Annotated in this window: 120 protein-coding genes, 1 tRNA gene and 1 pseudogene (2 of these 122 running past the window's edge); 61 read left to right on the top strand and 61 right to left on the bottom strand. The window is 69.2% G+C overall.

Features of this window, described 5'->3' with window-relative positions; translation table 11 throughout:
* Positions 1 to 131, top strand: partial view of an MFS transporter gene (locus AB0M01_RS22525; protein ID WP_363672444.1) — the final stretch only. Its footprint begins 1,369 nt before the window's first position; 131 of the gene's 1,500 nt are visible here — the last part of the coding sequence; the start codon falls outside the window, past its left edge; the stop codon is at positions 129 to 131.
* 39 nt (positions 132 to 170) lie between these two features.
* Positions 171 to 1,103, top strand: a complete 933-nt coding sequence (locus AB0M01_RS22520) for a hypothetical protein (RefSeq protein ID WP_363672443.1) — start codon at positions 171 to 173, stop codon at positions 1,101 to 1,103.
* A 3-nt stretch (positions 1,104 to 1,106) separates the two neighbouring features.
* On the opposite strand, the gene AB0M01_RS22515 is transcribed toward AB0M01_RS22520, so the two are convergent.
* Entirely contained in the window at positions 1,107 to 2,276 is a 1,170-nt protein-coding gene (locus AB0M01_RS22515; protein ID WP_363672441.1) for a hypothetical protein, read from the bottom strand.
* A gap of 98 nt (positions 2,277 to 2,374) precedes the next feature.
* Here AB0M01_RS22515 and AB0M01_RS22510 point away from each other — a divergent pair, with 98 nt between their 5' ends.
* Positions 2,375 to 3,319, top strand: a complete 945-nt coding sequence (locus AB0M01_RS22510) for a hypothetical protein (protein ID WP_363672439.1) — start codon at positions 2,375 to 2,377, stop codon at positions 3,317 to 3,319.
* A 4-nt stretch (positions 3,320 to 3,323) separates the two neighbouring features.
* On the opposite strand, the gene AB0M01_RS22505 is transcribed toward AB0M01_RS22510, so the two are convergent.
* A complete protein-coding gene (locus AB0M01_RS22505; RefSeq protein ID WP_363672437.1) occupies positions 3,324 to 3,695 on the bottom strand; it encodes a nuclear transport factor 2 family protein in 372 nt (123 codons plus the stop codon).
* A gap of 242 nt (positions 3,696 to 3,937) precedes the next feature.
* Positions 3,938 to 4,873 (bottom strand): hypothetical protein, encoded by a 936-nt coding sequence (locus tag AB0M01_RS22500; protein WP_363672435.1) that lies wholly within the window; start codon positions 4,871 to 4,873, stop codon positions 3,938 to 3,940.
* 169 nt (positions 4,874 to 5,042) lie between these two features.
* On the opposite strand from AB0M01_RS22500, the gene AB0M01_RS22495 reads away from it, so the two are divergent.
* Together AB0M01_RS22495 and AB0M01_RS22490 are read left to right on the top strand one after the other, a co-directional pair.
* Positions 5,043 to 6,647 carry a DUF262 domain-containing protein gene (locus AB0M01_RS22495; RefSeq protein WP_363672434.1) on the top strand — a complete coding sequence of 535 codons (1,605 nt, stop codon included), beginning with the start codon at positions 5,043 to 5,045 and terminating at the stop codon, positions 6,645 to 6,647.
* Positions 6,644 to 7,891 carry a type II toxin-antitoxin system HipA family toxin gene (locus AB0M01_RS22490; RefSeq protein WP_363672432.1) on the top strand — a complete coding sequence of 416 codons (1,248 nt, stop codon included), beginning with the start codon at positions 6,644 to 6,646 and terminating at the stop codon, positions 7,889 to 7,891. Before AB0M01_RS22495 ends, AB0M01_RS22490 begins: the two co-directional genes overlap by 4 nt.
* A gap of 188 nt (positions 7,892 to 8,079) precedes the next feature.
* On the opposite strand, the gene AB0M01_RS22485 is transcribed toward AB0M01_RS22490, so the two are convergent.
* Positions 8,080 to 8,757, bottom strand: a complete 678-nt coding sequence (locus tag AB0M01_RS22485) for an HAD-IA family hydrolase (protein ID WP_363672430.1) — start codon at positions 8,755 to 8,757, stop codon at positions 8,080 to 8,082.
* Positions 8,754 to 9,608 carry a winged helix-turn-helix domain-containing protein gene (locus AB0M01_RS22480; RefSeq protein ID WP_363672428.1) on the bottom strand — a complete coding sequence of 285 codons (855 nt, stop codon included), beginning with the start codon at positions 9,606 to 9,608 and terminating at the stop codon, positions 8,754 to 8,756. Before AB0M01_RS22480 ends, AB0M01_RS22485 begins: the two co-directional genes overlap by 4 nt.
* 215 nt (positions 9,609 to 9,823) lie before the next feature.
* Here AB0M01_RS22480 and AB0M01_RS22475 point away from each other — a divergent pair, with 215 nt between their 5' ends.
* The 11 genes from AB0M01_RS22475 (at position 9,824) to AB0M01_RS22425 (ending at position 19,454) form a co-directional block, all read left to right on the top strand.
* Positions 9,824 to 10,072 (top strand): DUF6284 family protein, encoded by a 249-nt coding sequence (locus AB0M01_RS22475; RefSeq protein WP_363672426.1) that lies wholly within the window; start codon positions 9,824 to 9,826, stop codon positions 10,070 to 10,072.
* Complete coding sequence (locus tag AB0M01_RS22470; RefSeq protein ID WP_363672424.1) at positions 10,069 to 10,539, top strand: transcriptional regulator; 471 nt, start codon at positions 10,069 to 10,071, stop codon at positions 10,537 to 10,539. The genes AB0M01_RS22475 and AB0M01_RS22470 overlap by 4 nt, the downstream gene beginning before the upstream one ends.
* A 214-nt stretch (positions 10,540 to 10,753) precedes the next feature.
* Positions 10,754 to 11,002 (top strand): hypothetical protein, encoded by a 249-nt coding sequence (locus AB0M01_RS22465; RefSeq protein ID WP_363672422.1) that lies wholly within the window; start codon positions 10,754 to 10,756, stop codon positions 11,000 to 11,002.
* Positions 10,999 to 11,970 carry a hypothetical protein gene (locus AB0M01_RS22460; protein WP_363672420.1) on the top strand — a complete coding sequence of 324 codons (972 nt, stop codon included), beginning with the start codon at positions 10,999 to 11,001 and terminating at the stop codon, positions 11,968 to 11,970. Before AB0M01_RS22465 ends, AB0M01_RS22460 begins: the two co-directional genes overlap by 4 nt.
* 17 nt (positions 11,971 to 11,987) lie before the next feature.
* Positions 11,988 to 14,231 carry a cell division protein FtsK gene (locus tag AB0M01_RS22455; RefSeq protein WP_363672418.1) on the top strand — a complete coding sequence of 748 codons (2,244 nt, stop codon included), beginning with the start codon at positions 11,988 to 11,990 and terminating at the stop codon, positions 14,229 to 14,231.
* A gap of 246 nt (positions 14,232 to 14,477) precedes the next feature.
* The gene (locus tag AB0M01_RS22450) at positions 14,478 to 14,762 is read left to right on the top strand and encodes a hypothetical protein (RefSeq protein WP_363672416.1); all 285 of its coding nucleotides are present in this window, start codon (positions 14,478 to 14,480) and stop codon (positions 14,760 to 14,762) included.
* On the top strand, positions 14,762 to 15,190 hold the full coding sequence (locus AB0M01_RS22445) for an RRQRL motif-containing zinc-binding protein (RefSeq protein WP_363672414.1): 429 nt from the start codon (positions 14,762 to 14,764) through the stop codon (positions 15,188 to 15,190). The genes AB0M01_RS22450 and AB0M01_RS22445 overlap by 1 nt, the downstream gene beginning before the upstream one ends.
* Positions 15,191 to 15,217: 27 nt before the next feature.
* Positions 15,218 to 16,105 (top strand): bifunctional DNA primase/polymerase, encoded by an 888-nt coding sequence (locus AB0M01_RS22440; protein ID WP_363672412.1) that lies wholly within the window; start codon positions 15,218 to 15,220, stop codon positions 16,103 to 16,105.
* Positions 16,102 to 17,739: a YfjI family protein gene (locus AB0M01_RS22435; protein ID WP_363672410.1), complete on the top strand. Its 1,638-nt coding sequence runs from the start codon at positions 16,102 to 16,104 to the stop codon at positions 17,737 to 17,739. The genes AB0M01_RS22440 and AB0M01_RS22435 overlap by 4 nt, the downstream gene beginning before the upstream one ends.
* A gap of 78 nt (positions 17,740 to 17,817) precedes the next feature.
* Positions 17,818 to 18,018 carry a helix-turn-helix domain-containing protein gene (locus tag AB0M01_RS22430; protein ID WP_363672408.1) on the top strand — a complete coding sequence of 67 codons (201 nt, stop codon included), beginning with the start codon at positions 17,818 to 17,820 and terminating at the stop codon, positions 18,016 to 18,018.
* Positions 18,015 to 19,454, top strand: coding sequence for a hypothetical protein (locus AB0M01_RS22425; RefSeq protein WP_363672406.1), 1,440 nt, complete (start codon positions 18,015 to 18,017; stop codon positions 19,452 to 19,454). The genes AB0M01_RS22430 and AB0M01_RS22425 overlap by 4 nt, the downstream gene beginning before the upstream one ends.
* Positions 19,455 to 19,575: 121 nt before the next feature.
* Here the strand turns inward: AB0M01_RS22425 and AB0M01_RS22420 are convergent.
* Positions 19,576 to 19,658 (bottom strand) — tRNA-Tyr (locus AB0M01_RS22420).
* 98 nt (positions 19,659 to 19,756) lie between these two features.
* Between AB0M01_RS22420 and AB0M01_RS22415 the strand changes: the two genes are divergently transcribed.
* Together AB0M01_RS22415 and AB0M01_RS22410 are read left to right on the top strand one after the other, a co-directional pair.
* Positions 19,757 to 20,248, top strand: coding sequence for a YajQ family cyclic di-GMP-binding protein (locus AB0M01_RS22415; RefSeq protein WP_363672404.1), 492 nt, complete (start codon positions 19,757 to 19,759; stop codon positions 20,246 to 20,248).
* A gap of 60 nt (positions 20,249 to 20,308) precedes the next feature.
* Positions 20,309 to 21,247 carry a phosphotransferase gene (locus AB0M01_RS22410; protein WP_363672402.1) on the top strand — a complete coding sequence of 313 codons (939 nt, stop codon included), beginning with the start codon at positions 20,309 to 20,311 and terminating at the stop codon, positions 21,245 to 21,247.
* A 1-nt stretch (position 21,248) separates the two neighbouring features.
* Here AB0M01_RS22410 and AB0M01_RS22405 read toward each other — a convergent pair whose 3' ends face one another.
* The gene (locus tag AB0M01_RS22405) at positions 21,249 to 21,530 is read right to left on the bottom strand and encodes a hypothetical protein (RefSeq protein ID WP_363672400.1); all 282 of its coding nucleotides are present in this window, start codon (positions 21,528 to 21,530) and stop codon (positions 21,249 to 21,251) included.
* A 146-nt stretch (positions 21,531 to 21,676) separates the two neighbouring features.
* Between AB0M01_RS22405 and AB0M01_RS22400 the strand changes: the two genes are divergently transcribed.
* Positions 21,677 to 22,429 (top strand): helix-turn-helix transcriptional regulator, encoded by a 753-nt coding sequence (locus AB0M01_RS22400; protein ID WP_363672397.1) that lies wholly within the window; start codon positions 21,677 to 21,679, stop codon positions 22,427 to 22,429.
* Here AB0M01_RS22400 and AB0M01_RS22395 read toward each other — a convergent pair.
* Positions 22,426 to 23,148: a hypothetical protein gene (locus AB0M01_RS22395; RefSeq protein WP_363672395.1), complete on the bottom strand. Its 723-nt coding sequence runs from the start codon at positions 23,146 to 23,148 to the stop codon at positions 22,426 to 22,428. The two genes, AB0M01_RS22400 and AB0M01_RS22395, sit on opposite strands and share 4 nt — an antisense overlap.
* Positions 23,149 to 23,158: 10 nt before the next feature.
* Positions 23,159 to 23,950 (bottom strand): AraC family transcriptional regulator, encoded by a 792-nt coding sequence (locus AB0M01_RS22390; protein ID WP_363672393.1) that lies wholly within the window; start codon positions 23,948 to 23,950, stop codon positions 23,159 to 23,161.
* A gap of 111 nt (positions 23,951 to 24,061) precedes the next feature.
* Here AB0M01_RS22390 and AB0M01_RS22385 point away from each other — a divergent pair, with 111 nt between their 5' ends.
* Both AB0M01_RS22385 and AB0M01_RS22380 read left to right on the top strand, forming a co-directional pair.
* Positions 24,062 to 24,922, top strand: coding sequence for a phytanoyl-CoA dioxygenase family protein (locus AB0M01_RS22385; RefSeq protein ID WP_363672391.1), 861 nt, complete (start codon positions 24,062 to 24,064; stop codon positions 24,920 to 24,922).
* Entirely contained in the window at positions 24,922 to 25,224 is a 303-nt protein-coding gene (locus tag AB0M01_RS22380; protein ID WP_363672389.1) for a hypothetical protein, read from the top strand. Before AB0M01_RS22385 ends, AB0M01_RS22380 begins: the two co-directional genes overlap by 1 nt.
* Here AB0M01_RS22380 and AB0M01_RS22375 read toward each other — a convergent pair.
* On the bottom strand, positions 25,214 to 26,446 hold the full coding sequence (locus tag AB0M01_RS22375) for a glycoside hydrolase family 32 protein (protein WP_363672387.1): 1,233 nt from the start codon (positions 26,444 to 26,446) through the stop codon (positions 25,214 to 25,216). The genes AB0M01_RS22380 and AB0M01_RS22375 overlap by 11 nt on opposite strands.
* Entirely contained in the window at positions 26,443 to 27,465 is a 1,023-nt protein-coding gene (locus AB0M01_RS22370; RefSeq protein ID WP_363672385.1) for a lactonase family protein, read from the bottom strand. Before AB0M01_RS22370 ends, AB0M01_RS22375 begins: the two co-directional genes overlap by 4 nt.
* Before the next feature lie 50 nt (positions 27,466 to 27,515).
* Here AB0M01_RS22370 and AB0M01_RS22365 point away from each other — a divergent pair, with 50 nt between their 5' ends.
* On the top strand, positions 27,516 to 28,367 hold the full coding sequence (locus tag AB0M01_RS22365; protein WP_363672383.1) for an arylamine N-acetyltransferase: 852 nt from the start codon (positions 27,516 to 27,518) through the stop codon (positions 28,365 to 28,367).
* The gene (locus AB0M01_RS22360; protein WP_363672381.1) at positions 28,364 to 29,227 is read left to right on the top strand and encodes an arylamine N-acetyltransferase; all 864 of its coding nucleotides are present in this window, start codon (positions 28,364 to 28,366) and stop codon (positions 29,225 to 29,227) included. Before AB0M01_RS22365 ends, AB0M01_RS22360 begins: the two co-directional genes overlap by 4 nt.
* Here the strand turns inward: AB0M01_RS22360 and AB0M01_RS22355 are convergent.
* Both AB0M01_RS22355 and AB0M01_RS22350 read right to left on the bottom strand, forming a co-directional pair.
* On the bottom strand, positions 29,224 to 29,739 hold the full coding sequence (locus tag AB0M01_RS22355; RefSeq protein WP_363672379.1) for a GNAT family N-acetyltransferase: 516 nt from the start codon (positions 29,737 to 29,739) through the stop codon (positions 29,224 to 29,226). The two genes, AB0M01_RS22360 and AB0M01_RS22355, sit on opposite strands and share 4 nt — an antisense overlap.
* A 74-nt stretch (positions 29,740 to 29,813) precedes the next feature.
* Positions 29,814 to 30,194: a hypothetical protein gene (locus AB0M01_RS22350; protein ID WP_363672377.1), complete on the bottom strand. Its 381-nt coding sequence runs from the start codon at positions 30,192 to 30,194 to the stop codon at positions 29,814 to 29,816.
* A gap of 69 nt (positions 30,195 to 30,263) precedes the next feature.
* Here AB0M01_RS22350 and AB0M01_RS22345 point away from each other — a divergent pair, with 69 nt between their 5' ends.
* Positions 30,264 to 30,776: a helix-turn-helix domain-containing protein gene (locus AB0M01_RS22345; protein ID WP_363672375.1), complete on the top strand. Its 513-nt coding sequence runs from the start codon at positions 30,264 to 30,266 to the stop codon at positions 30,774 to 30,776.
* Positions 30,777 to 30,786: 10 nt separating this feature from the next.
* Entirely contained in the window at positions 30,787 to 31,431 is a 645-nt protein-coding gene (locus tag AB0M01_RS22340) for a hypothetical protein (RefSeq protein ID WP_363672373.1), read from the top strand.
* On the opposite strand, the gene AB0M01_RS22335 is transcribed toward AB0M01_RS22340, so the two are convergent.
* The 11 genes and pseudogenes from AB0M01_RS22335 to AB0M01_RS22285 form a co-directional block, all read right to left on the bottom strand.
* Positions 31,424 to 32,875 (bottom strand): NADH-quinone oxidoreductase subunit N, encoded by a 1,452-nt coding sequence (locus AB0M01_RS22335; protein WP_363672371.1) that lies wholly within the window; start codon positions 32,873 to 32,875, stop codon positions 31,424 to 31,426. The genes AB0M01_RS22340 and AB0M01_RS22335 overlap by 8 nt on opposite strands.
* Positions 32,872 to 34,419, bottom strand: coding sequence for an NADH-quinone oxidoreductase subunit M (locus AB0M01_RS22330; RefSeq protein ID WP_363672369.1), 1,548 nt, complete (start codon positions 34,417 to 34,419; stop codon positions 32,872 to 32,874). Before AB0M01_RS22330 ends, AB0M01_RS22335 begins: the two co-directional genes overlap by 4 nt.
* Positions 34,416 to 36,179 (bottom strand): proton-conducting transporter membrane subunit, encoded by a 1,764-nt coding sequence (locus AB0M01_RS22325; RefSeq protein ID WP_363672367.1) that lies wholly within the window; start codon positions 36,177 to 36,179, stop codon positions 34,416 to 34,418. The genes AB0M01_RS22330 and AB0M01_RS22325 overlap by 4 nt, the downstream gene beginning before the upstream one ends.
* The gene (gene nuoK, locus AB0M01_RS22320) at positions 36,176 to 36,490 is read right to left on the bottom strand and encodes an NADH-quinone oxidoreductase subunit NuoK (protein ID WP_363672365.1); all 315 of its coding nucleotides are present in this window, start codon (positions 36,488 to 36,490) and stop codon (positions 36,176 to 36,178) included. The genes AB0M01_RS22325 and nuoK (AB0M01_RS22320) overlap by 4 nt, the downstream gene beginning before the upstream one ends.
* Complete coding sequence (locus tag AB0M01_RS22315) at positions 36,490 to 36,990, bottom strand: NADH-quinone oxidoreductase subunit J (protein ID WP_363672363.1); 501 nt, start codon at positions 36,988 to 36,990, stop codon at positions 36,490 to 36,492. Before AB0M01_RS22315 ends, nuoK (AB0M01_RS22320) begins: the two co-directional genes overlap by 1 nt.
* A gap of 134 nt (positions 36,991 to 37,124) precedes the next feature.
* A pseudogene (locus AB0M01_RS22310) lies at positions 37,125 to 37,346 on the bottom strand (4Fe-4S binding protein); the annotation flags it as partial.
* 204 nt (positions 37,347 to 37,550) lie between these two features.
* On the bottom strand, positions 37,551 to 38,300 hold the full coding sequence (locus tag AB0M01_RS22305; RefSeq protein WP_363672361.1) for a methylenetetrahydrofolate reductase: 750 nt from the start codon (positions 38,298 to 38,300) through the stop codon (positions 37,551 to 37,553).
* A 53-nt stretch (positions 38,301 to 38,353) separates the two neighbouring features.
* Positions 38,354 to 39,532 (bottom strand): RNA polymerase sigma factor, encoded by a 1,179-nt coding sequence (locus AB0M01_RS22300; RefSeq protein WP_363672359.1) that lies wholly within the window; start codon positions 39,530 to 39,532, stop codon positions 38,354 to 38,356.
* Entirely contained in the window at positions 39,522 to 39,866 is a 345-nt protein-coding gene (locus AB0M01_RS22295) for a YciI family protein (RefSeq protein WP_363672357.1), read from the bottom strand. The genes AB0M01_RS22300 and AB0M01_RS22295 overlap by 11 nt, the downstream gene beginning before the upstream one ends.
* 42 nt (positions 39,867 to 39,908) lie before the next feature.
* On the bottom strand, positions 39,909 to 41,075 hold the full coding sequence (locus AB0M01_RS22290; protein WP_363672355.1) for a HAMP domain-containing sensor histidine kinase: 1,167 nt from the start codon (positions 41,073 to 41,075) through the stop codon (positions 39,909 to 39,911).
* Entirely contained in the window at positions 41,072 to 41,728 is a 657-nt protein-coding gene (locus AB0M01_RS22285; RefSeq protein ID WP_363672353.1) for a response regulator transcription factor, read from the bottom strand. Before AB0M01_RS22285 ends, AB0M01_RS22290 begins: the two co-directional genes overlap by 4 nt.
* Positions 41,729 to 41,842: 114 nt before the next feature.
* On the opposite strand from AB0M01_RS22285, the gene AB0M01_RS22280 reads away from it, so the two are divergent.
* Genes AB0M01_RS22280 through AB0M01_RS22265 form a run of 4 tightly spaced genes read left to right on the top strand, consistent with a single transcriptional unit; the run spans position 41,843 to position 45,256 of the window.
* Positions 41,843 to 42,358 carry a hypothetical protein gene (locus AB0M01_RS22280; RefSeq protein WP_363672351.1) on the top strand — a complete coding sequence of 172 codons (516 nt, stop codon included), beginning with the start codon at positions 41,843 to 41,845 and terminating at the stop codon, positions 42,356 to 42,358.
* On the top strand, positions 42,355 to 43,404 hold the full coding sequence (locus AB0M01_RS22275) for a peptidoglycan-binding protein (RefSeq protein ID WP_363672349.1): 1,050 nt from the start codon (positions 42,355 to 42,357) through the stop codon (positions 43,402 to 43,404). The genes AB0M01_RS22280 and AB0M01_RS22275 overlap by 4 nt, the downstream gene beginning before the upstream one ends.
* Complete coding sequence (locus tag AB0M01_RS22270; RefSeq protein WP_363672347.1) at positions 43,401 to 44,063, top strand: ABC transporter ATP-binding protein; 663 nt, start codon at positions 43,401 to 43,403, stop codon at positions 44,061 to 44,063. The genes AB0M01_RS22275 and AB0M01_RS22270 overlap by 4 nt, the downstream gene beginning before the upstream one ends.
* Positions 44,063 to 45,256, top strand: coding sequence for an ABC transporter permease (locus AB0M01_RS22265; RefSeq protein ID WP_363672345.1), 1,194 nt, complete (start codon positions 44,063 to 44,065; stop codon positions 45,254 to 45,256). The genes AB0M01_RS22270 and AB0M01_RS22265 overlap by 1 nt, the downstream gene beginning before the upstream one ends.
* Before the next feature lie 107 nt (positions 45,257 to 45,363).
* Here the strand turns inward: AB0M01_RS22265 and AB0M01_RS22260 are convergent, their stop codons facing one another.
* Positions 45,364 to 46,314 carry a complex I subunit 1 family protein gene (locus tag AB0M01_RS22260; protein ID WP_363672343.1) on the bottom strand — a complete coding sequence of 317 codons (951 nt, stop codon included), beginning with the start codon at positions 46,312 to 46,314 and terminating at the stop codon, positions 45,364 to 45,366.
* An 81-nt stretch (positions 46,315 to 46,395) separates the two neighbouring features.
* Here AB0M01_RS22260 and AB0M01_RS22255 point away from each other — a divergent pair, with 81 nt between their 5' ends.
* On the top strand, positions 46,396 to 47,220 hold the full coding sequence (locus AB0M01_RS22255; RefSeq protein WP_363672341.1) for an NAD(P)H-binding protein: 825 nt from the start codon (positions 46,396 to 46,398) through the stop codon (positions 47,218 to 47,220).
* Here AB0M01_RS22255 and AB0M01_RS22250 read toward each other — a convergent pair.
* The 3 genes from AB0M01_RS22250 to AB0M01_RS22240 all read right to left on the bottom strand — a co-directional run bounded on the left by AB0M01_RS22250 (position 47,207) and on the right by AB0M01_RS22240 (position 49,430).
* Complete coding sequence (locus tag AB0M01_RS22250) at positions 47,207 to 48,055, bottom strand: NADH-quinone oxidoreductase subunit C (RefSeq protein ID WP_363672339.1); 849 nt, start codon at positions 48,053 to 48,055, stop codon at positions 47,207 to 47,209. The two genes, AB0M01_RS22255 and AB0M01_RS22250, sit on opposite strands and share 14 nt — an antisense overlap.
* Positions 48,052 to 48,615 carry an NADH-quinone oxidoreductase subunit B family protein gene (locus AB0M01_RS22245; RefSeq protein WP_363672337.1) on the bottom strand — a complete coding sequence of 188 codons (564 nt, stop codon included), beginning with the start codon at positions 48,613 to 48,615 and terminating at the stop codon, positions 48,052 to 48,054. The genes AB0M01_RS22250 and AB0M01_RS22245 overlap by 4 nt, the downstream gene beginning before the upstream one ends.
* 62 nt (positions 48,616 to 48,677) lie before the next feature.
* Positions 48,678 to 49,430, bottom strand: coding sequence for an SDR family oxidoreductase (locus AB0M01_RS22240; RefSeq protein WP_363672335.1), 753 nt, complete (start codon positions 49,428 to 49,430; stop codon positions 48,678 to 48,680).
* Between the two features lie 151 nt (positions 49,431 to 49,581).
* Here AB0M01_RS22240 and AB0M01_RS22235 point away from each other — a divergent pair, with 151 nt between their 5' ends.
* The 9 genes from AB0M01_RS22235 (at position 49,582) to AB0M01_RS22195 (ending at position 57,971) form a co-directional block, all read left to right on the top strand.
* Positions 49,582 to 51,045: a cytosine permease gene (locus tag AB0M01_RS22235; protein ID WP_363672334.1), complete on the top strand. Its 1,464-nt coding sequence runs from the start codon at positions 49,582 to 49,584 to the stop codon at positions 51,043 to 51,045.
* Position 51,046: 1 nt separating this feature from the next.
* Positions 51,047 to 51,592: a cysteine hydrolase gene (locus AB0M01_RS22230; RefSeq protein WP_363672332.1), complete on the top strand. Its 546-nt coding sequence runs from the start codon at positions 51,047 to 51,049 to the stop codon at positions 51,590 to 51,592.
* Positions 51,589 to 52,308 carry a GntR family transcriptional regulator gene (locus tag AB0M01_RS22225; RefSeq protein WP_363672330.1) on the top strand — a complete coding sequence of 240 codons (720 nt, stop codon included), beginning with the start codon at positions 51,589 to 51,591 and terminating at the stop codon, positions 52,306 to 52,308. The genes AB0M01_RS22230 and AB0M01_RS22225 overlap by 4 nt, the downstream gene beginning before the upstream one ends.
* On the top strand, positions 52,305 to 53,270 hold the full coding sequence (locus AB0M01_RS22220) for an ADP-ribosylglycohydrolase family protein (protein WP_363672328.1): 966 nt from the start codon (positions 52,305 to 52,307) through the stop codon (positions 53,268 to 53,270). Before AB0M01_RS22225 ends, AB0M01_RS22220 begins: the two co-directional genes overlap by 4 nt.
* On the top strand, positions 53,267 to 54,115 hold the full coding sequence (locus AB0M01_RS22215) for a PfkB family carbohydrate kinase (protein ID WP_363672324.1): 849 nt from the start codon (positions 53,267 to 53,269) through the stop codon (positions 54,113 to 54,115). The genes AB0M01_RS22220 and AB0M01_RS22215 overlap by 4 nt, the downstream gene beginning before the upstream one ends.
* A 113-nt stretch (positions 54,116 to 54,228) precedes the next feature.
* The gene (locus tag AB0M01_RS22210; protein ID WP_363672322.1) at positions 54,229 to 54,390 is read left to right on the top strand and encodes a hypothetical protein; all 162 of its coding nucleotides are present in this window, start codon (positions 54,229 to 54,231) and stop codon (positions 54,388 to 54,390) included.
* A 222-nt stretch (positions 54,391 to 54,612) separates the two neighbouring features.
* A complete protein-coding gene (locus tag AB0M01_RS22205; protein WP_363672321.1) occupies positions 54,613 to 54,744 on the top strand; it encodes a hypothetical protein in 132 nt (43 codons plus the stop codon).
* A gap of 15 nt (positions 54,745 to 54,759) precedes the next feature.
* Complete coding sequence (locus tag AB0M01_RS22200) at positions 54,760 to 54,927, top strand: hypothetical protein (protein WP_363672319.1); 168 nt, start codon at positions 54,760 to 54,762, stop codon at positions 54,925 to 54,927.
* 128 nt (positions 54,928 to 55,055) lie between these two features.
* Positions 55,056 to 57,971: an AAA family ATPase gene (locus AB0M01_RS22195; RefSeq protein WP_363672317.1), complete on the top strand. Its 2,916-nt coding sequence runs from the start codon at positions 55,056 to 55,058 to the stop codon at positions 57,969 to 57,971.
* Positions 57,972 to 58,033: 62 nt separating this feature from the next.
* On the opposite strand, the gene AB0M01_RS22190 is transcribed toward AB0M01_RS22195, so the two are convergent.
* Positions 58,034 to 58,297, bottom strand: a complete 264-nt coding sequence (locus AB0M01_RS22190; RefSeq protein WP_363672315.1) for a hypothetical protein — start codon at positions 58,295 to 58,297, stop codon at positions 58,034 to 58,036.
* 191 nt (positions 58,298 to 58,488) lie between these two features.
* Positions 58,489 to 59,502 (bottom strand): dipeptidase, encoded by a 1,014-nt coding sequence (locus AB0M01_RS22185; protein ID WP_363672313.1) that lies wholly within the window; start codon positions 59,500 to 59,502, stop codon positions 58,489 to 58,491.
* Positions 59,503 to 59,573: 71 nt separating this feature from the next.
* Here AB0M01_RS22185 and AB0M01_RS22180 point away from each other — a divergent pair, with 71 nt between their 5' ends.
* Positions 59,574 to 60,470: an ornithine cyclodeaminase family protein gene (locus AB0M01_RS22180; RefSeq protein WP_363672311.1), complete on the top strand. Its 897-nt coding sequence runs from the start codon at positions 59,574 to 59,576 to the stop codon at positions 60,468 to 60,470.
* On the opposite strand, the gene AB0M01_RS22175 is transcribed toward AB0M01_RS22180, so the two are convergent.
* From AB0M01_RS22175 to AB0M01_RS22165, 3 genes are all read right to left on the bottom strand, one after another.
* Positions 60,467 to 60,784 (bottom strand): hypothetical protein, encoded by a 318-nt coding sequence (locus AB0M01_RS22175; RefSeq protein ID WP_363672309.1) that lies wholly within the window; start codon positions 60,782 to 60,784, stop codon positions 60,467 to 60,469. The two genes, AB0M01_RS22180 and AB0M01_RS22175, sit on opposite strands and share 4 nt — an antisense overlap.
* Positions 60,785 to 60,896: 112 nt before the next feature.
* Positions 60,897 to 61,253, bottom strand: a complete 357-nt coding sequence (locus AB0M01_RS22170; protein ID WP_363672307.1) for an NADH-quinone oxidoreductase subunit A — start codon at positions 61,251 to 61,253, stop codon at positions 60,897 to 60,899.
* Between the two features lie 10 nt (positions 61,254 to 61,263).
* Positions 61,264 to 62,082, bottom strand: coding sequence for a hypothetical protein (locus AB0M01_RS22165; RefSeq protein ID WP_363672305.1), 819 nt, complete (start codon positions 62,080 to 62,082; stop codon positions 61,264 to 61,266).
* Between the two features lie 269 nt (positions 62,083 to 62,351).
* Here AB0M01_RS22165 and AB0M01_RS22160 point away from each other — a divergent pair, with 269 nt between their 5' ends.
* Complete coding sequence (locus AB0M01_RS22160; protein ID WP_363672548.1) at positions 62,352 to 64,304, top strand: 2-oxoacid:acceptor oxidoreductase subunit alpha; 1,953 nt, start codon at positions 62,352 to 62,354, stop codon at positions 64,302 to 64,304.
* Complete coding sequence (locus tag AB0M01_RS22155; RefSeq protein WP_363672303.1) at positions 64,301 to 65,371, top strand: 2-oxoacid:ferredoxin oxidoreductase subunit beta; 1,071 nt, start codon at positions 64,301 to 64,303, stop codon at positions 65,369 to 65,371. Before AB0M01_RS22160 ends, AB0M01_RS22155 begins: the two co-directional genes overlap by 4 nt.
* Here the strand turns inward: AB0M01_RS22155 and AB0M01_RS22150 are convergent.
* The 6 genes from AB0M01_RS22150 to AB0M01_RS22125 form a co-directional block, all read right to left on the bottom strand.
* The gene (locus AB0M01_RS22150; protein WP_363672301.1) at positions 65,368 to 65,577 is read right to left on the bottom strand and encodes a hypothetical protein; all 210 of its coding nucleotides are present in this window, start codon (positions 65,575 to 65,577) and stop codon (positions 65,368 to 65,370) included. The two genes, AB0M01_RS22155 and AB0M01_RS22150, sit on opposite strands and share 4 nt — an antisense overlap.
* Before the next feature lie 24 nt (positions 65,578 to 65,601).
* Entirely contained in the window at positions 65,602 to 65,973 is a 372-nt protein-coding gene (locus AB0M01_RS22145; protein WP_363672299.1) for a type II toxin-antitoxin system VapC family toxin, read from the bottom strand.
* Positions 65,970 to 66,107 (bottom strand): hypothetical protein, encoded by a 138-nt coding sequence (locus AB0M01_RS22140; RefSeq protein WP_363672297.1) that lies wholly within the window; start codon positions 66,105 to 66,107, stop codon positions 65,970 to 65,972. Before AB0M01_RS22140 ends, AB0M01_RS22145 begins: the two co-directional genes overlap by 4 nt.
* A 15-nt stretch (positions 66,108 to 66,122) precedes the next feature.
* Complete coding sequence (locus AB0M01_RS22135) at positions 66,123 to 67,370, bottom strand: DUF445 domain-containing protein (protein WP_363672295.1); 1,248 nt, start codon at positions 67,368 to 67,370, stop codon at positions 66,123 to 66,125.
* A gap of 271 nt (positions 67,371 to 67,641) precedes the next feature.
* Complete coding sequence (locus AB0M01_RS22130; RefSeq protein WP_363672293.1) at positions 67,642 to 68,853, bottom strand: MFS transporter; 1,212 nt, start codon at positions 68,851 to 68,853, stop codon at positions 67,642 to 67,644.
* Positions 68,850 to 69,815, bottom strand: a complete 966-nt coding sequence (locus tag AB0M01_RS22125; protein WP_363672291.1) for a hypothetical protein — start codon at positions 69,813 to 69,815, stop codon at positions 68,850 to 68,852. The genes AB0M01_RS22130 and AB0M01_RS22125 overlap by 4 nt, the downstream gene beginning before the upstream one ends.
* A 95-nt stretch (positions 69,816 to 69,910) precedes the next feature.
* Between AB0M01_RS22125 and AB0M01_RS22120 the strand changes: the two genes are divergently transcribed.
* Together AB0M01_RS22120 and AB0M01_RS22115 are read left to right on the top strand one after the other, a co-directional pair.
* The gene (locus tag AB0M01_RS22120) at positions 69,911 to 71,062 is read left to right on the top strand and encodes an alpha-hydroxy-acid oxidizing protein (RefSeq protein ID WP_363672289.1); all 1,152 of its coding nucleotides are present in this window, start codon (positions 69,911 to 69,913) and stop codon (positions 71,060 to 71,062) included.
* Positions 71,059 to 71,715, top strand: coding sequence for an HAD family hydrolase (locus AB0M01_RS22115; RefSeq protein WP_363672287.1), 657 nt, complete (start codon positions 71,059 to 71,061; stop codon positions 71,713 to 71,715). Before AB0M01_RS22120 ends, AB0M01_RS22115 begins: the two co-directional genes overlap by 4 nt.
* On the opposite strand, the gene AB0M01_RS22110 is transcribed toward AB0M01_RS22115, so the two are convergent.
* Entirely contained in the window at positions 71,712 to 72,479 is a 768-nt protein-coding gene (locus AB0M01_RS22110; protein ID WP_363672285.1) for a D-Ala-D-Ala carboxypeptidase family metallohydrolase, read from the bottom strand. The two genes, AB0M01_RS22115 and AB0M01_RS22110, sit on opposite strands and share 4 nt — an antisense overlap.
* 199 nt (positions 72,480 to 72,678) lie before the next feature.
* On the opposite strand from AB0M01_RS22110, the gene AB0M01_RS22105 reads away from it, so the two are divergent.
* Genes AB0M01_RS22105 through AB0M01_RS22090 form a run of 4 tightly spaced genes read left to right on the top strand, consistent with a single transcriptional unit; the run spans position 72,679 to position 76,207 of the window.
* Positions 72,679 to 73,203 carry a SigE family RNA polymerase sigma factor gene (locus AB0M01_RS22105; protein ID WP_363672282.1) on the top strand — a complete coding sequence of 175 codons (525 nt, stop codon included), beginning with the start codon at positions 72,679 to 72,681 and terminating at the stop codon, positions 73,201 to 73,203.
* On the top strand, positions 73,200 to 74,618 hold the full coding sequence (locus AB0M01_RS22100; RefSeq protein ID WP_363672280.1) for a hypothetical protein: 1,419 nt from the start codon (positions 73,200 to 73,202) through the stop codon (positions 74,616 to 74,618). The genes AB0M01_RS22105 and AB0M01_RS22100 overlap by 4 nt, the downstream gene beginning before the upstream one ends.
* A 42-nt stretch (positions 74,619 to 74,660) precedes the next feature.
* Positions 74,661 to 75,161, top strand: coding sequence for a SigE family RNA polymerase sigma factor (locus tag AB0M01_RS22095; RefSeq protein ID WP_363672278.1), 501 nt, complete (start codon positions 74,661 to 74,663; stop codon positions 75,159 to 75,161).
* Positions 75,158 to 76,207 (top strand): hypothetical protein, encoded by a 1,050-nt coding sequence (locus AB0M01_RS22090; protein ID WP_363672276.1) that lies wholly within the window; start codon positions 75,158 to 75,160, stop codon positions 76,205 to 76,207. Before AB0M01_RS22095 ends, AB0M01_RS22090 begins: the two co-directional genes overlap by 4 nt.
* Here AB0M01_RS22090 and AB0M01_RS22085 read toward each other — a convergent pair whose 3' ends face one another.
* A complete protein-coding gene (locus AB0M01_RS22085) occupies positions 76,208 to 76,954 on the bottom strand; it encodes a TIM barrel protein (RefSeq protein ID WP_363672274.1) in 747 nt (248 codons plus the stop codon).
* A gap of 123 nt (positions 76,955 to 77,077) precedes the next feature.
* Here AB0M01_RS22085 and rarD point away from each other — a divergent pair, with 123 nt between their 5' ends.
* Positions 77,078 to 77,989, top strand: a complete 912-nt coding sequence (rarD, locus tag AB0M01_RS22080; RefSeq protein ID WP_363672272.1) for an EamA family transporter RarD — start codon at positions 77,078 to 77,080, stop codon at positions 77,987 to 77,989.
* Here the strand turns inward: rarD and AB0M01_RS22075 are convergent.
* Positions 77,986 to 78,735, bottom strand: coding sequence for a DUF899 family protein (locus AB0M01_RS22075; protein ID WP_363672270.1), 750 nt, complete (start codon positions 78,733 to 78,735; stop codon positions 77,986 to 77,988). The genes rarD and AB0M01_RS22075 overlap by 4 nt on opposite strands.
* A gap of 45 nt (positions 78,736 to 78,780) precedes the next feature.
* On the opposite strand from AB0M01_RS22075, the gene AB0M01_RS22070 reads away from it, so the two are divergent.
* Positions 78,781 to 79,263 carry an Rrf2 family transcriptional regulator gene (locus AB0M01_RS22070; RefSeq protein ID WP_363672268.1) on the top strand — a complete coding sequence of 161 codons (483 nt, stop codon included), beginning with the start codon at positions 78,781 to 78,783 and terminating at the stop codon, positions 79,261 to 79,263.
* Positions 79,264 to 79,329: 66 nt separating this feature from the next.
* Positions 79,330 to 79,929: an AAA family ATPase gene (locus AB0M01_RS22065; protein ID WP_363672266.1), complete on the top strand. Its 600-nt coding sequence runs from the start codon at positions 79,330 to 79,332 to the stop codon at positions 79,927 to 79,929.
* A gap of 13 nt (positions 79,930 to 79,942) precedes the next feature.
* On the opposite strand, the gene AB0M01_RS22060 is transcribed toward AB0M01_RS22065, so the two are convergent.
* The 17 genes from AB0M01_RS22060 to AB0M01_RS21980 all read right to left on the bottom strand — a co-directional run bounded on the left by AB0M01_RS22060 (position 79,943) and on the right by AB0M01_RS21980 (position 98,776).
* On the bottom strand, positions 79,943 to 80,884 hold the full coding sequence (locus AB0M01_RS22060; protein ID WP_363672546.1) for a polyprenyl synthetase family protein: 942 nt from the start codon (positions 80,882 to 80,884) through the stop codon (positions 79,943 to 79,945).
* Between the two features lie 77 nt (positions 80,885 to 80,961).
* A complete protein-coding gene (nuoN, locus tag AB0M01_RS22055) occupies positions 80,962 to 82,563 on the bottom strand; it encodes an NADH-quinone oxidoreductase subunit NuoN (protein ID WP_363672264.1) in 1,602 nt (533 codons plus the stop codon).
* Positions 82,560 to 84,083, bottom strand: a complete 1,524-nt coding sequence (locus AB0M01_RS22050; RefSeq protein ID WP_363672262.1) for an NADH-quinone oxidoreductase subunit M — start codon at positions 84,081 to 84,083, stop codon at positions 82,560 to 82,562. Before AB0M01_RS22050 ends, nuoN begins: the two co-directional genes overlap by 4 nt.
* Entirely contained in the window at positions 84,080 to 85,951 is a 1,872-nt protein-coding gene (nuoL, locus tag AB0M01_RS22045) for an NADH-quinone oxidoreductase subunit L (RefSeq protein ID WP_363672260.1), read from the bottom strand. Before nuoL ends, AB0M01_RS22050 begins: the two co-directional genes overlap by 4 nt.
* Before the next feature lie 11 nt (positions 85,952 to 85,962).
* Complete coding sequence (gene nuoK, locus AB0M01_RS22040) at positions 85,963 to 86,262, bottom strand: NADH-quinone oxidoreductase subunit NuoK (protein WP_077019076.1); 300 nt, start codon at positions 86,260 to 86,262, stop codon at positions 85,963 to 85,965.
* Complete coding sequence (locus tag AB0M01_RS22035) at positions 86,259 to 87,065, bottom strand: NADH-quinone oxidoreductase subunit J (RefSeq protein WP_363672544.1); 807 nt, start codon at positions 87,063 to 87,065, stop codon at positions 86,259 to 86,261. Before AB0M01_RS22035 ends, nuoK (AB0M01_RS22040) begins: the two co-directional genes overlap by 4 nt.
* A gap of 35 nt (positions 87,066 to 87,100) precedes the next feature.
* Complete coding sequence (gene nuoI, locus AB0M01_RS22030; RefSeq protein WP_363672258.1) at positions 87,101 to 87,649, bottom strand: NADH-quinone oxidoreductase subunit NuoI; 549 nt, start codon at positions 87,647 to 87,649, stop codon at positions 87,101 to 87,103.
* A complete protein-coding gene (nuoH, locus tag AB0M01_RS22025; RefSeq protein WP_363672256.1) occupies positions 87,642 to 88,973 on the bottom strand; it encodes an NADH-quinone oxidoreductase subunit NuoH in 1,332 nt (443 codons plus the stop codon). Before nuoH ends, nuoI begins: the two co-directional genes overlap by 8 nt.
* Positions 88,970 to 91,399 carry an NADH-quinone oxidoreductase subunit G gene (locus tag AB0M01_RS22020; RefSeq protein WP_363672254.1) on the bottom strand — a complete coding sequence of 810 codons (2,430 nt, stop codon included), beginning with the start codon at positions 91,397 to 91,399 and terminating at the stop codon, positions 88,970 to 88,972. Before AB0M01_RS22020 ends, nuoH begins: the two co-directional genes overlap by 4 nt.
* The gene (gene nuoF, locus AB0M01_RS22015; RefSeq protein WP_363672252.1) at positions 91,396 to 92,697 is read right to left on the bottom strand and encodes an NADH-quinone oxidoreductase subunit NuoF; all 1,302 of its coding nucleotides are present in this window, start codon (positions 92,695 to 92,697) and stop codon (positions 91,396 to 91,398) included. The genes AB0M01_RS22020 and nuoF overlap by 4 nt, the downstream gene beginning before the upstream one ends.
* A 2-nt stretch (positions 92,698 to 92,699) precedes the next feature.
* Positions 92,700 to 93,536: an NADH-quinone oxidoreductase subunit NuoE gene (gene nuoE / locus AB0M01_RS22010; protein ID WP_363672250.1), complete on the bottom strand. Its 837-nt coding sequence runs from the start codon at positions 93,534 to 93,536 to the stop codon at positions 92,700 to 92,702.
* Positions 93,537 to 94,874, bottom strand: a complete 1,338-nt coding sequence (locus AB0M01_RS22005; RefSeq protein ID WP_363672248.1) for an NADH-quinone oxidoreductase subunit D — start codon at positions 94,872 to 94,874, stop codon at positions 93,537 to 93,539. It lies immediately after the preceding gene.
* Complete coding sequence (locus tag AB0M01_RS22000) at positions 94,874 to 95,581, bottom strand: NADH-quinone oxidoreductase subunit C (protein ID WP_363672246.1); 708 nt, start codon at positions 95,579 to 95,581, stop codon at positions 94,874 to 94,876. Before AB0M01_RS22000 ends, AB0M01_RS22005 begins: the two co-directional genes overlap by 1 nt.
* Entirely contained in the window at positions 95,578 to 96,132 is a 555-nt protein-coding gene (locus AB0M01_RS21995; protein ID WP_363672244.1) for an NADH-quinone oxidoreductase subunit B family protein, read from the bottom strand. Before AB0M01_RS21995 ends, AB0M01_RS22000 begins: the two co-directional genes overlap by 4 nt.
* Before the next feature lie 3 nt (positions 96,133 to 96,135).
* Positions 96,136 to 96,495: an NADH-quinone oxidoreductase subunit A gene (locus tag AB0M01_RS21990; RefSeq protein ID WP_012923854.1), complete on the bottom strand. Its 360-nt coding sequence runs from the start codon at positions 96,493 to 96,495 to the stop codon at positions 96,136 to 96,138.
* Between the two features lie 109 nt (positions 96,496 to 96,604).
* Positions 96,605 to 97,918 carry a geranylgeranyl reductase family protein gene (locus AB0M01_RS21985; protein WP_363672241.1) on the bottom strand — a complete coding sequence of 438 codons (1,314 nt, stop codon included), beginning with the start codon at positions 97,916 to 97,918 and terminating at the stop codon, positions 96,605 to 96,607.
* Between the two features lie 159 nt (positions 97,919 to 98,077).
* Positions 98,078 to 98,776, bottom strand: a complete 699-nt coding sequence (locus AB0M01_RS21980; RefSeq protein ID WP_363672239.1) for a demethylmenaquinone methyltransferase — start codon at positions 98,774 to 98,776, stop codon at positions 98,078 to 98,080.
* Between the two features lie 192 nt (positions 98,777 to 98,968).
* Here AB0M01_RS21980 and AB0M01_RS21975 point away from each other — a divergent pair, with 192 nt between their 5' ends.
* From AB0M01_RS21975 to AB0M01_RS21950, 6 genes are all read left to right on the top strand, one after another.
* Complete coding sequence (locus tag AB0M01_RS21975) at positions 98,969 to 100,240, top strand: isochorismate synthase (RefSeq protein ID WP_363672237.1); 1,272 nt, start codon at positions 98,969 to 98,971, stop codon at positions 100,238 to 100,240.
* 60 nt (positions 100,241 to 100,300) lie between these two features.
* Positions 100,301 to 100,921 (top strand): MBL fold metallo-hydrolase, encoded by a 621-nt coding sequence (locus AB0M01_RS21970; RefSeq protein WP_363672235.1) that lies wholly within the window; start codon positions 100,301 to 100,303, stop codon positions 100,919 to 100,921.
* A gap of 67 nt (positions 100,922 to 100,988) precedes the next feature.
* Positions 100,989 to 101,900 carry an ABC transporter ATP-binding protein gene (locus AB0M01_RS21965; RefSeq protein ID WP_363672233.1) on the top strand — a complete coding sequence of 304 codons (912 nt, stop codon included), beginning with the start codon at positions 100,989 to 100,991 and terminating at the stop codon, positions 101,898 to 101,900.
* Positions 101,897 to 102,673 (top strand): ABC transporter permease, encoded by a 777-nt coding sequence (locus AB0M01_RS21960; protein ID WP_363672231.1) that lies wholly within the window; start codon positions 101,897 to 101,899, stop codon positions 102,671 to 102,673. The genes AB0M01_RS21965 and AB0M01_RS21960 overlap by 4 nt, the downstream gene beginning before the upstream one ends.
* A 13-nt stretch (positions 102,674 to 102,686) precedes the next feature.
* Positions 102,687 to 103,820: a histidine kinase gene (locus AB0M01_RS21955; RefSeq protein WP_363672229.1), complete on the top strand. Its 1,134-nt coding sequence runs from the start codon at positions 102,687 to 102,689 to the stop codon at positions 103,818 to 103,820.
* A complete protein-coding gene (locus AB0M01_RS21950) occupies positions 103,817 to 104,422 on the top strand; it encodes a response regulator transcription factor (RefSeq protein WP_363672227.1) in 606 nt (201 codons plus the stop codon). The genes AB0M01_RS21955 and AB0M01_RS21950 overlap by 4 nt, the downstream gene beginning before the upstream one ends.
* Here AB0M01_RS21950 and AB0M01_RS21945 read toward each other — a convergent pair.
* Both AB0M01_RS21945 and AB0M01_RS21940 read right to left on the bottom strand, forming a co-directional pair.
* Positions 104,419 to 105,261, bottom strand: coding sequence for a GNAT family N-acetyltransferase (locus AB0M01_RS21945; protein WP_363672225.1), 843 nt, complete (start codon positions 105,259 to 105,261; stop codon positions 104,419 to 104,421). The genes AB0M01_RS21950 and AB0M01_RS21945 overlap by 4 nt on opposite strands.
* On the bottom strand, positions 105,258 to 106,082 hold the full coding sequence (locus AB0M01_RS21940; RefSeq protein WP_363672223.1) for a GNAT family N-acetyltransferase: 825 nt from the start codon (positions 106,080 to 106,082) through the stop codon (positions 105,258 to 105,260). Before AB0M01_RS21940 ends, AB0M01_RS21945 begins: the two co-directional genes overlap by 4 nt.
* 55 nt (positions 106,083 to 106,137) lie before the next feature.
* Between AB0M01_RS21940 and AB0M01_RS21935 the strand changes: the two genes are divergently transcribed.
* The 4 genes from AB0M01_RS21935 to mptB all read left to right on the top strand — a co-directional run.
* Positions 106,138 to 106,758: a PadR family transcriptional regulator gene (locus AB0M01_RS21935; RefSeq protein WP_363672221.1), complete on the top strand. Its 621-nt coding sequence runs from the start codon at positions 106,138 to 106,140 to the stop codon at positions 106,756 to 106,758.
* An 86-nt stretch (positions 106,759 to 106,844) separates the two neighbouring features.
* On the top strand, positions 106,845 to 107,834 hold the full coding sequence (locus AB0M01_RS21930) for an ATP-binding cassette domain-containing protein (protein ID WP_363672219.1): 990 nt from the start codon (positions 106,845 to 106,847) through the stop codon (positions 107,832 to 107,834).
* Entirely contained in the window at positions 107,831 to 108,595 is a 765-nt protein-coding gene (locus AB0M01_RS21925) for an ABC transporter permease (RefSeq protein ID WP_363672217.1), read from the top strand. Before AB0M01_RS21930 ends, AB0M01_RS21925 begins: the two co-directional genes overlap by 4 nt.
* Before the next feature lie 40 nt (positions 108,596 to 108,635).
* Positions 108,636 to 109,585 carry the 5' portion of a polyprenol phosphomannose-dependent alpha 1,6 mannosyltransferase MptB gene (gene mptB, locus AB0M01_RS21920; RefSeq protein ID WP_363672215.1) on the top strand. It continues 541 nt past the right edge of the window, so only the first 950 of its 1,491 coding nucleotides appear in the window; its start codon is at positions 108,636 to 108,638; its stop codon lies beyond the right edge, outside the window.

Raw genomic sequence — 109,585 nt, 5'->3', positions numbered from 1 at the left:
TCGCCCAGACCGCCTTTACTGACTCCCTGACTTGGTTCGGCCTCGCGGGCGGGTTGCTGCTGCTGGCCGTCGCCGCGCTGGTGCTGTACCTGACCCCACGCTCGCTCGACCTGTCGGCCACGCACCACTAGCCCTGGCGCCGGGTGGATCGGACCCGACACAATCGGCGAATGCCAGACGTCGCCGTCGTCCGATCCACCCAGCCGTACACCGCCGGGCCCACGGTCGAGCAGAACCGCGCGAGTGCCCTCCAGCTCATCTACCAACTGCTGCGTCTCACCGACGTCAACGACAAGCACCTGAACGAGCAACTCAGCATCGGCCTGTGGAAGTGGACCGAGGCCGAGGGCGTCGCGCCGTACGCGAAGTACAACACCCGGTACATCTCGGCCGGGGTGAAGAACGCGGTCGGACCGGCGCTGATCAACCACGAGCACGTGTGGACCCGCAAGGACCTCACGACGCAACTACGCGCGAAGACCTGGGACTTGGCGGAGCTGGAGAAGTTCCTGACGACGTACGGCGCGGCCTGCATCGTGACCGTGGCCGAGCACGGTCAGCTCAGTACGAGCAAGAAGACCGGGTGGAGCCGGTACGCCGATCGGGCGATCGGGGTCTGGGACCGGCAGGTCGGGGACTGGGTCGACCCAGCCGACCTGATGCCTGCGGGCGGGGTTGCCCCAGCCGAGCCCGAGCCGTCGTACGACGCTGAGCCGGTCGAGCCCTCGGTGCCTGCTGTTGCCGAGCTGGTGCGGGCGAACGCGAAGCCGGTGGTCGCCGAGAGACTGATGGGTTTCTTGCGGATCGTGCGGTGGCAGCAGGCGGTCGCCGTCCCCTCGTTCAAGAAGACGGGCGAGGTCAGCGAGTACTTCCGCGTCTACGACGCGTTGGTCGAAGAACCGACTCGGGTGGTGGCGTACGTGCACTGGACCGGGAAGATCGACTTCGGTCTCCAGGCAACGGACCTGCCGGAGAACCCGGCGGTGGGCGTGCTCGCCGACCCGACATACGGAGTCCGCAGCTCGCTCGGCCTGCCGGGGGCGCTGGACCTCGCCGGGGACCTTCTCGCGCTGGCGCTCGAGAAGGTCCGCAGCGAGGTCTGAGACCTACGGCATCGTCGCGATGCTCGTCGGGCCCGAGTCGACCGCCGTCGCGCGCGGAGCGGACTTCGCGGCGAGGTGGAGGCGGAGAAGAGTGTCGTAGTCGACGACCTCCAGGGCCGTGGTGCCGGCGGCCTTGGGGAAGTCGGCGGCCGGGTCCTGGGTGCCGACGATCAGGGTCGTGCGCGGGTCGGCAACGTCGACGCCGTACTTGGTTTTCGCGAACGCCTGGTTCTCGGCCGTCGCGAAGTACTTCTCGTACGTCGCCAGCCGGGTCGCGCCCGCGGTGAGGTCGAGGGAGCGGCGGTGCTTCTGGCCGGTTTCGCGGAGCGGGAGGGCCAGGTCGCCGATGACGTGGGTGCCGTCCTCGCGCTCCAGGATGAAGTCGGGGGTGACGGTGCCGTCGGCGGACTCCAGCGACGGCTGGACGATCAGCCGGGTGGCGTCGTACGCCGCCAGCAGGACGTCCTCGTGCTTGGCGAGGAACTCGCTCGTGGTCAGCTTGCCGAGGCCGTGCAGGTAGGTGCTGGCGAACTGGTCCGCCTTCAGGGCCTGCTCGACGCCCTCGCCGCGCGGGACGGCGAAGGTGCCGATCGGGTCGAGGTGCTGGGAGTTGCTGACCAGGCGCTGCAGGAAGTCGCGGTACCGGTCGGCGGGCTCGGAGCGGTGGATCGCGATCGTGAAGAAGTTCCAGCGCAGCCGGACCGCGAGGCCCGACGACTGGGCCAGCAGGACCCGGTCGAGGACGGCGTAGTTGCCGGGCTGGAAGTCGAGCAGCCGGTCGCTCGGGCCGACCATCTCGTTGCCGAGCAGGCTCTGGGTCGCGGGGAACGAGTCCGACAGCGCGTTCTTGCCGCGCTCGCTGGCGATCGTCGCGTCCTTCACGACGCTCTCGTCCGGCAGCGCGACGACGGCGCTCGCGCCGGCCGTCGTACCGAAGTACTCGTCGATCCCGGCGGCCTTCTGCCGGCGGACCTCCAGCGAGCGGTACTCCCGGCTGACCCCGGCCAGCTCGAGGATGTTCCAGTCCGGGGTCTCGGTCAGCACCATCATCCGCGGGTACAGCAGCGGGCCGGCCAGTTCGCGGGAGTGGCTGACGGGCAGGTGCTCGCTGACACTCTTCAGGTGCTCGCCCCAGAACTGAGTGTTCACCTTGACGAACTCGGTGGGTTTCATCGCCCGCTCTTCTCCTCGATCACTCAACGGTCTTCCACAACCAGCAACTCCGGGCCGCCCGCCCGCTATTCCCCGGCAGCGTGCGGGAAGATGCGCGCATGGATGCGCAGAGGGATCGTACGACGAGCGGCCGCACGCCGAAGCACGTCTGGGAGGACTGGAAGGCCGCCGACGCCGCGGGAGACGCCGCGGCGGCCGGCCGGCTGGCGACGGAGATGACCGAGCTGCTGCCGGAGTTCTCGGACATGTGGTTCGAGGCAGGCATGTACTCGAAGGCCCGCGGCGACTGGGCCGAGTCCGCGGCGCGGAACCTGCGGGCGGTCGAGCTGTTCACTGCTGAGGACGCGGCCCGGTACGACGGGGTGAACCCGGCGGCGTGGAACTTGGGGATCGCGGCGACCGCGCTCGGTGACTGGGCCACCGCGCGGCGCGCTTGGGCGGCGTACGGGATCCAGGGGATCGAGCCGGGCGACGAGCTGATCGACCTGGACTTCGGTCTGGTGCCGATCCGGCTGAACCCGGACCGCCCGAGCCTGCCGCACCAGATCGTGCCCGACCTCGGCGACACCGAGACCGTCTGGTGCCGGCGGCGCAGCCCCGCGCACGCGGTGATCTCCAGCGTTCCGATGCAGTCGTCCGGGCACCGCTTCCGCGACGTCCTGCTGCACGACGGCGAGCCCAAGGGCACCCGCCGCCTGGGCGACCACGAGCTGTCGGTGTTCGACGAGCTCGCCCGCCTCGACGACTCCGGCCTCCCCACCTGGCAGGCCCAACTCACCGGCACCCGCCCCGGCGACCTCGAAGCCCTCGCCAACACCCTCGGCCCCCGAGGCCTGGGCCTCGACGACTGGTCCGGCATCCGCCTGATGTGCAGCGCCTGCTCCCACGGCAACCCCGACGCCGACCACGACCACGCTCCGGCGAGCACCGAAACAACAGTCCTCGGCCTGGCCGGCAACGAGCCCGACCTCCACGCTTGCCTCGACCCGTGGCTGGCGGCGCGGCCTCACGTCGTACTGGCTGAGCTGACGCACCTCTGGTGACCAGCTAGTCGGCGGCGTCGGTCTTCTGACTGAAGGCGCACCGCCAGTCGCCGTCGACACGGACGTAGATCTCGGTGATCCACTCGTCGGCCGTGTACGGCGTACCGGCCCAGGTCCCCGAGCTGGGCTTCCGGGCGGTCAGTACGACGGTGTCCCCGACGCGCACCACGCGCTGGTCGCCGATGACCCGCATGGTGTGGTGCACCAGATGGCCGGACTCGATCCAGCCGAGCAGCTCCGCTCGGGCAACGGCACCGGTCGGTCCGACATACACCCAGTCGGCGGTCATGAAGCGCCCGATGGCTGCCGCGTCGTTCTCCACCAGCACGGCGTCGAACGCCGCCGACACCGCCCGCACCTCGTCCTCGACCGTCATCCACCCCTCCTCGCCCCGCCCGAGGCTAGGCGACGCCGGGAGCAAGTCCGGGTGAATGCGAACAGCCCCCGATCCATACGGATCAGGGGCTGTTCAGGCCCTGTGGCAGGTGCAGGGTTCGAACCTGCGTAGGCATAAGCCGACAGATTTACAGGCGAGATGCGCTCTCCCGCCTGACCTGCGGAAACACCGTCAAGTGCTGGCTCTTCGGGAGGTATTTGGGAGCAGCCCGTTTCCGCGGCTCAAGAGGCCCGAACAGGGACACGCAGAAACCCCGTCGAATCGCGGAACACGCAGGCCATTCGGCAATGAACGATCAGGTCGATCAAGTCATCTGAGGGCCGCGACGGCAGCAGGACCGTGAGCTGCGTGTCGTCGTTCGGGACATGCCGGCAATAGTCGAGCAACTGCCCGATCGCGAGGCGTACCGCGTTCCGGGTGACAGTCCCCTTCGCCTCGAACAGCTCGTTCGCAGTAACGTCGTAGAGGTCCGTGTACAGGGTCCGCAGCTCACCTGGCGGACGAATCCGCCACCGCTTGACCTCATGGCCTCGAGCGACAAGCCACGCCCTATAGTCCTTCACCAACTGCGACTCGCGACGCTCAGCCGATCGTTTGTCCACGGCCTTCACGTCGTACGTCTCAGAGTCGGTTCGCTCCGCGGCGACCAGCTCCGCGCCGGGAGGCGTCACAGGCACCGGCGAAACGTCTTTGGCATCACGTGAGGTCACGCCGACTGGAAGCAGCCGGAAGACCAGTACCGATCTCATCGTTCCTGTGCGGTCAGGCGCCTCCTGCCGGCTGTACGGATCACTGGCGTCTAGCTCGAACTCACCGACGTACCGATGCAGCTTGCCGCCGGGCCGCTTGCCGCTTGAGGCCTTGAACAAGCGCAGCGTCCGCTCCTCCTGGCGATGGCGCAGGATGCGCTCGTTGCCACGAACAAGCTCCTGATCTCCTACCTGACCTTCTCCGGTGTACAGGAAAGCCGAGTAGTCCGGCAGCCAACCGTCATAGTTGTAGCCGTGCTTCTCCCCCTCAGCCGGATCGGAGTAGACCAACACGTTGGGCGTGGTCGCGGACGCCTCAATGCCTCCCTGGCTCCCGCCGCCGTACTTCACCATCAACTGCCCACGCGTCGCTGTCGCGCCCAGTGGCTCCACCCAGTTCTCGCTCACCCGACGAACCTAGCGGCTCGGCCCGACACCTGCCGGCAAAGCTCAACCGACGCTGCGCCCCTTCAGCCCCAGACCACGTCGACTGGATCCTGGACTTGCCATTGGAACCAACGGGTGTCGACATAGGCGAGAGATAGAGTGGACAGCACATGCAAAGGAAGGAACCACAATGGCGGGAAGCATCCCTCTAGACGGCTCCGGCGCTGGCAGCTTCACGATCCCTGAGATTGTCGAACTTGCGGGTGACGGCAGCGTCCGCGTGCCGACATTCCAGCGTCACTTCGCCTGGCGCGCACAGGATATCCGCCGCCTGTTCGACAGCATCTACCGCGGTTTCCCAATTGGCACCCTTCTCCTATGGCGACATGAGGCCGAAGCTGGGAAAATATCACTCGGCCCTATTGATATCGAGGTCGACAACAGGTCGGATGCCTACTGGGTAGTTGACGGGCAACAGCGAATCACCTCTCTCTTCGCAGCTCTCTCCCCTTCGCACAAGTCGAATGATGAAACTTTCGAGATCTATTTTGACCTCGAAACTCAGCAATTCATCAGCCAGCGAGGCGGCGTAGTTCCGAATCGCGCGATTCCTGTACGCGAAGCCTTAGAGACTCGATCTCTTCTACAATGGCTGCGTCGTCATGTCGACGAGCTTGAACCCGATGATTTTGACTTGGCAGATCGCCTCGGCGGCGCCATTAGAGACTATCGAATACCCGCCTACATCGTGACCGGAGATAACCAAGATCTTCTCCGAGAAGTATTCGACAGAGTCAACTCTGCCGGCAAGCCGATCAGTCGAGCTGAGGTATTCCACGCCTTGTTTGCTGGCGGGGAGGAGCCTAATAGCCCCGCGACAGTTTCAGCCTCGCTTAGTAAGCTGGGCTTCGGCTCGATCGACGAAGGCCGAATAGTACAGACACTGCTGGCAATCCGCGGCGGCGACGTTCAACGTGATATTCGCACGGAGTTCAAGACCAGCGAGAAGCCGTCCGATTGGTTTGATTACGCCGAGGTGGCGCTCACTCGCGCAATCAGATTTCTGCGAGAAGAGGGCGTGCCACATCTACTCATGATGCCGAACACTCTCCCGCTGCCAGTGCTAGCGGCCTATTTTCACCTGCACCCCGAACCACAGCCATGGAACCGACGCCTATTGGCGCGATGGCTATGGCGGGGATGGGTGCACGGATTTGGGCGCGAAGGCGGTCAGACACCCGTACTTCGTCGCGCGATACGTTCCGTGAACCCCGAGTTGTACTCACCGAACGCCGCACCATCAGAATACGACGCACTAAAGGCACTCCTTGAGTACACCCCGGATCGCGAGGCTCCCCGACTTCCGCTGGAAGGCTTCAACACAAAGTACGCCAATCCTCGACTGATCTTGCTTGCACTTGCCTCACTCAATCCATTGGACGAGAATGAGAAACAAGTGAATATTGCAAGGGAGATTGAAAAGTATGGCACCGAAGCCGTCACCCAACTCATCCCCGGCATCAGATCAAACGCTGCCGCGAGGAGCTTCTGGCCGGTCGATTCGACGCCGATCACAAGAGTGAGAAGTGCGAGAATCCTCGACAGCCACTTGATAGACGAGGCGTCATACACAGCTTTGCAGGTCGACAATCACCCGCTATTCCTAAAGAAGCGGGGCGAAGCGCTGTCGGAGTTGTCTTATAAATTCCTAGACAGCCGCCTCGAACCGGGCGGCATTATTCGTCCACCTTTACGCCAGATCAGCACCGACGGAGCGCACGAGGATCGGGCATGACCGAGGAAGGCTCTGCGCTTCTTATCCAAATCCAGGATCCATCCGGATCTTGGATAGATGTCGGCCTACTCAAAAATAGGTTTCCGAACAACTGGTTTGAATTTATCCCCTCGTATTGGGAGCTTTCGAATCGCCCAGTCCTTGGTCAGATATTCGAGGAGCATGGACGACGCTTCCGACCGAGAACACACGTAGCGCTGCCTCGCTGGTTTTCGCACCTGCTTCCCGAGGGCAGACTGCGCGAAGCCGTCGCACTTGCAGCCGAGGTAAACGGCGTTCGAGAGTTTGAACTTCTGCGGCGATTGGGCCAGAGCGACCTACCTGGCGCCGTCAGAGCGATCCCGGCATTGACTGATGGCTTAAGTTATGAGGTTCCTCCAGATCGCCTGGAAGAACCTGCCATCAACGAGGACCCGTTGCTGAAGTTCAGTCTTGCCGGCGCACAGCTAAAGTACTCAATCTTTTCGGACGAGCGTGGCCTAACAATTCCAGCCAAGGGCACCGCGGGCAATATTATTGCAAAGCTTCCGGACGGAAGGCCAGGGTTCGAAGGCGTGCCGGAGGCGGAATTTGGCTCCCTAGAGCTTGCCAGATCTTCGGGCATTGAGACGGCCGAAGCCTCACTCATCTCGGTCTCTGATATCGAAGGCTTGGAGAAATGGATTCCCTGGGCGGGCAACCTGCCAATATTGGCAGTCTCCAGATTCGACCGCGGCCCCAATGACCATCGAATCCACATGGAAGAACTCGCGCAGATAATCGATATACCCACAGCACGGGAGGGCGCGAAGTACAAGTCGGCGAACTTCGAGACCGTAGCGGACTATGTTGCCCAGCTAACAGGCGTTGGAACCGTCGCCACCGTGATTGATCGACTCGTACTGAATGTCATCGTCGGGAATGGGGATGCCCATCTCAAGAACTGGGCGTTCCAATATCTCGACGGCAAAACTCCGACAATCAGCCCTCTTTATGACGTCCTACCGACGGTCTTATATGTTGCAGAAGATGATCTCGGACTGAATCTGAACGATTCGAAGTCGTTCACGGACGTCGACATTAACAGCTTCGATGCCCTCGCGATTCGAACTGACTTCGGTGTTTCAAATGCTAGACTCCAAGTACGATCAGCAGTCGAACGAATCATGACAAATTGGAGTGATTTACGCCCATATCTAGCCAGCTCGCATTACCAACGCTTGACTGACCGGCTCGCTTCGCTTCCCATCACACGATTGAGTTAGCCGACTCGTCGCAGCAGGCATAGTTCGCATGAGGCACATTCCCCACTGTCGCGCCACGAACAGAATTTGGGACAGCCGAACGCGAATCGTGTGGATCGGTGAGTTAATCCCTAGTTTTGGCCCCCATGCCATCACGTCGGGTGCCGTCGGCGCTCTCCGCTGCAGTCGAGCTCGGCCGAGACTCGCTGTCATCGGATGGAAGTAGCGAGTTCAGTCATCGTCTCAACAATGACGTCGGCGCCGGCAGCGGCCAGAGCGTCGGCCTTGCCCGGCTTGTTCGCGTAGCCGACCGTGCGAGCGCCAGCGGCACGACCAGCCTCCATGTCACTCGTCTGATCGCCAATGAAGACGCAGTCAGCCGCAGCGACATCAAGCGCCTGTGCTGCCTTCTCGATGAGGTGCGGACTCGGCTTCATTAGATTCGGGTTTCCCGGATCGCGGCCCTCGACGTGCATGATCAGGTCTGCGAGTCCAGCTCTGGCGAGGTAGCTCCGGACCGACCCGGCGTAGTTGTTGCTCACGATTGCCGCCTTCCTGGCCGTGCGACGACAGGCAGCCAGGCAGTCGGCCGCCCCAGGAGTCGGCAGCGCCGACTCCACCGCCCTCATCTCCGCGTCCTGTAGAGCTTCCTCGATCCGCCTAGCCAGAACCTGGTCATCCGCAGTGGCGAGAAGGAGATCATGAGGACTAGAGGCCTTCGCGAGAGCGTCCACTAGGTCATCTCGAACGATGCCGGCCAACTGCCGAAGCTCTTCCGTAATCCTTGGCGCCGGGTAACCGTCGAACACCGAACAGATCGGTCCGTCGAAGTCGAACAACACCACTTTGGCCGCGGAGAGAACGTGGCTTAGGTCTTCAACAGTCACAGTTCGCGAACCTGCCCCAGCGTTCCCCAAAGGCTGTCAAACCATCGTCGCGCCTGGTCAACGTATTGCGATCCGGTGGCCTGATCATTATCGCTAAGAGTGTGATGGAACAGCACCGTGTCTTTTCCGACTGCATCAAATGTCGGAACCGGGCTTCCGTCAATTTCAACTTCCCGTTCCACGACAGGATAAAAGCCGAAGAAGATCTCCTCGTCGTTAAGCGCGTAAAGCTTGAACATCATTGGAAGGCCCACGACAACCCGAGCCTCCACAGCCACCGCCGGCACTAGGCCGAGCTCCCCCAACTCTCGCACCGACTGGATGATTTCACCAGCCGAGCGATGCGCGATACCCGCCATTCTTGCCCGTACAGCGGGATCATCGCCTGGGTTCTCCCCCGCCCGGGAGGGAACGGCAATCGGCTGCGTCAGATCCGGCAGGAGCATCCGAATATTGATCGATTGCGGAGTGATCCGGCCACGCCTAATTCGGTCGATCGGTTCTTCGAGCGCGCCAAGCAAAGTCTCACCAGTCAGGCCAGCGAAGTCGATTCGCACGACGTCTCGCTCGAATGCCTTTTCGATGTGCGGGCGCAGCCCAACCGCCTGGTCGGCCTGTTCTCGTACGTAGACCCCGCTTCCGACCCGCGAAACGATCAGGCCCTCATCGCGAAGAATGCGCAATGACTGCTGAATCGTCATTCGAGCAACGCCGTATTGCGTCGCCAACTCATTCTGTGATGGCAACTTTTCCCCCGGCTTTACCTTCCCGGTGAGGATCGCCGCGCGCAGCGCATTGGCGACCTGCTTGAAGGGCGGGCGCGGGTCGGACAGGTCTATCTGCTGCTCCATGCACCCAAGACTACTAGCTGACTAGGCAGGCTAGGCAGTTCCGGTCTCGATGCTTGACCTGGCTAGCCAGGCTATGCAACTCTTCTCTTGCAGGACCTGGCTAGCCAACCTAGCCGGGCTAGCTAGACAGTGAAGGTCAGATACAGCGACGCCCCGGCGGAGGCACCCGCCGAGGCGTCTGGGTCGCACTAACCATCTGAAGAGGAGCACAACCCATGAGCATCATCCACCTTTCGGTCGTCGCCAGCGATGAGCCGAGCCCGGCTGATCTGGCGGCGATCGAGGCGGAATGGCCGCTGATCGCGGCCGAGCTGGATCTGCTGGACGCCGAAATCCGCGAGATCAACACCGAACCGACCGCGTCGGTTCTGGACCGCCGCCGGGTGCGCCGCGCTGAGCGCCGCGTGCTGGCGACCCGCCGCGAGCTGGCCGCCCAGGATTCGGAATCGGAGGTAGTGGCATGACCGCCGTTGCCTTTGCCGCCTACCTCGCGGCTCTGCTGGCCGCCCACACGGTGGCCGACCACTGGATCCAGACCCATCACCAGGCCATGAGCAAGGGCAAGCCGGGGTGGGTCGGCGCGCTTGCCTGTCTGCGCCACGTCGCCACCTACACCGCCGCCACCATCCTGTTCGGTCTGCTGGTCTGGCAGGTGCTCGACCTGGAGCTGAGCTGGATGGGCTTCGCGGCCGGTCAGTTCCTGTCGGCCGCCACGCACTACCTGGCCGACCGGCGGGTGCACCTGGAGCGCTTCGCCCGCTGGATCGGCAAGGCCGACTTCCTGCGGCTGGGAGTCCCCCGCAACGGCCTTGACCGCAACGGCAACGAGTACGACGATAACCCGTCGCTCGGGACCGCTGGCTACGCGCTCGACCAGTCGTTCCACCACCTGTGCTTGTTCGCTGCGGCCTTGCTGACGGTGATCCTGTGAACGGCCAGGAGCCCGAAGCTCTGGGCCTGAAAGCGGAATGTGTTGGTGAGGGTCACTGGCAGATCGAGGCTCACGACGTCATCCGGTACCGCTCGGAGATCTCCGAGCGGCCGGTGTGGGTCATCTGGCGTCGCGGCCGTTTGGTCGCTGCGGCGGAGACGCTGCGGGACGCGTGGATCGCGGTTGGCCAGGCGGTCAGCGGGGGTGGTTCCCGGTGAGCCGCCGCGTGGCGAGCCTGCCGCAGGCGTGGGCGGAGCGACTTGGCATCGACACGGCTGACGGCGTGGGCGTCGAGCTGGTCGCGCACTTCGAGCACCTGGCCGCCTTCGTGCTGGGTGGGGAGATGCGCCCCGCCGGTGAGGTGTCGGCGGAGGCCGCCACGGCCTGCGGAGACCTGTGGGTCCTGGACCAGTTCCTCACCGACGCCCGGCGCGTCATCAGCGGTCAGGAGGGCATCCGATGAGCGAGCTCGCGCAGTCCCCGGCGGCTATGCCGGCCGTTTCGAAGCCGTCGAGCGTGGACCGTTTGCGCACGACTGCTGCGGAGGCGTCGCAGGTCCGGGCGCTGTCCACTCACCCTGACGTGGTCGCGCTGCGGGTCGAGTCGATCCGTACGCAGGTCGACGTACTGATGTGGGCCGGGATCGTGCTGGGTCTGGCGTTCACGATGGTCAACGTTCAGGCGTTCGCCGCCGATGGCGCACCGGTCGGGTCCCTGCCCTGGGTCGCCGCATGGCTCCTAGACCCGATGGTCTCGCTGGTTCTGATTGCGGTTCTTCGGGCTGAGCAGATCACCGCCCGCTACCAGGTCCCGCAGATCGGCCGGTGGGTCACGGCGACGAAGTGGTACGCGTTCGCGGCCACGTTCACGATGAACACCTGGCACTCCTGGGTGGCCCTGGACGCGGCCGGGATCGTGCTGCACTCGGTGCCGCCGCTGCTGATCTTGTGCGCTGCCGAGACCGCTCCGGTTCTGCGCGACCGGCTGACCGAAGCTGTCCTGCGCGCTGAGCAGGCCGCCGCACTGGCCGCCCCGGAGGCGGGGGCATCTCCCGCCCTCGACCCGGCGCCTGCCGAGACCGAAGAGCCTGCCGTTGCCGAAGCCCCGGAGCCGGCGCCTGAAGCGACCGAGGAGACATCGGCACCGGTCCTGGCGCCCAAGGCTCCCCGCAAGTCCTCTAAGCCACGCAGGAAGCCTGCCAAGCCGTCCGGGCGGAAGCTGCTGGCCGACTACGTCGCCGACGCCCTGGCCGTTGTCGAGCCGGACACGGCACCTGACCAGATCACCCCCGCATGGGCACGGCACACGACCGGCTGTTCTACCGGCCTGTCGGCCAAAGTCGCCGCTGCCGTCCGGACCGAACTGACCACCCCTGAGACCACCACCCACGACGCGGCAGCGCCGGGCGAACCCGCCCGGATCGCGGCCTGATGGCAAGGAGTCGGCTGATGGACAACGTGCACAAGCTTCACCACGACGACGAAGACCCCACGACCGCCGCCGACCCCGGCATCGTGCAGGGACAGGCCGAGCGGGTCACCCCGGAGACCGTGCCGGATGCCGGTGAGGTGATCGAGGGCGAGATCCTGTCCGAGGAGGAGTCGGCCGAGCTGGACCGGCGACTGAACAGCCGCGGGGCCGTCGTCCTGCGCCGGGCAGTGTCCGGTACGCAGGTCGCGACCCGTGCGGTGGTCAAGGTCTCGACGCACGACAAGACCAAGACCGCAGGCAAGGTCGTGCTGCGCGAGGGCTTCACTGTCGTGCAGGGTGTGGAGTCGTGGGCCAAGCGCGCCTGGGATGCCTCGACCATGGGCGTCTACCGGCGCCAGATCAAGGCCGCTGAGCTGGTCGGGGACCGCGAGGCGCTGAAGGAGTGGACCGACCGCAAGGAGTCCGCGACCGACCGCCGTCACCGGCGGCTGATGGACGTTCCCAAGCTTGCGTGGGGTGTGCTGAAGGTCGCCGTCGCGGCGGTCGTCGGGGTGCCGTTCCTCGTGCTGGTGATTGCGATTCTGACCAAGGCCACCGGCCACGGCTCGTTCACCGGTGTGTGGCTCGGGTTCTTCGGCGTGATCGGGTTCCTGATCGGGGCCGGTGCGTTCGTGTGGGGACTGTTCAGCGTCGCGCTGCCGTTCCTGCTCACGCTGGCCGCGTGGCGCGAGGGCAAGCGGCGAGCTGAGCCGCCCTCGTGGCTGGTCACCACCTCCGACGCCGCGTGGGACGTGGCGATCGATGAAACCACGATCGCGAAAGCCCTTGAGGCACTACGGATTCCGGCAATCACCCAGTACCTGAAGTCTGGGCTCAAGCTCCAGTTCATCACCCCCGCCCGCGTTGATGGTCGCGGCACGCACGCCGTCTTGCGGCTGCCTGCCGGTGTGACGGCGGAGAAGATCGCGCGCCGCCGTGGTGACCTGGCCACCGGCCTGCACCGGGCCGCTAAGGAGGTCTGGCCGACCACTGGCAGCGAAGCCGGAATCTTGGACGTGTGGATTGCGGACAAGGGCGCGCTGGCTGAGGGCGCCGGTGAGTACCCGCTGCTCACTGACGGTCTGGTGGACGTGTTCAAGGGTGTCCCGGCCGGGAAGACGCTGCGGGGTGACGCGATGCTCGCGCCGATCATGGAACGCAACACGATGGCTGGCGGCATGCCCGGTCAGGGCAAGTCGTCGGCGGCCCGGGCGATCATGGCCGGGTGCGCGCTCGACCCGACCGCTGAGCTGCGGATCTGGGTGCCGGACACGAACTTTGACTTCGAGGTTTTCAAGCCGCGCTGCGCGTCCTACGTGATGGGCGCCGACGACGAATCCATGAAAGCCATCCGTGACCAGCTCGTGAACGTTCACGAGGAAGTCCAGCGACGCGGTCAGTTGCTGATCGACTTCGAGGTCCCCGCCGTCACCCGTGAACTCGCTTCGGCCGGCGTCGGGCTGCACCCGCTGGTCTGCCTGCTGGAAGAAGCCCACGTCGCGATCACTGACGACACCTATGGCAAGGAGATCGCGAAACTGCTGGTCGAGATCGTCAAGCTGGGTCGCAAGCGCGGTATCCACATGATCGTCTCGACCCAAGCCCCGACCCGCGATTCGATGCCGCGTGACGTGACCCGGAACTGCTCCAACGGCATCGCGTTCGCGGTCGGTGACCACGTGGCCAATGACGCGCTGCTCGGGCAGGGCGCCTACGCCGCCGGGCACCGGGCCACCGAGCTGATCCCCGGCACCGACAAGGGCACCGCCGTGGTCAAGGGCTTCACCGGCGAGCGGTCGGAGATCCTGCAGTGGTACTACCTCGACGTTGCCAAGAGCAATGACCAGGTCACGCCGCTGATCAAGCGGTCGCTCGACGCGATCGCCAAGCTGGGCAAGACGATCCCGGACAGCCAGCCGATCGCGGTCGAGTCCCGCGACCTGCTGGCCGACCTGGACGAGGTCCTTGGAGAGGACCCGCGACCGATCGCGGACGTGCCCGCGCTGCTGAAGCGGCTGGCGCCGACCTGGACGCCGTACCGGAGCCTAACCGGCAAGGCGCTGCGCGACCAGCTCGCGGCTGAGCACGGGATCAAGGTCCCCTCGACCGGCAACCGCTACCCCCTCGACCCGACTACCGTCCGTGAGGCAATCGTCCGGCGCGACCAGGCCGCGACCAGCGCGGACGACGGCGCCGAGGACGCCGACCCGCTGGCGAGTTAGCCCGCTCGACGGGGTCGGAGACCGCTCAAATCTGCCTCTGACCAGCGGATTTCCGGCCCCGGTTAACTCGCCTCACTCGGTAACTTTCCGCAGGTCAGAGCCACATTAGCCCCCACCGGCCGGACGAGTTAGGAACCTAACCCGATCACCGGCAGCTAACCGTCCCACTCAAAGCCCGATCGGCCGACACCGGCAGGTGCTCGCCGTAGCCCGTCACGCCCACATCTGACTACAGAAGGTGACCGAATGCCCGGCATCGCGTACGTCGTCATCATCGCAACTCTGGCCGCAACCCCAGCCGCCCGCCGTCTCGTCTACACGCTGGCCCTGCTGGTCGCGCTCGTGCTCGTCTGGCTGGGCTACCTCGTCACGTGCCGTCTGTGGCCCTTCGCCAAGTGCAACCGCTGCAACGGGACAGGCACCCGGCCCGCCCCCGGCCGCAAGGCGTTCCGCAACTGCCCGCGCTGCAAGGGCACCGGGCGCCGCCTCCGCATCGGTCGCCGTCTGCTCGACCGCAAGGCCAACCGCTGATGGCCGCGCCGCTGATGGACCGGGCGAGCCTGCACCCGGCCGCGTCGCGCTGGATCGAGCTGTGGAACGGCAAACAGGCACTCGGCTGGGACCACCACGGCACGCCCGTCTTCAAGTTCCGTTGGGCGCCCGCCGGGCTCGCCACCCGCCGCCAGCTCCGGGCACTGCGGATGTGCCCGGGCGGACAACCGCCGTACGCGGTGCTGGTGTGGCGCAACGGCAAGGCGTGGGCGTGGCTCTACCGGCTCGACCTGGCGCGTCCGTCCCGAGTCGCTTCCCCGGCTCAGCTCAACGCACTGGACAAGGCCATGCAAGCCCGCCGGACCTGCGGGCAATGCGGCCGGATCGCCGACTACTGCATCCCCACCTCTGACGGCCGCTGCGACCAGTGCATGACCAGCGACCGCTACGCCACCGCCGCCGCCTAGACCCCAACCACAGAAGGGAGAACCACGATGACCACACCGACGCCGATCCTCAACGCCGCGCTCGACGCGGCCGGGCGTGGCTGGCCGGTGTTCATGCTCGGACTCTCCAAGCGACCGGTCGCCAACTGCGCCGACTGCCCGAAGGACGCTCACGACCCGGCGAGCTGCGGGCACCTGACCTGCCACGGGTTCTACGCCGCCACCACCGACCCGGCCCGGCTCGCTGCGATCGTCACCGCTGTTCCCGGTGGACAGCTCGCCGTACGCACCGGCGCCGTGTCCGGCCTGGCCGTGATCGATGTGGACCCCGCGCACGGCGGCGACGCCAGCCTGTCTGGGTTGATGGCTGATCGGCTCGTGCCGCGCACCCTGCACGTCCACACCGGGTCCGGTGGCCTGCACCTGTACTACCGCCACCCCGGCAAGGATTTGCCGTCGCGGCCGATGCCGGACCGGGCCGGGATCGACGTCAAAGCAGACGGCGGCTACGTCGTGCTGCCCCCATCAATCCACCACCGCACCCATCGACCGTATATGTGGGGAACGACCGCCGCCGACGTTATGGAGATGCCCCCCGCCCTCGTGGCCGCGTGCCTTCCTGCGCCCATGCCGGCCAACTTGCCGCCACGCCGGAGCGTCCCGACCACGGCTACCGGAGCGGGGGGCATCTCCCACCCGGACAAGCTCCTCAGCGCCCATCTCGACGCCGTACTGCACGCCAAGAAGGGCAAGCGCCGTACGACGCTGTACGGCGCCGCTAGAGGCGTCGCGCGGATGGTCGCGGCCGGCGCACTCGACCAGACCGACGCCGTCGCCGCACTGACCTACGCAGGACACCAAGCCGCCCAAAGCGACCGAGACATCGCAGCCGCCATCACCGGCGGGTTCCGTGACGAAGGGATCGCCGCCGCATGAGTGCCGAGCACCTGCCTGACTGGCTGCCGCCGCTGACCGAGCCACCAGACGATCCGTGGGGCCCGATCGAACCGCCGACCCCGATCCGGCCCATTCCTGCCCAAAACGACAGCGTGGATCGACGCCGCGTCTCTTCGCCACTGGTCACGGGGCCGGTCTGGGATGGGTCGCCCGTGCCGCTGAAGACTGACCGGCTGCTGCGGCCGTTCCCGGTCGAGGTGTTCCCGGGGTGGCTGGCCGACCAGGTGGCCGCCGTCGCGGAAGCGACCCAGACGCCGACCGATCTCGCCGGATCAGTCGCGCTGGCGTGCCTGTCGACGGCAGCAGGCGGCAAGGTGCTCGTGCAGGTCGACCGGTCATGGGTCGAGCAAGTCAACCTCTACACCGTCACCGCGCTGCCGCCCGGCTCGCGCAAGTCGCCGGTGTTTCGGGCCATGACCTCGCCGCTATCAGATGCCGAACTCGCGTTGGGTGAGGTCGCTGCGGCAGTGCGGGTTGAAGCCGAGTTGGCGGCACGGATCGCGACCGCCCGCGCCGAAGACCTGGCCCGCAAGGCCGAGCGACCCTCTGCGAACCCGCAGGAAGCGCTGGCCGATGCCACGGCCGCCGCGAAGGAAGCCGCTGCGATCGTCGTACCCGAGATCCCCCGGCTGATGACCGACGACGTGACCCCGGAGTCCTGCATTTCCCTGCTCGCTGCGCACGGCGGTCGGTTGGCCGTCCTGTCGGCTGAAGGTGACGTGTTCGCCACCCTCACCGGCACCCGCTACTCCGCCGCGCCCAACCTTGGGGTGTTCCTCAAGGGCCACGCCGGCGACAAGCTCCAGGTCGACCGCAAAGGCCGCGCGTCCGAGTCGATCGACCGGCCCGCACTGACCCTCGGAGTCACCACCCAGCCGGGAACCCTGCAGGGCTTGGCCGCACAGCCCGGATTCCGGGACCGAGGCGTCCTCGCGCGCATCCTCTACAGCCTGCCAGTCAACACCGTCGGCCAGCGCGACAACCAAGCCGACCCCGTACCCGAATCGACCGAAACCACCTACCGCGACGCCCTTCGAACTCTCGTCCTGCTTCTGGCTGATAACGACACCCCCCACTACCTCGACCTCACCCCCGACGCGCGGCAAATCCTGCTCGACTTCCAAGACTGGATCGAACCCCGACTCCACCCCCAAACCGGGCAGCTCGCACCCATCACTGACTGGGCTTCCAAGCTCGCCGGAGCCGTCGTCCGGCTCGCCGCACTGCTCCACCTCGCCCACACCTTCACCACCGGCTACGCCACCCCCATCACCGCCGACATCATGCACGCCGCCGAACGCATCGGCCGCTACTACCTCGACCACGCCCTAGCCGTCTACGACCTCATGGGCCGATCCCACCCCGACCTCGAGGACGCCCGCGAAGTCCTCGCCTGGATCACCGACCAAGGTCACGACACCTTCACCCGCAGAGATGCCCTCCGCTCACTCCAAGGCCGCACTCGATTCGCCACCGCGGCCGACCTCGAACCAGCCCTCGCAGTCCTCACCGACCACGGACACATCCGGCTCAAGACCAGCGACGCCAAGCCCGGCCGGGGCCGCCCCTCCATCGCCTACGAAGTCCACCCCCTCACCCTGCGAACCCCCTGACAAAAACGACGAAAAGCCGATTTCTGTCAATTTTGTCAATTTTGTCATGGCTCTCGACCACCCGAAGGAGACACCTGCGTGAGCACGGCAACCCCGATCCACCGGGCACACCTGACGATCGCTGACCTCTGCGCAGAGCTGGGCGTAGCCCGCTCGACCTTCTACGACTGGCGGGCCGCCAAGAAGGCTCCCCGCTGTTTCAAGCTCCCCAATGGCGAGCTGCGGATCCGCCGTACCGACCTTGAGAACTGGCTCGACTCATTGCAGGAGGCAGCATGAACAACGACCACAAGATGGACCTCACGTACGACGTGCGCTTTCACAAGATGGAGGTCTACAAGGGGAAGACCAAAACCACGTATCGTCCCCGATGGGTAGTCGCCGGGGAGCGATTCGGAGAGAGCTTCACCCACCGGAAGCTCGCCACATCTTTTGAAGCTTCGCTGATCACAGCGGCACGCGAAGGTGTTCCCTTCGACAAGAAGAGCGGACTGCCCGCACCGATGGCGAGGAAGCTGTACAGCCGCACGTGGTTTCAGCACGCCTGCCAGTACGTAGACGTCAAATGGCCCCACATCTCCCCTGGCCACCGGCGGGGCATCTCCGAGACGCTGACGCAGGCGACCTTTGCCTTGCTCACCGACCAGCGGAATCGGCCGTCCGATGCACAGATCCGCAAAGCACTCCACAGTTGGGCGTTCAGCAAGTCGGCACGCGACGGTCTGCCGCTCGACCGCGCCGAGCCGCCCGCTGCGATAGCGGGCACGATTGACTGGTTGATGACCGCCACAGCGGACCTGTCGGAATTCGAGGATGCCGAAGTTGTTCGCACCGTCCTAGACAGACTGGCCCTTCGTCAGAACGGAAAGGCCGCGGCACCGAGCACGATCACCCGTCGCCGCGCGACCCTGCATGGCGCACTGCGATACGCGGTCGAGCTGAAGTTGCTCCAGGCGCATCCATTCGACACGGTCAGTTGGAAGGCGCCCCAGCACGACGAGAAGGTAGATCCCCGGGTGCTCGCAAACCCCAAGCAAGTCCGGTCCCTGCTGGTGGCGGTTCGGGAGATCTACCCATCATTGGAGGCTTATTACGGCTGCATGTACCTCGCGGCAATGCGTCCGGCAGAGGTCCGCCACCTCGCAGAATCACACCTCTTGAGCCTGCCCGAAGAAGGCTGGGGTGAGATGCTGCTTGACGGTTCGACCCAGCAGACGGGGCAGACGTGGAGCGACACCGGAGACGTCCGGGAAGAACGACCGCTGAAGCACCGAGCTGAGAACAGCACGCGGCGTGTGCCGATCTGCCCCGAGCTGGTTGCCCTCCTGAGGCGGCACCTAGAAGTGCATGGGTCCGGCCCGGGTGGCCGATTGTTCGTGACTCGCGCCGGTCGCTTCGGCCGCATCCCTCCGAAGGCGTACTGCAACCCGGTGCACCCGAACACGCTCTCGCGTACCTGGGCAAAGGCTCGCAAGAAGGCACTGACCGAACAGCAGTTCGTCTCACCACTTGCCCGCCGGCCGTACGACCTTCGCCACGCAGGCGTCAGCCTGCAGCTCAACGCCGGGGTTCCCGCGACCCTGGTAGCGCAATGGGCCGGACACAGTGTGAAGGTCCTCCTGGACGTCTACGCCGGATGCATCGACGGCCAGGAGGAGGCTGCCCGCCGGCGGATCGAGGCAGCCCTAGCACCGCTGCCCGCGGTGGCCGCCTAACAGTTTGGGACACATTCGGGACGGACAGCCGTAGATCGCCGGTGATGGCCGGACACAGCCGGACACGATGAAAGAGCCCCTGGCCTGCGTTTCCGCAGGTCAGGGGCTCTTTCTAGCCCTGTGGCAGGTGCAGGGTTCGAACCTGCGTAGGCATAAGCCGACAGATTTACAGTCTGCTCCCTTTGGCCGCTCGGGCAACCTGCCAGGGTGATGCCGGTTCGTGAACCGGCGTGAGAGACGATACAACAGACAGTGCCCCTGACAGCAAATCGGTTGGACAGCAACTCGGAAGGGAAGTGCCCATGGCTTCGGAGTCCTCCTTCGACATCGTGAACAAGGTCGACCAGCAGGAGGTGGACAACGCCGTGAACCAGGCGGCGAAGGAGATCAGCCAGCGGTTCGACTTCAAGAACGTCGACGCGGGGATCAAGCTGAGCGGTGAGGCCATCGACATGCAGGCCAACACCGAGGAGCGGGTCAACGCCGTCCTCGACGTGCTCAAGGACAAGCTGGTGAAGCGGCAGATCTCGCTCAAGGGACTCGAGGCCGAGGAGCCGAAGCTGTCCGGCAAGATCTACAAGATCGGCGCCACGATCAGCGCTGGGATCACGCAGGAGAACGCGAAGAAGCTCTCGAAGCTGATCCGCGATGAGGGGCCGAAGGGTGTGAAGGCTCAGATCCAGGGCGATGAGCTGCGGGTGTCCAGCAAGAGCCGGGATGATCTGCAGGCTGTGCAGTCGCTGATCAAGGGACAGGATCTGGACTTCGCGGTGCAGTTCGTCAACTACCGCTGACCGGACCGGCCCGACCAAATTCGCTCGTCGAACCGCCCTTGGCCGGGCATCCTGGGCGCCGTGGAGACGCCGGCGCTGGGTGAGTGGTTGCTCGAGGACTTCGGGCTGGATGTGGTCGACATCACGCGGGTGCACGGGGGTGCGGATCTCGCGGCCGAGGTGTGGCGGGTCGACACCGGGGTTCGCTCGTACGCCGTGAAGTGGTCCGGCGGCGGGACTGACGCGGGGGCGCTCGTTGCCGCGGAGCTCGCGGCGGCCGGGGTGGTGGGAGTGGCCGCGCCGGTTCGGGCTCGGGGTGGTGGGTTGTGGAGTGTGCGCGGTGGGCGGCGGCTGACTGTGGTGCCGTGGGCTGACGGTGCATCGGCCGGCGAGGTCGGGCTGACGCTGGAGCAGTGGGCGGCGTACGGCGTACTGCTGGCTGGTGTGCATGCGGTGGAGCCGTCGGACGAGCTGCGGCGGGTGTTGCCGGCGTTGAATCCGGTGAATGCGCGGATGCCGGGGCTGATGCGGGAGCTGGACGCTCGGCTGACCGGGCGGGCGCCGGTGGATGCGGTCGAGGCGGAGCTCGGGGAGGTCTGGCTGGCCGACCGGGACAGGATTCTCGGGTTGCTTGAGCCGGTGGACGGGCCGCGCGGTGAGGCGGTGATCTGTCATGCGGATCCGCATCTCGGGAACGTGATCGCCGGGGACGAGCTGCGGCTGATCGACTGGGACGACGCGGTGCTGGCGCCTCGGGAGCAGGATCTGCTGCTCGTGCTCGGGGGGATGGGGTCGCTGGGGCCGACCGATGCGGAACAGCTCGATGCGTTCTTCGGTGGGTACGGCGCTGTCGAGGTCGACGCGGTGAATCTGCGGTACTACCGGCGGGCGCGGGCGCTCGAGGAGGTCGCGCTGTGGGCCGAGCAGGTCATCACCGGGCCGGACCGCGAGGACTCGCTCCGGATCTTTCGGGGAGCCCTCGCGTCCGACGGGATGGCCACGGTCGCGCTGCGGTCGTGACCTAGACAGCACTCTTCGCGTACGGCGGGTGCAGCTTCGGCAGGCGGTGGGTGGCGATGACCGTCAGGACCGCGGTGACGGCGACGGCCAGCGCGACGAGGGCGATGACCTGCCAGGTGGCCAGACCAGTCGTCTGGATGATGGGGGCCGGGGTCTCCGTGACGGGAGCCCCGGAACGTGGGCCCGGCTCCGGCGGGAGCTTGGCGTACGCCGTACCGGTGACGGCGGCGAGTGGGAGCAGCAGGGTGGTGCCGGCGACGGCCAGGCGGGACAGCGGGTTCATCAGTGTTCCTTTCGGAGAGCGGCGGCGTGGTTGCCGGCCGTGTCTTCACCGTGGGGCCCGCAGCCGTCAGGAGGCCATACGACGTTCGACGTATGGGCCGGCACCCGAATGAGGCCTAGCCTGAGCAGCAGGAGGAGGGGATCGCGATGGTGGAACACCTCACCGTCACCGAGCGGGACCTTCGCCGGATCTTCGACGTGATCGACCTGGGGCGGCGGGAGGGGCCGGGGACGGAGTTTCCGCGGCAGGTGCTGAGCGCGCTGCGGGAGTTGGTGCCGGCCGACGACGTCACCTTCCAGGTGAGTCGGCCGATGGATCGCCGGGTGCTCGGGCTGGAGGAGGTCACCGACGTCCCGGAGGAGCTGCCGGACGGGTGGGAGGACCTGTTCTGGAGCTCGTACTGGGACGACGAGATCTGCAGCCGGCCGCAGCGGACCGGCGACTACGAGAGCGTCTGGAAGGCGTCGGACTATCGCTCGCCGCGCGAGCTGAGCAGGTCGCCGGTCGGTGAGTGGTTCCGGGTGATGGGGATCCGCAACGAGATCCTGGTGCCGTTCCCGGCGCGCGGCGCGGAGGACCAGCGGCTGATGCTGTTCCGGACCAGCGGGCGTGACTTCACCGAGCGGGAGCGGCTGCTGCTGCGGATGCTGCGGCCGCATCTGGTCGACGTACGCCGGGAGCTGGAGCGGCGGCGCGCGGGTGTGCCGGACCTGACCGGGCGGCAGTGGCAGCTGCTGCGGCTCGTCGCGGCCGGGCACAGCAACAGCCAGATCGCGCGCAGGCTGGTGGTTGCCGAGGGCACGGTTCGCAAGCACCTGGAGAACATCTACGAGCGGCTGAACGTCACCAGCCGAACCGCTGCGGTCGCCGCGGCGTTCCCACTGGCCGAGACTGCTTAGGCGTGCCGGACCCAGATGTTCGGTTCGACATACGTGCCGAGGCCGTCGGCCACCGAAAGGGTCGTGAGGCCCGCGGGGATCGTGTAGGTGCCAGGCGACGGGAAGACCATGCCGGTCCACTCCTCCCACTCGGCGACGGTCCCGGTGATGGTCTGTGAGGCCGGGGCCGGAGCCAGAACCGAGGCACCGAGCCGGACGTGGGTGCGCAGCCAAGGGTCGAGAGGCAGCCCGTCCGCGCGCGTCCAGGTCTGGTACGTCGCGATGTCGGTCAGCGGGTAGCGCGTCTTGAGCGTCGGGCGGAGCGGGGCGATCACCTGAGAGAGGCCGGCGGTGACCGCGTGGTCGCGAACGGCGGTGATCAGCGCGGCGGCGGTGCCCTGGCCTTGCTGATCGGCGCGAACGGCCGCGGCCATCAGGACGAAGGTGTTCGGTGAGATGCCCGCTTCGTACGACGTGACCGCGCGAGCGAGCGCGTCGGTGTAGCCGCCGGGCAGGTCATCCACCGACCCGTCCCAGGCGAGCGCAACACCCCAGCATCCAGCAAGTAGTCGTCGTTCAGCCGACACGTAGTAGAACTCCCACTCCGGGAAGTACTGCCCACGCCGCTCGTTGTACTGCTTCGCCACCGCGTCGTGGAAGATGAACTCCGGCCAGCCTTCGGCGAAGACCGTCGAGGCCTCCTCGTCGTACTCCGGAGCGTCCGCGACCTGGATCAGCATGGCTCCGAGGCTAGGGTGACGAGCTGCCGCTGACCACACCATTTCGGACCGCCCGCGGCGATCCGCCCAGCTCCCGGTGGCAGGCCTTGTTGAACGCCTGGAGGTCCGGGATTCCGACCGACGCGGCCACGGCCGGGATCGACAGCGTCGACGCGACGAGCAGGTGCCGTGCGCGCGTCAGTCGACGCCGGCGGAGGTAGGCGATCACGGTGAGACCGGTCTCCGCGTGGAAGAGCCGGGTCAGGTGGTTGTGCGACACCCTGGCCTCGCGCGCGAGCTCCGGGACGGTCAGCGGGCGCGCCAGGTTCGCCTCGATGAAGGCGACCGCCAGCGCCACCGCCGGATGCGTGCCGTGGCCGGCCTCCCTGCTCGCGTCCAGCTGAGCGATCCGCCACAGCGCCGTCCACACCTCCGCGACCACCCGCGCGGACCCACCGGGCGACGCCTCGATCGCCGAGCGCAGCAGGTCCGCCAGCACCGGCGCGGCGCTGCCCGCGTCCTGCACGAGCGGCACGTACGCCGGCTCGCCGGAGCCCCCATCGCGCGGCCGGAAGTGCACGTACAGGTGCTCGGAGCGCCCGCGGTAGTCGAACTGCACCGGCATCCCGGCCGGGGTGAGGCTGACGAAACCGGGCGCGACGGCGTACGTCGTACCGTCCCAGGTCACGTCGGCGGAGTAGCTGTACAGGTGCAGCTGCCACAGGTCGGGCAGCTGGTAGACGTCGCGGCGGCGGTGGATGCCGTGCAGGCCGGAGCCGAGGTTCACCACCTCCGGCGGCTGAGTCAGCGGCAACCGAAGCATGGTGAGAAATTACCACCAGTGGTGATTCAAGCCGACGCGGGACAAGCGCGCCAAAACCTAGCCTGGACGAGTAGGAACCACCACGGACCAGTCGCCCCGAAAGGGAGAGACATGCCTCGACCGCACCCCAAGAACCTGCTCACCTCGGTCCAGATGGCTCATTTCGTCGCCACCGGCGCGTTCCGGATGGACGCCGTCGTCCCGGACGAGATGAACCAGCAGGCCCTCGACGTCCTCAAGGCCGGCGTCCCCGGCGTCCCGTACGGCACGCCGCTGTCGGAGGCGTTCACCGACAGCGAGTTCGTGCAGCGGCTGGTGCAGCTGCCCGAGATCGCCGGCGCGATCCACAGCCTGGTCGGCCCGGAGCCGACCGTCGACCACCACGCCGTGCACATCCGCAACGCGAACGACGGCGAGGCGCAGAACCTGCACGGCGACGCGATCATCGACGTCCGCGAGGACGCGTTCGACGTCCAGCTGATGTACTACCCGCAGGAGGTGACGCTCGAGATGGGCGGCACCCTGAGCGTGCCCGGCAGCCACCTGCGCCGGACCAACGAGTCCGACACCGGCCGCTACCAGAACCTGCTCGGCCAGACCCGGCTGACCTGCCCGGCCGGCACCGTCGTCTTCCTGCACCACGGCATCTGGCACGGCGGCCGCCGCAACGACAGCGACATCGACCGCTACATGTTCAAGATCCGTTTCAACCCGACCGTGCGCCAGGTCCGGCTCTGGGACCTCGAGGACCTGTACGACGAGCAGGTCGCGACCGAGCTCAAGCAGACCTTCCCCTGGTACGAGAACGCCACCGGCCGGCTGGAGATCTACAACCGGGTGAAGCTGTGGCAGCAGCTGACCGGTGACGACACCTTCGACCCCGACTACTGGGTCACCCGGATCTCGAACCGCCCGCAGCGCGTGATCTCCCAGCGCAGCCTCAACCCGCACGCCGCCAAGAAGGACGCCTGATGACAACGACTGCCCCCGACCCGACCAAGACCACAGTCCGCCAGCAGGTCCTCGTGCTCTACCTGGCCTCGTCGGCGCTCGACGCGCGTACGGTCGGCTGGTCGACCTACGACGGGACCGGCGCGACCTCGCCGACCACCGGTGACAGCGACGTCCCGCCGTACGCGACCGGGCTGGACGCACTGAAGGACGGCTGGCGGCTGTTCCAGGCCGCGCAGCTGCTGCCGCCGCAGCACGGTCACGAGTACGACGTGTCGTTCCTCAAGCACGAGTTCTTCTTCGAGAAGCTCGTCACGGTCTGAGCTGGTGCAGCACCAGTGAGCTGACCCGCAGCGGGCCGTCGGTGACGAGCGCGATCTCGTCGCCGGCGGCCCGGCGGTCGAGGTCGACGTTCAGGCACCGGTAGTCGAGGCCGGAGAAGACGGCGAGCTGACCCCGGTCGACGAGGAGCCGCAGGGTTTCATCGGGGGCGACCGGTACGTCGAAGCAGCCGCGGATCCGCAGCGTGCACGCGCGGGAGGCGCCCGCAATCTCCAGCTCGGCCGTGCAGCCTTCGCCGAGGACATGGGTGCCGGCGGAAAAGGTTGCCTCAGGCCACGACTGCGTGTCGTGGCGCAGGGTCCGGATCTCGTCGACCGGCCGGCTCAGGACCCGCGGGCCGTCCGGGGTGCCGACGAGCTCCTGCTCGACCGGGAAGCTGGCGTTGCCGGTCCAGGTCGCGCCGTGGTTGCCGCCCTGCCAGGCCATGGTGACGGTCCGGTCGACGTTGTCGAAGGACTGCGCCGCGTAGTAGTCGCTGCCCGCGGCGCCGGGATTGGTGGTGATGGTCTGCGGCGACGTCCAGGCCGTCGTGAAGGTCCGGCCGTCGAACGCACCGACGACGTACGAACCGCGCGCGTCACGCAGCACCCAGACGGTCTCGCCGTCGAGGTCCATCGGGGTGAAGTCGGGGCACTCGAAGAACCAGCCGGCGGCGTACCGGCTCGTCCGTTCCCACTGCAGCAGGTCCGGGGAGACGAAGAAGTCGACGCCGTTGCCGTCGGCATCGGACCAGACGACCATCGCCCACTGCCCGGTCGGCTCGTGCCAGACCACTTTCGGGTCGCGGCTCTCGCGGCCGCTCGGTTGCGCGATCACGCGGCCGCCGTCGTACGGCGTGAAGGTGAAACCGCCGTCGAGGCTGTAGAACATCCGGACGCCCTGGGTGCCGGAGAAGACCACGATCGGATCGTGGTCGCCGGACTTCAGGCCCGAGGTGTTGCGCAGGTCGACCACTCCCCCGCCGGACCACAGGTCGCCGGGGTGGATCGCCGGGTCGAGCGCGATCGGCTGCTCGGTCCAGCGGACCAGGTCGGGGCTGGTCGCGTGCCCCCAGTGCATGGTGTCCCAGACCAGGCTGCCGGGCGCGTGCTGGAAGTAGAAGTGGTACGTACCGCGGTAGTGCAGCAGCCCGTTCGGGTCGTTCATCCAGCCGGACCGCGGGCTGAAGTGGATCAGCCCACGGTTCGGCTCGGCGGCGGTCATCGGACCGGCAGCACGCAGACCGGTTTCGGCCAGGACAGCGGCGTCCCCGTTGCGGTGAGGGCGCCGCTGGACTGGTCGATCTCGAACGTCGCGACGACGCTCGAGCGCTCGTTCGCGGCGTACAGCCGGGTGTGGTCGTTGCTGAAGGCAAGGTGTCGCGGCCAGTCGCCGCCGGAGCCGATGGTCTGGATCAGCTCGACACCGAGACCGTCGGCGTCGGTCGCGAAGACCGCGATCGTGTTGTCGCCGCGGTTCGAGCCGTACAGGTACCGGCCGTCCGGGGTGATCAGCAGCTCGGCCGGGTAGTTCTCGCCCGATGCGCCGTCCGGCCGGGTCGAGACGGTCTGCGTGACGGCGAGCTTGCCGTCGGCGTAGCTGCAGACGGTGAGCGTGGAGTCCAGCTCGTTGATCACGTACGCCGCCCCGCCGGCCGGGTGGAAGACCAGGTGCCGGGGCCCCGCGCCCGGGTGGACCTGGAGCCGGCTGACCTCGTCGAGCCGGCCGTCGGTGGTCAGCGTCGAGACGTAGACGGTGTCCGAGCCGAGGTCGACGTCGAACGCGTACGCACCCGCCGGGTCGAAGGCGACCTGGTGGGCGTGCGGGCCCTCCTGGCGGTCGGCGTTCGGGCCGGTGCCCTCGCGCTGCAGGATCTGCGTCGCCGTACCGAGCGAGCCGTCGGCGGCGATCGGGTGGATCGCGACCGAGCCGGAGCTGTAGTTCGCGCTGAGCAGGTAGTTGCCGGAGGGATCGACCGCGAGGTGGCACGGGTGCGCGCCCTCGGTCGGCTGGTCGTTGAGGAACTCCAGCGCGCCGTCGGCACCGACCGCGAACGCGCTCACCCGGCCGGCCTCCAGCTCGTTGGTCGCGTACAGGAACCGGCCGTCGGCCGACCGGGTCAGGAACGACGGGTCCGCCGTCTCGACCGCGACCACCAGCTCCTCGACGGTGCCGAAGCCGATCCCGGTCCCGCCGCCGTCCTGGCTGGTGTAGCTGCCCACATAGATCCGCTCCGAAGTCATGCCCCTACCCTGCCAGGTCAGGGACTTGTGAGGGCAAATATTCTCGATGTGTGGATGTCGCCGCGTTCCTGCAGCGGATCGGACTGGACCGTACGCCGGCCGGCCCGAGCGTCGAGGGACTGTTCGCGCTCCAGCGTGCGTACGTCGACGCGGTGCCGTACGAGACCGTCCAGTACCAGTTCGGCGGGGGTGCGCCGCTCGATCCGTCAGCGGTTGCCGCGCGGATGGTCGCGGGCGAGAGCGGCGGGTACTGCTTTCAGCTGAACGGTGTGTTCGCGCTGCTGCTGGAGTCGCTCGGGTACCGGGTGACGATGCATCGGGGCGGCGTACAGGTCGGGTCGGCGGCTGCGCACGCGGACGGGACGCATCTGGTGCTGACCGTGGACGGGTTGCCTGAGGATCCGGCGCAGGTCTGGCTGGTGGATCCGGGGCTCGACGACGGGTTCTACGAGCCGGTGCCGCTGGTCGCGGGATCGACGTGGCAGGCGCCGTACGAGCTGACGCTGCGGCGGTCGGACGTGGTGGACGGGTGGCGGCTCGATCACGATCCGCGGAGCAGTCTGGTCGGGATGGACTTCGAGGACGCGCCGGCTCGGCTGGAGGACTTCGCCGCTCAGCATGCGCGGTTGTCGACGTCGTCGGAGTCGCCGTTCGTGAAGGTCTGCCTGGCGTTCCGGCGGCGGCCGGAGAGTCTGGTTTCGCTGCGGTCGCGCGCGCTGACCGAGGTGTTCGCGGATCGCGTCGAGCGGGTCGTCCTCGACGGGCCGGGTGAGTACTTCGAGGTGCTCGCCGACGTGTTCCGGCTGCCGTTGCCGCAGCTCGGAGCGCGGGAGCGCGAGCAGCTGTGGCGGCGGGTCGAGGGCCAGTACGAGCGCTACCTCGGTCGTACGCTCGTCGTATGAGTGGCTCGGCGTTCCTGCGGCGGATCGGGTTGACGGAGGCTCCGGCGCGGCCGAGCGTCGAGGGGTTGTTCGCGCTGCAGCGCGCCTTCGTGACGTCGGTGCCGTACGAGTCGATCCAGTACCAGCTGGGGCGCGGCGGGCCGCTGGATCAGCAGGCGGTCGTCGGGCGGATGGTGGCGCGGGAGGCGGGCGGGTACTGCTTCCAGATGAACGGCGCACTCGCTTGGCTGCTGGAGTCGTTGGGGTACGCCGTGACGATGCATCGCGGCGGGGTGCAGACGCGGACGGCGGCGGAGGCGCGGGTGGACAGCACGCATCTCGTGCTGACTGTCGCTGGGCTGCCGGAGGATCCTTCTCGGGTTTGGCTGGTGGATGCCGGGCTCGGGGACGGGTTCCTGGAGCCGATGCCGCTGGAGGTCGGCTCCGCGCGGCAGACGCCGTACACGTTCTCGCTCGGGGCGTCGGCGGTGACGGACGGGTGGCGACTGGAGCACGATCCGCGGAGCGCGATCGCGGGGATGGACTTCGAGGCGACGCCGGCGGTGATCACTGATTTTGCTGAGCGGCACACCTATCTGTCGACCGCTGCGGAGTCACCGTTCGTGCGGGTCGCGTCGGCGTTCCTGCGGCGGCCGGAGAGCGTGCTCGCGCTGCGGTCGATCGAGCTGGTCGAGACGTCTGCCGATCGCGCCGAGTCGACGGTGATGGAGACGCCGGGCGAGTACTACGAGCTGCTGGCCGACGTGTTTCAGCTGCCGCTGGAGCACCTCGATCGGGGTGATCGAGATCAGCTGTGGCGACGGGTGGTCGGGCAGTACGAGTCGTACCAGGCGCGGCTCGCGGCCGCCGCCGAGTCTTAGAGCTGCTTGCCGTACAGCGCGGCGTTCGGGGTGAGCTCGGGGAGCAGCAGGTGCCAGCCCTTGCGGCGGTAGAGGCGTGGGGCTGGGCGGTCGTCGACGTACGTGCTGAGGAGGGCTTTGTTGTGCGGGAGGCCGGCGAGGAGAGCGTCGTGCAGCTCAGCGCCGAGGCCCTGGCGCTGCGCTGAGGTGGCCACGGCCAGCTCCACGATCTCGAAGTGCCCGCCGACCCACACGTCGGCGATCTCCGGCGCGACCTCGGCGATCCGGTCCGACCACCACTGGCCGCGATCGCCGGTGAACCCGTACGCGAACCCGGTGATCGCCCCGGCCGAGCGGGTCAGCACGAGCTTGAAGCCCGGGCGCGTGGCGTGCAGCGGGAGTTGCTCGGTGGCGAACTGGTCAGCTTTCTCGGGCGTCTCGTCGTACCCGGGGGCGCCGAAGGCGGAGAAGTAGACGTCCCGCAGCTCGTCGGCGACCGCGAGCGCTTCGGAGGGGCCGAGGGTTTCGGTCATTTGCCGAGGCTAGCGGGCTCAGCCGCGCGGGGCTCGACCGCGCGAGGCTGAGCGACGCCGAGGCCAGGCGGGGCTCAACTCGCGAGGTTGCTGGGCAGCAGCTCGGCCGCCAGCGCCTCGGCGTTCGGGGTGCTGACCAGGACGACATCGTAGCCGGTGAGGTCGGCGCCTTCCGGGGTGAGGGTGAGGCGCAGCGCCGGGCGGTTGCGGCGGGCGCTGACGAAGTGGCGGACGCCGGTGCCGAGGCCCCAGCGGCCGACCTTGAGGACGCCGGTGACGACGAGGCCGGAGCGGCCGCCGGGGGTCGCGGTCCAGCGGGTCGGCTGCTCGACGACGCCGACCGTGGCGATCGCGTCGAGCGGGATCGCCAGCCGCGGGCGGCCGGCGGCGAAGAACCGCTCCCACCAGGTCAGGTCCACCGTCACCGTCGCGCCGTTCGCACGTACTGTCGCCATGTCAGGTCCTCCGCTCCTAGACTGTTTCCATTACTGGGAATATTACCAAGATTGGAATCCGAACACCAGATGACCTCGCTCGTCGACCTGCTGCACCACCCGCTGCGCTGGCGGATCGTGCAGCTGCTGATCGGCCGCCCGCTCACCACCCGCGCGCTGGCCGAGCTGCTCCCGGACGTCGCGACGACCACGCTGTACCGCCAGGTCGGGGTGCTGGTGAAGGCCGGCGTGCTGGTCGTCTCCGACGAGCAGCAGGTCCGCGGCACGGTCGAACGCACCTACACGCTGAACGCCGCGGCCGGCGACGCCGACAACGAGGGCGTCGACCACGACCGGCTGCGCACGATGTTCACCGTCTTCGTCGCCGGGATCGGCGGGCACCTCGACCAGTACCTCGCCCGCGACGAGATCGACCCGCTGGCCGACGGCATCAGCTTCCGGCAGACCGCGCTCAACCTGTCGGACGAGGAGTTCGCGGAGTTCGTCACGGCGTACGGCGAACTGCTCGGCCGGTACGCCGGGAAACCGGACACGGACGAGCGCAGGCGGCGAGTGCTCTCGACGATCGTCGTGCCCGATTAGTGTTCGGCAGATGATTGCTGATCAGCAGCGGCGGGACCGGGGGTTGCGGACGGTCGCCGAGGTGCTTGCGCTGGCCGAGGGTGGGACGGTGGTGCTCGATCCGTACTCGGTGCTGATCGGGACGCGGGTGCTGCTGGGGGCGGAGAACGTTCTGTATCCCGGGGTGGTGATCGAGTGTGCCGAGGGTGGGACGTGCGAGCTGGGTGACCGGAACACGCTGCTGCCGGGGACCTTCGTGAGCGTGCAGGCGGGTGGATCAGTTGTCGTGGGCAACGACACGAGGATCGGGGAGGGCGGCGCCCGGCTGCTGGCGGGGGCCGGCGACCGCCCGGCGAGCGACGCGGGCGAGAGCGAGACGCTGACGATCGGCGACCGGGCCCGGATCAGCAGCGGCGCACTCGTCGTCGCGCCCGCCGAGATCGGCGACGGCTGTCAGGTCCTCGGCCAGATCACCGCGCAGGACGTCGTACTGGCCGGTGGCGAGGACTTCACGCATCCCGACCCCGACCACCGCGGCGCGGTGCTGAAGGGCTTCGGAAAAGCGCGCGGCCTGCAGCTCGGCGTCGGCGAGGTCGTGAACGGCGCCGGGGACTTCGACGACGCGCCGATCGAGCGACAGCGGCGCTACCACCCGAACGCGCCGCGGCTCAGTTGAGCAATGCGAAGAGGGTCGCCGGGAGCACCGAGAACAACACGGCGACCGCGGTGCACGCGGTGATGACCGTGACCGCGGAGTTCTCGATGTTCACCGAGAACGGCGTCTCGGTCGGCGTACGGAAGAGCTCGGCGATCCAGCGCAGGTAGACCGCCAGGCCGGCCATCACGTTGACGGCCATCACGATCGCGAGCCAGAGCAGGTCGGCGTCGATGACCGACTGGAACGCGGCGAGCTTGGTGAACAGGCCCGCGAGGCCCGGCGGCAGGCCGGCGAGGACGACCAGGAAGAAGACGAGGGCGGCGGCCAGGCCGGGCTCCGAGCGCAGCATGCCTTGGTAGTCGGACAGGAGCCCGCCCGGGCGATGGCGTTGGACGACCGCCACCGCACCGAACGCTCCCAAAGTCACGACGACGTACGCCGCCAGGTACGCGACGACAGCTTGAGCATCGCCGACAGCGAGCGGCGCGAGCAGGAAGCCGACCTGGCCGATCGACGACCAGGCGAGCAGCCGGACGGCGTACCGCTGGCGCAGGGCGGCGACGTTGCCGACGGTCATCGTGACCGCGGCGAGGATGGCCAGCGCGATCCGCAGGTCGACGCCGCTCGGCGCGATCCCGTAGATCACCAGCACGAGCAGCCCGGCGACCCCGGCCGACTTCGACACGACGGCGAGGAACGCCGCGACCTCGACCGGCGCACCGACGTACGTGTCGGGCAGCCAGCCGTGGAACGGCACCGCGGCGATCTTGAACGCGAAGCCGACCACCACGAACAGCACTGCGGCGAAAGCGACCCGCTGCAGCGTCGGGTCGAGCGCGGACATCCGGGTGGCGAGCGTCTGCAGGTAGAGCGTGCCGGTCACGCCGTACAGGTAGGAGATGCCGAACAGCATCACCGCGGTCGACAGCACCGAGACGAAGAACGCCTTCAGCGCGCCCTCGGAGCCGCGCCGATCGCGCCGCAGCGCGACCATCGCGAAGCTCGGCAGCGACACGACCTCGAGCGCGATCACCATCGTCGCGAGATCCCGCGCCCCGGCGAGCACGGTCGCGCCTGTCAGCGCGCTGAGCAGCAGGAAGTGGTACTCCCCGACCGGGATCTCACTGTCCAGCAACCGGTACGCCGACAGCCACACGACCCCCAGCCCGCCGATCAGCAGCACCGCCCACAACCCGGCGGTCAACGGCTCGAACACGAGGCTGCACTCGGCCGGTCCTTCGACCGCCGCCCGGCAGAACCCGGGCCGGAACTCGTTCTGCTGCGTCACGACGAAGCCGAGCCCGAACAGGATCGCCCCGCTGCTCACCAGCGAGAGGCTCAGGTGCCGCCAGCGCGCCGAGCCGGCGCCCCAGAAACTGTCCACCATCAGCGCGACGACCGCGCCGATCGCGAGCACCAGCGGGACGATGACCGCCTGCCAGTCGGTCCAGGTCATCGTCATAGGAACGTCCAGTGGTCGAGCAGGAGCCAGGGACACAGCCCCAGGACGACGGTCAGCACGACCAGCGGCGCCCAGGTGACGAGCTCGATCCGGCTGAGATCGACCGCGAACGCGGTGGCCGGGTGCTCGGCCGGGTCGCCCTGGCAGAGGTTGCGGATCAGCCGCAGGAAGTACGCCGCGGTCAGCACGGTCCCGAGCCCGGCGATCACCATCAGCACCAGGTACGTCGTCCGTGGCAGCCCGTCGGCCGGGCGGTACGCGCCCATCAGCGCGAGCATCTCGCCCCAGAACCCGGCCAGCCCGGGCAGCCCGAGCGAGGCCAGGCAGGCGAAGGTGAGCAGCCCGCTGATCCGCGGCAGCCGCGCGTACAGGGCCCGGCCGATCGCGCGCAGGTCGCTGGTGTCGTGCCGGTCCTTGATCGCGCCGGCCAGGAAGAACAGCAGGCCGGTGATCACGCCGTGCGCGATGTTCGCGAACAGCGCGCCGGCCACACCCTCGGGCGACATGGTCGCGATGCCGAGGCCGATGAAGCCCATGTGGCCGACGCTGGAGTAGGCGATCAGGCGCTTCACGTCGGTCTGCGCGAGGCAGGCCAGCGAGCCCGCGACGATCGCCATCGTCGAGAAGCCGGCCAGGTACGGCGCGATGGTCGCAGTCGCGTCGGGCAGGACGGGCAGCAGGATCCGGACCAGGCCGTAGCTGCCGAGCTTCAGCAGTACGCCGGCCAGCAGCACCGAGCCGACCGTCGGAGCCTTCGCGTGCGCGTCGGGGAGCCAGATGTGCAGCGGCCAGAGCGGCATCTTCACCGCCAGGCCGAGCGCGATCAGGATCGCCGCGGCGAGCGCCGTACCGTGGGACTCGGTGACCGGGATCTGGCCGAGCAGCTCGAGGTCGAAGGTGCCGGAGGTGCGGTAGAGCAGCAGGAAGCCGACCAGCATCACGGCCGAGCCGAGCACGGTCATCAGCACGAACGTGGTCGCCGCGCGGCGGCGACCGGCCGGGTCGTGGTGGTCGCCCCAGATGTCGATGACCAGCCACATCGGGATCAGCACGACCTCGAAGAACAGGAAGAACAGGATCAGGTCGGCGGCCGCGAAGGTGCCGATCACGCCGGTCTCGATGACGAGGAGCAGGGCGATCAGGGAGCGGGTGCGGCCGATGCGTGGGGTGATGCGGAGGGAGTAGAGGCAGCAGAGGAAGACCAGCAGGGCGGTCAGCATGATGAGGGGCAGCGAGATGCTGTCGACCGCGAGATGGAAGCGCACGTTGAGCGCGGGGATCCAGGTCAGGTCGGTCTCGGCCCAGCCGTACAACCTGCCCGGCAGATCGCCCCGGTCGTCGCCGAGCACATCCAGTCCAAGCGTGACCGGCCCGCGCGGTCTCAGGTAGTCGATCCACAGCACGACCGAGCCCACCAGCACCAGGCCGGAGATCACCGACCCGTACAGCGCCGCGATCCGGTCCGCCGCCGTCGCCGGCAGGGCCCACAACGCCAGCGCAGCCAGCGCCGGCAACGCCAGAATGCTCAGCAGCACACCGTTCACGCGCCGATCACCCCCGCCAGGATCGCCAGCGCGATCACCCCGGCGACCGCGAGCGTCAGATACGTCTGCACGTTGCCGGTCTGCAGCATCCGGAACCCCTGCGACGCGAGCGTCCCCGCCCGGCCGAACCCGCGCACGTACCCGCCGACCACGTCCCGGTCACCGAGCACCGCGAGCTTCGCGAACCACTTCACCGGCCCGACCACAGCCTTCCCGTACGCCGCGTCGACCCCGAACTCCTGCTCCAGCACCACCGGCCGCGGATCCGCCCCGCGCTGCCACAGCGAGTACGCCGGGAGCGCGCCGAAAACGGCCAGCGCGGTGGTCAGCCCGGCCACCGGCCAGCTCACGTGCACGCCGTCGGCGTACCCGAGCCCGATCGCGCCGAGCGCGAGCAGCACCAGCGGCCCGAGCATCAGCCACGAGCCGTCGCGCAGCTTGGAGGTGTCCGGGTCCTCGGCGTCGGCCATCGCGTCGTCGTCCTCGAACGCACCGAGCGCGCCGGCCAGCGCGGGCGTCCGGAAGAACACCCACAGCCAGAGCCGGACGCAGTAGAACGCCGTCATCGCCGCGGTCAGGCAGACCGAGACCAGCACGACCCAGCCGAGCGCCGACCCGTCCTTCGCGTGGTGCCAGGCCGCCTCGACGACAGAGTCCTTCGAGAAGAACCCGGCGAACCCCGGTACGCCGGCCAGCGCCGCGAGCCCGATCGTCATCGTCACGAAGGTCACCGGCATCGCCTTGCGCAGCGCGCCGCGCCGGGTGTACCTGCGCAGTACGACGAACGCCGCGCTGCCGACCTGGTGCAGCAGCACGCCGGCGCAGAGGAACAGCAGGCCCTTGAACGCGGCGTGCGTGACCAGGTGGAAGAGCGCGGCGTGCCGGCCGTCCTCGGTCCCGAGCGAGAGCCCGGCGAACATGATCGCCAGCTGGCTGATCGTCGACCAGGCCAGCACCCGCTTCACCTCGACCGCGGCCATCGCGCAGAGCGCGGCGAACAGCATCGTCACGCAGGCGACCACAGCCAGGATCGTCAGCGTCGTCTCGGCGGCCACGAACACGTCGTACAGGCGGGCGATCAGGAAGACACCGGCGGCGACCATCGTCGCCGCGTGGATCAGGGCGCTGACCGGGCTCGGGCCGGGCATCGCGTCCGGGAGCCAGGTCTGCAGCGGGACCTGCGCCGACTTGCCGACGACGCCGACCAGGAGCAGCGTGGTGCCGGTGGTCAGCGCGGCCGGGGAGATCGGGCTGTCGCCGAGCTCGGAGATCCGGAAGGTGCCGTAGCCGAGGCCGAGCACGAAGATGCCGAACAGGAACCCGACGTCACCGAGCCGGGTGACCAGGAACGCCTTCATCGCGCCGGAGCGGGCGTCGCGGCGCTCCCAGTAGTGGCTGATCAGCAGGTACGAGCAGGCGCCCATCACCTCCCAGCCGATCAGCAGCAGGAACAGGCTGTCGGAGACCACCACGGTGACCATCGCTGCCGTGAACAGCGTCACCAGTGCCGTGTACGACGCGACGCGCTCGTGCAGGTAGCTGATCGAGTAGACCTGGACGCAGGTGGAGACGACACCGACGACTGCGAGCAGCAGCACGGTCAGGTCGTCGGTGCGGACGTCGAAGGTCCAGAACGCGGCGCCGATGCCGGTGCCGGGGAAGTTGGTGACCTCCGGGTCGACGCCGTACAGCAGCAGCGCGGCGAGGATCACCAGCAGCGAGAAGCCGACGCCGACCACGCGCCAGGTGGTCGCGATCACTGCTCGACCTCTTCGAGATCACGCGCCGCGTCGGCGTCGACGTGCCCGTGGCCGCGGAACAGCAGCAGCACGATCGCCAGGCCGAGACCGATCTCGGCGGCGGCGATGGTGATCACGAAGATCGCCAGCGTCTGGCCGGTGGCCAGGCCGTCGAGCCGCCAGGCGTCGAAGGCGACCAGGTTCAGGTTGACCGCGTTCAGCATCAGCTCGAACGACATCAGCACGGTGATCGCGTTGCGGCGCGCGAGCACGCCGTACACGCCGAGGCAGAACAGGGCGACCGCGAGCAGCAGCGGGAGAACGAGTGGCATCAGTTCTCCTTCTTGCCCGAGCGCTGCGAGAGGACGATCGCGCCGATCAGCGCGGCCAGCAGGAGAACGGAGAGGACTTCGAACGGGAGGACCCAGGTCCGGAACACGGCGGTCCCGATCGCTTCGGCCGACCCGTCCGGCACCGGCTTGATCTTTTCATTGCCGAAAGCAACTACTACACCGGTGCCGAGCAGCAGTGCCAGGACGCCTGCGACCACTGCGGCGAACGGGCTGCGCCGGGTGGTCAGCGCGGGCAGCGGGTTGGTCGGCGCCTTGGTCAGCATCAGCGCGAACAGGACCAGGACGACGATCGCGCCGACGTACACCAGGATCTGGACCAGGGCGACCAGCTCGGCGTGCAGTACGCCGAAGCAGCCGGCGACGGCGCCGAGCGCGATCACGAGCCAGAGCGCCGCGTGCACGATCCGGCGCGAGGTGACGACCAGGATGCTCGCGACCAGCGCCACCGCTCCCGCGACGGCGAAGAGCGCAGTGGTCACTCGTCGCTCCCGGCCGGTTCGGTGACCGTCGGGCCCGGGTCGATCGACTGCGGCGCGGGGACCGTCCACATCCAGTCCCGGAGCCGGTCCTTCTCGTGGGTCAGGTTGCGCAGCTCGGTCTCGGCGTACTCGAACTCGGGCGACCAGAACAGCGCGTCGAACGGGCAGGCCTCGATGCAGATCCCGCAGTACATGCAGAGGCTGAAGTCGATCGCGAACCGGTCCAGCACGTTCCGGCTGCGCTCACGGGCCTGCTCACCGACCGACGGCGCGGTCTCGGTGTGGGAGTCGATGTAGATGCACCAGCTCGGGCACTCGCGCGCGCAGAGCATGCAGGAGGTGCAGTTCTCCTCCATCAGCGCGATCACACCCCGGCTGCGCGGCGGCAGCTCAGGCTGGACGTCCGGGTACTGCTCGGTGACGGAGCGGCGGGCCAGCGTCTTCGCGGTGACCTTCAGCCCGTCGATCAGCCCCTTGCCGGGTAGTGCCACGCCTCCTCCGTCCGTAGTCCCTGACCGCTGACACTAACCGGTCCCGCCCGGTTACGCCGCGAGCAGGCGTCAGAGTTCGCGTTCGAGCCGTGCTGCTACCTCCCGGTACCGGCTGACCGGCACCAGGTGGACGCCTTCGAAGGCGCCGCTGTCCCGGATCTTCAGCACCTGCTCGCAGGCCGCAGCGACCCCGGCGTCGCGGTCCTGGTCGACCGCCTCGACCAGCGCGTCCGGGATCGCCAGCTGCGGCAGCCCGGCGAGGTTCTGGGCCATCTTGGCGCTGGCCAGCACCATCACCCCGGCGTACACGGGGATGGTCAGGTCGACGCTCTCGCGCCAGCGCAGCAGCGCGTCGACATCGAAGCTGACCTGGAGGTAGAGGAAGTCCGCCTCCTTCTTCCAGACCGGCACCTTCCCGAGCCGCGCGGTCGCGCCGACCTGAAACGGCCCGAGCCCCGGGAAGCTGGTCGCGCGGGTCTCCTCGATCATCGTCCGCACGGTGAGCTGACTGGTCCGCCCACCCTCGCTCGGCTCGTCCCCGTGCACGAACAGGAACTGCTCCACGCCGTACGCCGCGGCCGTCAGCAGATCACGACGAAAGCCGAGCAGGTTCCGGTCCCGGGAGTTGAGGCAGGCGATGCCACGCGCGCCCATCGCCTGCACCTCGTTCGCGACCGCGACGCTGGACACGGTCGCGCGACCGATGTGGTTGTCGGGGATCAGGAAGCCGTCGGCGATCGGGCTGAGCACGCCGATCTGGTGCCGGACCTTCTTCAGGTCCGGCCTCGTCGGCGGCTCCACCTCGCAGATCAGCTCCATGAGCCCTGACTCTAGGTGGTGTACCTGATCAGGTCGTTGCGGAGTACGGAGCCTCAGGTCAGCCGTCGTCTGATGAACTCCTGCTCGGCGGCGTTCTCGGTCAGTTCGAGTGCGGCCTGCCAGGCCGCTTTCGCTTCTTCAAGGCGCTCCAGCCGCTGCAGCAGGTCGGCCCGGATGGCGTGGAACAGGTAGAAGCTCCCGAGGTCCAACGCCTCGATCAGTTCGAGCGCCTCGGCCGGGCCGCGCAGCTCGGCGACAGCGACCGCCCTGTTGAGTGCCACGACCGGTGTGGGGGTCAGGGCGAGCAGGTGGTCGTAGAGCTGGACGATCTGGGACCAGTCCGTCGGCGGGTCGCTGTGGACGGCGTTGATCGCTGCCTGGAGCTGGTACGGACCTGGTTGGTCGCGACGCAGGCAGCGGCGTACCAGGTCCTGGCCCTCGGCGATGAGCTGCTGGTCCCACAGCTGCCGGTCCTGCTCGGGCAGCGGAACCAGGCGGCCTGCTGACGTGCGCGCCGGGGTGCGGGAGTGCTGGAGGAGCATCAGCGCCAGCAGGCCGACCGCCTCCGGCTCGTCAGGCATCAGCTCGACCAGCAGCCGGCCGAGCCGGATCGCCTCCTCGCAGAGGTCGCTGCGGACCAGGTCCTCGCCGGTGGAGGCGGCGTACCCCTCGTTGAAGACCAGGTAGACCACAGCCAGTACGCCGCGCACCCGCTCGGGCAGGTCGGCGTCGTACGGGACCCGGTACGGGATGCCCGCGGTCCGGATCTTCGCCTTGGCCCGGACGAGCCGCTGCGCCATCGTCGGCTCCGGGACGAGGAAGGCGCGCGCGATCTCCGCCGTACTGAGTCCGCCGAGCAGGCGGAGCGTCAGCGCGACCCGGACGTTCAGGGCCAGCGCCGGGTGGCAGCAGGTGAAGATGAGCCGCAGGCGGTCGTCGTGCACCGGGCCCTCCTCCACTGGTTCGTGCTGGGCGTGCAGCAGCGCCGCCTGGGCCTGCTTGTCCTCGCGGGCGGCCTCCCGGCGGAGGCGGTCGATCGCGCGGTTGCGGGCGGTCGTGATGATCCAGCCGGCCGGGCTGGGCGGCAGGCCCTGCTCCGGCCAGCGCTCGACCGCTTTGGTGAATGCTTCTTGGACCGCGTCCTCGGCCACGTCGAGATCGAACGACCGCGCGAGTACGGCAACCGCCCGCCCGTGCTCGGCTCTGAAGACCGCAGCGACGTCAACCGGCAACAGGACGGACCTCCACCGCCAGCGCGACCAGGATCTTCGCCAGCCGCCGCGCCCAGACCAGCGCCGCGTCCAGGTCCTCCACGTCGATGATCGTGAAGCCGCCGACGTGCTCCTTGCCCTCGGTGAAGGGCCCGTCGGTCACCAGCATCTCGTCGCTCTGCTGCTGCACCACGGTGGCGGCCTCCGGCGGGTGCAGCCCGGCGCTGAACACCCAGGCGCCGGCCTTGCGCAGGTCGTCGTTCCAGACCGACAGCTGCTCCATGAGAGGCGCCAGGAACTCGTCGTCCGGCACCACGCCGTCCGGCTGGTAGATGCTGAGCAGGTACTGCGTCATCACGACCTCCTGGTGAGTGTTGTACCCACTACACGAACAGCATCAGCCCGGATCGACAGGCAGCGACACCACAATCTCCAGCCCGCCTCCACCGCGCGGCGAAGCCCGCACTGTCCCGCTGTGCGCCTCAGCCACCGACCGCACGATCGACAGGCCCAGCCCAGCTCCACGCGCCCCCACCAACCTGTCCGCGCCCAGCCGCCGGAACGGCTTGAACAGCCCCTCCACCTCGTACGGCGGCACATCGGGCCCTGTGTTGCTCACCTCCACCTCGACCCGCTCCCCCGGCACCACGCGGCTGGTCACCCGCACCCACCCGTCGTCCGCGTTGTGCCGCACTGCGTTCTCCACCAGGTTGTGCACCAACCGCTCGAGCAGCAGCGCGTCCCCGAGCGTCGGAGCGTCCCCCGCCTCAGCAGTCACCCGTACGCCGGCCGCTGTCGCCTCGCTGGTCAGCTGCGCGACCACGTGCGTCACCACGTCCGCCAGGTTGACCGGGTAGACCGCGGTCAGCTCCTTCTCCGAGTCGGCCAGCACCAGAAGGCCGCTGATCAGCTGCTCGTGCCGGGTGTTGATCTCCAGCAGCGTCTCGCCGAGCTGCCGCACATCGGGTGACGCGCTCTTGCGGTGCATCGCGATCTCGACCAGCGCACGGCCGAGCGTCAGCGGCGTACGAAGCTCGTGGGAGGCGTTGGCGACGAACCGGCGCTGGCCGTCGAAGGACTGGTCGAGCCGCTCGACCATGGTGTCGAAGGCGTCGGCGAGGTTCTTCACGTCGTCGTCCGGGCCGTCGAGCGCGATGCGTTCGTGCAAGCCGCGACCAGCGGCGGGCGCCGCGGCGATGCGGCGGGCGGTGTCGGTGACCCGGTGCAGCGGGGCGAGCACCCGGCCCGCGACGATCCAGCCACAACCTGCGGCGAACCCACCGACCAGCAGCAGGGAGATGCCGCCCTGCACCAGCAGAGACTGGGTGGCGGCGGCCTTCACCTCGCGGCGCTGGTCCTGCATGATCCGCTCGATCTCCGAGGTGCTCGGACCGGGAGCCGCGCCGTTCTGGCCGGCGCCGTTCTGGACCGTGCCGCGGATCAGCACCCGCTGGTCCTTGCCGAGCTGCTGGCTGAACAGCAGGTACGTGACGCCGAGCAGCAGCACCCCGGCGACCATGAACAACCCGCCGTAGATGAGCGTCAGCCGCGTCCGCAGGCTCATGGGATCCGGTACCCGACGCCGGTCACTGTCTCCACCACTCCAGGCTCACCCAGCTTCCGTCGTAGCTTGAGGATGGTCAGGCGCACCGCTCCGGTGAACGGGTCGACGTGCTCGTCCCAGGCCTTCTCCAGCAGCTGCTCGGCCGACACCGTCGCACCGTCCGCCCTGAGCAGCTCAGCCAGTACGGCGAACTCCTTCTTCGACAGCGGCACGTAGCGGCCGTCGCGGAACACCTCGTGCCGCGCTGGGTCGAGCGCCAGACCCGCTCTGCGCAGTACAGGTGGGTCAGCGGGCCTGCTGCGACGCCCCAGCGCCAGCACGCGCGCCGCCAGCTCGGTGAACGCGAACGGCTTGGTCAGGTAGTCGTCGGCACCCAGTCCGAGCCCCTCCACCCGGTCCGGGACAGCAGCGGCCGCGGTGAGCATCAGGACCCTCGTGGGCGAGCCGGAGTCGACCAGCTGCCGGCAGACGTCGTCGCCGTGCACCACCGGGAGGTCGCGGTCGAGCACCAGTACGTCGTACTCGTTGATGCTCAGGCGCTCCAGCGCGGCACCGCCGTCGCCGGCGACGTCCACCGCGTGCGACTCGCCGCGCAGCCACTCCGCGATGGCTGCCGCCAGCAACGGTTCGTCCTCGACCACGAGTACCCGCACCTCGCCATCATCCCCGACGGCGGTGTTTCCTCCGTGTTTGCGGAGCTGGAAACGGCCGCGAAACGGCCCGCTGGCTTGGCTGGTGCGCACTGAACCACCAGCTGAGGAGCACTCATGAAACGACAGTCCGTCCTGGCCGCGATCGTCCTGGCGGCAGGCCTCGCCCTGACCGGCTGCAGCTCGGAGCCGGAGACCAGCCAGGTCGCCTCCGGCGGCACCACCCCGAGCAGCGGCTCCTCCTCGGAGCCGGCTCCGGAGAACCTGAGCCAGGAGGAGAAGGGCGTGAAGTTCGCCCAGTGCCTGCGCGAGCACGGGCTCGACATCGCCGATCCCGAACCGGGCAAGGGCATCCAGCTCAAGGTCGGGCCGGAGTCCGGGCTCAGCCGCGAGCAGGTCGACAAGGCGATGGAGGAGTGCCGCAAGTACAGCCCGCAGGGCGACGCCGGTCCAAACCCGGAGCAGGAGGAGCGCGGGCGCAAGTTCGCCGCCTGCATGCGGGAGAACGGCGTCGAGAAGTTCCCGGACCCGAAGCCGGGTCAGCGCGGCATCATGATCGACCGCGAGGCCGGCTCCGACCCGGACCTGGAGAAGGCGCAGGCTGCCTGCCAGAGCGTGCTGGCGGGCCAGTGAGGACACGGACGACCTGGACGGCGGCCGCCGTACTGGCGGCTGGTGGGGTGCTGAGCGCCGTACTGCTGACCAGGACCGACAGCAGCCAGGCCGTGGACCAGGCGGCGCCACTCAGCACGACCAAGATCACGCAGCAGACGCTGAAGGACACCGAGTCAGCCGACGGCGAGCTGGGCTATGGCACGACCAGCACTGTGGCCGGGCGACGCGCTGGGACAGCGACCGCGTTGCCGGAGAGCGGGCAGCAGCTCCACCGCGGCCAGACGCTCTACTCGGTCGACAACGCGCCGACGACTCTCCTGTACGGCGCACTGCCGGCGTACCGGCGGCTGGACGTCGACAGCGAAGGGCAGGACGTGCTGCAGCTCGAGCAGAACCTGCAGGCGCTCGGGTACGACGGGTTCACGGTGGACGACGAGTACACGGCGAACACTGCTGCGGCGGTGGAGGAGTGGCAGGAGGACAGGGGGTTGCCGGAGACCGGTGCCGTTGAGCTGGGACAGGTGGTCTTTGCTGCCGGGCCGGTGCGGGTGGACAGCGTGCAGGCGCGTGTTGGCGCTCCGGTCGGGCCGGGGCAGACAGTGCTCACCTACAGCGGGACACGGAAGGCGGTGACGGTGCGACTGGAGGCGGCTGACCTGCGGCTGGCCAAGGTGGGTGCTGCGGTGACGGTGGGGCTGCCGGACGACAGCACGGTGCCGGGCAAGGTCGAGAAGGTGTCGACGGTGATCGTGCCGGCCACCGGCCAGGACCAGGAGCCGACCACCGAGCTCGAGGTGATCGTTGCTATCAGCAACCAGAAAGCGCTGGCGGCGTACCCGACGGCGGCCGTCGACGTGACGTTCGTGGCGGCCGAGCGGAAGGGCGTGCTGACGGTGCCGGTCGCGGCGCTGCTGGCGCTGACCGAAGGTGGCTTCGGGGTGGAGGTCAGCGACGCGGATGGCTCGCGCTATGTGCCGGTGAAGACCGGCTTGTTCGCCGGCGGCCGCGTCGAGATCACCGGCCCTGGCCTCAAGGCCGGCGACCTCGTGGGGGTGCCTTCGTGATCACCCTCGACGCGGTCACGAAGGTGTACCCCGGCGGGGTCACCGCGCTCGGCGGCGTCTCCCTGCAGATCGAGGCCGGCGAACTGCTCGCGATCGTCGGCCCTTCGGGCTCCGGCAAATCGACCATGCTCAACGTCCTCGGCACCCTGGACCGCCCGACCTCGGGCTCGGTCCGGATCGACTCGTACGACGTCGCCAGCCTGTCCGACGCCGGGCTGTCCGCTCTCCGCGCGACCCGGATCGGTTTCGTCTTCCAGCAGTTCCACCTGGCGTCCGGCGTACGGGCCGTCGACAACGTCGCCGACGGCCTCCTCTACTCCGGCCTCCGCCCCCGCGAACGCCGCCGCCGCGCCCGCGCCGCCCTCGACCGCGTAGGCCTCACCCACCGCCTCGACCACGAACCCCACGAGCTCTCCGGCGGCGAACGCCAACGCGTGGCCATCGCCCGAGCCGTCGCCGGCGACCCCGCCATCCTCCTCGCCGACGAACCCACCGGAGCCCTCGACTCCCACTCCGGCGCCGGCGTCATGCACCTCTTCCACACCCTCAACACCACCGGCACGACCGTCGTCATCATCACCCACGACCAGGACATCGCAGCCTCCCTCCCCCGCCAGATCCACATGAGAGACGGCCTGATCACGAAGGAGGTGCGGTGATGCTGCAGCCAGCGCGACTGTGGCCGGGGGACGTGCTGAAAGTAGGAGCGGTCGGCCTGAAGACCCGTCCGCTCCGCGCCTTCCTCTCCGCTCTCGGCATCGCCATCGGGATCGCCGCGATGGTCTCCGTGGTCGGGATCTCGTCCTCCTCACGCGCCGAGCTCGACTCCACGTTGGATGCCCTGGGCACCAATCTCCTGACCGTCGAGCCCGGCACCCGCCTGACCGGTGAGCAGGCCGAGCTGCCGATGGCCGCGGAGAGCATGGTCGGCCGGATCGCCCCCGTCCAGGCCCACTCCGCGATCGGCCGCGTCGACGACGCGAACGTCTACCGCACGAACAAGATCCCCGTCGTCGAGACCAACGGCATCGTCCCGTACGCCGCCCGCACCGATCTCCTCGCCACCATCGGCGCAACCATCCGCAGCGGCAAGTGGCTCGACGCCGCGACCGGTTCCTTCCCTGCGACCGTGCTCGGCGCCGCCGCGGCCGAGCGGCTCGGGATCACCCGGGCCGGCCCGGACACCCAGATCCTGATCGGCGACGAGTGGTTCACCGTCCTCGGCGTCCTGGCCCCGGCCGCGCTCGCCCCCGAGCTCGACTCGGCCGCGCTGATCGGCTGGCCCGCGGCCGGTACGGCGCTCGGCTTCGACGGGCACCCGACGAAGATCTACACCCGCTCGGCCGAACGCCAGGTCGAGGCGGTCCGCGAGGTGCTCGGCGCGACGGCCAACCCGGAGGCGCCGAACGAGGTCCAGGTCTCGCGTCCCTCCGACGCGCTCGCCGCCCGCCAGGCCGCGGGCGAGGCGTTCACCGGCCTGCTGCTCGGCCTCGGCGCGGTCGCGCTGCTGGTCGGCGGGGTCGGCGTCGCGAACATCATGGTGATCTCGGTCCTCGAGCGCCGCGCGGAGATCGGCCTGCGGCGCTCGCTCGGCGCGACCCGCGGGCAGGTGCGGACCCAGTTCCTCACCGAGTCGCTGCTCCTGTCCGCCCTCGGCGGCCTCGGCGGCGCCGCGCTCGGCAGCGGCGTCACCGCCGTCTACGCGGCGTACCAGGGCTGGCTGACGGTGATCCCGCTCTGGGCCGTCACCGACGGCGTCGCGGCGACGCTGGTGATCGGCGGCGTCGCGGGGCTGTACCCGGCGATCCGCGCGTCGCGGCTCTCCCCGACGGAGGCGCTCGCCACGCCTTGAGCCCGGACGCCCACCACCCACTAACCCCTCACAGAGCCCGCTTTCCAGCCCTTCTCAGGCGTGAGCGAGGCCGCGACGCCGAGGTTAGTGGGTGGTGCACGTCCGGCTCAGAAGAAGACGACCACGCCGATGCCGGTGAGCGCGAGCTGGAGCAGCGCCACCGGCACCAGGCCCTGCCACGCGAGCTTCTGCAGCTGGTCGGCGCGCAGCCGCGGGAACGCGACCCGCACCCAGATCACCACCAGCGAGACGATCGCGACCTTCAGCAGCGACCAGATCCACCCGATCGAGTCCGGCCCGGGGCCGCTCCACCCACCGAGGAACAGCACGGTGGTCAGCGCCGCGAGCACCACGATCCCGGCGTACTCGGCGAGCAGGAACAGCGCGAACCGGAGCCCGGTGTACTCCGTGTACGGCCCGAAGATCACCTCGGAGTCGGCCACGGGCATGTCGAACGGCGGCCGCTGCAGCTCGGCGAGCCCGGCGATGAAGAAGACGACGAGACCAGGCAGCTGCCAGAGCAACCACCACGGGTTCCACTCGTGCACGATGCCCGTGAAGCTCAGCGTCCCGGCCGCGACCGCGACGCTCGCCGCCGACAGCACGAACGGCAGCTCGTAGCTCATCAGCTGCGCGGCGACCCGGAGCCCGCCGAGCAGGCTGTACTTGTTGCCGCTCGCCCAGCCGGCCATCAGCGACCCGAGCACTCCGATGCTCATCACCGCGAGCACGAAGAACAGCCCCGAGCCGAGGTCCGCGCCGACGATGCCGGGCGCGATCGGGATCGCGGCCAGCGCCGCCATGTACGGCAGGATCGCGACGATCGGCGCCCACTCGAACACCCGCTTGTCCGCGGCCGCCGGTGTGACGCTCTCCTTCTGGACGAACTTCACCCCGTCCGCGACCAGCTGCGCCCAGCCGTGGAAGCCACCGGCGTACATCGGCCCGAGCCGCGACTGCATGTGCGCCATCACCTTGTGCTCGGCCTGACCGACCACCAGCGGCGCGACCAGGAACGCGACCAGCACGCCGACGACCCGCAGTACGAACTCGAGCATGTGCGCACCCTACCGACTCCGGCTTGACCTCAACCATTGTTGAGGCCGAAGGCTGGCCGTCACCGAGCGAAGGAGCAAGAGATGATTCTGGTCACCGGGGCCACCGGGAACGTCGGCCGGCCCGTCGTCGACGGCCTGCTGTCGAGCGGCGCCGACGTCCGCGCACTCGTCCGTACGCCGTCACTCCCGGCGGCGGTCGAGGTCGTGCAGGGCGACCTCCACGACCCGGCCGTCGTACGCCGGGCCGCCGCGGGCGTCGACGCGGCGTTCCTGCTCTGGCCGTCCTTCGACGCGGCGGGAGCCGAGCCGGTCGTCGCCGCGCTGACCGAGCAGGTCGGGCGCGTCGTCTACCTGTCGGCGCTCAGCGCTGCGGACAGTCCGGCGAGTGTGTGGGCGACGGTCGAGCAGCTCCTCGCCGAGTCGGACACGGATTCGACCTTCCTCCGGCCTGGTGGGTTCGCGACCAACACGCTCGGGTGGGCGGAGCAGATCGCCGGCGGGGACGTCGTCCGCATCCCGTCGCCGAAAGCCGGGCGGTCGCTGATCCACGAGCGCGACATCGCGGACGTCGCCGTACTGGCGCTGCTGGAGGAGGGGCATGCCCGGCGGTCGTACGAGCTGACCGGACCGGAAGTGCTCACGCAGGAGCAGCAGGTGGCGACCATCGCCGCCGTGCTCGGGAGGTCGTTGCGGGTGGAGGAGGAGTCCGCGGCGGAGGCCCGTCAGGCGATGCTCGATCTGGGGGCGGACGAAGCCTTGGCTGAGGCGTCGGTGGCGTACTGGCAGTCGCTCGTCACCAATCCGGAACCGGTCACCACCACGGTCACAGACCTCACCGGAAACCCCGGCCGCACCTACAAGCAGTGGGTGGAGGACCACTCCGAGAGCTTCATCAGCCCTCGGTAGGTGGTTCCGGGGCAGCTTGCTTGCGGGTACGGCGCTCGCCTGCGGCTCCTGCTCTTCTCGGGCGCGCTGGCGTGGACGCCGCCTGCGCCGGCGCGAGCGGGTCCGGATCGGGCGAGCCAGGCGCTCGCGGACCCCAGGTCTCCGGGTCGGGGACACCCGGTGGCAGCGTCCGGCGGCGCGACGGGGCACCGGTCTTCGGGGCGTGGTCCGACTCGCCGGGCTCCTTCGCGCCGGGCCAGGGCTTCGCGACGCGGGAGGCGAGCACGAACTCCTTGCGCAGCGGGTTCCCCTCGAACTCGTCGGGCAGCAGCAGCGGGACGAGGTTCGGGTGCCCGGGGAAGTCGATCCCGAACATCTCGTGCGTCTCGCGCTCGTGCCAGTTCGCGCCGGCGTACACCTCGGACAGTGTCGGCAGCGCGGCACCGTCGCGCGGGACGAGCGTGCGCACGAGCAGGTGGTCGACGTGCGCGCCACCCCAGAAGTCGGCCAGGTGCGTCACCACCCGGAACCCGTCGGTGAGCTCGTCGCTCGCGGTCAGGAAGTCGAAGAAGGTCAGCCCGACGACGTCGCGCAGCGTTTCGTGCGCGGCCACCCAGGCCTCGACCGGTACGTCGACGGTCTGCACCCCGAAGCTGTCCGACCCGGTCGCGGCGATCCCCGCGTCGGTGAGCGCGGAAACCATGTGCCCCGGCCCACCAGCCTCCGGCAGCGCTGCAGCTTCACTCCCCTCGGGCGCGGGGGCGGGAGCGGTCTCGGCCGCAGGCCCGGCCGACGGCTCCGGAGCGGGCGCACCGCTCGCGGAACCCTCGGGCTGACCGCTCTGCTCGTCGCTCACTCGGGCTTCACCAATCCGCGGGTCAGCGCCTGCGCGGACGGCTCGTACCGGCTCGTCACGTTCTCGCCGGCGATCTTCTCCTGCAGCTTCAGGATCCCCTGCAGCAGCGCCTCCGGCCGCGGCGGGCAGCCGGGGACGTACACGTCGACCGGGATGATCTGGTCGACGCCCTTGGTCACGCAGTACGAGTCCCAGTACGGGCCGCCGGAGTTCGAGCAGGAGCCGAACGAGATCACGTACTTCGGCTCCGGCATCTGGTCGTACAGGCGCTTGATCGCCGGCGCCATCTTGTCGGTGACGGTGCCCGAGACGACCATCAGGTCGGCCTGCCGCGGGCCGGGCGCGAACGGGATCACACCGAGCCGGATGAAGTCGTGCCGGCCCATCGACGCGGCGATGAACTCGATCGCGCAGCAGGCGAGCCCGAAGTTGAACACCCAGAGCGAGTACTTGCGCCCCCAGTTCAGCAGGTACCGCACCGGCTCGGGCGCCAGCTTGGCCAGCGCCCCCACAGCCGGCCGCACCGAAGGCATCGGCAGGTGCACCGCGTGATCAGCCATGGCGTCAGCCTAGTCTCCGAACCACCCCGGCGAGCACCTCCCGCCGGGTTCCCCACGAAGGCTCATCCGATCAGATGCCCCGGCCCGGTGGTCAGGCCACCTTCCACCGGGAGCGTGATCCCCGTGATCCACCCCGCGTCCTCCGACGCCAGGAACGCGACCGCGGCCGCGACGTCCTCCGGCCGGCCAACCCTGCGGAGCGGGTAGATCGCCTTCAGCTCCTCCAGCGCCTCCGGCCGGTTGTCGAACGCCCGGGTCGCGATCGTCGCCGGCGCCACCACGTTGAAGCGAACGCCGGTCGGACCATGCTCAGCCGCGAGATTGCTGACGAGGCTAATCAGTCCCGCCTTCGCGGCGGCGTACGGGTTGGTGCCGAGCGCGACGACTCCGCTGATCGAGCCGACCAGCACCACCGCGCCCGCCCCCGACTCGACGAGATGCGGCAGCGCCGCCTCGATACACCGGACCGCCCCGACGAACGTGAAGTCGTACTGCCTCACCCACTGCCCGTCCCCCGGCTCGACCGCTTCCCGGTTCGCGAGGTTGTGCCCGGCAACGTGCGCCAGTACGTCGAGCCGCCCGAACCGCTCGACGGCAGCGGCGATCGCCGCCTCCACCGACTCCCGGCTGGTCACATCACCCGCGACCGCCATCGCACTGGCACCCAGCTCGCCCACGACCTCCTCAGCAGCCGGCAGATCGACATCCGCCACCACGACCGCCGCCCCCTCGGCGCCCAACCGCAACGCCGTGGCCCGCCCGATCCCGTGCGCACCTCCGGTCACCACCGCGACCTTCCCCGCGAACCGATCCACCACAACTCCCTCTCACCCGACGACCCACTCGACGCTACGAGTTAGACCGCGCTCTAGGTCAACCCGGCGCAATCTCCTTGACCGCCCCAAACCCCCGACTTAGCCTGAGTGAACAGGACTGAACAGGTTCACTCTCAGGTGGGAGACGGCCGTGGCCGAGCAGGTGGACAGTGGGGTGGAGGTCCGGGCACTCGCGGTGGAGAGCAACGGGCTGAACGTGATCGACGACGCCGAGCGGAAGGGCCGGCCGCGGGATCTGTTCTGGCCGTGGTTCGGCGCGAACGTCTCGGTGCTGGGTCTGAGCTACGGCGCGTTCGCGCTCGGGTTCGGGATCTCGTTCTGGCAGGCCGTGGTGGCCGGCGTGGTCGGGATCGTGTTCTCGTTCCTGCTCTGCGGCCTGATCGCACTGGCCGGGAAGCGCGGATCGGCGCCGACGCTGGTGCTGAGCCGAGCCGCGTTCGGGGTGCGAGGCAACAAGCTGCCGTCGCTGGTCTCGTGGCTGCTGACCGTCGGCTGGGAGACCGTGCTGACGATCCTCGCCACGCTCGCGACAGCGACCGTGTTCGAGCGCCTCGGCTGGGGCGGCGGCGCGGTCACCAAGGTCGTCGCGCTCGTTGTCGTCGGCACCTTGATCGTTGCCTGCGGCGTGCTCGGGTTCGACCTGATCATGCGAATGCAGACCGTCATCACGGTTGTCACCGGCGTACTCACTGTCGTTTACATCGCGCTCGTCGCCGACCAGGTCAGCTGGAGCACTGTCTCGGCCCTGCCCGGCGGGTCCAGCCAGGAACTGATCGGTGCCCTGGTCTTCCTGATGACCGGCTTCGGCCTCGGCTGGGTCAACGCCGCCGCCGACTACTCCCGCTACCTCCCCCGGACGGCGTCCAGCCGCGGCGTCGTCGGCTGGACCACCTTCGGCGCCGCGCTCGCGCCGATCGTGCTGCTGATCTTCGGCCTCCTGCTGGCCGGCTCGTCCGCCGACCTCAGTACGGCGATCGCGGGCGACCCGATCGGCGCGCTCGCACAGGCGCTGCCGACCTGGTTCCTGGTGCCGTTCGTGATCGTCGCCGTGCTCGGCCTGGTCGGCGGCGCGGTGCTCGACATCTACTCGTCCGGCCTGGCGCTGCTGTCGCTCGGTGTACCGGTCCCCCGGTACGTCGCTGCCTTCATCGACGGCCTGGTGATGATCGCCGGGACCATCTACGTGGTCTTCTTCGGCGACCAGTTCCTGCTCGAGTTCCAGGGCTTCCTGATCACGCTCGGCGTCCCGGTCGCGGCTTGGTGCGGGATCATGCTGGCCGACGCCGCGACCCGGCGCGGCGACTACGCCGAGGCCGACCTGTTCGACCGCCGCGGCCGCTACGGCGACGTCCGGTGGTTGCCGATCGCCACCATGATCGTTGCCACCGGCATCGGCTGGGGCCTGGTCACGAACGGCAACGCGAGCTGGCTGACCTGGCAGGGCTACCTGCTCGACCCGCTCGGCCTCGGCGGCAAGCAGGGCGCCTGGGCGTTCGCCAACCTCGGCGTCCTGCTCGCGCTGGCCGGGTCGTTCCTGGTCGCCCTGATCGGCTGGTACGCCGGGCAGCGGCGGACCGGCGTACGGGGGAACTGACGTGGTGCTCGCGCTCATCGACCTGCAGAAGATCTTCGCCGAACCCGAGAGTGGCTGGGCGACCCCGGACTTCCAGCGGGTGATCAAGCCGACCCAGGAACTGGTCGAGCTGTTCGCGCCGCAGGTGATCTTCACCCGCTTCGTCGCACCCACCGGGGAACCGACCGGTTCCTGGATCCCGTACTACGAGCAGTGGCCGTTCGCGCTGCAACCACCGGACTCGTACGCCTACCAGCTCGTCGACGAGTTCCACGGAGCGCCGACGCTCGACAAGCCGACGTTCAGCAAATGGGGCCGCGAGCTCGCCGACGCCGTCGCGCCGGACGGGCGGCTGGTGCTCGCGGGCGTGACGACCGACTGCTGCGTGCTGACGACCGCGCTTGCGGCGGTCGACGGCGGGGCGCGCGTCCAGGTCGTGGAGGACGCGTGCGCCGGGGTGGACGAGGAGAGCCACCGGAAGGCGATCGACATCATGCGGCTGTACGCGCCGATGCTGGAGATCGTCACCGTCGACCAGCTGCGCACCGCGGGCGGTCTCGGCCAGTGACGTCCGGCGTCACCCTCAAGCACGAGCGGATCGCCGCGATCCTGGCCCGGGAGATCCGGTCGGGGCGCCTCGGGCACGGGAACCGGCTGCCGGGTGAGGTGGAGCTGGCGCGGCGGTTCGGGGTGAGTCGCAACACGGTGCGGTCGGCGCTCGCCGTACTGACCGCGGACGGGCTGATCGCGACGCGGACGGGGAAGGGGTCGTTCGTACTGTTCGACGGGCGGCCGTTGGACGATCCGCTGGGGTGGACGCATGCGCTGGCCGAGCACGGGGTGGAGACGTCGGTGCGGGTCCTGCGGTTGGAGCTGGACGAGGATCCGGAGTTGGCGGAGCAGCTGGAGCTGGATTCTGCCGAGGTGATCGTGGTCGAGCGGATCCGCTCGCTGGTGGATGGTGAGGCAATCTCGCTGGAGCGGAGCACGTTGCCAGCGATCGAGGCGCTGCGGGACCTGCCGGAGCGGGGGTTGGACGACGGGTCGATCATCTCGACGCTGACGAACGCCGGGGTGCATCTGGCGCAAGGTGAGCAGAGGTTGCGGGCTCGGCCGTTGACTCCGGACGAGGCTTTGTTGCTCGGGCGGCCGGAGGACACGTGGTTCCTGCACAGTCGCCGGACGAGCTGGACGGCGGACAACCAGTTCGCCGAGCAGGTGGACAGCCTGCTGGATCCGCGGCACTTCGAGCTGAGCTTGACGTACGGCGAGACGCCGCGATGACCTCGGTCGAGGCGCGGGCGGTGGGGGCGCTGTACGGGTTGGCGATCGGGGACGCGCTCGGGATGCCGACGCAATCGTTGCCTCGGGCACGCATTGTCGAGCTGCACGGCGAGGTGATCGACGGGTTTCGTCCTGCGCCTGACGACCAGCCGCTGGCGGCGGGGATGCCGGCGGGGGCGATCACCGACGACACCGAGCAGGCGTTGCTGCTCGGGCGGTTGGTGGTCGAGGGCAACGGGGTGGTCGACGGGCATGAGCTCGCTCGGCGGTTGCTGGCGTGGGAGGACGAGATGCGCGCGCGGGGGTCGCTGGACTTGCTCGGCCCGTCGACCAAGCGGGCGCTCGACGCGCTGCTCGTAGGTGGGAACATCGCCGAAACCGGTCGGTTCGGTACGACGAACGGCGCCGCCATGCGAATCACCCCGGTGGGGATCGCCGCACGCGGACCGGAGCTGATCGATCGAGTGGTTGCGGCGAGCGCGCCGACGCACAACACGGGGTTGGCGCTGTCGGCTGCCGCCGCGGTGGCTGCTGCGGTGAGCGCGGGAGTGGACGGCGCGACGATCGCGGAGGCGACCACAGCAGCTGTCGCCGCGGCACGCGACGCCGCCAACCGGGGTTACTGGGTCGCGGGGGCCGATGTGTCAGCCCGCATCGCCTGGGCAGTCTCCTTGGAGCCGACCACACAAAACTTGTATGAGTTGGTAGGGACGAGCCTGCTCGCTCAGGAGTCGGTGCCTGCTGCATTTGCGGTGGCCAACGGCTTCACGGATCCGTGGGAGGCCGTGCGGGTCGCCGCTTCGGTTGGTGGAGACACCGACACGATCGCGGCGATCGCCGGGGCTGTGGTGGGGGCGTGCCACGGCGTCGAGGCGTTTCCTCCCGACGTACGGCGTACGGTCGCAGCCGTCAATCGCCTGGAGCTGGAGGCGTTGGCAGGCGAACTGCTGGAGCTCCGATGAGGCTGGTGCATCTCGGGAACGCGGTGATCGACCTGGTGCTGACGGTCGATCGCCTGCCCGAGCGCGGTGGGGACGTGCTGGCGGGGTCGACGCAGCGGGCGACCGGTGGTGGGTTCAACGTGATGGCGGCGGCCGGGCGGCTCGGGCTGGAGACCGTGTACGGCGGGGTGCTGGGGACCGGGCCGTTCGCGGACCAGGCGCGGGAGGACCTGCGGCGGGAGGGGATCGCGTTTCCGCAGCCGCAGCATCCGGGGATGGACACGGGGTTCGTCGTCGCGCTGGTCGACGGCGAGGGCGAGCGGACCTTCGTGACCAGCCCGGGCGCCGAGGCGACGTTGAGTGCGGTGCCGGAGACGACGGCGGACGATCTCGTGTACGTCTCGGGCTACAGCCTGCTGCACGCCGCCAACCGGGCGACGCTTGTCGAGCGGCTTCCGCAGATCGTCGGGGCGGTGTTCTTCGATCCGGGGCCGCTGGTCGGGGAGATCCCGGCGGGTGCGCTGGAGGTCGCTCTCGACCGCGCCGACTGGGTGAGTTGCAACGCTCGAGAGGCCGAGGTTCTGCGGGAGCGGCGCTCGCGGAATCTGATCGTGAGACTGGGCCCTGACGGGTGTTTGGTGAACGGGCAACCAGTGGCCGGCTTCCCGGTCGACGCCGTGGACCTGAACGGCGCCGGGGACGCGCACGCCGGAGCGTTCCTCGCCGGGCTCGCGAACGGGTCGACGCCGCTCGAAGCCGCCAGGCAGGCGAACGCCGCCGCCGCGCTCGCGGTCACGCGCCGCGGCCCCGCGACCGGACCCACCCGCGGCGAGCTGGACGCGTACCTCGCGAGCCGGCCCACCTAAGGCACCGGAGCGCTGCCTAAGGCTCCCTGCGGCATCGTCTAGGGAGTAGTGCCGATGTGCCGCCGCTCCTCAGCGGCGGAGTGTCGGGGTATCGACGAACCCCGGAGGCCAGCATGTTGTCCTACAGCCCCGACTTTGCCCGGGCCGAGATCGCGTACAAGCAGGAGCTGCTGCGGCGCGAGTACCAGCGGCCGAGCCTGTTCCGCCGCTTGCGTCGTACGGCGGTGAAGCCGGTGCACCGGCCGCACCTGGTGCGGGCGCGGCACGCGGTGTGAGAGCCCGATCACCCCCTGACCAGTCCGATCCCAGCGCGACCGAGGTTCCCCGGAACCCGGTCGCGCTGCTGCGTTTCCGGATCCCCTAGGTCCCGCGTACGCCGTACTAAGGCTCCCCATCCGCACGGATAGGGAGGAAGCCCGATGTGCCGCCCCTCCTCAGACGCGCAGATTAGGGCCATCGACAACGAGTCGAGACAACAACTGCCCAGGAGGCACCTGATGTTCACCACCGAGTCGGTCAAGGCAGAGGTCAGCTACCGCAGCGAGCGCCTCACCCGCGACTTCCGCCGGGCGAACCGGAGCTCCGGCTCCCGCCGGCACCTTTTCCACCTGTTCACCCGGAACGCCTGAGAGGAGGAGACCACCATGATGTTCACCACGGAACAGACCCTGCAGGCCGAGACGGCCTACCGCCGTGAGCGGATCGCCCGCGACTTCCGGGCGACCAGCCGCAAGCAGCGCACCGCGCCGGCGCAGCAGAAGCCGGCCTCGCGGAACGCGCGCCGCTTCCTGCGACCCACCCCGGCCGCGTGACCGCCGTGCACGCCGTCCCTGACCCCCGACAGGTCAGGGACGGCGTCTCCATTTCCGAGCCATTTCTCCGCACAACAGAAGCGGCCACGGTGGGCTGCCGTCGATTTGTGTCGGCTCCAGGGGCGAAGATGGACGACGTGCCCTGGACCTCGACACCTCTCGTCGGCCGCTCGACCGAGATGGCCGCCATGCTCAGCGCCGTCGACGACGCCAGAACGCGTCGCGCCGGCGCCATTCTGCTGTCCGGTGACGCCGGGGTCGGCAAGACCCGGCTGCTCGACGAGGTCGCGACCGGCGCGCACGAGCGCGGCTTCGGCGTCCTGGTCGGGCACTGCACCGACTTCGGCGACGCCGGGCTGCCGTACCTGCCGTTCAGCGAGATCTTCGGCCGGCTCGCGGGCGAGCGCCCCGACCTGGTCGAGAGTGTGCTCACCAACTTCCCGGCGATCGGCCGGCTGCTGCCGACGCACCGGCTGATCGGGGCCCAGCCGGTTCCGCAGGACGGTCCGCTCGACCGGGCGGCGCTGTTCGACGCCGTACTGGGTGCGCTGACCGCGCTGTCGACCAGCGAACCGCTGCTGGTGATCGTCGAGGACACCCACTGGGCCGACGACTCCACCCGGGACCTGATCGGTTTCCTGCTCACCCGGCTGACCTCGCAGCGGCTGGCGCTGATCGTGTCGTACCGCAGCGACGACCTGCACCGCCGGCACCCGCTGCGGCGCCCGATCGCCGAGTGGTCGCGCAATCCCCGCGTACGACGGGTCAACCTGAACCCGCTCGACGCCGCGGAGTCGCGCACGCTGCTGAACGCGCTGCTCCCCGACCGGCTCCCGGAGGACGAGGAGCGCCGCATCCTCGACCGGGCCGGCGGTAACGCGTTCTTCACCGAGGAGCTGGTCGCCGCGGCCTCGATGGGCGACGGCAGCGCCGTACCGCCCGATCTGGCCGACCTGCTGCTGGTCCGGCTCGACCCGCTGTCCGACGACGCCCGCCAGGTCGCCCGGGTGATCGCTGTCGCCGGGCGCCGCGTCTCGCACCAGCTGCTGACTGCTGTCGCCGGGCTGCCCGACCGGGAGCTGGAGACCGCACTGCGCGAGCTGATCGACGCGCACATCATCGAGCACCCCGGCAACGCCAGCTACTACTTCCGCCACGCCCTGCTGGCCGAGGCCGTGTACGACGACCTGCTGCCGGGTGAGCGGGTCCGCCAGCACGCGGCGTACGCGAAGGCCCTGCAGGACCAGACCGTCGCCGGTACGGCGGCCGAGCTCGCTGGGCACGCGACGCGCTCGCACGACCTGGTCACCGCGTTCGAGGCGCGGGTCCGGGCCGGGCAGGAGGCGCTGTCGGTGGCCGCGCCGCAGGAGGCGCTGAAGCACTACGAGATGGCGCTCGAGCTGTTCCCGGCCGACCCCGCGGCCACGTCGGTCGACCGGACCTGGCTGATCGTCGACACCGCGATGGCCGCGACGCTCTCCTCGCAGCACCTGCGCGCGGTCAAGCTGCTGCGCAAGGCGCTCGCCGACCTGCCTGCGGACGCGCCGATCAAGCAGCGCGCCGAGCTGCTGCTGCCGCTGTCCGACATCTGCCTGGTGATCGACCACGACCAGGAGGCGAACGAGGCGGCCTCGCAGGCGTTCCGGCTGGTCGCGGACGAGCCCGCGAGCGCGTTCAAGGCGAAGGTGATCGCGCTGTACGCGCGGGTCTCCGACGCGCTCGGCCGGCCGATGGAGGCCGAGCGGTGGGCGCGCGAGGCGCTGCACATCGCGCGCGAGGTCGGGCAGGAGTCCGCGGCCGGCGACGCGGGGATCACGCTGGCGCAGCTGCGGAAGCGCGCCGGGGACCCGGTGGCCGCGGCGAAGCAGCTGGAGGAGGCCGCCGTACGGGCGCAGCTGGCGGGTGACGCGGCGGCTGAGGTGCGGAGCCGGTATTTGCTGGGGTCGAACCACTTCGACTTGGGTGAGCTGGTCGCTGCGAAGGCGGCGCTGGAGTACGCCGCGCAGCGGGCCGGGGAGCTGGGGCGGCAGTGGGCGGCGTACGGGTTCGATGCTCGGCGGATGCTGGCGTTGACGCAGTTCACGCTCGGGGAGTGGGACGAGGCGGCGGAGACCGCGCGGGCCGACTCGATGACGCCGAGCGCGGCGGCGGCCGGGCTGCGGAGCGTGGGGCTGATGGTGCGCGGCGGGCGGGGTGACACGTCGGTCGCGGAGGACCTGCAGGGGATGCGGAAGTGGTGGTCGCTCGACGTGATGCTGCCGCTGATCGGGCTGCAGCCTGCGGTCGAGGCGTACCGGCAGCTGGACCAGGCCGCGGAGGGCGAGAAGCTGATCGCGGAGGTGTCGGCGCAGCTCGAGTACGTGTTCCAGACCGAGTGGTACATGGCGAAGATCCGGTTTGCGGCGCTGTGGATGCAGCTGCTGTGCCACCGGGTGGTGAGCGAGCCTTCGGCGGCGCAGGAGTTGGTTGCCCGGGGCGCGGAGCTGCTGGCCGAGGGGCACGCGACGGCGGAGAAGGGTCTGCCGCCGGGGCGGGTGCTCGGGGTCGAGGGGATCGCTTGGCTGGCGCGGCTGGAGGCGGAGTGGGAGCGGCTGCGGTGGCTCGCCGATGTCGACCCGCCAACGGCCGAGGAGCATGTGGCGACGTGGCAGCGGACTGCTGACGCGTTCGGGTACGGGTTCGTGATCGAGCAGGCGTGGTCGCGGGTGCGGCTGTCGGCGGCGTTGCGAGCCGCCGGCCGAGTCGCCGACGCCAACGAACAGGCCCAGCTCGCGGCGGAGGTCGGACGCCGGCTGGGCGCGCAGCCGCTGCTCGACGAGCTGGGCAGCGCCGCAGATCCGGTCGGCTCAGCTGCGTTGACTGCTCGCGAGACCGAGGTGCTGGCGCTGCTGGCCGAGGGGCGGACGAACCGTCAGTTGGCGCGCGAGCTGTACATCAGCGAGAAGACGGTCAGCGTGCATGTTTCCAACATCCTGGCGAAGCTCGGAGTCCGCTCGCGGACGGAGGCGGCCGCGGTCGCTCGGCGCGACGGGCTGCTGGAGTAGGTCAACATCTTTCAAGTACCGGCCACCAATCGAGAGCTGGTACTTGAAAGGTTTGGCCGAAGCTAGTGCCGCGTGCGGTGGCTGTGCGCCGTCCGCGGGACGAACGTCGTCCTCAAATGGTGGCGGCTGCGTTGGCGGGCCAGGTCGTCGACCCGGGTGGGGGCGACTTCTGGCCGGTGGGTCGTGGTGGCGCGCTGTGACTGGTGCGGCTCGACCGAGTCGATCAGGTCGTCGAGGACCTGTTGCGCCTTGCGGAAGCGTGCGATGACCAGCCAGGCGGCGGCGATCGCTGCTGCCGCAATCAATACCCAGAGTTGCCAACTCATACCCCACCACCCTGCAATCGCCCCGTTCCCCCTGGTAATCACCATAGACCCGGATTGACCGGATGGCGATAGGTCCATCGCAATCCGTTACGAACAGACGCTTTGGAACCTTCGAAAGTTGTCCGGCGCAAGCACTTTAGGGCGACCAGGCAATGATCTCGGACGGCGACCGGTCATGACGCTGAGTGATCTCAGTGGCTGAGGACCCGCACGAGGTTCGCGCCGAGGACCTTACGGACAGTTGCCTCGGGCACGCCGCGGTCGAGCAGCGCGGCGGTGATCAGCGGCATCCCGGCCGGGCCCTCGAGACCCGGGACGTACACGTGGGCGTCCAGGCCTTCGATGATCAGCGGCAGGTCGCAGGCCGGGATCTTCTCGTCGAACACCTCCGCGACGAAGTCGCTGCCCAGCCCGACGTGGTCCTCGCCGGCGACTGCGAGCAGATGCTCGACGTGGTCGACCAGGTGGCCGACCGTCGGCTTCTCGTCCTCGGTCAGGAAGCCGGCGAAGAAGTTCACGCAGACCACGCCACCGGTCGCGGCGACGCCGCGGAGCTGGTCGTCGGTGAGGTTGCGGTGATGCGCGCGGACGGCGTACGCGCTGGAGTGCGTCGCGATCACCGGCTTGGTCGCCAGCTCGAGGATGTGCTCGACACCGCCGCGGCCGACGTGCGAGATGTCGACCAGTACGCCGAGCTGCTCCAGCAGCGCGACCGACTCGACACCGGCCTTGGTCAGCCGGCTCCCGGCCGCGTCCTCGCCGGAACCGTCGGCGAGCGCGCTGCGGCCGAAGTGCGTGAACGAGACGACCCGGACGCCGAGCCGGTGCAGCGTGTGGAACAGCTCGACGTCCGTGTCGATCTGCGGGCAGCCCTCGAGCGCGAGCACCAGCGCGATCCGGCCGGACTGCGTCGCGGCCTCGATCTCCGCGCCGGTCCGGCAGAGCGCGACCTGATCGGCGTTCTGCTCGGCGACCTGGTGCGCGGCCTCGATCATCCGCAGCGTCTCCCGCAACGCACCCTCGGGCCGGAACTCGTCGTCGATGAACACCGGCAGCACCTGCACGTCGATCCCGCCGGCGCGCAGCTGCGGGATCCAGTGCTCGCGGAAGTAGCTCCCCCAGACCGCCTTCGGCCGCCGCGCGACCAGCATCAGCAGGTCGTTGTGCGCGTCGGCGACGATCGCGGTCCGGTGCAGGTCGTTCATCGGCTCTCCTCAGGTGGGTTCGGGGACAGCCGACCACTCCGACCCGGGATGAGCAACCTAGGGTGAACCCGGTGAAGATCTTCAGCGCTGACGACGTACGCCGTACCGTCCCGATGCCGGCCGCGGTCGACGCGGTCCGGGAGGCGTTCGGGGAGCTGCGGGCCGGGCACTTCGTGCTGCCCGCGCGGCAGGTGTTCGGCGACGGCGCGGTGCTGGTGATGTCGGCGTACCACGCGCCGAGCGGGACCGCGGTGGTGAAGAAGATCGGGATCGCCCTCGACCAGGTCCCGGCGATCCGCGCCACGCTGATCTGGACCGGCGGCGGCGAACAGCTCGTTGCCGACGGCACCTCGATCACGACGCTGCGGACGGGCGCGGTGGTCGGCGTCTCCACGGATCTGCTGGCCGAGCCGGACGCGACCCGGCTGACGGTGATCGGCACCGGCGCCCAGTCCGCCGATCAGGTCCGCGCGGTTCTCGCCGTACGCGCTATCAGCACGGTCCGCCTGATCGGCCGCAACCCGGACCGCGCCGCGGCACTCGCGACCGAGCTGGCCGACGAGTTCCCCGCGGTGAAGTTCCTCCCCGGCACCGACATCGACGCGTCCCTCGCCGACGCCCAGGTGGTCTGCTGTGCGACGTCCTCCAGCACTCCCCTCTTCACCGCCGACGCCCTCCCGGACCGAGTCCACGTCAACGCCATCGGCGCCTTCCGCCCCACCATGCGCGAACTCCCCCGCGACCTCCTCACCACCGCCACCCTGGTCATGGTCGACCAGCAGGAAGCCGCCCTCGAGGAATCCGGCGAAATCATCGACGCCGTCGAAGCCGGCCTCCCCCGAGAATCCCTCCTCGACCTGGGCGACGCACTGACCGCTCCCCCGAAGCCCGAAGGCCGCACGGTCTTCAAGTCCGTAGGCCTGGGCCCCCAGGACTGGGCCATCGCCAAGCTGCTCTCCGAGAGCTAGTCGTACACGTCGAACCAGCGCAGATACCCCACGTCCAATTCAGGCAGCAACGGCCGGCCGTAGGGCCGAGTCAGCGGCCGCCGGTCCACCATGGCCGCCGCCACATCGTCCAGCATCGCCCCGACCCCGCCCCAGCACCGCCGCCCCGGCTCCGGTTCCTCCGACCACCACTCGCAGACGCTCCCGTACGCCGGCCCGCCGGCCAGATCGACGTACAGCACACCACCGTCGGCGGCCTCGGCGATCGGCAGGTAGACGTCGAGCCACCCGGGTAGACCAGCGAGCCTCGGATCGGCCCAGACCTTCTGCAACATCTTTCGAGACGACAGCATGTCCATCACCGGCATCAGGTTGTGGAGCGGAGGAAGCACCGCCCGGTGGCCCATGCAGTTGGCCAACTGCAGGAGCTCGACCTGCTGTTCGTCCTTACGTCCAGGTGAGGACCTTCTTGCGGTACGCGTACAGCAAGCCGATCGTCACGAAGGCCAGGAAGACGAACATCTCGATCAGGGACGAGACGCCGACGGTCGCGAAGACCGTCGCCCACGGGAACAGGTACACCGCGTCGACGGCGAAGATCACGTACAGGTAGGCGAACAGGTAGTACCGGATGTGGATCTGGGCCCAGCCCTCGCCGACCGGGTCGACGCCGGACTCGTACGTCGTGAGCTTCTCGGGCGTCGAGTACGTGATGGTCAGGGCGCGGTTGAGCGCGAAGGCGCCGACCAGGCCGCCGAGGCCCAGCAGGACGATCGCGACGACTACACCGTAGGCCTCCGACACGGGCCTAACTCTAGTTGGTGCAGAGCAGCATGGAGTCCACCGCGACTTGCGGGCCGTAGCCGGACTTGAGGTCGGTGACCTGCAGGCGGAGCCGGTTCACGCCGGGGATCTGGCGGTTGAACCAGGTCTCGGTCTCCTGGGTCTGTTCGATCGAGCCGATCAGCGCCGCGCCGTTCAGCAGCGAGACGCGCACCGTCCCGTCGGTGATGTTGCCGAGCCAGTTCTTCACCCAGGAGCAGCCGGCCGAGTTCACGTCGCCCCAGACCACGCCGCCCTTGTCGGCGAGCAGCTCGGCCTCGGCGCGCCGCGGCGACTCCGCGGGAGCGACCACGTTGAACGCCGGGTGCCCCTTGCCGCCCGAGGCGAGCAGCGGCTTGGCGAAGATCCCGCGCCACTTGTAGTGCGAGTACCCGTACGGCGCGGAGGCGGCCGCCGCGTACGGCGCCTGCGGGCCGATCGCGAGCCGGTAGGTGCGGATCGAGCCGGGCTGGTTCGACGAGACCGTCACGTTCGCGCCGGACGGCGTCGCGTGGCCGATCTCCTGCCAGCCCTTCACCGCGTCCCAGCGCTGCAGCGCGACCCGCGAGCCCGCGGCCGGCGCGGGGGTCAGCGTGCCGCTGACCGTCAGCGTGCCGGCCGTGTAGTCCGAGGTCCGCACACTGGTGATCTTGACCGTACGAACCGGCGCAGCCTCAGCGGTCTGTACGGCGCGCGCCGTGTCCTCGGCGACCATCGCGCTCTGCGCCGGCGCGATCGCTCCCGAGCACCCGGCGAGCACGAGCGCGCCGGCCAGCGCCGTACCACTGAAAAGAAAGGCACGTACGCCCATCGTCAAGCTCCCTCGAGACCGGGCGGCGCCCGGGTGATCGCAACAGTCGACAGACACATTGCCTGCTGCGGCAACAGATGGCAAGCGAGCGACTGCACTACGTCACACCGCGGCCCGCGGTACCACCCGTCCCAGGCTGTGGACCGGCGGGGCCGACCACTGGTTCAGGGCAAAAGCCGAACTAACATTGGGATATCGCCCTGACCGGGGGGATCGGCGGTTCGTCCGACGACGCCGGGCCCGAGCTCGACTTGGAGATGACACGACTGATGGCCATCGAGGTCAAGCAGCTGGACCGCGTGGTGATCCGCTTCGCCGGTGACTCCGGCGACGGGATGCAGCTCACGGGGGACCGGTTCACCGCGGAAACGGCATCGTTCGGCAACGACCTGTCGACGCTGCCCAACTTCCCCGCCGAGATCCGGGCACCTGCCGGAACCCTGCCGGGAGTCTCCTCCTTCCAGCTGCACTTCGCCGACCACGACATCCTCACCCCGGGTGACGCGCCGGACGTGCTGATCGCGATGAACCCGGCGGCGCTGAAGGCCAACCTGCGCGACGTGCCGCGCGGCGCCACGCTGATCATCGACACCGCCGACTTCACCGGCCGCAACCTGAAGCGGATCGGGTACGACGAGAACCCGCTGGAGACCGGCGAGCTCGAGGCGTACCACGTGGTCGCGCTGAACCTGACCGGCATGACGGTGGAGTCGGTCAAGGAGTTCGGGCTGTCCCGCAAGGACGCCTCCCGGGCCAAGAACATGTACGCGCTCGGCCTGGTCTCCTGGCTGTTCCAGCGGCCGGTCGAGTCGACGATCGAGTTCCTGCAGTCCAAGTTCGCCGGCAAGCCGGACATCCGCGACGCCAACATCGCGGCCTTCCGGGCGGGCTACAACTTCGGCGAGACCGCCGAGGAGTTCTCGGTCCGGTACGAGGTGAAGCCGGCCAAGATGGCGACCGGTACCTACCGCAACATCTCCGGCAACCTCGCGCTGGCGTACGGCCTGGTGGCGGGCGCGCAGCGGGCGGGCCTGCCGCTGGTGCTCGGCGCGTACCCGATCACCCCGGCGTCCGACGTACTGCACGAGCTGTCGAAGCTGAAGCGGTTCGACGTGACCACGATCCAGGCCGAGGACGAGATCGCCGGTGTCGGCGCGGCACTCGGTGCGTCGTTCGCGGGCGCGCTCGGTGTCACCACGTCGTCCGGTCCGGGGATCAGCCTGAAGTCGGAGACGATCGGCCTCGGCGTGATGCTCGAGCTGCCGCTGGTGGTCTGCGACATCCAGCGCGCGGGTCCCTCCACCGGTATGCCGACCAAGACCGAGCAGGCCGACCTGCTGCAGGTGATGTTCGGCCGCAACGGCGAGGCGCCGCTGCCGGTGCTCGCGGCCCAGTCCCCCGCGGACTGTTTCGCGATCGCTGTCGAGGCGACCCGGATCGCGGTCACCTACCGGACGCCGGTGATCGTGCTGTCCGACGGGTACCTGGCGAACGGCTCCGAGCCGTGGCAGATCCCGGTCGTCGAGGACCTGGTCACCATCGACCCGAACTTCACCACCGAGCCGAACGCGACCGCCGACGACGGGACGCCGAAGTACCTCCCCTACCTGCGCGACCCGGAGACCCTGGCCCGCGCCTGGGCGATTCCCGGTACGGCGGGGCTGGACCACCGGATCGGTGGCCTGGAGAAGGAGGACAAGACCGGCAACATCTCCTACGACCCGGCCAACCACGACCTGATGATCCGGACCCGGCAGGCCAAGATCGACGGGATCGCCCGGAGCATCGACCCGCTCGTGGTCGACGACCCGGACGGCGACGCGAAGGTGCTGGTGCTCGGCTGGGGTTCGACGTACGGGCCGATCGGGGCCGGCGTCCGCCGGGTGCGCAAGGTCGGCGGCAAGGTCGCCCAGGCGCATCTCCGGCACCTGAACCCGTTCCCGGACAACCTCGGCGACGTGCTGAAGTCGTACGACAAGGTGCTGGTCCCGGAGATGAACCTCGGGCAGCTGGCGATGCTGCTGCGCGCCAAGTACCTGGTCGACGTCGTCTCGTACGCGCAGGTCCGGGGCATGCCGCTGGGCGCCGCGGAGCTGGCCGAAGTCATCGGGAACCTGGTCGAGGAGACCGAGGGCATCGACGACGACGCGCGGCACCTCGGGGTCGACGCCGCGAACCTGAAGCACGGTGAGCAACTGGAGCAGTCGGAGGGAGCACGATGAGCACCGTCGACCTGGGGCTGCCGGGCGGTCTGCACGGCGTACCGGTGGCGACCGAGCCGCAGAACCGCAAGGAGTACGTGTCGGACCAGGAGGTGCGCTGGTGCCCGGGCTGCGGGGACTACGCCGTCCTGGCCGCGTTCCAGGGGTTCCTGCCCGAGCTCGGGATCAAGCGCGAGAACGTCGCGATGGTGTCAGGGATCGGCTGCTCGTCGCGCTTCCCGTACTACCTGTCGACGTACGGGATGCACTCGATCCACGGGCGGGCGCCGGCGATCGCGACCGGGCTCGCGGTGGCCCGGCCGGACCTGAGCGTCTGGGTGGTGACCGGTGACGGCGACGCGCTGTCGATCGGCGGCAACCACCTGATCCACACCCTGCGGCGGAACGTGAACCTGAAGATCCTGCTGTTCAACAACCGGATCTACGGGCTGACCAAGGGCCAGTACTCACCGACGTCGGAGCCCGGCAAGGTGACCAAGTCGACGCCGATGGGCTCGGTGGACAACCCGTTCAACCCGGTCTCGCTCGCCCTCGGCGCGGAGGCGACGTTCGTCGCCCGAACCGTCGACTCCGACCGCAAGCACCTCACGTCGGTGCTGAAGGCCGCCGCGGAGCACCGCGGGACGGCGTTCGTGGAGATCTACCAGAACTGCCCGATCTTCAACGACAACGCCTTCGACGCGTTCAAGAACCCCGACACCCGCGACGACGCGATCATCCCGCTCAAGCACGGGGAACCGATCCGTTTCGGCGTCGACGGCCACCTCGGCGTGGTCCGCGACGGTTTCGCGTCACTCGCGGTCCGCGAGGTCGCCGAACTGCCCGGCGGCGAGGCCGACCTGGTCGTGCACGACGCGCACACCGACGACCCGGCGTACGCGTTCGCGCTGTCCCGCCTGACCGACGCCGGCGTCCTGCACCAGGCACCGATCGGTGTCTTCCGCCAGGTCAACCGCCCGGCGTACGACGACCTGGTCCGCCAGCAGGTCAGCACCGCCCAGGAAACCAGCGGCACCGGCGACCTCCAGTCCCTGATCACCGGCTCCGACACCTGGACCGTCGACTAGTCGCCTTCGAACGCGAGCCCCAGGGCGGTCAGCTCCTCCTCGAGGATCCTGATCGCCTTGGGCCCGACCCCGTGAATCGCGAGCAGCTCCTTCGGGGTGACCGAGGTGAGCTGCTCGTACGTCGTGTAGCCGTTCAACGCGAGCTCCCGGTCGGCCACCTTGCCGATCCGCCGGGTGAACTCGGTGGCGGGAATCTCGTCGGTCAACTCGGTCTCCTCGATCGGCCAGGGTCAGACGGCGATGACCTGAAGGTGCTCGTCGAGACCGACGAAGTCCTTCGGGTTGCGGGTGTACAGCACGGCGTCGTGCGTCGCCGCGGTGGCAGCGATCACCAGGTCGAAGGACCGGCTCCGGGGCTGACGCCCGGCGGCAACGACCGCCGCGGCGAAGGCGCCGTACGTGCGAGCGATGGCGTCGGTGACCGGCAACGGCTCGAAGGCCCGCTCGATCGCCGCGACCCGCCGCAGCCGCTCGGCCCGCACCTGCGGGCTCTTGGCGACCAGCACGCCGAAGTGCAACTCCGCCAGGCTGATCGTGCTGATCGCCAACTCGGCGTCGACCGGCTCGTCCAGACCGCCCTTGCAGCGACGAGCTGATGTCACCGCCCTTCGGACGCCCACGGATGTCTCGGCTCGTGGTCGATCAGTTCCCGATCTGTCACCCAGTCGTCGTCCGGCCGGGGAGGCAGGATTTCCTCGGCGGCCGTCAGTCGCAGGTCGTCCGGCCCGGGATTCATGCACCCCACGATAGATCAGAGCCACTGGCTGACGGTGTGGATGATGAGCCCGACCAGGGCGCCGACCACCGTGCCGTTGATGCGGATGAACTGGAGGTCGCGGCCGACGTGGAGCTCGATGCGGGCTGAGGCTTCGCGGCCGTCCCAGCGTTCGATGGTGTCGGAGATGACCGAGACGATCTCGTTGCCGTAGGTGCGGACGACGTAGGCGACGGCCTCGGTGGCGCGGGCGTCGACCTTCGCGCGGAGGGGGTCGTCGGTCTGGAGGCGGGTGCCCAGGTCCTTGATCGCCTGGACGGCGCGGGTCTGCAGCGGGCTGGCGGGGTCGGTGATGGCGTCGATCAGGGCGGTGCGGACGGCGTCCCAGACGGCGGTCAGGCTGGGGGCGAGGTCGGGGTGGTCGAGCATCCGGCGCTTGAACGCCTCGAAGCGTTCCATCATCTCCGGGTCGCGCTGCAGGTCCGCGGCGAACTTGCTGAGCAGGCGGTCGACGGCCTGCCGCGCCGGGTGCTGCTGATCGTCCCGTACGCCGGCCAGCCAGGTCAGCGCCTCCCGGTGGATGCGGTCGACGACCAGCGAGTCGACCCAGCGCGGCGACCAGCGCGGTGCGCGCGGGCCGACGACCTCGGCGAGCACGTCGCGGTTGTCGCGCAGCCAGTCGTACGCCTCGTCGAAGACCAGGTCGAGCAGCGCGTGGTGCGCGCCGTCCTGGACGACCGACTCGAGGAAGTGCCCGGCGATCGGGCTCAGCGGCTCCTCGGCGAACCGCGGCAGCAGCGAGCCGCGGACGAACGCGGTGACGTCGGAGTCGCCGAGCTTCGGCAGCACCGCGCCGACCGTCCGGGCGCCCTCGGCGACGATCCGCTCGGCGTGGTTCGCGCCGGCCAGCCACTCACCGGCCCGGCGGCTCACCTCGGCCGACGCCATCTTGCCGGCCACCACGTCCTCGGACAGGAAGTTCTCGGTGACGAACTGCTCAAGGCTCTCGGCCAGGCTGTCCTTGCGGGTCGGCACGATCGCGGTGTGTGGGATCGGCAGCCCGAGCGGGTGTCGGAACAGCGCGGTGACCGCGAACCAGTCGGCCAGCGCGCCGACCATCGCCGCCTCGGAGGCCGCGTTCACGTAGCCCCAGGCGCCGTCGCGGTGCAGCGTGACGATGTAGATGATCGCGGCGAGCACCAGCAGAGACAGTGCGACCAGCCGCATCTGCCGCAGCCCGCGCCGCCGGACCAGGTCGGGGCCGCTCAGGGTCATCGTCGCCATGACCCCATCCAACCAAGTCCCTGGTGAGCATCCGGTCAGGAAACCACCGGGTTTTTCCCTGAGGCCCCCGTACGCCGACTGCCGGTGGCTGAGGCGGTGGCCATGCGGCCGGACCCAGTTGACGGTGGCTGAGGCCGCGGCGGCCGGAAGTGCGCACGGAGGGGCGCTTCTGCACGGTGGGCGCCGCCTCCAGGGCGGCAGGCGCCGCTTACCGAGCGGCGGGCGCCGACGGCAGGCGCCGTTTGCTGAGCGGCAGGCGCTGTGGCGCCGCTTACTGAGCGGCGGGCGCTGTGGTGCGACCTGTGCGCCGGTCCATCAGGCCTGAGGCGAGCGCCAGCAGCAGGCCGAGGATCGCCAGCCCGGCGCCCAGCCGGCTCGGCCACTCGTACCCGTACCCCGCGGCCAGCACCAGCGAGCCCAGCCACGCGCCCAGCGCGTTGGCGATGTTCAGGGTCGAGTGGTTGAGCGACGCCGCCAGCGACTGACCCTCGTGGGCCACGTCCATCAGCCGGGTCTGCAGCGCCGGGATCAGCAGGCTCGACGAGAAGCCGAGCAGGAAGACCGCGAGCAGCGCGGTCGGGCGGGTGTGGGCGAGCCAGCCGAAGGTGGTCAGCATGATCGTGATCGCCACCAGCCCGCCGTACAGGCTGGGCATCAGTGCGCGATCGGCGAGCCGGCCGCCGACCAGTGTGCCGCCGGTCATGCCGACGCCGAAGATCGCGAGCACGATCGTCACCGCGCCCTCGCTGAAGCCGGCCAGCTCGGTCATCGTCGGGGTGATGAACGTGTACGTCGCGAACATGCCGCCGAAGCCGACCATCCCGACCAGCAGCGCCATCCACACCTGCGGCCGGGCCAGCGCGCTCAGCTCACTGCGCACGTTGACCTCGCTGCCGACCGGCTGCGGCCCGACCCAGAACCAGACCGCGCCGAGCGTCAGCAGTCCCAGGACGGCGACCAGGACGAACGGCAACTGCCAGCCGAACTGCTGGCCGAGCAGCGTCGAGGCCGGTACGCCGACGATGTTGGCGATCGGCAGCCCGACCATGATCATCGAGACCGCCCAGGCCCGCCGGTTGGCCGGCACCAGCGAGGCGCTGACCACCGCGCCGATCCCGAAGAACGCGCCGTGCGGCAGCCCGGACAGGAACCGCGCGGCCATCAGCATCTCGTAGCTCCCCGCAACAGCCGAGAGCACGTTCCCGAGCACGAACACACCCATCAGCCCGAGCAGCAGCCGCTTCCGCCCGGTCCGGGCGCCCAGCGCGGCGATCACGGGCGCACCGACGACGACACCCACGGCGTACGCCGAGATGACGTGCCCGGCGGTCGGGATCGAGATGCCGACCCCGTCGGCGATCTGCGGCAGCAGTCCCATCGTGACGAACTCGGTGGTCCCGATCGCGAACCCACCGGTGGCCAGCGCGAACAACGCCAGCCCGACGTGCCGGTAGCGCGTGTCAGCAGTCACCGAAGTTGTCACACCTGAATTGTCGCATCCGCCGACCGGCCCGACCGAATCCAGCAGACCACCAGGAGGACCACCGCGAGGGCGCTGAAGACCACGTTCCCGGCCAGGTCCACCGACCGCGACGCCGCCGACACCGGGTGCTCCGGGAACGAGTGCCACGCGTACGTGAGCGACGTCCCACCGGCCAGCGCCATCGCGTGCCGGCCGGTCCACCCGTCCCGCCGCGACCACCGCAGTACGACGGTCAGCGCAACCGCGAACAGCACGAGCATCGCCGCCACCTGCACCCAGCCGTTCCAGCCGACGTCGTTCACCACCATGAACGCCGACGACACCACCAGCCCGAACACCCCGACGACCCACTCCGCGGGCACCCCTCCGGCCCCGCGGACCACCGGCCGCCGCCCCACCCGCACGGCCGCCACAACCAACGCAGCGATCGCGACGAGCACTCCCGCGAACTGCCCCGGCGCCGCCACGAACGAGTCGCTCTGCAGCTGGAACGCGGTCGTCGCCAGCACCCCGAAGCCGAAGACGATGCAGAACACCACGATCCCCTTCCGCCCGAACCACGGCCGCTTCGACGAGATCGACTCGATCAGCACGATCGGCACCGTGATGCTCCAAACCGTGTGCAGCGCGAGCACGAACAGCGTCCACGGCGCCCCCATCCCCAGCCACGAGATGTGCCCCGGATCGAGCAGCCGTAGGTCGGCGTAGTTCGGGTTGAACAGCGACTGCGTCGTCACCCCTTCCTCCAGTACGCCGTACGCGAGCGCGAGCAGCAGCACGCTCGGATACCCCCACCCGCGATGCCGCACGAGCTCCCGGATCAGGACCGCGCCCCCGCCGTACAGGGGTGCCAGCGCGAACAGCGCGAAGAGCTGGGAGATCGGCAGGTTCCCCAGCAGGAACTCGGCCACCAGCGGAGACAGGAAGAACAGCCCGAGGGCCGGCAGGATTCGCTTGGTCACCCGACCAGCTTCACGCGCACCGGGACGCGACGCGGGTGCCGGACGGCCGGATCAGGCGCTGACGGATGTCATGCATTCGTGAAAGCATCCCCGGCATGGCCAACTTCGGTGATCATCAGCTGGCGATCTACCTGCAGGGCATGCTCCAGGACACCCGGCCGGAGATCACCACCGATCTGTCCCGGCTGGAGGCGCAGGCGGCGGCGAACCTGTCCGCGGAGGCGATGGGCTACATCGTCCCGAGCGCGGGCAGCGGCTCGACGGCGCGGGCGAACCTGGCGGCGTTCGAGAAGTGGCGGCTGGTGCCGCGGATGTTGCGCGGCTCGACCGAGCGCGACCTGTCCTGCACGATCCTCGGGACGAAGATGCCCGCGCCGGTCCTGGTCGCACCGATCGGTGTCCAGACGCTCGCGCACCCCGAGGGCGAGCTGGCGACCGCGCGGGCCGCCGACGCGCTCGGGCTGACCTACACGCACTCGACGCAGGCCAGCCACTCGTTCGAGCAGATCGAGGCCGGCAGCAAGTGGTACCAGCTGTACTGGCCGACCGACCGCGACGTCTGCCTCAGCTTCCTGCAGCGCGCGAAGGACGGCGGGTACGGCGTACTGGTGGTGACGCTGGACACCGGCACGATCGGCTGGCGCCCGGCGGACCTCGACCGCGGCTTCCTGCCGTTCCTCAAGGGCGAGGGCCTGGCGAACTACTTCACCGACCCGGCGTTCCTGGCCAAGCTGCCGAAGACGATCAGCGAGGACCCGGGCGCCGCGGTGATGCACTGGGCGCAGATGTTCCCCAACGTCGGGCTGGGCTGGGACGAGCTGTCGTTCCTGCGCGACAACTGGGACGGCCCGATCGTGCTGAAGGGCATCACGGCGGTCGACGACGCGAAGCTCGCCGCCGAGCACGGTGTCGACGGGATCGTCGTCTCGAACCACGGCGGTCGGCAGGTCGACGGCGCGGTCGCATCGCTCGATGCGCTGCCGGCGATCGCCGATGCGGTCGGCGAGCAGCTCACGGTGCTGTTCGACTCCGGCGTACGGACTGGTGCGGACGCGGCCAAGGCGCTCGCGCTCGGCGCGAAGGCTGTGCTGCTCGGGCGTCCGCTCCTGTACGGGCTGGCGATGGCGGGTCAGGCGGGGGTCGAGCATGTACTGCGGTGCTTCCTCGCCGAGCTGGACCTGACGCTGGCGCTGTCCGGGTACGCGAACCACCGCGAGCTGAACCGCGACTCGGTGACCCCGGCGTGAAGGCGGTCATCTTCGACCTCGACGACACGCTGTTCGACCACACCACCTCAGCCGGTACGGCGCTCAGGCGCTGGGTGGCCGACCTCGGCATCGAGTGGTCGGACGAGTTCTCGATGCGGTGGTTCGAGATCGAGCAGGTCTGCTACGACCGTTTCGTCACCGGGCAGCTGACCCACCAGGGGCAGCGGCGGGCGCGGCTGCACGCGTTCCTGCCGGTGCTCGGGCGACCGATGCCGGGCGAGGACGCGGAGCTCGACGAGATCTTCGAGGGCTACCTGAAGCACTACCGGGGCAGCTGGGCGGCATTCCCGGACGCACTGCCCGCCCTGGAAGTTGCTCGCGGCAACGGTTGGCGGGTCGGGGTGCTGACCAACGGGAGCACGATCCAGCAGAACCTCAAGCTGGAGAAGATCGGGCTCGCGCCGTACGTCGAGGTCGTCGCGACCACCGAGACGCTGGGGTTCGGCAAGCCGGTCCCCGAGGCGTACCTGACGACGTGTCGCCTGCTGGACGTCGAGCCCGCCGACGCGTTGATGATCGGCGACAACTACGAGCTGGACGTGCTCGGCGCTCGAGCCGCGGGGCTGAACGCCGAGCACCTGGATCGCCCGGCCGGGATGACGCTGGATCAGCTGGTTAAACCAATCAGCTAGATCCCGCAGCTCGGGGCCGACCAGGAGTTGCTGGTCCGGATGTCGACGTGGGTGTGGTCGTTGTGGCCCGGGTAGCCGGGGCCGAAGATCCCGCCGAAACCGTGGTTGCGGGCCTGCTGGGCGAGCTTGCAGAACGAGTGGACGCCGACCAAGTCGGCCGACCGGCCGTACAGGTGCTGGCTGTTGCTCGCACCGCCGACCGAGTTGTTGCATGGGACGCTGCGGAATCCGCTGGTGATGTTCAGCGGCTGGTCGCCGAGCGCGTGCCGCATCGCCTCCAGCTGCCACATCGTCTGCAGCGCGTTGGCCTTGGTCGCGGCTGCCGACAGCGGGCCGCCGTCCCAGCCGGAGCCGCCGCAGCCGTCGTCCAGCTCGGCGTACGTGAAGTGGATCGGGGTGCAGTCGTCGTCCTGGAGCGCGTAGAGCTTGCTGAACGTGCCCGGGCCGGCGATGCCGTCGGCGGCCAGGCCGTACGCCTGCTGGAAGCGGGTCACCGCGGCCTTGGTCCCGGGGCCGAAGGCGCCGTCGATCGCGAGGTGCGCGCCGTACCCGGGGTAGCCGGCGACGCGGATCTGCAGCTGGCGGACGTCCTCACCGCTGGCGCCCTGGCTGAGCGTGCGGTTCCAGGTGTAGCAGCCGTCGGCGTGCGCCTTGGTGGCGGTGACGACCTGGGTGGTCACCGCCGTACCGGCGACGGCCGCGAACAGGGCGAGGATCGCGAGGATCCTCGGCAGGGGTTTGCTGAAGAAGGTACGAACGGACATCGGAGAACCTCCGGGGACGCGATCGGGGCGAAAACGCGCTGTCCTGAGCCAGTTTTGCGGCATCATCTGGCGCTTGGCCAGACCTCAACGGAAACTTTTTGACCAACAGGCAACCAATCCCGCACATCGACTGGTCAGCCATGATGTGACCATCGATGAGAGCACGCTCACGCTGCGTGCCGAACGAACGGGGCGATCGATGACTGCTGCCGAGAGCTTCGACGCGTTCGTGCAGGCCCGGTCCGGCCGCCTGCTGCGGACCGCGTACCTGCTGACCCAGGACCACGCACTGGCCGAGGACCTGCTGCAGACCGCACTGGCCAAGGCGTGGTTCGCCTGGTCGCGGATCGACGGCGGCGATCCCGAGCCGTACGTGCGCAAGATCCTGGTCAACACCTACTCCACCTGGTGGCGCCGCCGCTGGAACGGCGAGCAGCCGACCGGGGAACTGCCCGAGTCGGCCGCCCCTTCCGCCGGCACCGTCGAGCGCACCGACCTCTGGCGCGCGCTGCAGCAGCTGCCGCGCCGCCAGCGCGCGGTCGTCGTACTGCGGTACTACGAGGACCTGAGCGCAGCCGAGACCGCCCGCGTCCTCGGCTGCTCCACCGGCACCGTGAAGAGCCAGACCAGCAAGGCCTTCGCCAAACTCCGCCTCGACCCGAACCTCGTCGACCAAGTCCCCACCCCGACCGCCGAACTCGCCGACAAGGAGACCTCGCGATGAACCTCACCGACCTGCGCGAAGAACTCTCCCACCGCGCCGAGACCGTCGAGTCCCCCGACCTGCTGGCGGGTGTCCACCGCCGCATCCGTACGACGAAGCGCCGCCGGGTCGCCGGCTCGCTCACCGCGGTCGCGGCGATCGTTGCCCTGGGCATCGCGGTGGCCCCGACGCTGACCAGCACCGCGCCGGACCCGGCGGACGACACGCCGGCCGACTACGTGAAGGACTCGGTCCGGATCAGCGGCGTCGTCGGCACCGACAAGCTGGACAAGGCCTGGGTCGGCAACATCGGCGAGACCCGCGGCAGCTTCAGCTGGACGCCGACCACGCGGAACGTCATCATCCACCCGTACTGTGCGGCGAACGCCGGCGAGACCCGGTACCTCGTGCAGATCGGTGGCCGCAACGCCGCCTCCGGTCCGTGCAGCGTCGACCGGATCACACCGGACGACAGCGGACTGATCCGCCCGGACTCGGCGTTGTGGCTGGATGTCCCGCTCAACCAGGCGACCACCGTCAACGTCCGCCTCGTCGACAACGACGACAAGCTGATCGCCGACGACTACGCCCAGGTCGGCATCGGCATCTACCGGGCCGGCGAACGGACCCCGCCGCCCGGTGCGGCCACGGCACCCCCGGAGCCCGGCCCCGGCGACCACGAGGAGAACGGCCTGCGCTTCCGCGCCGAGATCGGCGGCGACCGACTGATCTCCTGGGCCAGCGGCAAGCCCGGTGTCAGCAAGCTCACCGGCAGCTACACCTCGACCGGCAGGCCGATCCAGATCGATACGTTCTGCACGGCCAACGACACGGGGTCCGGGTTCCCGTACGACTTCAAGGTGTGGATCAACGGCGTCGAGAGGTTGTCCAGCTGCCTCGCGATGTCCACCGACCTCGGCACGAACGGCGGTGGCGGCTTCGCCGGGGTCGGCAAGCCGGGCGAGCGGATGAACGTGACCGCGACGCTGGTCGACAAGTCCGGCCGACCGGTCGAGGTGCCCGGCGCCCGGATCGCGTTCACCGTCTACGAGAAGGGCCCGCAGCGGACCGTCGACGGGATGAGCCTCGACGAGCGCGTCGAGTTCGGCGGTGCGAAGTACCAGCTCACCGAGCTGAAGACCGTCGACGCCACCACCACCCGCAAGATCGAGCTGAAGACGCCGGAAGGTGTCCCGTTCCTGGTCTCCTACGGCAGCTCGGACCTCGGCGCCAAGGGGGTCGTGAACGGCACCCTCGACGGCCTCTCCGGCCAGTCGATGCTGAGCACCGACGACGGAACCAGCGAGATCACCAGCTGGGGCCTCGGCACCGACGGCAACTGGGCCGGCCCGAGCCGCACCGCCGTCCTGAGGATCACCGACGGCAAGGTCACCAAGGGCAAGCTCATCCTCGCCCTCTACACCCCGGCGAAGTGATGCAACCTCCCGCCACCCCCAGCCACTCGTGACAGTGTGCGGATGACCAAACCAGACCGGGTGGAGTTCGAGGACTTCGTCTCCACCCGGTACGGCGGGCTGCTGCGGACCGCCTATCTGCTGACGCAGGACCGGGCGCTGGCCGAAGACCTCGTGCAGACCACGCTGGCGAGGTGCTGGCTGATCTGGCAGCGGATCGACGATCCGTCGGGGTACGTGCACCGGACGATGGTGAACACCTACACCGCCTGGTGGCGCCGGCGCTGGAACGGTGAGTACCCGACCGAGGAGCTCCCCCAGCATGGTGCCGACGGTGGGCAGGGTGGGGTGGAGATCAGCGCCGACCTGTCGAGCGCACTCCGCCGGCTCCCCCGGCGGATGCGGGCAGTGGTCGTGCTGCGGTTCTACGAGGACCTGTCCGAGGCCGAGACGGCCCGGATCCTCGGGTGCAGCGTCGGCACCGTGAAGAGCCAGACCAGTCGGGCGCTCGCGAAGCTCCGCATCGACCCTGCTGTCCTCGACCACGCCCTGGAGCAGTCATGAACCTCGACGAACTCCGCGACCGGCTGCACGACCAGGCCGGTGAGATCGATCTCGCCGAGCCTGCGCCGATTCCCGTGCTGCGCCGCCGGACCAAGCAGCTGCGGCGGCGCCGAGTGGCCGGGGCCGGAGTGACCGCGGTGTGCGGTGCGCTCGTCGTACTGGTGGCCCTGAACAACGGAATGGTGCCGGACCGGGCCGAGCCGGCGAACAGTCCCAGCCCCGCCCTCGCGACTCCGACCACTCCCCCGGACGGGCTGCCGGAGCGGGCGATCGAGGACGCGCCGGGTGACTACGTACGGGACGGCATCCGGTACCGGGCGAAGGTCGCCGACTCCGACCTGCTGGACGCGCAGATCCGCACCGGGCCGATCTCGTTCCAGTGGGAGCCCGCGCAGGACCTGGTCGACTTCCGCGCTTTCTGCGTGCTGCCGGGCCGGCCGGCCGCCGCCGAGCAGGCCAAGGTCATCGTCCGGGTCGGTGGCCGGGCCGTGACATCTCGGCCTTGTACGGGCGTCGCCGAGCCGGAGGCTGGTGAGCAGGCGAGCATCGGCGTGCCGGGGCTCGGGATCCAGACCACGAAACCGGTCCAGGTCACCGCGACGGTTGTCGATCGCAACAACCGCGCGGTGGCCGGTGCCGTCACCGGCGTCGGCGTCTACACCCGTGGCCCCGACCGGGAACTCAGTCCGGGGTACTGGTTCCCCGAGCGCGTCGAACACCACGGATACCTCTACTCACTGGACGAGGGCACGACGATCACGCCGGTCCGCACCGACTACGGACCGCAGGACGGCCAGCAGGACTCGCCCGGCTTCACGCCGTACCTGCTGGCGTTCGGCACTGTCGGCGTCTCGACCAAGCACACGTTCGAGCTGGCCGGGACGCCCGGCGGGCAGCGGGTCAGCGTGGATCCCGCCGACGGGCCGGCGGCGTCGATGTTCTTCGACGCCGTACCGGCGCAGGCGGCCGGCCAGATCGTGCTGCGGCAGCTCGGCACAGCCCCTGCGACCGGTGACCTGGTCCTCGCGCGCTACCTGCCGGAGTAGTCAGACCCAGCTGTGCAGGCTCGCGGCGTCGGTCGCGAGCTGGGTGACCGAGTCGTCGGCGACGAACTCGAGGAGCGCATTGATCTCGCGCTCCTCGGTGGCCAGTCGCTTCAGCACCGGGCGCCACAGCGACTCGCGAGCGGCGAGCGGGAGGCGGGTGTTCGAGGGCCACCAGGAGAAGACGTGGACGGTGCTGAGCCACGGCATCAGTGCCTCCAGCTGGTCCAGGCAGGTGGCGTCGTCGAGGCCGACCGGGGGCTGCCAGTACGTCGTGAGGTTGGGGGCCCCGACGTCCAGCAGCAGCGTGATCGTGGAGTCGACCTCGTCGGTGAGCGTGCCGCGGTGGAACTCCATCGCGATCTCGATCCCGGCGCCGGCCGCGACGTCGGCGAGCTCGGCCAGGCCGCGGGTGACGGCCATGCGGTCGCCGACCCCGGCGTCCGCCGTACCGACCGCGCCCGCCCAGACGCGGATCCGGGGCGCGCCCAGCTCGGCCGCGGTCGTCACCGCCGTCCGGATCTCCTCGCGGTCGACGCTGCCGGCCCGCAGGTACGACCCGTACGCCGCGATCGCCAGCCCGCGCTCCGCGCAGAGCTCGCGCGCCTTCCGCGCGGCGCCGAGATCGCCGAGCGGGACGTGCACGTCGCCACCCCACTCGATCGCCGCCAGGCCCGCCTCCGCGGCGACATCGACGACCTCCTCGACGCCCAGCTGCCGAAACGTCACCGAGACCAGTCCGGTCCTCACGCCCACATCCGCCTCCTGTGCTCGCCTCCATCCAACCGCATCGCACCAGTACCGGACCGGTGGCGATCTCACGTCATGAGCAAAGCTTTTGTACGACCCTGACTCGGGGTTTAGGCTCCTGACGTGTCAGAGCAACGCAGAGGGTTCCTCCAGGGCTTCGCCGCCTACGTGCTGTGGGGGCTCTTCCCGCTCTACTGGCGGCTGCTCGAGCACTCCGGCGCGATCGAGCTGCTCGCCCACCGGATCGTCTGGTCGCTGATCTCGATCGCCCTGCTGGTCGTCGTACTGCGGCACTTCGGGCAGGTCCGCGTACTGTTCGCCGAACCGCGCCGGCGCTGGCCGCTGATCGCGGGCGCGGTGCTGATCTCGGTCAACTGGGGCGTCTACATCTGGGGCGTCGAGCAGAACCGGGTGGTCGAGACCTCGCTCGGATACTTCATCACGCCGCTGTTCACCGTCCTGCTCGGTGTCTTCGTGCTCGGCGAGCGGCTGCGCGCGCTGCAGTGGACCGCGCTGGCGATCGCGTTCGTCGCTGTCGTCGGCCTGACCATCGAGGCCGGGCGGCCGCCGTGGATCGCGATCGCGCTGACCTTCTCGTTCGGGTTCTACGGGCTGGCCAAGAAGAAGGCCGGCGCGGGCGCGCTGGAGGGGATGGCGGTCGAGTCCGCGACGATGGCGCCGGTCGCGCTGGTCGCGATCGTGGTGATGGCGCTGCACGGGCAGTCGACGGTCACCGACCACGGCGCCGGGTACCTCGTGCTCGTGCTGCTGAGCGGCCCGATCACCGCCGTACCGCTGCTGCTGTTCGGGTCGGCGGCGACGCGGGTGTCGATGACGACGCTGGGGCTGCTCAACTACATCGCGCCGATCATGCAGTTCGTGGTCGGGGTGACGCTCTTCCACGAGCACATGTCGACGATGCGCTGGGCCGGTTTCGGGCTGGTCTGGATCGCGCTGGTGATCTTCACCTGGGACGGCCTGGTACGGCGACGCCGGCGGACCGTCGTACCGGACGTCGCCGCCGCGGCAGCCTAGATCTCGTCCGATCTGCCGGCGGCGAGCCGCGACCACTGGGCGGTCGGGCGCCCGTCGACCTGGTGGTAGTCCGGGTGCTCGTCGGTCCCCCACGGCTGCGGCCAGCCGTCGGGCGAGTCCTCCTGCTGCTCCTGGCGCCCGTACACGGTGAGGTCCATCAGCGAGTAGCTGTTGTCCATCACCTCGATCCCGCGGTTGGTGGTCCACCAGGTCTCGAAGACGCGGTCACCGTCGCGGACGTAGCAGACCATGTGCATCATGCCGACCGTCCGGCCGACGAGCAGGTCGGCCTTCGACGGGTCGGCGGAGTACCAGGGCATCGTCCAGCCCATGAAGTCGCGGTAGCGGCGGCTCTCGGCGTACGGGCCCTGGGCGAAGACCGCGAAGGTGATGTCGCGCGAGTGCAGGTACGACAGCTCGACGACGTTGCTCGTGCACCAGGTGCAGCCCTCGCACTGCTCGGCCGCGGGATGGCCGGGGTGCCACATGAAGTAGTACGCGATCAGCTGGCGGCGGCCCTCGAAGGCGTCGAGCAGCGTCGTCGGCCCGTCCGGGCCGGTCAGCTCCAGCGTGGCGTCGACCTCGACCATCGGCAGCCGCCGCCTGGCCGCGGCGATCGCGTCCCCCTCCCGCGAGTGCGCCTTCTCCCGCACCCGCAGCTCGTCGACCTGCGCCTGGAAGGTGGCCCGGTCGACCACCCGCGGATATCTCGTCTGTGCGTTCATGTCTGCGACGTCGGAGCCCATGAGCCGATCTTGACACGCTTATTCTGGATATTTAGGCTCTAGGTAATGAAGATGAACGAGGGCGTCGAGTGGGCCCTGCACAGCTGCGTGAACCTGTGCTGGATCCCCGGCCGGCCGGTCACGGCCAAGAAGCTCGCCGCGTTCTACGAGCTGCCCACGGCGTACCTGAACAAGCAGCTGCAGGCGCTCACCCGGGCCGGCATCATGTCCTCGACCTCCGGCCCGAAGGGCGGCTTCCAGCTCGCCCGGCGCCCTGAGGAGATCACCCTGCTCGACGTCGTGGTCGCGATCGACGGCCCGGACGACGCGTTCCGCTGCACCGAGATCGCCAAGGACGCCCCCAACGGCGACCCGGCCGTCGACTACCGCAAGACCTGCCTGGTCGGCAGCTCGATGCGCCGCGCCGAGCTGGTCTACCGCCGCGAACTGGCCGCCCGCACTGTCGCCGACATCGTCGCCGACGTCGAGCAGAACTTCCCCGAGACGGCCACCTCGACCCGGGACTGGTTCGTCGCCCAGACCTCCTGAGTCCGCACTCTCAGTTGATTCCAAGGAAGTTCTCAGTGCTGTGCGTCACCATCGGGGAAAGCGGCGATGGGAGACGCGATGGTGGGTGCGGCGCTGGCGGCTGGGGTGCTGCGGTACCCGGTGGAGTGCGTGGTGGTGCTGGCGGGGATTCCGGGGGCGGGCAAGAGCACGTTGCTGCGGCGGGTGTTCGCCGGGCGGAGCGGTGTCGAGGTGCTGGACTCGGCGACGACGCGGGACGGATGGCGGCCGGTGCTGGGGAGCATCCCGTACTGGGTGTGGCGGCCGCTGGTTCACCTGACGTACTACGTGCGCGTGGTGCTCGCGATCCGGCGTGGCGGTCCGCTGGTGATCCACGACTGCGCGACCAGGCCGTCGGCGCGCTGGTTGATCGGCTGGGCAGCCCGTACGGCGGACCTGCCGGTGCACCTGATCATGCTCGACGTCCCCGAGGAGGTCGCCCGCCAAGGCCAGGCGGAGCGGCAGCGCGTGGTGCGCGAGACCAGCATGGCCGGGCACAGCAGACGCTGGCCGGAGCTGGTCAGGCTTGCCGGCCAGGACCCGGCGCTGGTCGTGCCGGGGGCGGTGTCGGCCGTCGTACTGAGCAGGGCGCAGGCCGATCAGGTGCGGGAGATCGTCTTCCACCAGGCCGGGGCCGCGGCGGCCTGACCACCCGCTCGGTTCAGACCGAGCGGGTGACGACCAGGTCGCAGAGCGACTCCAGCGCCGAACGGGCCACGCCCTCGGGCAGGTCGGCGAGGTGCTTGCGGGCCTCGTCCGCACGACGGCGTACGTCGTCCTCGGCCTGGTGCAGCGCGCGGTGCGACCGCAGCGCGGTGAGCGCCTCGGCCAGCCGGGCGTCGTCGGTGAGGTCCGCGTCGAGCAGCTCGAGCAGCTTGGCGTCCTCGGGGTCCGACGGGTCGGCCTGGGCCCGGAAGATCAGCACCGGGAGCGTCGGAACGCCCTCGCGCAGATCGGTGCCCGGGGTCTTGCCGGACTGCATCGACTCCGAGGTGATGTCGAGGATGTCGTCGGCGAGCTGGAAGGCCGCGCCGATCTCCTCGCCGAAGGCCCGCAGCGTCTCCTGGATCTCCTCGGACGCACCGGCGAACCGGGCCCCGAACAGCGCCGAGGTGGCGATCAGCGAACCGGTCTTGTCGGCGACCACCGACAGGTAGTGCGCCAGCGGGTCCTGTCCTTCGCCGACCCCGAGGGTCTCCCGGATCTGCCCCTCGACCAGCCGGCCGAAGGTGCGCGCCTGGATCCGGACCGCTTCCGGCCCGAGCGAGGCGACCAGGTCCGAGGCCCGGGCGAACAGCCAGTCCCCGGCCAGGATCGCGACCGAGTTGTCCCAGGCCGCGTTCGCGGTGGACGCGCCGCGCCGCAGCGCGGCCTCGTCCATCACGTCGTCGTGGTGCAGCGTCGCGACGTGGGTCAGCTCGACCACGACGGCCGAGTCGACCACCTCGGCGGCGTCGGGCCGGGGCCCGAACTCCGCCGCCAGCAGCACCAGCAGCGGCCGGAAGCGCTTGCCTCCGGCAACCATGACGTGCTGGGCGGCCTGGGTGACGAACGGCGCCTCGGACTGGGTGGAGTCACGCAGCGCCTGCTCGACCCGTTCCAGCCCGGCACGAACCCGGGACTCGAGCGCCTCGTCGGCGAACGCGAATCCCAGGCTCTCGGCCGGCAGCGGGGTCGGACTCAACGGATGAACTCACCCGCACGGGCCGCCAGGTCGAGCATCGGTCCGGGAACCAGACCGAGCACCACCGTGGCGGCGAGACCCAGGGCGACGGCGGCCGTGGTCTGCCACCCGGGCAGCACCACGTCCGGAGCGTCGTCCGGCAGGTCGGAGAAGAACATCAGCACGATCACGCGGACGTAGAAGAACGCGGCGACCAGGCTGCAGAGCACCGCGATCACGACCAGCGGCCACGCGCCACCGGTCCAGGCCGCGGTGAACACGGCCCACTTGCCGGTGAAGCCCGCGGTCAGCGGGATGCCGGCGAACGACAGCAGGAAGAAGGCGAAGATGCCGCCGAGCAGCGGCGACTTCTTGCCCAGCCCGGCCCACCGCGACAGGTGCGTCGCCTCGCCGCCCGCGTCGCGGACCAGCGTGACGACGGCGAACGCGCCGATCGTCGGGAAGCCGTAGGTGACCAGGTAGAACAGCACCGCCTGGGTCGAGGTGATCCCGTTCAGCACGCCGCTGCCGGCCTGGGCCAGCCCGATGAACGCGGTCAGCAGGAAGCCCGCGTGCGCGATCGAGGAGTAGGCCAGCATCCGCTTCACGTCGGTCTGGGTGATCGCGACGATCGAGCCGACCACCATGGTGAGGATCGCGACGATCCACATCATCGGCGCCCAGTCCCAGCGCGTTCCGCCGAGCGCGACGTAGAAGACCCGCATCAGCCCGATGAACGCGGCGATCTTGGTGCAGGCCGCCATGAAACCGGTGACCGGCGTCGGGGCGCCCTGGTAGACATCCGGCGTCCAGGAGTGGAACGGCACGGCGCCGACCTTGAACAGCAGGCCGACCCCGAGCAGACCGGTGCCGGCCAACAGGATCGCGTCGCCACCGGTCTGGGTGGCCAGCGCGTCGGCGATACCGCCGAGCGACATGGTGCCGGCGTACCCGTAGAGCAGGGCGATACCGAACAGCAGGAACGCCGAGGCGAACGCGCCGAGCAGGAAGTACTTCATCGCCGCTTCCTGCGAGATGAGCCGGCGACGCCGGGCCAGACCGCAGAGCAGGTACAGCGGCAGCGAGAAGACCTCGAGCGCCACGAACAGCACCAGCAGGTCGTTGGCCGACGCGAACAGCATCATGCCGCCGATCGCGAACATGGTCAGCGGGAAGATCTCGCTGTGCTCGACCTTGGCCGCGGTGCCCTCGCGCTCGGCCTCACTGCCCGGTACGGCGGCCGCCTGGCCGGCGAACGCCGACAGGCCTCCGTCGACCGACCGCTCGGCGAACAGCAGCAGGCTGATCAGCGTCAGCGCGAGCAGGATCACCCAGGTGTACAGCGCCGGGCCGTCCACCGAGATCGCGCCCTGGGCCGCCACCAGCTTCTTCTCGTCGGCCATCAGCAGCACGGTGAGCACACCGGCCACGACCACACCGACGATCGCGATCGCGACCTGGACCAGGTGCCGCCAGGTCCGCGGGAGGAACGCCTCGGCCAGTACGCCGAGGCAGGCCGCGCCGAAGACCACGAACAACGGCATCAGCTCGTTGTACTCGATCTTGGGCGCGACGAAGTCCGCCAGCGGCAGAACCTGCGCCGTCAGCACTGCACTCACTTCTGTCCCTCCGTCACGGGGATCTCAGGGGCCTTGTCGGTGACGCCGACGATCTGCATCGTCGACTCCACCGCCGGCTTGATGATGTCGACCACCGGCTTGGGGTAGATCCCGAAGCCGACGATCAGCAGCACCAGCGGTGCGATCGCGAACACCTCGCGGAAGTTCAGGTCCTTCAGCTTCTCGATCCCGTCGCGGACCGGCCCGGTCATCAGGCGTTGGTACATGATCAGGATGTAGAGCGCCGCGAGCACGATACCGACCACCGCGATCACGGCGATCACCTTGTGCTTGCTGAAGGTGCCGGCCAGCACCATGAACTCACTGATGAACGGCGACAGGCCGGGCAGCGCCAGGCTGGACAGACCCGCGAACAGGAACGTCCCGGCCAGCACCGGCGCGACCTTCTCGACACCGCCGTAGTCGGCGATCCGGGCCGAGCCGCGGCGCGAGATCAGGTAGCCGGCGACCAGGAACAGCGCCGCCGTCGACAGGCCGTGGTTGAACATGTAGAGCGTCGACCCGGTCAGCCCCTGCGAGGTGAGCGCGAAGATGCCCATCACGATGAAGCCGAAGTGCGAGATCGAGGTGTAGGCGATCAGGCGCTTGATGTCGGTCTGGCCGATCGCCACCAGCGCGCCGTACAGGACGCTGATCAGGGCCAGCACCAGGACCACCGGGGTGGCCCACTTGGAGGCCTCCGGGAACAGGCCCAGGCAGAACCGGATCATCCCGAAGGTGCCGATCTTGTCCAGGATGCCGACCAGCAGCACCGAGGTGCCCGGCGTCGCCTCGGCGGCGGCGTCCGGCAGCCAGGTGTGGAACGGCACCATCGGCGCCTTCACCGCGAAGGCGAAGAAGAAGCCGAGGAACAGCCAGCGCTCGGTGTTCTGCGACATGTCCAGCTTGATCATGTCGGTGAGCAGGTACGACGGGTCGCCGGCCTTGGCCGAGACGACGTACAGGCCGATCACCGAGGCCAGCATCAGCAGCCCGCCGAGCAGCGAGTAGAGCAGGAACTTCACCGCGGCGTACGAGCGCTGCGCGCCGCCGAAGCCACCGATCAGGAAGTACATCGGGATCAGCGTGGCCTCGAACAGCACGTAGAAGAGGAACACGTCGGTGGCGGCGAAGACCCCCAGCGACAGCGCCTCCAGCACCAGCAGCCAGACGAAGAACGACTTCTCGCTCCAGCGCCCGGACTTGGCGTCGTTCCACGACGCCAGCTGGACGATCGGGGTGAGCAGCGCGGTGAGCACCACCAGCACGATCCCGACACCGTCCAGGCCGAGCGCGAAGTGCGCCCCGAAGGCCCCGATCCAGGTGTGCGTCTCCTCGTAGTCCGCCGCACCGTTCTGGTGGTAGCCGACGGCAATCACCAGGGTCAGCACGAGCGTCAGCAGGGAGAAGCCCACCGAGACCTGCTTGGCCAGCAGGGCCTTGGTCTTGGGCACCGCCAAGGTGACCAGGGCTCCCACCAGGGGCAGGAGCAACAGATACGTCAGCCAACCGATGTTCACGACAACCTCACCGCGAGGAGGGCGACGACCACGAGAGCGGCGCCGAAGACCATGCTGAGTGCGTACGAACGGACGAAGCCCGTCTGGAACCGGCGGAGCCGGCCGGACAGACCGCCGAAGAGTGCGGCCAAGCCGTTCACCGAGCCGTCCACGCCCCGGTTGTCCAGCCAGACCAGCGTCCGGGTGAGGTACTGGCCCGGACGCATCAGGACCGCCTCGTTGAGCGCGTCGCCGTACAGGTCACGGCGGGCGAACGTGGTGACCGGCGAGACCTTGACCGGCGCCTCGCGCGGGATGTCCTGGCGGTAGCGCAGGTACCCGATCGCGGCACCGACGACGACCACGGCGACCGTGATCAGCGTCATCACCAGCGCGCTGACCGGCGGGTGGTGCTCCTCGTGCCCGACCACCGGCTCCAGCCAGTGCACGATCCACTCGCCGAGGAAGAACAGCGCGCCACCGAAGACCGACAGGAAGGCCAGCACGATCAGCGGCACCGTCATCGACTTGGGCGACTCGTGCGGGTGCACGTCCTCGGCCCAGCGCTTCTTGCCGAAGAAGGTCATCATCATCAGCCGCGTCATGTAGAACGCGGTGACCCCGGCCGCCAGCAGGGCGCACAGACCGATCACGAAGTTGTCTGCGAAGGCGGCCTCGATGATCTTGTCCTTGCTCCAGAAGCCGGCGAAGCCCGGGAACCCGATGATCGCCAGGTAGCCCATCAGGAAGGTGCCGAAGGTGATCTTCATCGACGTCCGCAGGGCGCCGTAGTGGCGCATGTTCACGTCGTCGTTCATGCCGTGCATCACCGAGCCGGCGCCGAGGAACATGTTGGCCTTGAAGAAGCCGTGCGTGATCAGGTGGAAGATCGCGAACACGTAGCCCGCCGGGCCGAGACCGGCGGCGAGCATCATGTAGCCGATCTGGCTCATCGTCGAGCCGGCCAGCGCCTTCTTGATGTCGTCCTTGGCGCATCCGATGATCGCACCGGCCAGCACCGTCACGGTGCCGACGATGACGACCGCCGTGGAGGCCGCCTCGGTCTGCTCGTAGATGGCGTGCGAGCGGGTCACCAGGTAGACGCCGGCGGTGACCATGGTCGCCGCGTGGATCAGGGCCGAGACCGGGGTCGGGCCCTCCATCGCGTCCAGCAGCCAGGACTGCAGCGGCACCTGGGCCGACTTGCCGCAGGCCGCCAGCAGCAGCATCAGGCCGACCAGCGTGGCCCAGGTCGACGACATCCCCTCGGCCCCGGCGTTCACCGAGGCGAAGGCCGAGCTGCCGAACAGCGCCCACATGCTCATCACCGCGAGCGAGAGGCCGATGTCACCGACGCGGTTCACCACGAAGGCCTTCTTGGCGGCGGTGGCCGCCGAGTGCCGGTCCTGCCAGAAGCCGATCAGCAGGTACGACGCCAGACCGACGCCTTCCCAGCCGACGAAGACCAGCAGGTAGTCCGCGGCCAGCACCAGCAGCAGCATCGCCGCGATGAACAGGTTCAGGTAGGCGAAGAAGCGGCGCCGGCGCGGGTCGTGCGACATGTAGCCGATCGAGTAGATGTGGATCAGCGACCCGACACCCGTGATCAGCAGCACGAACAGGATCGACAGCTGGTCGACCAGCAGCGTCACGTCCACGTGAATGCTGCCGACCGAGAACCACTCGAACAGCTTGACCGTCTCGGACCGCTCCTCGGCGCCGTGCCCCTGCATCTGGACGAACAGCAGGACGCCGCAGACGAAGGAGGCCAGCGACGCCGCGGTGCCGAGCAGGTGTCCCCAGGCGTTGGTGGCCTTGCCACCGAGCAGGAGGATCGCCGCCGACACCGCTGGGATCGCGACCAGCAGCCACGCGAGCTCATGACTCATCGGTGATTACCTCAGTACTTGAGCAGGTTGGCGTCGTCGACCGAGGCCGAACGACGGGTGCGGAAGATGGCCATGATGATCGCCAGGCCGATCACGACCTCGGCCGCGGCCACCACCATCACGAAGAAGGCGGCGATCTGGCCGTCGAGATTGCCGTGCTGGCGGGCGAAGCTGACGAAGGCCAGGTTGCAGGCATTCAGCATCAGTTCCACGCACATGAACACGACGATGGCGTTGCGGCGTACGAGAACACCGAGGGCACCGATGCTGAAAAGGATCGCCGCCAAGATGATGTACGGCTCGGTGCTCACAGCTTGTCTCCTTCGCCGTAGCCGCTCAGGTCGGTGCTCTCCGGCTCGGACGGGACCTGGTCACCGGGGTCGCCCTCGGCGATCCGGCGCACGGTGTCGATCTCGTCGCGCTCCTCGTTCTCGGGGAACACGGTGCCACGGGCCTGCAGCACCCGCGAAACCGAGGTCGGCGCGATCGACCCGTCCGGCAGCAGCGCCGGCGTGTCGACGGCGTTGTGCCGGGCCAGTACGCCGGGCGTCGGCAGCGGGCCGGGGTGCACGCCGTGGTCGGCGTACTTGCGGATCCGCTCCTCGGCCAGGTCGCGCTGGGTCTTCTTCTTGGTCAGGCGCTCGCGGTGGGCCAGCATCATGGCGCCCATCGCGGCGGTGATCAGCAGCGCCGAGGTCACCTCGAAGGCGAACACGTACTTGCCGAACAGCAGCTGGGCGATCCCGTGCGGGTTGCCGTCGGGCTGCGCCTGGGCCAGGCCGACCGGGTCGCCGTACACGGCGTTGCCGACCGCGAAGATCAGCAGCACCGCGATCCCCAGGAAGGCCAGCCCGGCCAGCAGGCGCTGACCGCGGATGGTCTCCACCAGGGAGTCCGACGCGTCGACGCCGACCAGCATCAGCACGAACAGGAACAGCATCAGGATGGCGCCGGTGTAGACGATGATCTGCACGGCGAACAGGAACGGCGCGTCCTGCGCGGCGTACTGGACGGCCAGGCAGACCATCACCGTGGCCAGCAGCAGCGCCGAGTGCACCGCCTTGCGGACCAGGATCATCGCGATCGCGGCCAGCACCATGATCGGGGCCAGCATCCAGAACGCGACCTGGCCGCCGGTGACGAGGGAGGTCACTTCTCCGCACCACCCTCGGCGGGTACCGCCGCGCCGGTCAGGCCGCGGTAGTAGTCCTTGTCGGTGGTGCCGAGCTGCATCGCGTGCGGCGGCTCCTCCATGCCGGGCAGGAGCGGCGCCAGCAGGTCCTTCTTCTCGTAGATGAGGGACTCGCGGCTGCGGTCGGCCAGCTCGTACTCGTTGGTCATCGTGAGCGCCCGGGTCGGGCACGCCTCGATGCAGAGTCCGCAGAGGATGCAGCGCAGGTAGTTGATCTGGTACACCCGGCCGTACCGCTCACCGGGCGACATCCGGCCGCCCTCCTCGTTGTCCGCGCCCTCGACGTAGATGGCGTCCGCGGGGCAGGCCCACGCGCACAGCTCACAGCCGATGCACTTCTCCAGGCCGTCCGGCCAGCGGTTCAGCTGGTGCCGGCCGTGGAAGCGCGGGGCGGTCGGCTTCTTCTCGAACGGGTACTCCTCGGTGAACACCTTGCGGAACATCGTCCGGAAGGTGACACCGAAACCCGCTACCGGGTCCCAGAGGGATTCTTTGACGCTAGCCACGGCTGCCTTCCTTGCTACGACTGTCCGCTTCGCTTGCGCTCGGAGTGCTGACGAGCGGTGGTGGCACGGGGAACCCGCCGGCGAAGGCGTCGAAGTCGGCGCCGTCCGGTTCGGGTTCGGGGTCGGTCTTCTTCTGCGGCAGGAACATCGTGATCACCGCGATCAGCGCGACGATCCCGGCGGCCAGCAGCAGCCAGTTGCGCTGGAACTCGACCTCACGGCCGACCGCGCGAACGGTGGCGACCAGCACGATCCAGCCCAGCGAGACCGGGATCAGGATCTTCCAGCCCAGCTTCATGAACTGGTCGTAGCGCAGTCGCGGCAGCGTTCCGCGCAGCCAGATGTAGAAGAAGATGAAGCACATCATCTTGCCGACGAACCAGAGCACCGGCCAGTAGCCGGAGTTCGCGCCGTCCCAGATCGAGATCGGCCACGGAGCCCGGTACCCGCCGAGGAACAGCGTGGTGGCCAGCGCCGACACGGTCGCCATGTTGATGTACTCGGCGAGGAAGAACATCGCGTACTTCATCGAGGAGTACTCGGTCAGGAAGCCCGCGACCAGCTCGCCCTCGGCCTCGGGGAGGTCGAACGGCGCCCGGTTGGTCTCGCCGACCATCGAGATCACGTAGATCACGAACGACGGGAAGAGCAGGAACGCGTACCAGCCCGGGATCGGGATGTCGGCGCCGAACAGGCTGACCGACTGGTGCGAGCCCTGCGCGGCGACGATCTCCGAGGTGGACATCGAGCCGGCGAACAGGAACACCGTGACCAGCGCCAGGCCCATCGCGACCTCGTAAGAGATCATCTGGGCGCTGGAGCGCAGACCACCGAGCAGCGAGTACGTCGAGTTCGACGACCAGCCGCCGAGCACGATGCCGTAGATGCCGATCGAGGCGATCGCCATCACGTACAGCACCGAGACCGGCAGGTCGGTGATCTGCAGCCGGGTGTAGGTGTCGGTGAACGGGATCTTCACCGTCGGGCCGAACGGGATCACCGCGAAGGTCAGGAAGGCCGGGATCGAGACGATCACCGGCGCCGCGACGTAGACGAGCTTGTCCACGCCCTTCGGCATCAGGTCTTCCTTGAACATCAGCTTCATACCGTCGGCCAGCGACTGGAGCAGACCGAACGGGCCGTGCACGTTCGGGCCGACCCGGTGCTGCATCCGCGCCACCACCCGGCGTTCCCACCAGATGTTGAACAGGGTCAGCACGACCAGGAAGACGAAGACCAGCAGCACCTTGATGCCGACGACCCACCAGGGGTCGTTGCCGAAGCCGGCATCCGGTACGTCGGCCATCGGGACGACGAGACTCATGAGTTTCCTCCGGCGATGGTCACGATCGAGCCGTGGTCGGCGTGCAGCGCGCGGCGGACGTGCGAGTCGGCCGAGTTCGTCGGCAGCCAGACCACGTTGTCGGTCATCGGGGTGATCACGACCGGCAGCCGGATCGAGCCGGCGTCGGTGCTGACCACCAGCTCGTCGCCGTCGGCGACCCCGACCCGGTGCGCGGTCGTCGCCGACAGCCGGGCGACCGGCTTGCGCGCGGTCGCGACCAGGTGCGGCTCACCGTCGTTGCCACGGCTGGCGTCGATCAGCATCCGCCAGGTGGCCAGGCGGGTCGAGTCGAACGCACCGAGCGACGGACCGGCCTGGTACGTCGGCTCCTGCGCGCGGTCGCCGTCCCAGCGGCCGAGCTCGTCGTACTCGCGCTTGGCACCGGCCGGGGTGCTGAACCCGAGCGACAGGTCCATCTCCTGGGCCAGCGCGGCCAGCGCGCGCACGTCGGGCATCGCGGCCGGCACCTTGAGCACGACCGGGAACGGCCGCTCGCGGCCCTCCCAGTTCACGAAGGTGCCGTCCTTCTCGGCCGGCGGTACGACGGGGAAGATCACGTCGGCGTGCTCGGTGACCTGCGAGCTGCGGACCTCGAAGCTGACCACGAACGGCGCGGCTTCGAGCGCGGCCAGCGCGGCCGCCGGGTCCGGCAGGTCGTCGATCTCGACGCCGGCGACGACCAGGGCCTGCAGCGACCCGGCCGAGGCCAGGATCTCGCCGGTGTCGCGGCCCGCGGTGGCGGGGAGGCTGTCGACACCCCACGCGGCCTGCAGGTCGACCCGAGCCTGTACGTCGGAGACCAGGCGGCCACCGGGCAGCAGACCCGGGAGGCAGCCGGCCTCGAGCGCGCCGCGGTCACCCGCACGACGCGGGATCCACGCGAGCTGGGCACCGGTGTCGAGCGCCAGCCGCAGCGCCGCGGACAGTGCACCCGGCACCGTCGCGAGCCGCTCACCGACGATGATCACCGCGTCCGGCCCGAGCGCCGCCTTCGCAGCCGCCCCGGTGTCGCCCTGGTTGCCCAGGTCGGCCAGTACGGCGGCCTCGGTGCCCGGCGTCGTCGAGACGACGACACCGTTCAGCTTCTCGACACCGCGCGAGGCCAGCGACGCGATCGTGAAGACCTTGGTGCCCCGGTTCCGCACGCCCTTGCGGAGGCGGAGGAACACCGTCGGCGCCTCCTCCTCGGGCTCGAACCCGGCGAGCAGGACCGTACCGGCCCGCTCCAGGTCGGCGAACGTCGTACCGAGTCCGGTCCCGGCCACCGCGGCGGCCAGGAAGTCGGCCTCCTCCGGCGAGTGCGGGCGGGCCCGGAAGTCGATGTCGTTGCTGCCCAGGGCGACCCGCGCGAACTTCGAGTACGCGTAGGCGTCCTCGAGGGTCAGCCGGCCACCGGTCAGGACGGCCGCGTTGCCGCGCGCCGCGGTGAGCTTCTGCGCGGCGAAGGTCAGCGCCTCCGGCCAGGAAGCCGGCCGCAGCTCGCCGTTCTCCCGGATCTGCGGGTGGGTCAGCCGGTCGCCGGTGGTCGCGTAGTTGAACGCGAACCGGTCCCGGTCGGAGATCCACTCCTCGTTGACCGCCGGGTCGTCGCCGGACAGCCGCCGCATCACCTTGCCGCGCCGGTAGTCGACCCGGATCGCCGCACCGGAGGCGTCGTGCTCAGCCACCGACGGAACCGACACCAGGTCGAACGGCCGCGAGCGGAACCGGTACGCCGCGCTGGTGAGCGCGCCGACCGGGCAGATCTGGATCGTGTTGCCGGAGAAGTAGCTCTCGAAGGGCTCCTTCTCGTAGATCCCGACCTGCTGCAGCGCACCGCGCTCGACCAGCGCGATGAACGGGTCACCGGCGATCTGCTCGGAGAACCGGGTGCAGCGGGCGCAGAGCACGCAGCGCTCGCGGTCCAGCAGCACCTCGGCCGAAATGTTGATCGGCTTCGGGAAGGTCCGCTTGACCGCGTCGAACCGGCTCTCGCCGTTGCCGTTGGTCATCGCCTGGTTCTGCAGCGGGCACTCGCCACCCTTGTCGCAGACCGGGCAGTCCAGCGGGTGGTTGATCAGCAGGAACTCCATGATCCCGTGCTGCGCCTTGTCCGCGACCGGCGACGTCACCTGGGTCCGGACCACCATGTTGTCGGCGACGGTGATCGTGCAGGAGGCCTGCGGCTTCGGCATCCCGCGGCCGTTGCCGGCGTCCGGGATCTCGACCAGGCACTGGCGGCAGGCGCCGACCGGGTCGAGCAGCGGGTGGTCGCAGAACCGCGGGATCTGGATCCCGGCCTGCTCCGCCGCCCGGATCAGCAGGGTGTTCTTCGGGACCTTGACCTCGATGTCGTCGATGGTCACGGTGACCAGGTCGACCTTCTCGACCTCGGCGCCCGACGGGGGGTTGGCTTGGATGGTCATGCGGTTGCTCCAGCGGTCGCGAAGACGGCGGACGCCATCGGGTCGAACGGGCAGCCGCCGTGGGTGAAGTGCGCGAGGTACTCGTCCTTGAAGTGCTGGATCGAGCTGGTGATCGGCGCGGTCGCACCGTCGGCCAGCGCGCAGAACGAGCGGCCGGTGATGTTCTCGCTCAGGTCGAGCAGCGTCTCCAGGTCGGCCTCGCTGCCCTGGCCCTTCTCCAGCCGCTCCAGGATCTGGACCAGCCACCAGGTGCCTTCGCGGCACGGCGTGCACTTGCCGCAGGACTCGTGCTTGTAGAACTCGGTCCAGCGCAGCACCGAGCGGACCACGCAGACGGTGTCGTCGAAGATCTGCAGCGCCTTGGTGCCGAGCAGGGAGCCGGCCGCGCCGACGCCCTCGTAGTCCAGCGGTACGTCGAGGTGCGCGTCGGTCAGCAGCGGCGTCGACGAACCACCCGGCGTCCAGAACTTCAGCGTGTGGCCCTCGCGGACCCCGCCGGCCAGGTCGAGCAGCTGGCGCAGCGTGATACCCATCGGCGCCTCGTACTGGCCGGGCCGGGTGACGTGTCCGGACAGCGAGTACAGCGTCATGCCCTTGGACTTCTCGGTGCCCATCGAGCCGAACCAGTCCACGCCGTTCTTGATGATGGCGGGAACAGACGCGATCGACTCGACGTTGTTGATGACAGTGGGGCAGCCGTACAGACCGGCCACGGCCGGGAAGGGGGGACGCAGCCGGGGTTGACCGCGACGACCTTCCAGCGAGTCGAGCAGTGCCGTCTCCTCGCCGCAGATGTAGGCACCGGCGCCGGCGTGCACGATGACGTCCAGGTCGTAGCCGCTGCCGAGGATGTTCGCGCCGATCAGGCCGGCGTCCTTCGCGTCCTGCACGGCCTGCTGCAACCGCCGTACGACGTGCAGCACCTCACCGCGGACGTAGATGAACGCCGTCGACGCGCGGATCGCGTAGGACGCGATGATGACGCCCTCGACCAGCGTGTGCGGCGAGGCCATCATCAGCGGGATGTCCTTGCAGGTGCCCGGCTCGGACTCGTCGGCGTTGACGACGAGGTACTTCGGCTTCGGGTTGTCCTGCGGGATGAACGACCACTTCATACCGGTCGGGAAGCCCGCGCCGCCACGGCCGCGCAGACCGGAGTCCTTGACGGCGGTGACCACATCGGCCGGCTGCATCCGCAGCGCGGTCCGCAGCGCGTCGTACCCGCCGGAGCGCTGGTACGACGCCAGCTGCCAGGAGCGGATCTGGTCCCAGTTGTCGGACAGTACCGGGGTCAGCATGGTCAGTCCTCCTTCCGGGAGTCGGGAGTCGCCGGGGAGCCCGTACCGGACTCCTTGCCGGGCTGGTCCTCCGGCCGCGGGCCGGACGCCGCCTCGGGCGTGACGGTCTGCTCGGCCGCCGCACCGCCGCCACCACCGTGGCTGCCGTTCGGGGCGGTCCAGTTGCGCTCGCGGGCCAGCCGGAGACCGGCCAGCGTCGCCTTGCCACCGGTCGGGCCCTCGTCGGCCCGGCCGTCGGGGAAGCCGGCCAGGACCCGCTCGGCTTCCTTCCAGGTGCAGATGGTGGCACCGCGCGGCGACTTCACCTCGGTGCCCTCGCGCAGGTCGTCGACCAGCTGGGTCGCCGACTCCGGCGTCATGTCGTCGAAGAACTCCCAGTTCACCATCATCACCGGCGCGTAGTCGCAGGCGGCGTTGCACTCCAGGTGCTCGAGGGTGATCTTGCCGTCCTCGGTGGTCTCGTCGTTGCCGACGTCCAGGTGCGACTTGAGCCGCTCGAAGATCAGGTCGCCGCCCATCACCGCGCACAGCGTGTTGGTGCAGACGCCGACGTGGTAGTCGCCGACCGGACGGCGCTTGTACATGGTGTAGAAGGTGGCGACCGCGGAGACCTCGGCCCCGGTCAGCCCGAGCACGTCGGCGCAGGCCTCGATGCCTTCGGGGGTGACCCGGCCCTCGACCGACTGCACCAGGTGCAGCATCGGCAGCAGCGCGGACCGGCCGACCGGGTACCGGGCGGCCAGTTCGCGCATCTCCGCGATCGTGGTCTCAGTGATCTTCGAGTCGCCGGTGCTGTAGGGCACCTGCTTGTCGGTCGCCGTAGCGTGGTTCTCGGCCATTTAGCGGTCCACTCCACCCATCACCGGGTCAAGGCTGGCGACGGCCACGATCACGTCGGCGACCTGTGCGCCCTCGCACAGGATCGGCATCGCCTGCAGGTTTGCGAAGGACGGGTCACGGAAGTGCGCCCGGTACGGCTTGGTGCCGCCGTCGGAGACCAGGTGGCAGCCCAGCTCGCCGCGCGGCGACTCGATCGCCACGTAGGCCTGGCCGGCCGGTACCCGGAAGCCCTCGGTGACCAGCTTGAAGTGATGGATCAGCGCTTCCATCGACTCGCCCATGATGTGCTTGATGTGGTCGAGGGAGTTGCCCATCCCGTCGTTGCCGACGGCCAGCTGGCTCGGCCAGCCGATCTTCTTGTCGGCCACCATCACCGGCTCGCCCTCCATCCTGGCCAGCCGCTCGGCACACTGCTCGACGATCTTCAGCGACTCCCACATCTCCTGCAGCCGGACCCGGAACCGGCCGTAGGAGTCGGCGGTGTCCCAGACCGGTACGTCGAAGTCGTAGGTCTCGTAGCCGCAGTACGGCTGGGTCTTGCGCAGGTCCAGGCCGTAGTTCGCGGCGCGCAGCGGCGGGCCGGAGATGCCCAGCGCCATGCAGCCCGCGAGGTCCAGGTATCCGACGTCCTGCAGCCGCGCCTTGAAGATCGGGTTGGCGTTGCAGAGCTCGGCGTACTCCGGGAGGTGCTTGTTCATCCAGGTGATGTAGTCCCGGATCTTGTCCAGCGCACCCGGCGGCAGGTCCTGGGCGACACCGCCCGGGCGGATGAACGCGTGGTTCATCCGCAGGCCGGTGATCAGCTCGAACAGGTCCAGCGTCATCTCGCGCTCGCGGAACCCGATCGTCATCACGGTCAGCGCGCCGATCTCCATCCCACCGGTGGCGATGCAGACCAGGTGGCTGCTGATCCGGTTGAGCTCCATCAGGAGCACCCGCATCACGTTGGCCTTCTCGGGGATCTGGTCCTCGATGCCGAGCAGCCGCTCGACGGCCAGGCAGTACGCCGCCTCGTTGTAGAACGGGGACAGGTAGTCCATCCGGGTGCAGAACGTGACGCCCTGCGTCCAGGAGCGGAACTCCATGTTCTTCTCGATACCGGTGTGCAGGTAGCCGATGCCGCAGCGGGCCTCGGTGACCGTCTCACCCTCGATCTCGAGGATCAGCCGGAGCACGCCGTGCGTCGACGGGTGCTGCGGGCCCATGTTGACGACGATCCGCTCTTCGGGCTCGTCGGCCAGCCCGGCCACCACGGAGTCCCAGTCCTGACCGGTGACGGTGAAGACCTTGCCCTCGGTGGTGTCGCGAGCGTCGGCGTAGGGGTCAGTAGTGGTCATCAGTTGTACGACCTCCGCGTGTCGGGCGGCGGGATGACCGCGCCCTTGTACTCGACGTCGATGCCGCCGAGCGGGTAGTCCTTGCGCTGCGGGTGGCCCGGCCAGTCGTCGGGCATCTGGATCCGGGTCAGCGCCGGGTGTCCGTCGAAGATGATGCCGAAGAAGTCCCAGGTCTCGCGCTCGTGCCAGTCGTTGGCCGGGTAGACACTCACGATCGACGGGATGTGCGGGTCGGTGTCCGGGCAGGACACCTCCAGCCGGATCCGCCGGTTGTGGGTGATCGAGAGCAGGTGGTAGACCGCGTGCAGCTCGCGCCCGGTCTCGTTCGGGTAGTGCACGCCGCTGACGCCCGAGCAGAACTCGAAGCGCAGCGCCTCGTCGTCGCGCAGGTGCTGCGCGACCTCGACCAGACGCTCCCGGCGGACGTGCAGGGTCAGCTCGCCACGGTCGACGACGACCTTCTCCAGCGCCTGGTCGCCGACCAGGCCCTCGAGGCGCTCGGTGGCGCCGTCGAACCAGGAGCCGTACGGCTTCGCGCTGCCGCCGGGCAGCGCGACCTGGCGGCGCAGGCCGCCGAAGCCGGAGGTGTCGCCGGTGCCACGGACACCGAACATGCCCTCGCGCTGGTCGACGACCTCGGCCGCCGGGGTCTGCGCGTCGCCGGCCGACGTGGTGGCCGGAAGGTTTTCGGGTTGGGTGTCGCTCACCGGAGCAGGCCCTTCAGTTCCAGGGTCGGGGACGCGGTCAGCGCGGCGGCCTCCTGCTCGGCCTGCAGCGCCTTCTTGTTGGCGCCGAGCTTGCCGTGCTGGATGTCGTCGTGCAGCTTCAGGAAGGCGTCCAGCAGCATCTCCGGCCGCGGCGGGCAGCCGGGCAGGTACATGTCGACCGGGACCACGTGGTCGACGCCCTGGACGATCGCGTAGTTGTTGAACATGCCGCCCGACGAGGCGCAGACACCCATCGCCAGCACCCACTTCGGGTTCGGCATCTGGTCGTAGATCTGGCGCAGCACCGGGGCCATCTTCTGGCTCACCCGGCCGGCCACGATCATCAGGTCGGCCTGACGCGGCGAGGCCCGGAAGACCTCCATGCCGAACCGGGCGGCGTCGTAGCGCGGCGCACCCGTCGTCATCATCTCGATCGCGCAGCAGGCCAGGCCGAAGGTTGCCGGCCACAACGACGCCTTCCGCATGTAGCCGGACAGGCCCTCGATCGTGGTCAGCAGCACGCCGGCCGGAAGCTGTTCCTCAACACCCATAGGTCAGTCCCACTCCAGTCCGCCGCGGCGCCACACGTAGGCGTAGGCGACGAAGACGGTTGCGATGAAGATGACCATCTCGATCAACCCGAACAGCGCCATCTGGTCGAAGGCGACGGCCCACGGGTAGAGGAAGATGATCTCGATGTCGAACACGATGAACAGCATCGCGGTGATGTAGTACTTCACCGGGAAGCGGCCACCGCCGACAGGCTGCGGGGTCGGCTCGATCCCGCACTCGTAGCTGTCGAGCTTGGCCCGGTTGTAGCGCTTCGGGCCGACCAGCGCGCTGGTCACCAAGGTGCCCGCCACGAAGATCGCCGCCAGTACGCCGAGCACGAGGATCGGTACGTAAGGGTGCATCGGTCGGTGCTCCCTCCTTCTTGCGTCGTCCTGCCGCCTGATTTACCTGTTGCGAGTCAGCACTGTGTTATCAGTACCGCTGTGGCTCACGTCACTCGCCCCACCGCTTTTACGCGGACGGGGCAACCTTCGTGAGCCCGTTGATGATCTTGTCCATCACGTCGCCGTCGCGCGGGTCGGTGAGGTTGGCCAGCAACTTGAGCGTGAACTTCATCAGCGTGGTGCGCGGCAGACCGTACTTCGTGCACAGCCGCATCACCTCCGGGTTCCCGATCAGCTTCACGAAGACCCGGCCGAGCGTGTAGTAGCCGCCGTACTCCTGCTTCAGCGCCTTCGGGTACGCCGACAGCGCGCGCTCGCGCTGGCTCGGCTGCCGGCGCAGCGCCTGCGCGGCCACCTCCGCGGCGAACGACCCGGACTCCATCGCGTACGGGATGCCCTCGCCGTTGAACGGGTTCACCATGCCGCCGGCGTCGCCGAGCAGCATCAGGCCACGGGTGTAGTGCGGCTGCCGGTTGAACCCCATCGGCAGCGCCGCGCCCCGGATCGGGATGGTCTGGAACTCGTCGCGGAACTGCCACTCCTCCGGAGTGTTCTTCAGCCACTGCTTGAGCAGGTCGGCGTAGTCGACCTTGCCGAAGGCGTCGGAGGTGTTCAGGATGCCGAGCCCGACGTTGACGGTGCCGTCGCCCATCCCGAAGATCCACCCGTAGCCCGGCAGCAGGTTGCGCTGCCCGGGGTTGTTCGGGTCGTCGGCCCACAGCTCCAGCCACGACTCGAGGTAGTCGTCGTCGTGGCGCGGGCTGGTGAAGTAGGTGCGGACGGCGACGCCCATCGGGCGGTCGTCGCGCTTGTGCAGACCCATCGAGACGCTGAGCCGGGACGAGTTGCCGTCGGCGGCCATCACCAGCGGCGCCCGGAACTCGATGTCCTCGCCGGCCCGGCGGCCGTTGTCGTCGACCGGCTTGGCGGTGACGCCGACGATGAAGCCCTTGTCGTCCAGGATCGGGGCGGTGACGTTGGTCCGCTCGCGCAGCTGGGCGCCGGCCTTGACGGCCTGGCGGGCCAGCATGTCGTCGAAGTCCATCCGGTTCCGGGTCAGCCCGTAGTTCGGGTGGCTGGCCAGGTCGGGCCAGTCCAGCTGCAGCTGGTGCCCGGCGCCCTGGATCCGCAGACCGTAGTTCTTGATCCAGCCGGCTTCCTCGGAGATGTCGATCCCCATGTTGATCAGCTGCTTGGTCCCCCGCGGGGTGAGGCCGTCGCCGCACACCTTCTCGCGCGGGAACGCGGTCTTCTCCAGCAGCAGCACGTCGAGGCCGGCGTTCGCCAGGTGGTACGCCGCCGTCGAGCCCGCGGGCCCGGCGCCGACGACGATGACATCCGCGGTCTCGGCCTGCTGCGGGTGCGGCACGCTCTGGCTCATCTCATCCCGGCCTGAAGTTGGGGCAGTTGGTCTCCGGACGATCGTGAATCGCTTCACGAGGTCTGGTCACCCGACAGTCTAGGACTGCCTGACGAGGACGCGAAACCGGCCCGGACTCCCTTGCCCGCAAGCGATTTAGGTCCTGATTTCCTTGCGTAATTAAGTCGGCTTGACACCCCGATGGATGGCGACCAGACCACCGGTCAGATTGGCCCACTGCACGTGACTCCAGCCGGACGCCTCGATCGCCCGCGCCAGCGGCTCCTGCGGCAGCCAGGCCCGGGTCGACTCCGCGAGGTACTCGTACGCCTCCGGGTTGCTGGAGACCAGCCGCCCGACCACCGGCACCGCCCGCATCATGTACTCCAGGTAGGCCACCCGGAACGGTTTCCAGGTCGGGTGCGACTGCTCGAGGATCACCAGCCGCCCGCCCGGCTTCGTCACCCGGAGCATCTCCTGCAGCGCCAGCGTGACGTCGTTCACGTTCCGGAGCGCCCACGAGATCGTGGTCACGTCGAACGTCTCGTCCGCGAACGGCAGGTGCAGCGCGTCACCCGCGATCAGGTCGAGTTCGGGGTACCGGCGCTTGCCGACCCGGAGCATCCCCTCGGAGAAGTCGCAGGAGACGACCTCGGCGCCCGCCTCGCGCAGCTTGATGCTGGACGCGCCGGTCCCGGCGGCCAGGTCGAGGATCTTCATCCCCTTCCGCGGCGCGATCTCGGCCAGCGTCGCCGGCCGCCAGACCAGCTTCTCCAGCCCCATCGTCGCCACCGCGTTGGTCCGGTCGTAGCCCTCGGCCACGTTGTCGAACATCGCGGCCACGTCGTGGGGCTGTTTGCTCAGGTCTGCGCGGGTCACCGGTTCAGTGTTGCGCAGAACGCGCGGCACCGGGCGGCCGGGGTGCCCGCACCTGTCTGGTTGATCACGGCTCGTGCAGGCACCGAAATTCGCTGGACATCGGACAGGCATACGCTTGCATGCCGTGAGGGAGCGTCCAGCCAGATCGGCCACCGTGACCCGGGACCGAGCCGAGCAGCGAGGAGCGTTGTCGTGAGCTTGCCTGACCCGGTCCACCCCGGTGCCGAGGCGGTCCCGCACCTGGTGGTGCGCAGCCACCCGGTCGAGGACGTCTCGAAGCACCTCCTGGACCACCTCCCCGCCGACGGCGCCCTGGCCTGGGTCCGCCGCGGCGACGGCCAGGTCGGCTGGGGCGTCGCCGCCCGGCTCGACGTTGCCGGGAGCAACCGGTTCCGGACGGCGCAGGAGTGGTGGAAGGCGCTGACCGCGGCGGCCGTCGTACGCGATGACGTCGGCGTACCAGGGTCCGGACTGGTCTGCTTCGGGTCGTTCGGTTTCACCGACGCCGACCCGGCCGGGCTGGTCGTCCCCGAGGTGATCGTCGGGCGCCGCGGCCGGACCACCTGGGTGACCACGATCTCCCCCGCCTCCTCGCTCGCCGCGCCGCCCGAGCTGACCGTGAACGAGCCCGCCCCGGTCGGCGAGATCGCCTTCGCCGACGGCGCCCGCTCCGGCACCGAGTGGTCCGCGATCGTCGCCGACGCCGTGCAGCGGATCACCGCCGGCGAGGTCGACAAGGTGGTGCTCGCCCGCGACCTGATCGCCCAGTCCGACCAGCCGATCGACCTGCGCTGGCCGCTGCAGCGGCTCGCGTCGGCGTACCCGAACTGCTGGACGTTCTCCGTCGACGGACTGATCGGCGCCACCCCCGAGCTGCTCGTCCGGCGGGAGAAGGGCCTGATCACGTCGCGGGTGCTGGCCGGGACGATCCGGCGTACGGGTGACGACGCTCACGATCTCGCGCTGGCCGCGTCGCTGGCGCGGTCGAGCAAGGACCTCGAGGAGCACGAGTTCGCCGTCCGCTCCGTGGCCGAGGCGCTGGAACCGCACTGCAAGTCGATGAACGTCCCCGAGACCCCGTTCGTCCTGCACCTCCCGAACGTGATGCATCTCGCGTCGGACGTCGCCGGCGTCGCCGCCAACGGCGCCTCCGCCCTGGGTCTGGCCGCCGCCCTCCACCCGTCCGCCGCCGTCTGCGGTACGCCGACCGACGTCGCCCGCGACCTGATCGCCGAAGTCGAAGGCATGTCCCGCGGCCGCTTCAGCGGCCCCGTCGGCTGGATGGACGCCGCCGGCGACGGCGAATGGTGCATCGCCCTCCGCTGCGGCCAGGCCGACCCCGACGACCCGACCCGGATGCGGCTGTTCGCCGGCGCCGGCATCGTCGCCGGCTCTGATCCAGACGCCGAACTGGCCGAGACGAACGCCAAGCTCGTGCCGATGCGGGATGCGCTGGGTATCTGACCCGACCGGCGTACGATCCCGTCGCGGCAGGGAAAACTCACTCTTGTTCGGGAGTCCACTGTGAAGCTGACCAAGTTCACCCACGCCTGTGTTCGGATCGACAAGGACGGGAAAGTCCTGCTGATCGACCCGGGGACGTTCAGCGAGGACGCGGCGTTCGAGGCCGCCGACGCGATTCTCGTCACGCACGAGCACCCGGACCATCTCGACGTGGAGCGGATCAAGAACCTGGACGCGCCGGTCTACACCAACGCGGGGGTCGCCTCGCAGCTCACCGAGCTGGGCGATCGCGTGCAGGTTGTCGAGGGCGGTCAGGCGTTCGACGCGGCCGGGTTCTCGGTCCGGGCCTACGGCAAGGACCACGCGGTGATCCTGCCCGAGCTCGGCGTCCCGTGCCAGAACGTCGGGTTCCTGGTCGACGACGCGGTCTACCACCCGGGCGACTCCTTCACGCAGCCCGATCGTCAGGTGCATACCAACCTCGTCCCGGTCTCCGGGCCGTGGTTCGCGCTGCCGCCGGCGGTCGAGTACGCCCGGGCCGTGAACGCGCAGCAGACGCTCGGCATCCACGACGCGCTGCTCAGCCCGATCGGGCAAGGGATGATGCAGCGGTTCCTGGACGGGGAGGCCGACCGGCCGTACCGGCTCGTCCAGCCCGGCGAGTCGATCGAGATCAACTGACATCTGTCACCAGTCCTGGTGACGCCTGCACGCCCGCGGGGCCGTTCGGCGCCTCAGGCTGATCGGTATGGATCAGTCAGCTGTCATCAGCGCCGAGCGGCTCACCCGCCGCTTCGGCGGCAGGCCGGGGCACGAGGCCGTGCGCGGCATCGACCTCGCCGTACGCCGGGGTGAACTGTTCGCGCTGCTCGGCACGAACGGCGCCGGCAAGACCTCCGCGATGGAGGCCCTCGCGGGGCTCGCCGCACCGACCTCCGGCACGGTCCGCGTGCTCGGCCAGGATCCGTTCCGCGGCCGCCGGCTGGTCCGGTCGCGGATCGGCATCATGCTGCAGTCGCGCGGTTTCGCGCTCGATCTCACCGTCGCGGAGACCATCAGCACGTGGGCCGGCAGCCTGACGTCTCCCCGCCCGATCGGTGAGGCGCTCGAACTGGTGGGTCTCGACGCGCGCCGTACCGTCCGCGTCCGTCAGCTCTCCGGCGGCGAGCAGCAACGCCTCGGCCTGGCGCTCGCGATCCTCGGCCGCCCCGAGGTCCTGTTCCTCGACGAGCCGACCGCGGGCCTCGATCCGGCCGCTCGCCAACAGACGTGGTCGCTGATCTCCGACCTCCTCGAATCCGGTACGACGGTCCTGTTGACCACCCATCAGCTCGTCGAAGCCGCCGCCCTCGCCGACCGGCTGGCGATCCTGCGCGAAGGCCGCATCGTCGGCCTCGGTACGCCGTCCCAGCTCGCGGCGTCGCGGCCCGCCCGGATCACCTTCCGCCTCGCCGGCTCGGTCCGGCTGCCCGACCTCCCGCAGGTAGTTGCTACAAGCAATGGATCGGTCACGACGCTGGAAACCCAGGACCTGCAAGGAACTCTGACCACGGTCCTCACCTGGGCGACCCGCCACGACCTCCAGCTGCACGACCTGACCGCCCGCCCGGCCACCCTCGAGGAAGCGTTCCTCGCGATCGCCGGGAGCGTGGCCGCGTGAGCGCCGTCGTACGGATCGGTGCGCTCGGTCGCGCCGAGGGCATCCTGCTGCTGCGCAACGCGCTGATGGTCGCGACCGCGCTGCTGCTGCCGGTCATCTCGATCTTCGGTCTGCAGTCCTCGCCCGAGCTGCAGGCCGTGATCGGCGCCGGCAGCGGCGCCGCCGTCATCACCGCGGTCACGGTGGTGACCCTCGTCCTCTTCGTCTACTACCAACTCACGACGGCGCTGGTCGCCCGCCGCGAGGAGCTCGTGCTCAAACGACTCCGCACCGGCGAGCTCGCAGACTGGGAGATCCTCGCCGGGGCGGCGATGCCGTCGGTCGTCATCGCCTGGACACAGATCCTGCTGGCGACAGCCGTCTCAGCGATCTGGTTGACCCTCGACGCTCCGGTGAACCTGCTGCTGGTGCTCGTCGCCATCCTGTTCGGCACGCTCGTCTTCGTCCTGCTCGCAGCAGCCAGTACGGCGTTCGCTCCAACGGTCGACGTCGCCCAGGTGGTCACCGCGCCGGTCATGTTCGTGGCGCTGATGTTCAGCGGGCTCTACCTGCCGCTCAGCGGTCCCCTGGAGACCGTCAGCCGGTTGCTGCCGCTCACACCGGTCGTGGACCTGCTGCGGCTCGGCCTGTCGGGCACCACTCGCGACGGCGCGACAGTAGGGCTCGCCGACTCCTTCGCGTACGCCGTACCGGCTGTGCTCGTGCTGCTGGGATGGGTGGTGGTGGGGGCCCTGGCGACGCGCCGCTGGTTCCGCTGGGAGCCGCGTCGATGACAGGCTGGCGCCCATGACGTCGGTGCTGGGGTGGTGGAACGAGCGGAGCCGCGCCGAGCGCTTCGACATCAGCCTGCGCTGGCCGCTGTACGGGCTGGTCGCTGCTGAGCCGTTGTTCGCGCTGCTGATGTTCCTGTCTGCGGCGGAACCGGTGGGGGTGCGGCTGATCGGCTTCCTGGTGGTGTCGGTCGTGCATGCCGCGGTGGGCTTCGTGCTGCTGCGTGACGGGATCGCTGCGTACCTGGGTGGTGCTCGGCTCGACCTGCGGATGGTTGCTGTCGGCGTCGGTCTCGGTGTGGTCGGTGTGCTCCTCTCCCCGGACGCAGCGCTCGGTGTGGTGGTGATGGGCGGGGCCCTGTCGCTGGCGCTCACTCCTGTGCTCTGGAAATCGCTGCTGCTCGTGCTGGTGGTGGTCGGCACCCTGCTGGTCGGCCTGCTCGACGCTCCGGTGAGTGCGCAGTTCAGCTACTTCTACGGCGTCGGGATCCTGGTCTTCACCTGCCGCATCTCGGTCTGGATGCTGCGGCTCGGCTGGGAGATCGACCACTCCCGGGAGGTCAGCGCCCAGCTCGCCGTCGCCCAGGAGCGCCTCCGCTTCGCCCGCGACCTCCACGACACCCTCGGCCGCAACCTGTCCCTGGTAGCAGTCCAGAGCGAGCTGGCAGCGCGCCTGGCCGAGCGTGGCGACTCCACAGCCGCCGAACAGATGCTCGACGTACGCCGGATCGCCCACGACTCCCTGCGCGAGATGCGCGCGGTAGTCGGCGGCTACCGGGCGACCGACCTCGCCACAGAGCTGTCCGGCGCCCAGTCGGTCCTGCGCTCGGCTGGTATCACCTGCCGAGTCATCGGCGACGGCGCGACGCTGCCGCCGGCCACGCAGACCGCGCTGGCGTGGGTCGTCCTGGAGGCCACCACCAACGTCCTCCGGCACAGCACGGCGACAACGTGCAAGATAGAGCTCGAGAGCGACCGGGAAACCGTCGTCCTGCGGGTGTCGAACGACGGTGTCAGTCAGTCGTCAGCAACTGGTGGGAACGGGCTCGCGGGGTTGCGGGAACGGTTGGCGGAGGTGGCGGGGACCTTGACTGTGGAAACACCGGGTGGATGGTTCGTCGTACTGGCTCGGCTGCCGGTGGTCGTGTGATTCGGCTGCTGCTGGCCGATGACGAGAACCTGATCCGGTCCGCGCTGGCTGCTCTGCTGTCGCTCGAGGACGACCTGGAGGTGGTCGCCCAAGCGGCCTCCACCGATGAGGCGGTCGCGATGGCTCGGCTGCACAAGCCGGACGTCGCCGTGCTCGACCTGCAGATGCCGGGCGCCGGCGGGATCGGCGTCGTAGAGCAGCTCCGCGAGCACCTGCCCAACTGCGCCACGCTCATCGTCACCGGGCACGGCCGCCCCGGGCACCTCAAGCAGGCGCTCGCCGCCGGCACCCGCGGCTTCCTCCCGAAGACCGTCTCCGCCCAGGTCCTCGCCGACGTCATCCGGACAGTCCACGCCGGCGGCCGGTACGTCGACCCCGAGCTGGCCGCGGAAGCGATCAGCGCCGGCGACAGCCCGCTCACCGCCCGCGAAGCCGACGTCCTGGAACTGGCCGCCGACGGCGCACCGGTCGAGGAGATCGCGCGCCGCGCCGCGCTCTCCCCCGGCACGGTTCGCAACTACCTCTCCGCGGCCGCCACGAAACTGGGCACGACGAACCGCCACGAAGCAGTCCGGGTCGCCCGCACCCACGGCTGGATCTAGGTCAGTTCGTACCTCACGAAGTCGATCACTGTGCGGTAGCCGATCTGCGCGTAGATCTTGTTGGACGTCGGGTTGGCGAGATCCGTGAACAGGCACGCCTGGTCGCCCGCCGCCAGGATCTCCCGCGTCACGTGCGACGTCACCGCTCCCGCGTACCCGTTGCCGCGCTCCTTCGGCGGCGTGTAGACCGCGCCGATCCGGGCTGCCCCGAAGAGCCCGCCGTTGTGGCTCGCCATGCTCACCACGCGTCCATCGCGCTCCCACACCCACAACCGCCCGAGCCGGATCCGGTCGCGAGCCCACCGCTGCTCTTCTTCGACCCCGATCCGCCCACCGATCGCCTCGCCGAAGCCCGCCATCATCTCGGCCGCGGCCGCCAGGTCTGCGTCGGTCGCGGGACGCGCGTGCCCCTCGGCCTCCAGCGAGGTGAACTTGGCCAACCGGTGCAGCCGCGTCCAGCGGTCCTCGACGAACGACTTCCCGAGCTCACCCGCGTACTGCGCGGTGAAGGCCGTCGTCACCTCCGGCGCTCCTTCGACGTACTTCACCTTGATCCCGGAGTCGACAACCGCCGCGACCACCACCGGCAGCAGCTCGGCATCGAGCCCGCCCAGCATCACCCCACGCAACGCCGTACAGGCAACGACCCCGACCACCTCGTCCCCGCGGTGCACGGACACGAACACCGGCGGCGCCGGGTCGTACAGCAGCCCGTCGATCCGGCCCTGCACGTTGCTGAGCAGCACCGAGTTCAGCACCGGATCCCGTTGCAGCCAAGGGAAAGCGACCGGCGCGAACGCCGCTGGATCACCCGTCACCCGCGCGTACGGCGTACTCATCGCACGAACCGCAGATCCACGAAATCAGCGATCGCCCGGTAGCCCGCGAGGCGGTAGATCTTGTTCGCCGTCGGGTTCGCGAGGTCGGTGAACAGGCACGCCTGGTTCCCCGAGGCCACGATCTCCCCGCTCACGTACGCCGTCAGCGCGCCCGCGTACCCGTTGCCGCGGAACTCGTCCGGCGTGTACACCGGCCCGACCCGGCAGACCCCGAAGATCGGCAGGTGGTGCCCGACCATGCTCACCGGCGTGCTGTCGACCTCCCAGAACCACAGCGTGCCGTCGGCGATCTGCTGCTCGGCCCAGGCCAGGTTGCTGCCCTCGATCTCGTCGTCGAAGTCGATCGCGACCCACTCGGCGGCGAGCTGCGCCTCGTCCGCCGTGGCCGGCCGCGGCCCGCCGTCGGCCTGCAGGCGGGTCAGCTCGTCGAGCTTGTGCAGCCGGAAACCCATCGTCTCGGTCGCGCTCTCGCCGCGCAGCTCCCGCCAACGCGCCGCGAACGCCTCCGCGGCCGCGCGGTTCCCGGCGACGCCGGGCGCGTCCGGCACCTGCTCGGCGTACCCGGCCGCGACCTCGGCGGCGTACCGGGCGTCGAGCCCGCCGACGTGCACCGCGCGCCCGGGCGTCCGCATCGCCGCACCGACCACCGCACCGGACTCGTCGTGGACCGACACGAACACCGACTCGCCCGGCTGCGGGCCGGCCTCGGCGCGCTGCTCGACGTTGCTCAGGAGGATCGTGTGCAGCACGGGATCCCTTTCCAGGAAGGGAAACACCGTGGCCCTGAACTCGCCCGGGTCGTCGGTCGCACGCGTGGTCATGCCGCCAAAGCTAGCCTCGCCCACCGACAAGTTCCCGCGAATTACACTGCGTCCCATGTCCACCACGCGGTTGCTGCTGCTCGGCGTCGTCCGGATCTTCCAGCCGGCCTACGGGTACCAGCTGCGCCGCGAGCTGCTCACCTGGAACGTGCAGCAGTGGGCGAACATCAACCCCGGCTCGATCTACACCGGCCTGCGCACCCTCGCCAAGCACGGCTTCCTGGAGGAACTGGCCGAGGGCAAGGGCTCGAAACCCGGCCGTACGTCGTACCAGCTGACCGAGGACGGCGAGACCGAGTACTTCTCCCTGCTCCGCCAGGCCCTGTGGACCGTCGACGGCTTCAACCCCGGTCAGATGCAGGCCGCCCTCAGCTTCCTGTGGTCCCTCGAACGCGACGAGGTCGTCGCCGCCCTCGAGTCCCGCATCGTCCAACTCGAACAGCACGAGAAGGCCGCCCCCTTCCACGAACGCCAAGTCGAACAGGACCCCGGCACCCCCAACCACGTCGTCGAGATGTTCCGCATCACCACCGCCCGCGACCGCGGCGAGCTCGAGTGGACCCAGTCCTTCCGCGCCCGCGTCCTGTCCGGCGAGTACGCCTTCGCCGGCGAGAAGCCCGACTGGCTCCCCAGCCCCGACGCGGCCGAGAAGTGGCGCAACCTGCCGGAGAGCTGAACCACCCCGAACCATCTCCCCGGGACCTCTCTGTCTCCAGGAATTCAATATTGACTATTCAATATTGATCATCCATCCTGGTGCGCATGATGATCGAGGCTCGGGGTTTGGTGCGGACGTTCAAGACGAGGGGCGGGGTGGTGCAGGCGGTTCAAGGGGTGGATCTGGAGGTGGGTGAGGGGGAGATCGTCGGGTTTCTCGGGCCGAACGGGGCCGGGAAGACGACGACGATGCGGATGCTGGCGACGTTGATCGCGCCGACGAGTGGGTCGGCGACGGTGGCGGGGTGTGATCTAGCGAAGGATCCGGTCGGCGTACGGCGGCGGATCGGGTACGTGGCGCAGAGTGGGTCGACGTTGCCGGAGGCGGTGGCGGGGGACGAGGTCGTGGATCATGCGCGGCTGTACGGCGTCCGGAAGGCCAAGGCGGTCGCGGACGGGCAGCGGTTGTTCGGTGAGCTGGATCTCGACGGGTTGTGGCGGCGGCAGTGCAAGACGTTGTCGGGTGGGCAGCGGCGGCGGCTGGACATCGTGATGGGGCTGATCCACGAGCCGAAGCTGATCTTCCTGGACGAGCCGACGACGGGGCTCGATCCGCAGGCTCGGGCCAACCTTTGGGAGCACATCCGCTGCCTCCGGGAGCGGGGGGCGACGATCTTCCTGACGACGCACTACCTGGACGAGGCCGATGCGTTGTGCGACCGGATCCTGGTCATCGACCACGGGCGGATCGTCGGCGCCGGTACGCCGGAGGCGTTGAAGCAGCAGGTGTCCGGGGACGGTGTGCGGCTGAGTCTGCACGACCCGGCGCAAGGGCCGGCGGTGGCGAAGATCGTGCAGGAACTGGACGGTGCGGTGGCGATCGAGACCGACACCGACGGGGTGAACTTCCGGATCCCGCGCGGTGGCGCGGTCCTGCCCTCGCTGCTGCGGCAGATCGATGCCCAGGGCATCGAGCTGGACGGGGTCGAGGTGCACCGGCCGACGCTCGACGACGTGTTCCTGACGATGACCGGGAGATCCCTGCGCGACGGCGTACCGGCGGAGCCGGAGCTGCCGAAGGAGGCCGTGGCATGACCGTGCTCACCGAGACCTGGATCGTGTTCCACCGGCAGATGCGGCTGTCGCTGCGGAACCCGATGTGGTCGATCCTGATGCTCAGCCAGCCGTTGATGTACCTGTTCCTGTTCGGGCCGCTGCTGAAGCCGATCACCGCGCAGATCAGTCAGGGCGCGACGACGAACGCGTACCAGGTGTTCATCCCGGGGCTGATCGTGCAGCTGGGGATGTTCGGGGCGATGTTCGTCGGCTTCGGGCTGATCGCGGAGTACCGCGCCGGGGTGATCGAGGCCGACCGGGTGACGCCGGCGTCGCGGATGGCGCTGATGGCCGGGCGGGTACTGCGGGACGTCGTCGTACTGGTCGTCCAGTCGGTGCTGCTGCTGGTGGTGTCGATCCCGATGGGCCTGCGGGCGCCGTGGGGTGGCGTGCTGCTGTCGCTGGTCATCGTTGCGCTGCTCGGTGCGACCTTCGCGTCGTTGTCGTACTCCGTTGCGCTGATCACCAAGAGCGAGGACGCGCTCGCGCCGCTGCTGAACGGGATCGCGATGCCCTTGCTGCTGCTGTCGGGCATCTTGCTGCCGATGCAGATCGGTCCGACCTGGTTGCAGCGGTTGTCGGACATCAGCCCGCTGAAGCATGTCGTGACGGGAGTCCGGGCGCTGTTCCGTGGCGATGTCGCGAGCAGCGCGTCGCTGTGGGGTTTGTTCTGGGTGGTGCTGCTGACGGTGGTCGGGTTGGCAGTTGGAGCGCGCACCTTCCGGAAGGAATCCGCCTAGCGTTCATCGGGGCTTCTTCTGCGGCGGTTACGGTCCGGCCATGCGGGTTCCTTCGCCCTTGGTTCGCGGTGTGGTGGGGAGCTGGGTCGTAGCCGCCTCGGCGCTGGTGACGTCGGTGGTGCCGCAGTCCTCGTGGGTGGCCTCGATGCCGCTGCGGGACTCGCTGGCCGGGCGGATGACCGGACTGACGTTCATGGTGTTCGGGCTGGGTCTGATGGTCTGGGCCTGGCTGGAGGTCGGCCGGGACGTGCTGGCCGGGCTGAAGCACCGGCTGCTCCGGATGACCGTGCTCTGGAGCCTCCCGCTCCTCCTGGCGCCCCCGCTGTTCAGCCGGGACGCCTGGAGCTACGCAGCGCAGGGCGCGCTGGTCGCCAACGGCTTCGACCCCTACACCGTCGGCCCGGCCGCACTGTCCGGCCGCGTCGTCGAGGCTGTCGACCCGATGTGGATGAACACCCCAGCGCCGTACGGCCCGGTCCCACTCGCGTACGGCGGACTGATGGCGCACCTCACCGACAACCCGTACGTGCTGATGCTCGCCCACCGCGGCCTGGCGCTCCTCGGCATCGTCCTGATCGCCTGGGCCGTCCCGAAGATCGCCGTCGCCTGCCGGGTCGACCCGAGCGTCGCCACCTGGCTGGTGGTCGCCAACCCGATCCTCATCACCCACGGCCTCGGCGCTGCGCACAACGACGTGCTCATGCTCGGGCTGGCCTGCTCCGCCTTCGCCGTAGCCCTCACTGGTCGCTGGGGCACGGCAGCAGTCCTTGCCGGCACTGCTGCTGCGGTGAAAGCGCCCGGCGGACTAGTGGTCATCGCTATCGCAGCAGTGATGAGCCCGCTCGCCGGAAGAGCTCTCAAACGCCTGGCCAGCTTGGCGATCGCCGGTGTCGTGTCGGTGCTCACCCTGGTAACAGTCGGCGAGCTCACCGGCGTCGGCTCAGGCTGGATGGGCGCGCTCGACGTACCCGGGCTGGTGATGTCGCCACT

Source organism: Kribbella sp. NPDC051770, from assembly GCF_040681455.1.
In the GTDB taxonomy this organism is placed as follows: domain Bacteria; phylum Actinomycetota; class Actinomycetes; order Propionibacteriales; family Kribbellaceae; genus Kribbella.
Note: the sequence above shows the minus strand (reverse complement) of the source record. Positions and strands in the feature narration are given on the sequence as shown.

Coding starts and splice junctions, on each gene's coding strand:
- AB0M01_RS22400 (WP_363672397.1), top strand. CDS start 21,677: ATGGTGGAACACCTCACCGTCACCGAGCGGGACCTTCGCCGGATCTTC.
- nuoE (WP_363672250.1), bottom strand. CDS start 93,536: ATGGCCGAGAACCACGCTACGGCGACCGACAAGCAGGTGCCCTACAGC.
- AB0M01_RS22175 (WP_363672309.1), bottom strand. CDS start 60,784: ATGTTGCAGAAGGTCTGGGCCGATCCGAGGCTCGCTGGTCTACCCGGG.
- AB0M01_RS22375 (WP_363672387.1), bottom strand. CDS start 26,446: ATGACCGCCGCCGAGCCGAACCGTGGGCTGATCCACTTCAGCCCGCGG.
- AB0M01_RS22305 (WP_363672361.1), bottom strand. CDS start 38,300: ATGGAGCTGATCTGCGAGGTGGAGCCGCCGACGAGGCCGGACCTGAAG.
- AB0M01_RS22370 (WP_363672385.1), bottom strand. CDS start 27,465: ATGACTTCGGAGCGGATCTATGTGGGCAGCTACACCAGCCAGGACGGC.
- AB0M01_RS22200 (WP_363672319.1), top strand. CDS start 54,760: ATGATGTTCACCACGGAACAGACCCTGCAGGCCGAGACGGCCTACCGC.
- AB0M01_RS22255 (WP_363672341.1), top strand. CDS start 46,396: ATGATTCTGGTCACCGGGGCCACCGGGAACGTCGGCCGGCCCGTCGTC.
- AB0M01_RS22005 (WP_363672248.1), bottom strand. CDS start 94,874: ATGACCACTACTGACCCCTACGCCGACGCTCGCGACACCACCGAGGGC.
- AB0M01_RS21955 (WP_363672229.1), top strand. CDS start 102,687: ATGACGTCGGTGCTGGGGTGGTGGAACGAGCGGAGCCGCGCCGAGCGC.
- AB0M01_RS22065 (WP_363672266.1), top strand. CDS start 79,330: ATGGGAGACGCGATGGTGGGTGCGGCGCTGGCGGCTGGGGTGCTGCGG.
- AB0M01_RS22215 (WP_363672324.1), top strand. CDS start 53,267: ATGAGGCTGGTGCATCTCGGGAACGCGGTGATCGACCTGGTGCTGACG.
- AB0M01_RS22475 (WP_363672426.1), top strand. CDS start 9,824: ATGAGCATCATCCACCTTTCGGTCGTCGCCAGCGATGAGCCGAGCCCG.
- AB0M01_RS22120 (WP_363672289.1), top strand. CDS start 69,911: ATGGCCAACTTCGGTGATCATCAGCTGGCGATCTACCTGCAGGGCATG.
- AB0M01_RS22340 (WP_363672373.1), top strand. CDS start 30,787: ATGATTGCTGATCAGCAGCGGCGGGACCGGGGGTTGCGGACGGTCGCC.
- AB0M01_RS22155 (WP_363672303.1), top strand. CDS start 64,301: ATGAGCACCGTCGACCTGGGGCTGCCGGGCGGTCTGCACGGCGTACCG.
- AB0M01_RS21985 (WP_363672241.1), bottom strand. CDS start 97,918: ATGAGCCAGAGCGTGCCGCACCCGCAGCAGGCCGAGACCGCGGATGTC.
- AB0M01_RS22520 (WP_363672443.1), top strand. CDS start 171: ATGCCAGACGTCGCCGTCGTCCGATCCACCCAGCCGTACACCGCCGGG.
- AB0M01_RS21965 (WP_363672233.1), top strand. CDS start 100,989: ATGGATCAGTCAGCTGTCATCAGCGCCGAGCGGCTCACCCGCCGCTTC.
- AB0M01_RS22205 (WP_363672321.1), top strand. CDS start 54,613: ATGTTCACCACCGAGTCGGTCAAGGCAGAGGTCAGCTACCGCAGCGAG.
- nuoF (WP_363672252.1), bottom strand. CDS start 92,697: ATGCTGACCCCGGTACTGTCCGACAACTGGGACCAGATCCGCTCCTGG.
- AB0M01_RS22105 (WP_363672282.1), top strand. CDS start 72,679: ATGACTGCTGCCGAGAGCTTCGACGCGTTCGTGCAGGCCCGGTCCGGC.
- AB0M01_RS22345 (WP_363672375.1), top strand. CDS start 30,264: ATGACCTCGCTCGTCGACCTGCTGCACCACCCGCTGCGCTGGCGGATC.
- AB0M01_RS22440 (WP_363672412.1), top strand. CDS start 15,218: ATGACCACACCGACGCCGATCCTCAACGCCGCGCTCGACGCGGCCGGG.
- AB0M01_RS22360 (WP_363672381.1), top strand. CDS start 28,364: ATGAGTGGCTCGGCGTTCCTGCGGCGGATCGGGTTGACGGAGGCTCCG.
- AB0M01_RS22070 (WP_363672268.1), top strand. CDS start 78,781: ATGAAGATGAACGAGGGCGTCGAGTGGGCCCTGCACAGCTGCGTGAAC.
- AB0M01_RS21995 (WP_363672244.1), bottom strand. CDS start 96,132: ATGGGTGTTGAGGAACAGCTTCCGGCCGGCGTGCTGCTGACCACGATC.
- AB0M01_RS22075 (WP_363672270.1), bottom strand. CDS start 78,735: ATGGGCTCCGACGTCGCAGACATGAACGCACAGACGAGATATCCGCGG.
- AB0M01_RS22395 (WP_363672395.1), bottom strand. CDS start 23,148: ATGCTGATCCAGGTCGCGGACGCTCCGGAGTACGACGAGGAGGCCTCG.
- AB0M01_RS22100 (WP_363672280.1), top strand. CDS start 73,200: ATGAACCTCACCGACCTGCGCGAAGAACTCTCCCACCGCGCCGAGACC.
- AB0M01_RS21925 (WP_363672217.1), top strand. CDS start 107,831: ATGACCGTGCTCACCGAGACCTGGATCGTGTTCCACCGGCAGATGCGG.
- AB0M01_RS22415 (WP_363672404.1), top strand. CDS start 19,757: ATGGCTTCGGAGTCCTCCTTCGACATCGTGAACAAGGTCGACCAGCAG.
- AB0M01_RS22160 (WP_363672548.1), top strand. CDS start 62,352: ATGGCCATCGAGGTCAAGCAGCTGGACCGCGTGGTGATCCGCTTCGCC.
- AB0M01_RS22165 (WP_363672305.1), bottom strand. CDS start 62,082: ATGGGCGTACGTGCCTTTCTTTTCAGTGGTACGGCGCTGGCCGGCGCG.
- AB0M01_RS22090 (WP_363672276.1), top strand. CDS start 75,158: ATGAACCTCGACGAACTCCGCGACCGGCTGCACGACCAGGCCGGTGAG.
- AB0M01_RS22020 (WP_363672254.1), bottom strand. CDS start 91,399: ATGACCATCCAAGCCAACCCCCCGTCGGGCGCCGAGGTCGAGAAGGTC.
- AB0M01_RS21945 (WP_363672225.1), bottom strand. CDS start 105,261: ATGAGTACGCCGTACGCGCGGGTGACGGGTGATCCAGCGGCGTTCGCG.
- AB0M01_RS22190 (WP_363672315.1), bottom strand. CDS start 58,297: ATGAGTTGGCAACTCTGGGTATTGATTGCGGCAGCAGCGATCGCCGCC.
- AB0M01_RS22495 (WP_363672434.1), top strand. CDS start 5,043: ATGGCGGGAAGCATCCCTCTAGACGGCTCCGGCGCTGGCAGCTTCACG.
- AB0M01_RS22515 (WP_363672441.1), bottom strand. CDS start 2,276: ATGAAACCCACCGAGTTCGTCAAGGTGAACACTCAGTTCTGGGGCGAG.
- AB0M01_RS22260 (WP_363672343.1), bottom strand. CDS start 46,314: ATGCTCGAGTTCGTACTGCGGGTCGTCGGCGTGCTGGTCGCGTTCCTG.
- AB0M01_RS22290 (WP_363672355.1), bottom strand. CDS start 41,075: ATGAGCCTGCGGACGCGGCTGACGCTCATCTACGGCGGGTTGTTCATG.
- AB0M01_RS22455 (WP_363672418.1), top strand. CDS start 11,988: ATGGACAACGTGCACAAGCTTCACCACGACGACGAAGACCCCACGACC.
- AB0M01_RS21990 (WP_012923854.1), bottom strand. CDS start 96,495: ATGCACCCTTACGTACCGATCCTCGTGCTCGGCGTACTGGCGGCGATC.
- AB0M01_RS22185 (WP_363672313.1), bottom strand. CDS start 59,502: ATGAACGACCTGCACCGGACCGCGATCGTCGCCGACGCGCACAACGAC.
- AB0M01_RS22350 (WP_363672377.1), bottom strand. CDS start 30,194: ATGGCGACAGTACGTGCGAACGGCGCGACGGTGACGGTGGACCTGACC.
- AB0M01_RS21930 (WP_363672219.1), top strand. CDS start 106,845: ATGATGATCGAGGCTCGGGGTTTGGTGCGGACGTTCAAGACGAGGGGC.
- AB0M01_RS22490 (WP_363672432.1), top strand. CDS start 6,644: ATGACCGAGGAAGGCTCTGCGCTTCTTATCCAAATCCAGGATCCATCC.
- AB0M01_RS22445 (WP_363672414.1), top strand. CDS start 14,762: ATGGCCGCGCCGCTGATGGACCGGGCGAGCCTGCACCCGGCCGCGTCG.
- AB0M01_RS22450 (WP_363672416.1), top strand. CDS start 14,478: ATGCCCGGCATCGCGTACGTCGTCATCATCGCAACTCTGGCCGCAACC.
- AB0M01_RS22035 (WP_363672544.1), bottom strand. CDS start 87,065: ATGCTGGCCCCGATCATGGTGCTGGCCGCGATCGCGATGATCCTGGTC.
- AB0M01_RS22510 (WP_363672439.1), top strand. CDS start 2,375: ATGGATGCGCAGAGGGATCGTACGACGAGCGGCCGCACGCCGAAGCAC.
- AB0M01_RS22480 (WP_363672428.1), bottom strand. CDS start 9,608: ATGGAGCAGCAGATAGACCTGTCCGACCCGCGCCCGCCCTTCAAGCAG.
- nuoL (WP_363672260.1), bottom strand. CDS start 85,951: ATGAGTCATGAGCTCGCGTGGCTGCTGGTCGCGATCCCAGCGGTGTCG.
- nuoH (WP_363672256.1), bottom strand. CDS start 88,973: ATGAGTCTCGTCGTCCCGATGGCCGACGTACCGGATGCCGGCTTCGGC.
- AB0M01_RS22095 (WP_363672278.1), top strand. CDS start 74,661: ATGACCAAACCAGACCGGGTGGAGTTCGAGGACTTCGTCTCCACCCGG.
- AB0M01_RS22425 (WP_363672406.1), top strand. CDS start 18,015: ATGAACAACGACCACAAGATGGACCTCACGTACGACGTGCGCTTTCAC.
- AB0M01_RS22135 (WP_363672295.1), bottom strand. CDS start 67,370: ATGGCGACGATGACCCTGAGCGGCCCCGACCTGGTCCGGCGGCGCGGG.
- AB0M01_RS22110 (WP_363672285.1), bottom strand. CDS start 72,479: ATGTCCGTTCGTACCTTCTTCAGCAAACCCCTGCCGAGGATCCTCGCG.
- AB0M01_RS22210 (WP_363672322.1), top strand. CDS start 54,229: ATGTTGTCCTACAGCCCCGACTTTGCCCGGGCCGAGATCGCGTACAAG.
- AB0M01_RS22355 (WP_363672379.1), bottom strand. CDS start 29,739: ATGACCGAAACCCTCGGCCCCTCCGAAGCGCTCGCGGTCGCCGACGAG.
- AB0M01_RS22140 (WP_363672297.1), bottom strand. CDS start 66,107: ATGAATCCCGGGCCGGACGACCTGCGACTGACGGCCGCCGAGGAAATC.
- AB0M01_RS22380 (WP_363672389.1), top strand. CDS start 24,922: ATGACAACGACTGCCCCCGACCCGACCAAGACCACAGTCCGCCAGCAG.
- nuoK (WP_363672365.1), bottom strand. CDS start 36,490: ATGCCACTCGTTCTCCCGCTGCTGCTCGCGGTCGCCCTGTTCTGCCTC.
- AB0M01_RS22435 (WP_363672410.1), top strand. CDS start 16,102: ATGAGTGCCGAGCACCTGCCTGACTGGCTGCCGCCGCTGACCGAGCCA.
- AB0M01_RS22195 (WP_363672317.1), top strand. CDS start 55,056: ATGGACGACGTGCCCTGGACCTCGACACCTCTCGTCGGCCGCTCGACC.
- AB0M01_RS22265 (WP_363672345.1), top strand. CDS start 44,063: ATGCTGCAGCCAGCGCGACTGTGGCCGGGGGACGTGCTGAAAGTAGGA.
- AB0M01_RS22470 (WP_363672424.1), top strand. CDS start 10,069: ATGACCGCCGTTGCCTTTGCCGCCTACCTCGCGGCTCTGCTGGCCGCC.
- AB0M01_RS21940 (WP_363672223.1), bottom strand. CDS start 106,082: ATGACCACGCGTGCGACCGACGACCCGGGCGAGTTCAGGGCCACGGTG.
- AB0M01_RS22505 (WP_363672437.1), bottom strand. CDS start 3,695: ATGACGGTCGAGGACGAGGTGCGGGCGGTGTCGGCGGCGTTCGACGCC.
- AB0M01_RS22385 (WP_363672391.1), top strand. CDS start 24,062: ATGCCTCGACCGCACCCCAAGAACCTGCTCACCTCGGTCCAGATGGCT.
- AB0M01_RS22280 (WP_363672351.1), top strand. CDS start 41,843: ATGAAACGACAGTCCGTCCTGGCCGCGATCGTCCTGGCGGCAGGCCTC.
- AB0M01_RS22390 (WP_363672393.1), bottom strand. CDS start 23,950: ATGCTTCGGTTGCCGCTGACTCAGCCGCCGGAGGTGGTGAACCTCGGC.
- AB0M01_RS22405 (WP_363672400.1), bottom strand. CDS start 21,530: ATGAACCCGCTGTCCCGCCTGGCCGTCGCCGGCACCACCCTGCTGCTC.
- AB0M01_RS22460 (WP_363672420.1), top strand. CDS start 10,999: ATGAGCGAGCTCGCGCAGTCCCCGGCGGCTATGCCGGCCGTTTCGAAG.
- AB0M01_RS22220 (WP_363672328.1), top strand. CDS start 52,305: ATGACCTCGGTCGAGGCGCGGGCGGTGGGGGCGCTGTACGGGTTGGCG.
- AB0M01_RS22245 (WP_363672337.1), bottom strand. CDS start 48,615: ATGGCTGATCACGCGGTGCACCTGCCGATGCCTTCGGTGCGGCCGGCT.
- AB0M01_RS22295 (WP_363672357.1), bottom strand. CDS start 39,866: ATGACGCAGTACCTGCTCAGCATCTACCAGCCGGACGGCGTGGTGCCG.
- AB0M01_RS21935 (WP_363672221.1), top strand. CDS start 106,138: ATGTCCACCACGCGGTTGCTGCTGCTCGGCGTCGTCCGGATCTTCCAG.
- AB0M01_RS22335 (WP_363672371.1), bottom strand. CDS start 32,875: ATGACGATGACCTGGACCGACTGGCAGGCGGTCATCGTCCCGCTGGTG.